The sequence below is a fragment of the Marinobacter sp. L-80 genome (assembly GCF_056859395.1).
In genome coordinates, this window is the sequence record NZ_JBSXOI010000049.1 from 1 (window position 1) to 115,343 (window position 115,343).

Here is a 115,343-nt window from a genome sequence, read left to right on the forward strand (position 1 = left end):
GGCGCCGGCCTGGCGGTTCTCTGGGATGAGGCTCTCGCCTTGCTGGTAATCGGTGTCACGCTGTTTATTTTCTCCCTTTGGGTCTTTCGACGCCGGGTACAATGAGATCGGTTGGGTGAGTGCCTGACGTTTGTCGCTACCGAAACGCCGATCAACTTGATTCATGGAGACCCTGATGCGCTGGAGGCCATGAAGGATCACTTGCGTCAGAACACCCGGTTTGAGGTGGAGGTGGCAAGCTACCAATCCATTTTGCGTCTTTGATGTGAGACCGGGCAAATACCCGGGGTAATCCGGATATTTACGGCGAGGATTTCTAATAGGCCACCATTAACGTCAGTAGAGTTATCAGGGAGAGATCATGAACGGCTATTCCATTGAGGATTCACATCGAATCCAGCAGCGTGCTGCCCAATACCGGCAGCGTTACCCCCAGTTTGCCAACTGGGCAAAAGGGCGCGGGGTGATCGAACATACCGATTTGACCCAGGTGCGCGTGTTCGACCTGTGCCAGGAACTCGTTTGTGCCGGGCGTTATGACTCGCTCGACGATGCCCTGATTATTTTCGAGGCTGCAGACACCCTCACCAACGCGGCCATGTGGCTGGTAGCCCACATGACTTATGCCAGCAGAGTGGACCTGTCCGGACAGCCGCTGGCGGCGGATGACTTCAAGGAAAATCCTCAGGGGCATACCGGTGGTTCGCTGAACATGGTGCCTGCCTATCTTGGCTACACGGCCGCCAACGCGTTGGCGGGGCTGACCCGTAGCTGGCTGATGGGGCAGGGGCACTGTGTGGCGGCTATCGAAAGCGTCAACATACTGCTCGGCAATCTGCATCCAGAACAGCAGGCTCGGTACACGCTCGACGAGGCGGGGCTGTCCCGGCTGGTGAGTGACTTTTACAGCTACGCCGTCACTCCGGATGGCACACCGGGGGTTCCCCTGGGCAGTCACGTCAACCCCCACACTGCCGGCGGGCTGATCGAGGGCGGATATCTGGGCTTCGCTGAACTGCAATACACCCACATGCCGCTGCCGGGGGAGCGTCTGGTCGCGTTTCTCAGTGATGGGGCATTTGAGGAGCAGCGGGGCAGCGACTGGGCAAGCCGCTGGTGGCGAGCTGAGGACTGTGGCCTGGTGACCCCGGTGATGATTGCCAACGGCCGCCGCATCGATCAACGGTCAACCATTTTTCTGCAAGGGGGGGCGGACTGGTTCCGGCAACACCTGGAACTCAATGGCTTTTACCCCATACTCATTGATGGCCGCGATCCTGCGGCCTTTATCTGGGGCATCTTCGAGGCCGAATCGAGGCTTCAGGCGTGCAGCGAACAGGTCAGCGCCGGCCACATGAGGTACCCTGTAAAGCTCCCCTATCTGATTGCCGAGACGGTCAAAGGCTATGGTTTCTATGGTGCTGGCTCAAACGCGGCGCATGGTACCCCGCTTCCGGCAATACCGAGATTTGATGAGGTCTCGCGCAGGCACTTTAACGAATCCATTGCCCGTTTGTTTGTGCCCGAGATCGAGATTCACGGCGCCCGCGACGTGCTGGCAACTCACCGGGCAGACGATCGGCCTGCGGAAAAGGATCATCCGCTGAGTTGTCGTGACGTCAAGCTGCAAACTGTACCCGAACCGGTCTGGTTGCAAACGGCGGTATCAGAGTCGCCCATGGTTGCGATTGATCGGCAGTTTGTTGCCCTTGTAAAGGCCAACCCGGCGCTTCGTATTCGCCTGGGGAACCCGGATGAATTGCGTAGTAATCAGATGAACCAGTCGCTTGACCTTCTGAAGCATCGCACCCTGACGCCCGAGCCCGGCCTTGCGGAATCCCTTCACGGCTCGGTAATCACAGCCCTGAATGAGGAGGCCGTTGTCAGCGCCGCTCTGGGTAATAAGGGAGGTATGAATCTGGTGGTGTCCTACGAAGCGTTTGCCATGAAAATGATTGGCGCTCTTCGGCAGGAAATTATTTTTGCGCGACACCAGAAAAGTCTCGGTCGGCCCGCCCGATGGTTATCCGTGCCGGTCATTGCGACGTCGCACCTCTGGGAAAACGGCAAGAACGAGCAGTCTCATCAGGACCCGGCCTTCGGCGAAGTCCTGATGGGAGAAATGAGTGACACTGCCCGCGTTGTCTATCCTCCCGACTGCAATAGTGCTGTGGCGTGCCTTAACGAGTGTTTTCGAACCCAGGGGCAGTTCTGGGCCATGACGGTTCCCAAGGCAAAACTGCCTGCCGTTTTTGACGGCCGTCAGGCTGTGCAATTGCTCCGGGATGGTGCCATCGCTCTTGGTGAAGCCGGTGATGTGCAGTTGATCGCTGTCGGCGCCTATCAACTCCGGGTTTGCCTTGAGGTTGCCGAAGCGCTGGCTCAGAGAGGGCTTTCGAGTGGTGTGGTCTGCCTTCTCGAGCCCGGTCGATTCCGGAGTCCCCGGGATCCAATCGAGTCAGGGCATCAGTCTGGTAGTTCTTACAGGGCCGAGCTGTTTCCTCACGATACAAAACTCAGAGTGTTCGTGTGCCATATGCGCCCAGAGGCCTTGCTGGGACTCTGCCGTCCTCTCGATCTCGGGCCCGACCGGACGCTGGCGTTTGGCTATGAAAACCATGGTGGCACCCTGGATACATCGGGGCTGCTGCAGGCCAACAAATGTGATGCCCATTCGATAGTGCAGGCGATCCTGTCAAAAAGTGGCTCCTCAGGTGCTGATAAGGCGACATTGTAGCGATGGAGCGCGAGGATCGATTTACAACAGTCTTTACGGGGAAAACTAAAGCGCTGGTCATCACCGTACTGATTCTCACACTAAAACAATCCGGGCGGCAACCGATGCAGCTAGTCGCCCCACATACAGGTCAATCATGCTATGAATGAATCGTTCAATCACGCTGGGGCCTGGGGCATCACACTGATCGTTATCGTTCTGGTGTCCTGGTTCTTTTACCGTTATTTCGCGCCGAAAAACTGGCGGGAATGGGCCGGCGCCGGGGTGGTGCAGGCCTTCATCATTGCGCTTTATGCAGAAATGTACGGCTTTCCGCTCACTATTTATCTGTTGGTGCGCTTTTTTGGCCTCGACAGTGAGTATGTCAGCGCCAGCCTGTGGTCGACCCTGGTAGGGCTGGGTGAAACCGGGATGTTGGTCTCAATGTTGCTCGGCTATGCGCTCGCGTTCACCGGGATCGGCCTCTTTATTCAGGGGTGGCGTCAGGTCCACAAGGCACGAGGTGAAAACCGTTTGGTGAAAGACGGCTTGTATGCGTATGTGCGGCATCCGCAATATACGGGGCTATTCATCGCTCTGTTTGGAGAAGGGGTGGTGCACTGGCCGACGCTGTTCTCGGTCGGCCTTTTTCCGGTGATCGTGCTTGTCTACACATGGCTGGCTCGACGTGAGGAGCGGCAGGTGCTCAAGGAGTTTGGTGAGGAGTACCGTGCCTACCAGCGGCAGGTGCCGATGTTCATCCCCCGCTGGGGGCGGTGGCGTCAGCTCGCCGCTGCGTCACGAAATAGTAGTGAAAACGATCCGGTGTGACGCAGGTATTGGTTTTGCCGGTCGACTGGTTCGCATCAGGCTCGATTCCGTTGAGACGGCGTACAGGAGCGATCATTCCCGGGTGTCTGACTATACTGCGTGGCGCCCCCACATACGGTGCTGGCTCAATCTCATGATATCCGGCCATTGTAAAAACTGACTTGCATCAAGATAAGGGCGGCACAACTGACAATTTCAGTTTCGTTTCAGGTCAAGGGTGTCTAATTGTTCATGTTTTGGATCGATGGCTTTATTCGAAAGCCTTTTCCGGAACAGCTATATACGTCTCTTCATCTAACCCAGAAGGGTGCACCTATGAAAAAACTCCATTTTATCAAGCTGTCGCTGGCAGCCTCCGTATTCGCAAGCGGGGCCGCGATCGCAAACGAAGACACCGAATCAAAAATTGCCAACCTTGAGTCGCAGATCGCGGCACTGCGGGAGGATGTAAAGAGCAACAACCTCGATACGCTGTCCAAGCTGCACATGGCCGGATACGCCAACGTTGATGCCATAGCGGGCTCTGATCGACAGGAAGACGGTTTTACGGCAGCGCGATTTGCGCCGATTTTCCATTTTCAGTTTTCCGACCGGGTGCTGTTTGAAGGCGAGTTTGAAGCCGAGACGGATGAAAATGGTGAAAGTGAAATCGCAGTAGAATATGCGACCATCGATCTCATGCTGAACGATTACATGGCGCTGGTGGCGGGCAAGTTCCTGAGCCCGATCGGCCAGTTCCGCCAGAATGTCCACCCAAGCTGGATCAACAAGCTGCCGACCGCGCCCGTGGGCTTTGGTCACGGGGGCGCAGCCCCGCTCTCCGACCTGGGCGTTCAGTTGCGTGGCGGCATTCCGCTGAGCGGGTCGATGCGCGCCAACTATGCGCTGTTCACCTCGAACGGTCCGACCCTTGTTGTTGATGCTGATCCCGGCGAAGAAGTGGAAATTGAACTGGAAACCGAGGCTGCCGCATCCAATGGCGATGGTAATTTCGTCTACGGTGGCCGAGTAGGGTTCCTGCCGGTGCCTGCGCTGGAGCTGGGCCTGTCCGGCGCCCTGGGCAAGATCGGAGTGGCCGAGGGGCACGATGTGTCTGACCTGGCGGCGGGAGAGCCGGACCGTGACTACACAGTCCTGGGTGCGGACGCCGTTTACAACCTTGACACCCTGCAGCTGCGCGGTGAATTCATCCAGCAGACCGTGGGAAGCGAAGCCAACAGCGCGGTTGCCGGTGGCGCGGTGACCGAAGAACTCGAATACACTGCCTGGTATGCGCAGGCGGCCTACCGGGTGCCGGATACCAAGTGGGAAGGCGTTGTCCGCATAGGTGACCTGGACACCCCGGGTGCCGATGCAAACCGCTCCCAGTGGTCTGCAGGGGTGAATTACCTGTTCGCAAACCACGTTATCATCAAGGCGGCCTACACCGTGGATGATTACGATGACAACGCTATCGACGATGACGAGCGCTTCAACATTCAGTTGGCTTACGGCTTTTAAGAGGGTATTAACATGAAACTAATGAACCGCAACCTCATCAGTAATGCTGCACTCATGGCTGCGCTTTTCTTCGGTGGCGCAGGTTCAGCCGCTGCCCAGGACGCCGACGATCCCATGGCGTTCGTCCGGGGCGCCCAGTCATGGGCCGACAACTGCGCACGGTGTCATAACATGCGCGACCCGGCCGAGTTCCGTGACGATTTCTGGGAGCCATCCGTGCTTCATATGCGTCTCAGAGCGGGCTTAACCGGGCAGGAAACAAGGGATATCCTGACCTTCCTCCAGAAAGCCAATGATCCGGCAGATAATAAGGGGGAGAATAAATGAAACGATCGTCTTTTCTGATCGCCAGCCTGGTCGCCGGGAGCTTTGCCTACTCAGGCGGAGCCGCGGCTCAGGCGGACAGCGTGGAAGCCGGCGAAAAGCTCTATAACTCCACCTGCGTTGCCTGCCATGGCGCAGACGGAAAGGGCAAGCTGCCCGGCGTTCCTGACTTCACAAAGAGCGATGGCCGGCTGACCAAGAGTGACGATGTATTGGTTACCAATATCATGGAGGGTTTCAAGAGCCCCGGCTCATCCATGGCGATGCCCGCCAAGGGCGGCATCAGCTCATTGACCAAGGAGCAGGCGGAGGCCATGGTTCTATACATGCGCCAGGCCTTTGCCAGCAATTAGTAGTTGAAGTAGGGCAACTCGAAACTCCTTGTTGCCCTACTTCTTAGCATGCGTCGTTATCGCAGAACAGCTCATACAGAACTTCTATGATCCGGCGCGCCTCCTCTCCCGCCAGGGAGTAGTGTATGGTCCGCGCTTCGCGGCGCGCAGATACCAGGCCGTCCTTGCGCAGCAGGGCGAGTTGCTGGGAGACGGCCGCCTGGCGCATCTCCAGTGCATCCGCAAGTTCGCTCACCGCCTGCTCGCCGTCGACCAGTTGGCAGAGGATCATCAGCCGGCTCCGCCCGGAGAGGGCCTTTAGCAGATTGGTGGCCTGATCCGCCGCTTCCGACATCTGATTTTTATTCATACATTCATAGCTCTGCAATCGTGAACATGTTAGGCTTGGTTCAGATGATCGGCTGCTCTTGGCCAGGTAGTCAAGTGTTGCCCGTCGTCGTCTGGCAGGCCCCGGCTCTCCATGGCCCGGCACGTGGCCATGCCAGGTATTGTGTACGGGTGCTTTCAGTGCAGCCAGCGCAGTGCGCAATCTGCTGAAAGTGCCGGAACGCGCTACTATAACAGGAGGGGCATATGTCTATCGACCGCCTTGTACTCGCCTTCGCAGGATCTTTCATTCTTGTAAGTCTGGCTCTCTCCCAGCTCCACTCGCCTCACTGGCTGTGGTTCACCGCGTTTGTGGGCGCCAACATGCTGCAGGCTGCCTTCAGCGGATTCTGCCCTCTGGCGAAGATCCTCAAGGCCCTGGGCAAGAAGCCCGGCGCCGCCTTCGATTGACGCACGGAGGCACTGTAAATGTCTGAAAACACCGAGGGTTCCTGGCTGGAGTTCGCCACGGACCGTCCTCGACTGACCGTTTGGGCCATGGTGGTTGCCACGCTGGCGCTGGTGGCGCTGGCGGCGCTGCCAAGCGTCTGGCCCGAGCGGTTTGGTCTGCTTAATCCGCTGACCATCGATACCGACCCCGAGAACATGCTCTCTTCCGACGAACCCGTGCGCGTTTTCCACGACGACATGAAGGAGCAATTCTCGCTTTATGACATGGTCGTGGTGGGTGTGGTCAACGAAAGCAACCCTGACGGGGTATTCAATGTCGGTTCGCTGCGGCGCATCTATGAGCTGACGGAGTATGCCAGTACGCTCAGGTGGCCCGATCCGGACAACCCGGGCCGGCAGGAGGGCGTGGTCGAGGAGGATATGCTCGCGCTCTCGCGGGTCGACAACATTGAGCAAGAGGGGGTCGGCTCGGTTCGTTTCAGCTGGCTCATGCCAGAGCCGCCGGATACCCGCAACCAGGCGCTCGCTATTCTTGAGCGGGCGCAACGCATTCCGCTGTTCGACAATACCCTGGTCAGCGCCGATGGTAAGGCAGTCGCCCTTTACCTGCCGCTGACCAGCAAGGACATGAGTTACCGGGTCCGCGAAGCCCTGCTTGACAAAGTCGCTGGCTGGAAGGATACCGGCGATCAGGTCTACATCACCGGGCTGCCCGTGGCGGAGGACACCTTTGGTGTGCAGATGTTCTATCAGATGGCGATCTCGGCGCCACTGGCAATGCTGGTCATCTTCCTGGTGATGTGGTGGTTCTTCCGCCACGTCCGGCTCATTACCTCGGCGATGATCGTGGCCATGGTGGCGGCCGCGAGCACCATGGCGCTGCTGGTGATCAGCGGCAGCACCGTCCACATCATGAGCTCGATGATCCCCGTATTCATCATGCCCATTGCGGTGCTGGACGCGGTGCATATCCTCTCGGAATTCTTCGACCGCTATCCCCTGCATCGTGACCGCCACCGGGCCATCCGGGAGGTTATGGGGATACTGTTCAAACCGATGCTGTTCACCACCCTGACGACGATGGCGGGGTTTGCCTCACTGGCACTCACCCCGATCCCGCCCGTTCAGGTGTTCGGCATCTTTATCGCGATTGGTGTGTTCCTGGCCTGGTTGTGCACGGTGACCTTCATTCCGGCTTACATCATGCTGATGCCGGAGCGGCGGCTCACCGGCTTCGGTCACGCCGCCGGGGACCCGGACCAGGATACGGTCATGGGGCGCTGGCTGCGTCGCCTCGGCGAGGGCGTGGTCAGCCACGCCAGGGCGGTGCTGGTGGTTACCATGGTCGTGGTGGTGGCCGCCGGTTATGGCATCAGCCTGATCCGCATCAACGATAACCCGGTCAAGTGGTTCGAGCCCGAGCACCCCATCCGGGTGGCAGACCGGGTGCTCAACGAACATTTCGGCGGCACCTACATGGCCTATCTGGCGCTGGTTCCGGAGGGGGATAACGCGGCCCAGGACAACCAGATCTTCAAACGCCCCGAAGTCCTGCGCTACATCGCCAGGTTGCAGCAGCGGCTGGGCGAGACCGGCGTGGTCGGCAAGTCCAACTCCGTCGCCGATCTGGTCAAAACCGTCCACCGCGAACTGCTGGGCGGCGATGACGGAGCCTTTCGCATTCCGGACAGTCCGGCGGCGGTTGCGCAGACCCTGCTCACCTACCAGAATGGCCACCGCCCCCAGGATCTCTGGCACTTCGTTACCCCCGACTACCGCCGTGCCAGCATCTGGGTTCAGCTTACCAGTGGCGACAACCGGGATATGAGCCGGGTGGTTCAGGCGCTCGACGACTTCATCGCGGCCAACCCTCCGCCTGCGTCGATCCAGGCACGCTGGTTTGGTCTTAACTACATCAATGTGGTCTGGCAGGAAAAAATGGTCAGCGGCATGGCCATGGCCCTGTTCGGCAGTTTCGTGGTCGTGCTCCTGCTGATGGCCTTATTGTTCCGCTCGCTGCTCTGGGGACTGCTGTGCATGATTCCCCTGACCGTGACCATCGGGGCCATCTATGGTCTGATCGGTATCATCGGCAAGAACTACGATATGCCGGTCGCCGTGCTGAGCGCCCTGAGTCTGGGGCTCGCCGTGGACTACGCCATCCACTTCCTGGCCCGCGCCCGCGCCACCCAGGCTGAGACAGGCTCCTGGCGTCGCTCGGTGGCGCCGATGTTCGGCGAGCCGGCACGGGCGATAACCCGCAACGCCATCGTACTTGGCGTTGGTTTCCTGCCGCTGCTGGCCGCACCGCTCGTGCCCTACCAGACGGTGGGGGTATTTATCGCGGCCATTCTGTTGACCGCCGGCCTGAGCACACTGCTGATCCTGCCGGCACTGGTAACCCTGCTGCAACGATGGCTGTTTCCCGGTGCCCGCAGGGCCGCCCCGAATCCGCAAAACCAAGAGGAAGGCGTGCAATGAGTAGATACTGGCCTGTTACCCTGTTCCAAAAGCTGACCCTGGTGGTGATCGCGCTGGGCATCACGCCCATTGCCCTGGCCCAGGATGCCGGTGGTGCGCCTTCGGTGGAGCGTATTGTCAACCGGGCCAATATGGTCTCCTACTTCCAGGGGCGTGATGGCCGCGCCAGGGTTGCCATGACCATCACTGACCGCCAGGGGCGTACCCGCAGTCGCGAGCTTACCATTTTGCGGCGGGACGGCCCGGAGACAGATGCCATTGAGGGGAGCGCCTATCGTGGCGAGCAGAAGTACTATGTCTATTTCCGGCGGCCGGCGGATGTGAGCCAGATGACGTTGCTGGTGTGGAAACACCAGGACCGGGACGACGACCGCTGGCTGTACCTGCCGGCGCTGGATCTGGTTAAGCGAATTGCCGCCTCCGACAAACGCACCAGCTTCGTCGGCTCGGATTTCTTTTACGAGGATATCTCCGGGCGCAGTATTGATGCCGACAGCCATGAGCTGATCGAGACCACAGACAACTACTACGTAGTGCGCAACACACCCAGGCGGCCCGGGGAGGTTGAGTTCGCCTACTACGATGTCTATATCCACAAGCAGTCGTTCTTGCCGGTTCGCACCGAGTATGTCGACGACAGTGGCAACCTCTACCGGCGTTACACCGCGCTGGCGGTGGAGAAGGTGCAGGGTTACCCCACGGTCGTCAAGGCGAGGATGGAGAACCTGCGCAGCGGCGGCACCACGGAGCTGACCTACACTGGCATTGACTATGACCTGGGCCTGCCGGAAGACGTCTTCTCGGAGCGCTACCTGCGCCGGGCACCAAAGGAGTACTTGCAGTGACCACCGGTGCACTGAGGGCAGGAGGGCGTGGATGAACACCAGAAGCCTGCTCTGGGGCATGTTGCTGGCGGGTATCGTTCTCGGTGCAGCGCCCGGGGCGCTATGGGCGGCCGCGCCCGAGCTGCCGGAGGGGCTGGGTGCGCCCGCCAGCGATACCGCGGAACCGGCCCTGCCAGCGGGCCTCGGGGGTGAGGCCGGGGCAGAACAGACCACCGACCGACCGGCTGCGGCGGCGCTGCCATTTCGTCTGCGCGGCTTCTGGGAGGCCCGCGGCGGAACCCGGCTGGGCGATGATCCCCGCCAGCGCGATCTCTCCATCGCCGAAACCCGGTTGCAGCTCGAGGCGGAGAAGTATTTCCGGGGAGCAACGTTGCGCCTTACCGGCGATTTTCTCTATGACGACCTGGACGATGATCGGTCGGTGGACCTGGAATCGGGTGAGGGCGCCTTCGACCTGCGCGAGGCCAGCCTGGTGTTTTCGCCGAGCGCGGACACCGATGTCAAGCTGGGGCGCCAGATACTCACCTGGGGAACCGGCGACCTGGTGTTCATCAACGATCTGTTTCCCAAGGACTGGGTCTCGTTTTTTATCGGCCGCGATGTGGAGTACCTCAAGGCGCCCTCGGACGCGCTGAAGGTCTCGGCTTTTTCCAGCTGGGCCAATCTTGACCTTGTCTACACCCCCCGGTTTGACGCTGATCGCTTCATCGACGGCCGCCGTCTCTCTTTCTTCAACACAGGGCAAGGGCGGCTGACCGGGCGCAATGCGGTTGTACTGGCGGACCGCCCGGCGGACGCGTTCGAAGACGACGAGTGGGCCGCCCGGCTGTACCGTAACCTTGGCGCCTACGAGGTCGCGCTCTACGGCTACGACGGCTTCTGGAAGAGCCCGGCCGGGGCTGATCCGGCCAGCGGTCGGGCCAGGTTTCCTCCGCTGTCGGTGCTCGGCGCCAGCCTGCGCGGGCCGGTGGGGGCCGGCATCGGCAACGTCGAGCTGGGCTATTACGATTCCCGCGCAGACCGCGATGGCGACGATCCCACAGTACGCAACAGCGAGCTGCGCCTGCTGCTCGGCTATGAGCAGGAAATTGCCCGTAACCTGACCCTGGGCCTGCAATACTACCTTGAGCGCATGGGCGAGTTTGAGGCCTACCGGCGGGCCTTGCCCCCTGGTGCCCCGGTGCGGGACGAGAATCGCCACGTCCTCACCCAGCGGCTTACCTGGCTGACACACAGCCAGAATCTGGCGTGGTCGTTGTTCCTGTTCTACTCGCCCTCGGACCGGGACGCGTACCTGCGCCCCCGGGTGGGCTATCAGGTTGATGATCATCTCTCTGTTGAAGCCGGCGGAAACCTGTTTTTCGGCGCCCGGGAGGAAACCTTCTTCGGTCAGTTTCAGGACAACAATAACCTGTATCTGGGGGTGCGCTATGGGTTCTGAAAAGGTTAGGTGTTGATGGCCCGAGGTTCCGGTTGTTTTTCTTGCTATTCTGACGCCCGTTTGAGAACTTTGAGGCAGACCGATAGCGGGAGTTGGTATGAAAAACGATAACGACAGGGAAGTGCCGGGCAATGCCGTGCATGCCGTCATGGAGGAAATCCACCGGGATTTTCTGCATTTCCTGACTCGCCGGCTGGGGGATAAGGACGAGGCCGCCGACGTCCTGCACGATTTCTACGTCAAGGTGCTCACACGCAGTGGTGACGTGCGCGAGACTGAAAAGCTTCGTGCCTGGATGCGCCGGGTTCTTGAGACCAGCCTGATTGATTATTACCGGGCGCAGAGCAAAAAACGCCAGTCTGAGCAGGCGCACCACGATCTCGAAGCAGCGCTGCTCGATGACGACTTTAAAAACGAACTGGATTTTATTGTCTGCACGTGCCTTTACAAACTCCTGCCGACCCTGAAGCCAGAATACGCTGAAATTCTGTGGCACGCGGAGCTGATCGGCGAATCCCGTGAAACCATCGCAGCGGTGCTCAATATTTCGGCGAGCAATCTGAGGGTGCGTTTGCATCGGGCACGGGAGGCTCTGCGAAAGCGGCTGGAAGAGACATGTGGGAGCTGCCCCATCCATGGCTATCTGGATTGTGGCTGCGATTCCGGCGCTGCTCAGTCCAGTTACGGTGGTGCTGCTGGCTGAGCTCGTGCGGGGATGGGGCCAGTTCCTCAGCGGCGAGAGCCACTGACATGCCCGTTGCCTGGCTTGTCAGTGGCTGTCACAGCTGATGATGGCGGTTACGGTGCGATCCGGCCGTTGTCGAGATGCTTCGGGTTAAAGGTAAAGACGATGTCGGGATCCGGGGTGGCGGCGTGTTCGTCTTTTTCCGGGCAGTCCACCAGTGACATCAAATGACGAATAACATTGAGCCGGGCCTGTTTTTTATTGTCGGCCCTGACGACATACCACGGCGTGATCTGGTTGTGCGTGCGCGCGAACATCTGGTTGCGCGCCGCGCTGTAGTCGTTCCAGTGTTTGATCGCGACCTTGTCGACAGGACTGATTTTCCACTGCTTGAGGGGGTCAACACGACGATCCTTCAGCCGGCGTGCCTGCTCCCCCTTTGAGATATCCAGGTAATATTTGAACAGCTGAATCCCGGAATCCACGAGCATGTGCTCGAATGGCAGTACCGAGCGCATGAACTCCTCATATTCCGTGTCCGTACAATAGCCCATAACGCGCTCGACCCCGGCGCGGTTGTACCAGCTCCGGTTCATCAGGGCCATTTCCCCGGTCGGGGGCAAGTGCGGGACGTAACGCTGGAAATACCACGAGCGACGATCACGGTCGGACGGCCTGCCCAGCGCCACGACTTGAGTTTCGCGTGGGCTCAGGTGCTCCGTTATCCGCTTGATGACGCCGTCCTTGCCGGCGGCATCGCGGCCCTCGAACAGGATGAGGATCCGCAGGTTGTTCCTGATCAGGTGCCTCTGCAGTTTGACCAACTCGATCTGAAGCGTCCGAAGGGTCTCCTTGTAGCCCTTGGCTCCGAAAGGTTTGCTCTTTGTTTTCTGGCTCATTTTCAGATTCCCTGAATGCTTGGTTATTGCAGCCTGGCGGTGCCGGGACGCTGGCTATCGTGGTTCGGAGTTTTTGCGCCTCTTCGCAGTGTCCGAGCCCGCGTTTTTCGAGCTTCGCGAGCTTCTCCTTGAATATGGGTATGTACATTGTGACCATGCGAGTCTGTTTTCGATCAGTCTGTTCTCCGGGCATGCCGTGCCCCTCCCTGTTCAGCTTGAGTTCAGCTCCGGGGCTGAGGGCAGGCCCGGAGTCGATCAGGACCACAGGTCCCGCCGACTTTAAGGACGGCTAGCGGAGAGTTGCGTTACAGTTTGATGACAGTTATTGGCCGGTCGGACACCTCCGGCCCTATGAAAGCCATCAGTTGGCGTTCCATGCCGGGTGATCGGAGATGTTCTCTCCGTCCCTGGTGGCCGGTTCGCCCAGTCTGTCCCGGCTGGCCAGGTAATCCCGCGTGAGCGGTACCGCGTCCTGTTTTTTGGCAAGCTGGATCTGAAAGACGACAAGACCGTCGTGCCGGAATGCCACTTCGCTGGCAACCAGGTAGAACCGCCACATGCGGCAGAACCGCTCGTCATAGATCGACCGTACCCGGTCCAGGCTGGCCTCGAACCGATTGCGCCATTCCTTCAGAGTCTCGGCGTAATGAAGCCGCCACACCTCGACATCGGTGACATAGAGACCGGATTGCTCGACGACGGCAAGGATTTCCGACAGGGCCGGGCTGTAGCCACCGGGAAATATGTATTTGGTGATCCAGGGGTTGGTTGATCCCGGTCCGTCGGCCCGGCCAATTGTGTGCAGCAGTGCCACACCATCGTCTTTGAGCCGGTCTCGCAGGGTGGCGAAGAACTCCTTGTAGTGTGGCACTCCGACATGCTCAAACATGCCCACCGACACGATCCGGTCAAAAGTGCCGTCGATGTCGCGGTAGTCTTGCAGCCGGAACCGGGCCTGGTCGCCAAGACCCTCGGCCCGGGCACGTTCTTCGGCGATCCTGTGTTGCTCTTGCGACAGGGTTACCCCGGTGACCCGGGCACCATAGTCACGGGCAAGGTGAAGCCCAAGCCCGCCCCATCCGCAGCCGATGTCGAGAACCCGTTGTTCCGGCGCCAGGAGGAGTTTGCTGGCGATCAGGGATTTCTTGTTTCTTTGGGCGGTTTCCAGGGTGTCGCCCGGTTCGCGAAAATAGGCGCAGGAGTATTGGCGGTCGGGGTCCAGAAACAGGTCATACAGCGTGCCGGACAGGTCGTAATGGTGTGCCACGTTGCGCTGAGCCCGCCCGGCCGGGTTGAACTGCGCCAGTCTGCGATGAAGCTGACGGAGGTTTGCCTGCCAGCGAAGGTGCCATGCATCGGACTGGCGCTTCAGGTTGATGACCAGCAACTCAATCAGACCATAGAGGTCATCCTGGTCGACCGTGAGTGTACCGTCCATATAGGCCTCGCCCAGTGTGAGCTCGGGATTGATCAGGAGTTTGCGTGGCAGGGAGTGCGCGTGAAAACGCATGGTGGCGGAGGGTGTCGACCCGTCACCGTATTGTATTGATCGTCCGTCAGGATAGACGACAACCAGGCTCCCCTGCCTGATCAGACGCTTCAGAAAAATCGAAAGCAGTTTTATCCACATCGTGTTTTCTCGTTGCTGCGACCTTTGTGTCGTTGAAATGATCACTTCTCCGGATCATTTGATTCCGGGTTGTACTAGCGAAGCCGGCGTACCGGCACTTCGCTGTTCGAGTAATCACATCAGTAAACTATATACTATGACGGCAAGTCGGCCTGTTCGTTACACGCCCGCGGCTTGCCCCGGATCACCCGGCCCCAAAACAGCTGTAACGGATATCTTTTTTTTGCGTCTGGTTTTCTGGTTTATGGTCTATGTTGTCTCATATCAAAATCAAAAGGATTGATTTATGACAGTCAAGGTTATCGAGGTAGGCGGTCTGACCTCCACACTGAGCGCGAGGGGCGTTGAAAAACAGCTCTCCCGGCTGCCGGGTGTGAGCAAGGTTGAAGTGAATTACGTCGCGGGCAGTGCCACCGTGGTCTATGACGAAACGCGTACCGACCTTGAGGCGATCAAGGCGAAAGTCGTCGAGTGCGGCTATCACTGCGGCGGCGAGCTGGTGCCGAAGCACGTCTGTGCGCCGGAGGCTTCGCAAGGTAAGTCTGGTGCCGCCGCAAAACCGGCCGGTCATCATCACCCGGGCGCGGACAATACCCGCGCCGAAGTCGAAGCAGCGCCGCCCGTGGATCACGCGGCCCATGAGATGGGCCATGGCGGCGGCATGAGCATGGAAGCCATGGCGCGCGATATGCGCAATCGCTTCTGGATTGCGTTCGTCTTCAGCATCCCCATCTTTGCCTATTCGCCCATGGGCGAGGTGTTCATACCCCCGGCGCCGCCATTTGGCCTCCGCCTGGATCTGTGGCTGTTTTTCCTGGCGAGCGCCGCCGTACTCTACCCGAGCTGGCCGTTTTTCGTCGCCGCCTGGCGAGCGCTTCGCAACGGAGTGCTCAACATGGCCGTGCTCGTGGTCCTGTCCGTGGGCACGGGGTATCTGTTCAGCGTCGGCGCGACCTTTTTCTTTCCCAGTGTTCAGTTCTATGAAGCGGTGGCAGTGCTTCTGGTCTTTATCCTGCTCGGTCACTGGCTGGAGATGCGTGCCCGCGCCGGGGCCTCAAATGCCATTCGCTCGCTGATGGATCTTGCTCCGCCCATGGCGAATGTACTGCGCGACGGGCGCGAAACTGAGGTCCCCACCTCGGATGTCCTCAAGGATGATGTCGTCGTTATCCGGCCCGGTAATAAGATCCCCGTTGACGGTGAAGTCCTGGAAGGCGAGTCGCAGGTTGATGAATCCATGCTGACCGGCGAATCCATGCCAGTGCCTAAGAAGCCCGGCGATTCGGTGATCGGGGCGACCATCAACAAAAGCGGAAGTTTCAAATACCGCGCAACCAAGGTTGGTGCCGACACGGCGCTCGCACAGATCGTCAAGCTTGTGCAGGAAGCCCAGAACTCCAAGGCCCCGGCGCAGCTGCTTGCCGACAAGGCGTCCCAATGGCTGGTGCTGATCGCGGTCGTCATTGGTCTTGCGACCTTCGCGGCCTGGTTCTGGTGGATAGGTCAGCCGCTGCTTTTCGCCCTGACGCTGACCATCACGGTCTTCGTTATTGCCTGTCCTGACGCGCTCGGGCTTGCCACGCCGATGGCGGTCATGGTGGGTACCGGCCTGGGCGCCATGAACGGGATTCTGTTCAAGAACGCCGGCGCGCTGGAGGAGGCGACCAAACTCGACATGGTGGTCTTTGACAAGACCGGGACACTGACGATGGGCGAGCCCGAGGTGGTCGAGGTGGTTGCCGCTTCCGATGTGACGGTTGATGAGGTTCTCGCGCTGGCGGCCACTGTGGAACAGGGCTCCGATCATCCGCTGGCGCAGGCGATTTCGAAGCGTGCGGCAGATCTGGAGGTGCAGACATTGTCCGGCTTCCAGAACATCGAAGGCAAAGGTGCGCAGGCCGAAATCGGGGGCCGGGAGGTTCTTCTGGGCAACCGTCGTCTGATGGACGAACGCCAGGTTGCGATGAATGGTCTGGATTCCGAGGCTCAGCGGCTCCAGGGGGCCGGGCAGACGGTCGTGCACATCGCGCACGGGGGCCAGTTGGTTGGCCTGATCGCCATTGCGGATGCCCCGCGACCGACGGCTGCGGCAATGGTAGCCAAGTTGCGTGAACGAGGCGTCGAGGTTGCCATGCTGACCGGGGACAATAAGGCGACCGCCGACCGGATCGCGGCGAGCCTTGGCATCACCACCGTTCTCGCCGATGTCCTGCCGGGGCAAAAAGCAGACAAGGTAAAAGAGCTGCAAGGCCAGGGCAAGCGAGTGGGCATGGTCGGCGACGGCGTCAATGACGCCCCGGCGCTGACACAGGCCGACGTAGGCTTCGCGATTGGCGCCGGCACGGACGTTGCCATCGAAAGTGCCGACGTGGTGCTGATGAAAAGCGACCCTTACGACGTTGTGGGGGCGATTGAGCTGTCACGGGCGACGCTGCGGAAGATGTACCAGAATCTGTTTTGGGCAGTTGCCTACAATGTGATTGCCTTTCCGGTGGCCGCTGGCCTGTTCTACCCCTTTGTCATCAGCCCGGAAGTGGCGGCGCTGGCCATGTCGGGGAGTTCGGTCCTGGTCGCGGTGAATGCCATGCTGCTCAAACGGACGCGACTGGAGGGTATCCATGCGGCGGCAAGCTGAGCCCCGATCTGCGTGGGCCCACGTCAAAGCCACTTGCGTAGCAACAGGCCAAGCGTGTCATACACGGCTTTTATGAAGCCGCGGTGTTTCCAGGCGATGCCAGTGATTTCACTGGCATCCTGCAAGTCAGTTACGAACTCGTTTCTTAACTGGCCATTCAAGGCTTCGTTTGTGGAAATCAGCGTCAGTTCATAGTTAATAAACAAACTTCTGTAGTCGAAGTTCGCGGTCCCTATGCTGCCCCAGGCATCGTCAACGAGCAGTACTTTGGAATGCAATAGCCGGGGTGTGTACTCGAATATGCGAACGCCGTGTTCCAGCAGTTCCCCGTAAATGGCGCGGGCAGCCCATTGTGCGGGGGTCGAGTCGGTCTTTTCGGTGGTCAGGATCCGCACATCGACTCCCCGGCGGGCCGCGAGAGCAAGTTGTTTGCGTAATCCCCGGTCCGGTACGAAATAGGGCGTCGCCAGCCAGATTTTGTCGGATGCTCCGGCCAGTTGGTCTTTGATGGAGCACCGCAGCTGGATGCGGCAGGCGCGTGTGGTATTGGGAGTGATCCGGCTGTCACCGATGGTATGACTCTGTGGGCTCCAGTCAGGGTGACCGCACCAGAAGGCGTCAAACAGAGCGTCAGCCTCCGCCGCCAGAGGCCCCTCGAAGCACACATGCACGTCGCGCCAACGCTTTGGGCCGTAATAGCGCCTCGAGCCTTCGCGATGAATGTTGAAGCCGCCGAGATACGCTGTTTTGCCGTCAATGACCAGCAGCTTGCGATGGTCGCGACGGTTGTAACGCATCGGTTGCCGCCAGCTCCAGCGGTGAAAGCGCTGTAGACGGACGCCGGCGGCCCTGAGCTGGCGCCGGTGCAGCCGCGTAAGGACGCCACTTGAGCCCAGCGCATCAACGTGAATTCGCACGTCGAGGCCGTGGCGGGACTGCTTCATCAGTTCATCGAGCAGCTCAGCCCCCACCTCGTCCGCCGCCAGGATATACGAAGCAAGAAAGATACGCTGGCTGGCGGTACGGACCGAGCGAATCATCTCCGCATAGAGTTCGTCTCCCTCACCGAACAGCCTGAACACACCCTTCACGGCCCCGCCCTCGGGTTCACAGGCGGCGTCGCCGGGGTTGCCGTCCATATCTATAACCCCAAAGAGCCGATACCCAGGCTGTCGTTGGTGTCTCTGATCGACGTTTCCGCATCGGGTTCGGCCCCGGTCAGTGCGCGTATGGCATCGATGGTTTCCGGAACAACAATCGCCTGGTTGTCGACCATATAGGCATAAAACAGCTCATTGCCCTGCACTTTGAGCATGTCTTCCCAAAGCGCGACTTCATACAGGCTGTCGTGAGGCCGGCCAAGGTCGGCCATCAACTCCTTGACGCTGTTGATCGCGCTGAGCCCGTCACTGATCCGGATAAGGGCGATGCGGGAGGAAGTGCGAAACGCGTCGAGCACTTCGTCCTTGCTCGCCTCACGTGTCAGTTGAACGGACCAGTAGTGCAGGTGGGCCAGTGTCTCCGGAACCTTGACCGCCATGGTTACCACATCCAGGTCCGGGTCGACACTTTGGGCATCCGGGCCCTGGTGACTGGGAATCTCCGGCTCTGGCACGAGGGTATTCATGATCCCGCCCTGATGGCTCTCCCAGGGATCGGTGGCCCGGCGCAGAAGGGTTCCCCGTGCCCGGTCCAGCAAGCCGTGGCGTTTGAGCGCTGACAGGGTACGAATGATCGACGTTGTGTTGCACGATACAACGCGCGTGCCGTCACGGCCGACAGCACTCGCGTAATTGGCCTCGGCAACGAATGAATGGCCCGTGCTTTCATGTGTCTCGCCGCCATGAACGATGTACTTGATGCCAAGCCGCCGGTAGATTTCGATATTCTTGCTGGCCAGGTGTTTTGGTGTACAGTCCACCACGATGTCCGCGGCCTCAAGCAGGTCGTCAAGCGTGCCGGAGACATCAAGCCCTGCGGCCCTCATGCTGGCGGCATGCTCCGAAGTGGCGCCGTAAAGCGAGTATCCCTTGTGCAGGGCGGCCCGTGGCCGCCAGTCCGTGGCAATGTCAGCCACGCCGGCCAGGGCCATGTCTTTCTGTACGGCAACGGCGTCAGCTACCCGTTTGCCAATAACGCCATAGCCATTGATGGCGACCCGAATAATTCCCTGAACGGCCATATTTGCCTCCGGTTTCCTGAAAAAGAGTGAACGATCCTGCCAAATCCCCAGTGTAACCACAGTATAGGCAAAGGCTGAATTTCAACTGAACATCCCTGTGAATATGTATCTTGGTGCACTGGCAGTTGCGAAAAGTTGATGCCAGTCAAAAAAGAAATGGCGCTAAAGTCCTTTTCAGGTTCAGTTCAGTCTGGTGTAGTGGGATGATAAACCATCATGCGGCAATTCCATTACCGGGAGCCAGGTCGAACACTGTGTGGCTGGCCTGGAACAAACGAAAGGATGAACGGACGATGTCTGCAAAACATAATAGCGCTCGTGACGAGAATGACGAGAATACTGTAGCCGGAGAAGCAGGGGGGAAGTATACCTGCCCGATGCATCCGGAGGTGGTATCCGACGAGCCGGGAGACTGCCCCAAATGCGGAATGCACCTTGTGCCTATGGAGCAGGCCGGAACGAGCTCCCATTCCGGTCATTCGCACCATCATTCCGGTCATTCGCACCAGTGTTCCGGAGAGCATGAAAAACCGTCAGGCGATGACCGGAAATATGATCGCGTGCCGCCTGGATATTCGGGTGTGGTCTACACCTGTCCCATGCACCCTCAGGTGCGCCAGACCAAGCCCGGCGCCTGTCCTATCTGTGGCATGGGGCTGGAAACGGAGTCTGCCGCCGTTGACGATGAGGGCCCCAACCCGGAGCTGGTGGACTTCTCCCGCCGTTTCTGGGTTGCCCTGGTCTTTACGGTCCCCCTGCTGATTCTGACCATGACCCCCTATGTTGGCATCATGGCCGTTCGCGAATTCTTTGGTGAGCGGGTCTCGCTCTGGATTGAGCTCGTGATCGCCACGCCCGTGATTCTCTGGTCCGGCTGGCCCTTCTTTGTCCGGGGCTACAATTCGTTTCGCACAATGAATCTGAACATGTTCAGCCTGATTGGCATGGGGGTCGGGGCGGCCTACATCTTCAGCATCGTGGCGGTGCTCCTGCCAGGGATCTTCCCGGAAGGCTTCCGGGACTCCGAGGGTAACGTTGGCGTTTATTTTGAGGCGGCAGCCGTTATTGTCACGCTGGTCCTGCTGGGCCAGGTGATGGAGCTGAGGGCCCGTGAGGGCACAGGTAAAGCCATTCGGGCGCTGCTGGATATGGCCGCGAAAACGGCGCGCGTGATCCGGCCCGATGGCACCGAGGAAGAGGTCGCTCTGGAGGATGTGAAGGTCGGTGATCATTTGCGGGTGCGCCCCGGTGACAAGGTGCCGGTGGATGGCGTGGTTGTTGAAGGCCGCTCATCCATCGATGAATCAATGATTTCCGGGGAGCCGGTTCCGGTGGAGAAGGTCGACGGTGACAAGGTAACCGGGGCCACCATCAACGGTACCGGGAGTCTGGTTATGGAGGCGACCCGGGTGGGGGCGGATACCATGCTCAGCCAGATCGTCGAAATGGTCGCCAATGCCCAGCGCAGTCGGGCGCCTATCCAGAAGTTTGCCGATATGGTGGCCGGCAAGTTCGTACCGGCCGTGATTGCCGTGGCGGCCCTGTCCTTCGTGGCGTGGGCCATCTGGGGGCCGGCGCCGGCTCTGTCTTACGCGCTCGTGTCCGCCGTGGCGGTTCTCATCATTGCCTGTCCCTGCGCACTGGGGCTGGCCACACCCATGTCGATCATGACAGCGACGGGGCGAGGCGCCCAGGTGGGTGTGCTGATCAAGAACGCCGAAGCCCTGGAGCGTTTTGCCAAGGTGGACACCCTGATTGTCGATAAAACCGGCACCCTGACAGAAGGCAAGCCAAAGCTGGTGGCCGTGCTGCCGGAATCGAATCATGACGAGACCGAAGTCCTGAGGCTGGCGGCCACGCTGGAGAAGGGGTCGGAGCACCCGCTTGCCGAAGCCATTGTTGCCGGTGCCGAGGCACGCAACGTGACACTCGGCAAGGCCGACGACTTTGAAGCGGTCACGGGCAAAGGGGTTAAAGGGGTTGTTGATGGCAAGCCGGTGGCACTGGGCAATGCCAGGCTGCTGGAAGAACTGGGGCTGGACGGCGGCCATCTGATGGAGGTTGCCAATGCCAGGCGCGACGAGGGTGAAACGGTTATGTTTGTGGTGCTTGAGGGCGCCGTTGCGGGCCTTGTAAGCGTTGCCGACCCCGTCAAGGAAACAACGCCTGCCGCGCTGAGGGCGCTACATGCCGCGGGATTCCGCGTCATCATGGCAACGGGTGACAATGAGCGCACAGCTAAGGCAGTGGCGGGCAAACTCGGTATTGATGAGATTCGCGCCGACGTGCTGCCAGAAGATAAGGCCAGTATCATTCGCGAGCTTCAGAGCCAGGGACGCAAGGTGGCGATGGCAGGGGATGGGGTCAATGACGCGCCTGCCCTGGCCCAGGCCGATGTCGGTATTGCGATGGGAACCGGCGCGGATGTCGCCATTGAGAGCGCAGGCTTTACCCTGGTTAAGGGCAACCTCGACGGTATTGTCCGCGCCAGGCGGCTGTCCCGGGCGACGATGCGGAATATCAAGCAGAATCTGTTTTTTGCCCTGGTCTATAACGGCGCGGGTGTGCCAATAGCTGCGGGCGTACTCTACCCATTTTTTGGCATTCTGATAGGACCGATCTTTGCCGCTTTTGCAATGAGTGCGTCCTCGTTGTCAGTGGTGATGAACTCCCTGCGTCTGCGTCGAGAGAAAGTCTAGGCGCGAAACGACCATATCGATGACCTCAGCACAGGTAGCCCCATCCTGTGGCTACCTGTGCTGAGGTCGGAGTAAAAATGAGTTTGGCCAGGGAAAGCTAATGAAAATTGTGTTCTTTGAGGCAGAGAAGTGGGAGTGCGATATTTTGCAGCAGGCCTGCTGCAATCATGAGGTTGTTTTCACGGACGAGGAACTCGGAACAGGCAACGTTGGGCTATACAGGGACGCCGATATCATCTCCCCCTTCGTTCATTCAGCCCTGAACCATTCGGTCCTGGAGTGCTTTGAACATCTGCAGTTTGTCGCTACCCGGTCGACGGGATACGACCATATTGATCTGGATTATTGTACCAGAAATTCGATTCCGGTCAGCAATGTGCCCGTCTACGGTGACCAGACGGTAGCAGAGCATGTTTTTGCGCTGCTCCTTGCCATTAGCCACAAGATTCCGGAGGCGATCAATCGCACTCGCAAGGGGGATTTCTCACAGAAAGGCCTGCAGGGGTTTGACCTGCAAGGCAAAACCCTGGGGGTGATTGGCACCGGATCTATCGGAAAGCGTGTTGTAGAAATAGCGCAGGGGTTTCGCCTGAACGTTCTTGCCTGCGATCCCAGGCCGGATGACGTATTCGCCGACCGGTATGGCGTGTCTTACGTCGATTTGGATCGTCTTCTTGAGCAGTCCGATGTGGTGACGCTGCACGTACCTGGCAGCAAATCGGCCAAGCATCTTCTGTCGGACAGGGAGTTCGCGCGGATGAAGCGCGGGGTTGTCCTGATTAATACCGCTCGCGGCTCCGTTGTTGATACCCAGGCTTTGCTGTACGCGCTGGCGGATGGGAAAGTGTCGGCTGCCGGTCTTGATGTACTGCCGGATGAGCCCTCCATCAGGGAGGAGGCGGAATTGATCCGCTCCTTTTTTGACAAGAAACATGATCTGGAAACGCTGTTCGCCAACCATGTTCTTCAGCACATGAGAAACGTCATCGTCACCCCGCACAGTGCGTTCAATACGAAAGAGGCTGTCGAAAGAATCCTCACGACCACCGGCGAAAACATTGTTGGCTTCATTGAGGGTGCACCCCGCAATCTTGTGAACAAACACTGAGCCAGGATGATTTTTTATGCCGATGCTCTATACCTATTTGATCTGGGGTGTGTTGTTGGTGCTGCTGTCGGGATTGGTTCTTGTTGTTACCTGCAATAAGAAGATGCTGAGGATGAGCCTTGGTACCGCTCCCCTGGGGTCGTGAATTCAGATAATAACTGCAGCATTTTTCGTAATTTATACGAGCATCGCTATTGGCAGACCAGGACATAATAAAAGGCTAATCATCATGTGGAACGAAAAAGGCAATAGCCATCTCCAACAACCCATCTTGCCGTCACTATTCAGCATTGGCGCCATTGGTTTGACCCTCGCTGGCGCGCTGATCTGGCAGTCTGAGTTTGCGTATGCGCTTGATTATGTTTCCTCGTACGTGGATGGTCTGCTGCGCTGGTGGTATGTGGCACTGGTTGCGTTTCTGACGGCATTTGTTATTTGGCTAGGGCTGGGGCGTTACAAGAACGTGCGCCTTGGTAAAGACTACGAACAACCGGAATACCGGCTTTTTCCCTGGTTGGCGATGCTGTTTGCGGCCGGCACGGGTGTGGGGCTGCTGTTCTGGAGCATCGCCGAGCCAATCATGCACTTTCAGGGTAACCCTTTTACTTCGGAGGGCTTTACTCCCTCCGCTGCGTCTACTGCAATTCAATTGTCGTTTTTCCACTGGGGGCTGAACGGATGGGCTATTTTTGCGTTGGTCGCGATTGCATTCGGATACTTCAGCTATCGCCATGATCTCCCGCTCGCGCCTCGATCAGCGCTGTACCCGTTTATTGGTGAAAGAATCTTTGGCTTTTGGGGGCACGTCGTTGACGCGCTCGCTGTTTTTGCGACTGTATTTGGTCTGGCGACGACGCTGGGGCTGGGAGCCCGTCAGACTGGCACGGGGCTCAAGTGGCTTTTCTCCGTGGAGGCGTCTCTTTGGGTGGAGCTGTCGGTGGTCGCCGTGGTTACTGTAATCGCGACGATTTCGGTGGTTTCTGGGGTCAGGCGGGGCGTGAAAATATTGAGTGAGGTAAATCTTTGGCTAACGCTGATTTTACTCGCCGCCTTTATGATTATTGGCCCCTTTGATTACATGGCAGGGTTGTTGGTGCAGGAAATTGGCGGTTACCTGGATAGTCTATTGATCATGACATTCTATGTTGGCGCCAATGAACCGGGAAATTGGCAATCGACCTGGACGGTGTTTTTCTGGGGCTGGTGGCTGGCCTGGTCACCTTTTGTCGGGTTGTTTATCGCCCGGATATCCCGCGGCCGCACCCTGAGAGAGTTTGTTTTCGGGGTTCTTCTCCTACCAACGCTGGTGACTTTTGTATGGATCTCGGTGATGGGGGGCGCTGCACTCCACAGCGAGCTATTCGGGGGTGGCGGAATTGTTGAGGCGGTCAATAAAGACATCGCCTATGCACTTTTCGCGACCATTGAGCACCTGCAGACGACTGACTCAATTAAATTTTTGATGGGTCTGGTGGCAACGCTCCTTATCAGCATCTACTTTATAACGTCTGCTGACTCCGGCGCATTGGTGGTCAATATCATTTTATCAGGAGGGCAGCTTGAGCCTCCCAAGGCGTCGAGAGCAGGCTGGGCCATTGGCAACGGAGTATTGACCGCGGTATTGCTAGTGGCGGGAGGTATTGCCGTCCTCCAGGATGCGGTCATCCTCGCGGCCCTGCCATTCTCGCTGGTTATCGTTGCTATGACAGCTGGCCTGTTGAAGGCGCTGCATCATGAGCCGCTGACGGCACCCCGGGAGGGTTGTAAGCAACACCGGGCCGCTGAGCCATGGACCGGATCGGATAAGGCATGACTGCACCCCTGAAAAGCTCACAACCAGGTTCAGCGACATGACCCCTGGCCCCGTGAGCGCAGGGCTGATGAGGTCTTCCAGATCGTAAGCCATGTTGGAAAGCGATAGCACCTTGGTTTACTCGTCTTCATCGGGGGGAGGGTGAGAGTATGCCGAATTGGACACTGCCCCCTCTGTCAAGGTTGTTGAAGCCATCTGGCTACAGTAGCATTCTCATGCCATCCCCCCAGGGGGGATAGGCCAAAAGCTGGTTTTGACCCTGGCCGGGATCGTTTATGGCTCAATGGCTTTGCTGGCTGATGGCCTGCACATGGGTTCGCACGCGGTGGCTCTGGGTATTGCCGCCTTCGCCTATGCGTATGCCAGGAAAAACGCGGGCAGCGCCAGGTTCTCTTTCGGGACGGGGAAGGTCAATGCGCTGGGCGGCTTTACCGGCGCGATTCTGCTGGCTGTCTTTGCGCTCTACATGGTCATCGAGAGCGTCGGGCGTTTTATTCAGCCCGTCCCCATTTCTTTCGATGGGGCTATTTTTGTGGCCATCATTGGCCTGGTGGTCAACGGGGTGTCAGCCTGGATACTGGGGGATGCAGGCCATGATCATGGTCACAGTCACGGCCATGATCACGGTCACCACCATCATCACCATGACCACAACCGCCGTGCGGCCTACCTTCATGTACTTGCGGATGCGCTGACGTCAGTCCTTGCTATTGTTGCCCTTCTGGCGGGTAAATATGCCGGGTGGAACTGGATGGACCCGATGATGGGGATTATCGGTGCGATTCTGGTAACCCGTTGGTCCTGGCATCTGCTGAAAGAGACCTCAAAGGTCCTCCTCGACGAGCAGCATCAGGACATGGAGGAAACCGTCAGACAGGCCGTCGAAGACGACGATGCCAAAGTCAGTGATCTGCATGTGTGGGCGATAGGCCCAAACATTCATGCGGCTATTGTCTCAGTCGTCTCGCATCAGCCCGAGTCGCCTACAGTCTATAAAAAGCGCATTCAGGCACACTGCCAGTCCCTGGTCAATCATGCCAATCACGCTTTCAAGATGGCCGTTTGCCCGCTTCAGACGTTTGATAATGTTCGGGTGAGATTGATGCGTGTGATCATTTACCATTTTTAATTCCTATCCCCCACGGGGGGATGGTATCCTCCGTTCTCGTTGAAATCCAACCACAGACTCGACGCAGTAGATTGATGATTTCGGCCATTCACCCGAGAAAACTGCTTCCAACGCTCGTCATACTCCTTGCATTGGCGGGCCTGTCACTGTCGGTGATTGGCGAGTCATTCTCTCATGGTGTGGCCAACTTGGCAGGCGACTGGGAATCGCAGTTTGACGGCCAAGCGAGCAGTCATGGTGCGCATGGACACACCCATGATTTTGACGAAGAGCCAGAGACATCATCAGTGCATCATGATGCTGGCAATCATACCCACGAGACAGTGGACCAGCTAAGGGTTCCCCTTATTTCCCAAAGCCTGACCGTTCTCCGGCAGCCCGTGCCCTTTGCCGATGATTTCCCCCGCAGCTTGCGCTATCGGCTCGAACGCCCTCCAAAAGCACTCCTTCCTGCTTGATTCTTGCCGCTTAGGCGGCCCGAGAAAACACATTCGATTGGAGTCTTTATGTTGTCAAACTTGACAGGCCGATGCCGTGGTGTGTCCTCAACGGGCACAGGCAATCGCCTACTCTGGATATTTCTGACTTTGGGCTTGCTGGGGCTGAGTACCGACGTACTCGCCCATGCCGTGGCTCAGGGCGACAAGGGGTACATCCAGGAAATTACCGGGATAAACCTTATTTCGTTCATCTACCTGGGGGCCAAACACATGGTCACCGGCTATGACCACCTGCTGTTCCTGCTGGGTGTCATCTTCTTCCTCTACCAGATGAAGCACATCGCGATCTACGTGAGCCTGTTTGCCCTCGGGCATTCCACCACCATGTTGTTGGGCGTCTATTTCAACGTGGGCATCAACAGCTACCTCATTGATGCGATTATCGGTCTGTCCATCGTCTACAAGGCACTGGACAACATCGGTGCCTATCAGCGTTGGTTTGGCTTTCAGCCCAACACCAAGGCCGCCACGCTGATTTTCGGGTTCTTCCATGGTTTCGGCCTGTCCACCAAGATCATCGAATACGACATCTCGCCGGACGGCCTGATTCCGAACCTCCTCGCCTTCAATGTGGGTGTGGAAATCGGACAGCTCATCGCCCTGGCCATGATCCTCATTGCTATCAGCTTCTGGCGTAAAACCGACGGCTTTTTCCGCCATGCCTACACCGCCAACGTGGCCATGATGAGTGCAGGTTTTCTGCTCTTTGGCTATCAGCTCACCGGTTACTTTGTCGCCTGATTCTGGAGATTTTTTATGTACAACACCGATATACCCAACCGTGAAGAACTGCCCAGCACTGCCAAACTGGTTCGATCCACCATCATTGCCGCTATTGTGGCGCTGGTTCTGCTGGTAACCGTGGTCATGCCCGCCGAGTACGCCCTGGACCCAACCGGCGCAGGTCGCCTTTTAGGCCTGACTGAAATGGGTGAGATCAAGGAGCAGCTCGCCGAAGAGGCTGCTGCTGACGAGGCTGTTCAGATGGTTGCTGTTCAATCCTCAACTGAGCGACAGGCGCCGGAAGTCAATGCACCTGTCGTGGATGAAGCCGTTGAGAAGCCAGCCCCCTCACCGGAAGCAGAGGTTGCGCCTTCTGAGCCAGAATCTGCGCCTGCACCAGAAATTGCGGAACCGCAGTGGCAGGATGAAGTGCGCGTGATTCTCACACCGGGAGAAGGCACCGAATTCAAACTTACTATGGAGGAAGGTGCTACAGCCCGGTTCTCCTGGGTGTCAGAAGGTGGCCCGATCAACTTCGATACCCATGGTGATGGAGGTGGCCAGTCAATTTCCTACGAAAAAGGCCGGGGCGTGCCTGAAGACGAAGGCGAGCTGGAGGCAGCCTTTACCGGCAATCATGGCTGGTTTTTCAGAAATCGGAACGACAACGACATCACTCTGGTACTGCGTACCGGAGGAGACTACGGGCAGTTTAAAAAGATGTTGTGACGTTCACCAACGAATAAGCGCCGAGGGGTCTCCGGGCCTATGCTTTCATAGGTCCGGACCGTGCTTAAGTAACTTAATGTTCTACAGTTCGCTAAACCAAAAATCTGGAATTCTTCATTAATGCGATCAAATATTGGCTCATTGAAAAGGTAATAATCACACCTGAAAAACCGGAGCGAATCCACCTCCGGGGGTACGAAAATTGGTTGTCTGGCCTTGGTATATCCTCGCCGCAACCAGCATACTTTTGCCGGCGTAGGTATACAGCCGAATGTCGACTTTTCGGGTGACCACTGCATCGTCAATTCTCAGGGTTCGTTCTCCAGCGGGGACAAGGTCCTGGGCGATGTAGCCACCATTCAGGATGTTCTCGAAAACGCGCCGGGTTAGTTTGTCGCCCCGGTAGACGCCTTTGCTGCCATGGCCGGCAACCGGCTTGAAGAACAGATGACGTCGCGCACTCCACAACTCAGCCGCGTCGTTCCTCGAAACCTGCCTGGTTTTCGGCACGGCTCTCTCCAGGTAGCCTGCATCGGCCTCATTGAGCCCCCAGTCTCGAAGGGAGTGGGGTGCGGATAGCAGGGCCAGGTTTCGCTTGTCAGCCAGCACAGCGTGCACATGGGGATTAGGCGTTACCACCACGGCGCCATCCAGATAGGCATGCCTTAATGCCGCATGGGGCGCGGCGTCCAATGCGAAGTCCACCAGACGGTTGTAGACCATATCAATGGGCTTACCGCGGGCTGTCAGCGTACCGCCGGCATACTGAAGCTCCTGTGGATCGAGTATCAATGTATCAATTCCTTTGGCTCGGAGAATCTGTTGGGCCAACTGGAATTCGGGGAACATAAATTGTGTCTTTGGGGCATCGTCTACTATGGCCAGGCAACTGGGCCCGAAATTGTCGTGCTGGCTTTGCCACTCCTGTTTGAACATTGAGAACACCGCGTCCTCGAATCCGTCGAGCGGCTGCTGGGGTGTTGTGGGTTGTTGAGATGGGTCGCAGCAATTGCGCTGGGCTCTCGACAAGACAAGGTTCAGGAAGGCGCCACCGGCGTTGGTGTTGATTTCGATCAGCCGGGGGCCGTCGGGACCCATGTGAAAATCATAGCCCATGAACGCCCCGATGGGCCCTGGATTGAACTGTGCGATTTCCGGTGCCCAGGAAAGTACTCGTTCTCGGTACGAGGGAAGCTCTGAGGCCGCTTCAATCGACTGAACGATCCTCTCCATCTCCGCTATGTCGGCTCGGGGTACGAAAACCGGTGTGTTTGAAAAAAGGTGATCGAACTCCGGGAGCGTTGACAGTTCGCTTCCAGCATCTGAAAGCTGGTTGTGGAGGCTCTTGTTGAGGGCTATTCGGTCAAGAGTGATGCAGTAGCATTGGCGGTTGAGTTCGTTGGCCCGGCTGTTTGCTATTCGTCTGTTCTCATAAATAGGTTCCGGCATCTGGAGTCCGTCATTCGAGGTTTGCAATGGTTGAAACGGCTTACTTAATGCTCGAAGAATCTATCTTGCATTTGTGATTTGCGTCAAATAGATCCACATCTTGTGTCTGTTTTCAGGTCTGTTTTCAGGTCTGTTTCAGTTCCGCGTGTTGAACTACTGCTAGGTAAATTGGTGCTTGCCATCTATCTTCGACTCTCACAATGGGCGGCGATCTCTCCCGTCGATGGCAGCCTTTTGATCACCAGTCGGGCCGAAGCCAAGCTCTGGGTGCTTGATCCGGGCTCTCTGGAGATTATCGATGACGTTTCTTTGGACGGGATAGGTCACCAAATATCGCTAGAGGCATACTAGCCAGTAAGCCCCACTGACAAGCTTTTCCCAAAGGGAATCTATATGGATAAGCGTTTCAAGATTACGTTGGCAATTTTTGCGGTCATCGCTTTGGTTTTGCTCTGGGGCGAACATAAGGTTCACCTTCTGGGTGCTTTGCCGTGGTTAATCCTTCTGGCATGCCCGTTTATTCATATGTTTATGCATGGAGGGCATGGGAATCACGGTGGCCATAATCACCACGATCAACCGGAAGGCAAGAGTGGAGGCCAACGCGATGACTGATGCTTCGTCCGATTACGGTCTTTGGGGACTGGTGGTTCTAAACTCGGTGATCTTTATTTTCTTCGCTTTCAGTTTTTTTAAGCCACAGACCCAACGAGACTGGCGATCCTTCGGTGCGTTCAGCGCGTTTCTCGTGGCATTATTCACAGAGATGTATGGGTTCCCGCTGACACTCTATTTCCTGTCCGGTTGGCTTCAGACCCAATACCCGGATGTGAATTGGCTTGCCCACGATAGCGGGCACTTGCTTGAAATGCTCTTTGGTTGGCAGGGTTCTCCCCATTTCGGCCCCTTCCACTTGTTGAGTACGGTGTTTATAGGTGGAGGTTTTTACTTGATTGCCGCCGGATGGCGAACCCTGTACGCGGCGCAAAAAGAGCGAAAGCTGGCTACGACGGGGCTCTATTCGTATGTTCGGCATCCTCAGTATGTCGGCTTTGTCTTGATTATGTTTGGCTTCCTTCTGCAGTGGCCAACACTTATAACTCTGGCGATGTTTCCGGTTTTGCTCTGGATGTATGCCCGCTTATCGATCAGTGAGGAACGAGAGGCAGAGAAAACGTTCGGGGAAGCCTGGCGGCACTATGCCAACAAAACTCCCAGGTTTTTGCCGCGGTTGCGCGGATTGGGGCGGCAAGCTTGAACAAAAGCTCTACTCATCTGCCGGGTAGACAAAGGAGCTGTTGGTGAGCCTGTCACTTTCGATACGTTCAGTCGCCGGAATGGTTCTTGTTGCCTTTCTTTGGGCGATCTGCTTTCCTTTTATTGTGGTGGGATTGCCGGACGCGCCACCCTTGCTTTTTGCCGCTTTACGCGCATTGTTGGCAGGGTTGTGTCTGATTCTGATCGCTTTTACAAAAGATGGTCGGCCCAGTTATTCGCTTCGCCAGCTCCTGATACTGGCCGCAATTGGCTTCAGTTACACGGGCATGGGGCTTGGAGGGATGTTTTTAGGAGCTGGCAAACTGGGGCCAGGACTTGCAACCGTTCTGGCTAATGCGCAACCGCTGTTTGCGGCGGTTCTTTCATTTTTTATCGTCCGAGAGGTTGTGACCGGGCGTGTGTTTGTAGGCCTTTTGATCGGTTTTATTGGTGTTGTGGTGCTAGCGATGCCAGAGATGGAATTTGGTAACGCCAGATTTTCAGGGGCCGTCTATGTTCTTGGTGGTGCCATTGGAACCGCCATTGGAAACGTGCTGCTTAAATACCAGGCCGGCAGCGATGATATCTATTGGTCAATGGGCATCCAGCTTGTCATAGGCTCAGTGTTTCTGGGAATAGCATCCGTGAGCCTGGGCGAGGGCTTCGAGATTGATTGGACCTGGTCATTTACGACGGCCATGTTCGTTCTGGCCATTCCGGCAACGGCAATGATGGTTGTGCTCTGGTATGCCTTGCTCGCCAGCGCGCCCTTGAACAGCCTCAATTCGTTTACCTTTTTAACGCCTGTTTTCGGTCTCGCTATCGGAATGCTTTTGTTCGGCGAAACTTTCACATCACTGGAGATGATCGGGATAGGAATCACAATTGTCGGCTTGGTGATCGTTGTCAAAGCGCCTGGGAAAACAGCAAGCGGTTCCGCTGTCGGGGAACAGGCAAAGGTGATCCGTAGCTCATAGTAGAAAAGGGAGTAGTCAATGAGAGTCTGGATCAGCGTTCTCCTTTTGTTTGCCGCATCAGGCCGTCTTGTTGCGGGCCCTCCCTCGGCAGTTTCCTTGATTGAAGGCATGGAACAGACTCTGTGGTCCGACAGCAATCACGGCCGTTTCACTATGTGGATCGAGTCTGAGTACTGGACTCGCACACTGGAACTGGAAGCCTGGATGAATCGTCCGGAGCATACGTTGATTCGCATTCACGCGCCCAAAAAAGAGGCCGGCATCGGCTCGCTGCGCATCGGCGATGCCATGTGGAATTACTTGCCCAAAGTTGATCGCACCATCAAGATCCCACCGTCGATGATGCTCCAGCCATGGATGGGCTCCAACTTCAGCAACGACGACCTGGTCAAGGAAAGCTCGTTCGTCGAGGACTACACCCACGAATTGGTCGAAACCGACGATTCCGGTGAGGTGCCTGTGTATCGGGTTGTCTCGACGCCCCGACCTGATGCCCCGGTAGTGTGGAGCCGTCTTGAATTCAATGTTCGGGAGGACTCGATCCCGGTTTCGCTTGCCTACTACGACGAGCGCGATCAGATCGTCAAGCGCATGACCTATGACCAGATCGAAACCATGGATGGGCGCCGGATACCCACCCGCTGGACGATGGTGGACGCCGATAACCCCGAGTCCCGCACGGTGATCACGATTGAGTCTATTGAATTCGACCTGTCGATCGATGAAGAGGTGTTTTCATTGCGCCGGCTGCGCAACCCACAGTGAGGGCCCGGCATGAGCATCGTCAATGTGGAGAAAGTCTCGCGAATTTACCGTCAGGATTCCATCGCCGTCAAGGCCCTGGATGAGGTGTCGGTCGCGATCGAGGCCGGGGAGTTCACAACCTTGGTGGGCCCGTCTGGATCGGGTAAAACCACGCTATTGAATCAGATTGGAGCCCTGGACGAGCCGGATAGCGGGCGCATTCAGGTGGCGGGTGAGGAAATCACCGGGCTTAGCCGAAAGAAGCGGACCCTTTTGCGGCTGTGGAAGGTTGGCTTTGTATTTCAGGAATACAACCTGATTGGCGTGCTGTCGGCTCAGGAGAACGTCGAGTATGTGCTGATGCTGCGCGGAGTGCCGTTTCGGGAGCGCCGTGCCGAGGCCCGGCGTATTCTGGTGGAGGTCGGCCTGCAAGGGCTGGAGCGGCGCCTGCCCCATGAACTGTCTGGCGGCCAGCAACAGCGTGTTGCGGTGGCCCGGGCGATTGTCAGCAAGCCCGCGATTGTCCTGGCCGACGAGCCCACGGCCAATCTCGATTCCACGACCGGCGCGGCGCTACTGGACTTGATGCGTAAGCTCAATGCCGAGCATGGCATTACCTTTGTCTTCTCCACCCATGACCCGATGGTGATGGAACGCGCGCGGCGGGTAATCCATCTCCGCGATGGCCGCGTCGAACGTGAGGAAATACGGTCGTGATGGCGTGGCTACGTCTGGCTTTTGGCAATCTTCGGGTCAATCGTCGGCGTACGGTCATCACACTGTTGTCGGTGGCCGTCGGTGTCGGTGGGCTAGTGTTTCTCTGGGCATTCATTGATGGCATCAACGCCCAGATGATCAACAACATGACTGGCTATGTGACCGGCGACCTGAAGGTACATCAGCGGGGCTTTCACGATGACCGGGAGATGAACATTGCCCTGGCCGAGCGCTGGAATCTCACAGAGGAGGTATCGGCCGTAGCCGGTGTGGCGGCAACCACCCCCCGGGTGACGGGCCATGCCCTGGCCAGCCGTGAGGACCAGTCACGGGCATTACAGGTGATGGGCGTCGACAGCGCGACGGAGCCACGGGTCACCCGGCTTGACCGGTCGATTGTCCGTGGTCGCTACCTGGAGCGCGGCAATGAAATTCTTGTTGGCGTCGATGCCGCCGGTGCCCTGGATGTCTCCCCGGGCGACGAGCTGGTACTGGTGGTGCAGGCGTCGGACGGCTCTATTGGCGCCGACCGGTTCGAAGTGGTGGGCGTATTCGAGACCGGTATCAAGCGTATTGATGGCTTCGTGGGCCAGATGCCCTTGGCCTCTGCCCAGGCGCTGTATGCCTTTCAGGGGCGGTTTACCGAGATTGCGTCCCGCGTAGAGGATTCCGACCGGCTTGAAGCGGTGGTTGCAGGCCTGCGGAATCAGATGCAGGCCTGGAACGTAGAAGTCCTGGGGTGGCCAGCGCTGATGCCGTCGCTGGTGCAAATGGTTGCGTTTCACGATGCTGTCGCCTACATCGTGATCTTCGTGGTGTTTGTGGTGGTGGCGGCCGGCATCGTCAACACCATTCTGATGTCGGTACTGGAGCGTGGCCGGGAATTCGGTGTAATGATGGCGTTGGGTACGCCCAGCAGTCGTATTGTCTGGCTGGTGCTTCTGGAAACAGCCATCCTGGCGGGCCTGGGATACCTGTTGGGTCTGGCATTGGGGCTGTCACTGACGGGCTATTTCGGTACCCATGGGCTGGACTTCAGCGCCTATATCAAGGCCATGGATACCATGCCGGGCCTGAGCGGTATCGTCTATCCCACCATTGAATTCCAGCGTCTGGTGGTGATTGGCATCGTGGTTATATCGGTGGCTCTGTTGGCAGCGGCCATCCCGGCCTGGAAGGCCAGCCGCAACAGTCCATTGGAGGCGATGGGCGCACGTCGCACTATGATCAACCGTATCCGCCGGATCCACTGGCAGGTGACGTCTGATCATCGACTGCTGATATTCGCGCAAATGGCACTGCGCTCCGTATTCCGCAATCCACGACGGTCAGTGATCACCGCCTCGGCCACTGCGTTCGGGCTGGCGGCCTATCTGTTCTTATACGCTTTCGCCGATGGTTTCTTTGAGCAGATGATTCACAATTCGACACAGCAGCTTAGCGGGCATGTGCAGGTAATGGCGCAGGGCCACGACGTCGATCTGTCGCCAGCTTTTCGCATTGCCGACAGTCAGGCACTGCAGCAGCAGTTGCAGGCGCGTCTTGAGGTTGAGGCTGCCGCACCCAGGGTATTGCTGCGTGCCATGGTGGCAAACCCCGGGAAGAGTCTGCCGGTGGAGCTGGTGGGTATTGCACCGGAGCAGGAGAGGGCGGTTACGGAACTTTTCAGATACATGGAGCAGGGCACTTATGTTCAATCCGGGGAGGCGGGAATTGTGATTGGCCAGAAACTGGCCGAGGAGTTGGGTGCCCGGCTGGGGGACAAGCTGGTCATTACGGTCCAGCAGGCTGGCGGAGATCTTGCTTCCAGTGCCCAGGCCATTCTCGGTATCTATCGCACTGGCAGTGACCTTTTCGACACAGAGTATGTCTTCACCAATATCAACGCAGCCCGCCGCCTGGGTGGCCTGCTGGAAGACGAAGTCTCGCGGATCGTGTTGAGGCTGTCAGACCGCGCAGAGAGTGCGGCCCTGGCAAGAACCCTGAACCAGTCGCTGCCTCTGACTAACGACGGACTGGAGGCCCAGGGCTGGGAAACCCTGCTCCCGGTGGTTGTGCAGATGGTGGAAATGAGCCAGGTGGATTTCTATCTCATTCTGTCGGTGGTCTTTGTCGTGGTGGCCATCGGGGTCATGAATACCATGGTGATGTCGGTGATGGAGCGGACCCGGGAACTGGGCGTCATGCTGGCACTGGGAACCCGAGGTGTCCAGTTGCTGCTGACGATTGTGTTCGAGGCGTTCTTTCTGGCGGTACTGGGCATGGTGGCCGGAACCCTGGCGGGCGGTGCGCTGGTCTACTGGCTGAACCAGGCCGGCATTGACCTGTCCTCGATCAGCGGGGCGCTGGAAACCATTCCGGGCATTACCGACCGGGTCTATCCGGTGCTGATGTTTGATCATGTCTGGCTGCCCAGCCTGCTGCTGTTTCTCTGTTCGGTGACGGTGGCGCTGTATCCGGCATGGCGGGCGGCGCGGCTGGACCCGGTCGAGGCCATTCATCATGGCTAGGCACTGGCAAGTGGCGTCAGGGCTGGTCTGCCTGATGCTGGCTTCAGGTGTTGAGGCCGGGTTCAGCCAGTCCGGATCGCTGAAGAATCTCAGCGTCGGCTCGCGCTCGTTGATCGACGGTGATCGCTACGTTTCGAACCTTACCCGCCTGCGTCTGAACCCCCGATATCGATATCAGGACTGGATTGTGGACGCGGCCTACGACCTGGAACTGGTTTCGGGCAGTTTTCTGGACAGCCCGGAGTTCGCCTTGCTCCGGGATGCCCCGGAACCTCGCTACTGGGATCTGCAGGGGGATATTCACGAGTCGGGGACATTGCTGGCGCGCCACCAGTTCTATCGTGGCACGGTGCAGTGGCGGTCGCCGGCCGGTGATTTCCGCTTCGGCCGCCAGCAGGTGAACTGGTCCACGGCCCTGATCTGGAACCCGATGGACATCCTCAATCCTGTCAGCCCTTTGCAACTGGAGCCGGATGAACGGGTGGGTGTGGACGCCATTCTCTGGGACAAACCCTGGGGAGCCTTAGGACGCATCAGCGCTGTCCATGCCCCGCAACACAATGACGGCGAGGCCAGTACGGCAGCCCGGGTCAAGCGCTATATTGGTGGTGTAGATGCCGGGCTGATGGCAGGTGAGTTTGCCGATGTCACCAGGATAGGCTTTGACGGCAGTGGCTCGGTGATCGGCACCGGTTGGCGCACGGAATTCGTCTGGAGCGACCCGGACGCCAGCGACAGCTACTGGCAGGGAGTGGCGGATCTGAATTGGTCGTTTCGCAATGGGTTCAACCTGGCACTGGAATATTTCTACAACGGCCGGCCCGTACCGCCGGGAAACTCTGGCCTTGGAAACCTGCTGTCCACAGATCCGCTCTATGCCGGGCGCCATTATACCGGGTTGCTCGCATGGCAGGATATCAACCCGTTTTGGCAGTATCGGGTAGTGGCCATTCGCAATGTTGATGATGCAAGCTGGGTACTCTATCCCCGGTCCACCTGGACGCCTCCCTTCAGCCAGGAAATCTATCTCACAGCCGGAGCCCAATGGTTTGGTGGTAACGACACCAGCGAGTACGGAATGCTTGAGCCTCTGGGATTGGTGGAGATGCAATGGTACTTCTGAATATTCTGTCTGGTCGTATTTTGGCGCCCACAATCAAAGAAGTATCACTCTACCCAGGCGTTCCTTTATATGTACATTTCAGCAAATGAATCGTGTGGCGGTTTAATGGGCAGTTATTTAGTGTATAGGCCACTCGACGGTCATCTTTTTTTAAGAGGTGTCAGAAATTCAGGTTTGTTTCAGGGTATTGTGTTTTACTTTGCAGTACATGGGGCAGTCATCGTACCTGACACGATTGTCCTTTGTGTTGTCTCAGGTTTGTCCTTGCCGCAGAAGCCTCTGCGGCTTTTTTATGCGCTGAAATGTGCTTGCTCGTCTTTATGTGCTATACCACTGAGACCCTCAGGTATATCACATTGTTGGGCTGGTGGTAAAGGCTTTATATTCAGAAAATAATTGCCGATCCTGTCTGATGAGTTTTTTAAAGCATCAGTTTTCGGAGTGATTCTGGATAGTTAATGAAAAACCAAAGATTCTCTCGGTTTTTATCACATGAAACACAAATTGAGCCAGATCAAAATATCCTGAAAACCCAGGTAAGTTCAGTTAGAGTTCAGGTTTGAGATTTAGCATGGCGTACCTGAACAGATTAACAGACTTCTGTGGAGACCTACCCTTGGCTATTCCTGCTCGCTATTTCAGATCCGCCATCTTCGGGGCGTTGGTTTTGACCAGCCTGCCCGGTTGGGCGGAGCCCAGACTTCAACTGGCGAATGTGATTGATGCCGCCATTGAATACGATCCATGGCTTCGCCAGAGTGCCCAGATACAGCAAGCATTACTGGAGGAGTCCATTGCCGAGGGGGCCCTGCCCGACCCTCGGCTGTCACTTGGCGCCGCGAATCTGCCCGTGGACACGTTCGACACCGGGCAGGAAGCGATGACCCAGGCCACGGTCGGAATCTCGCAGCGGATTCCGCGCGGCGACAGCCTGCAGTTGTCGCAGGACAGGAAAGAAGAGCTGGCGCAGGAGCAACCTTTTCAGAGGGAGAACCGGCGCGCCAGGGTGGTGGAAACGGTGACCCGCCTCTGGCTTGATGTGTGGGAGGCACAACAGAGCATCGGTCTGATTGAGGATAACAGGGATCTTTTCGAGCAGCTGTCCGACGTAGCCGAGGCGGGTTACATAACCGCCACCATGATCTCACGGCAGCAGGACGTTGTCCGGGGCACCCTGGAGCTTACGCGCCTGGATGACCGGCTGACCGACCTGAGGCTGAAGCTGCAATCAAGTCAGGAAGCTCTGGGTGAGTGGATCGGGTCGAAAAATGCCTCGCTGGAGGTAACCGAAACGGTGCCCCCCGAACTGCTGACAGCGCCTCGGGACGGCTGGTCGGAAACCAGTGCGGGCACCCTTATCCGTCACCCCCTGATCCGTTCCACGGACCAGCAGATCAAGGCCCGGGCCATTGATGTGGATCTTGCCCGCGAGGCTTACAAGCCCGAATGGACGGTTTCTGCGCAATATGGCTACCGGGATCGCGTGCCCGGCGGGCAGGACCGGGCGGATCTCTTCTCCGTGGGGATTGGTTTTGATCTCCCGCTGTTTACCGGCAATCTCCAGGACCGGAAGCTGAACGCCTCAGCGGCCCGGCTCGAAGCAGAAAAGACAGAGCGAGTTTTGCAGCTTCGCGTGATTCAGGCAAGGGCCCGTTCAGCCCTTGCCCGGATTAAACGGCTTGATGACCGCATCGGGATATACCAGCAGTTCTTGCTGCCGCAAATGGAAGAGCAGGCCGAGGCCGCACTGACCGCCTATAACAACGACGACGGCGATTTCGCCGAAGCCGTACGTGCGCGGATCGACGATCTCAACGCCAAGATTGAGCTGATCGGGATGACCGCGGAGCGGGCCCGGAACTTCGCCAGTTTCCGTTACCTGACCTCAGGCTCTTCCGAAGTACCTTCACTTTCACAGACTCGCTATCAGGACTGACCATCATGGCTAATTTTGTTCGCCCGCTGGGCTTTATACTGCTTGGTGGCATTGCCGGGGCCGGGGCGGCCTATTGGCTGGCCTCCGAAACCGCAACGGCACCAGCGTCCGCGGAAAAGAAACCCTTGTACTGGGTGTCACCCATGGACGCCAGCTTCAGAAGTGACAAACCGGGCAAGTCGCCCATGGGCATGGATCTGGTTCCGGTTTACGAGGACAGCGGGAGCGCTGACGACTCGCCAGGCACCGTCCGGGTTGCGCCGAACATTGTCAATAACCTGGGCGTTCGCACGGACGAGGCCATCAGGGGGCAGTTGCCCAGCAATATTATTACCGTGGGCTACGTGCAGTATAACGAAGACGAGTTGTACCACATGCACCCCCGTGTTGAAGGGTGGATCGAGAAACTTTATGTAAAGTCCGAGGGCGACCCGGTTGAGAAGGGCAAGCCTGTTTACACCCTCTACTCACCCACCCTGGTGAATGCCCAGGAGGAATTGCTCCTGGCACTGGACCGGAAAAACCCGCGCCTGATCAGGGCGGCCGAGGAGCGTTTGTCGTCGCTGAATGTCTCGGACCGTTTGATCCGGACACTCAGGCAGACCCGGGATGTGCAGCGGACCATAACTTTCTATGCCCCGGCTTCCGGGGTTATTGATGTCCTGAATGTCCGTGAGGGTGCATTCGTCAAGCCCGGAGATAAGGTTGTGTCCATCGGTTCGCTTGACGAGGTCTGGGTGATCGGGGAGGTGTTCGAGAGCCAGCTCTGGGCCATCAGTGCCGGCGATCCGGTAGAGATGACCCTGGACTACATGCCCGGGCGCAGCTGGATGGGGAGCGTGGACTACGTGTACCCGGAAATCAATCTCGAGACCCGGACCGCACAGGTCAGGATGCGCTTTGACAATGCCGATGGCATGTTGCAGCCGGGCATGTTCGCCAGCGTCGACATACAGGGCGATCCCAGTGAAAGGCGCACCCTGGTGCCCCGGGAATCCGTTATCCGCACCGGGCAGACCGACCGCGTTGTTCTGGCCCTGGAAGAAGGCGCCTTCAAATCGGTTAACGTTACCACCGGACGGGTCGGGAACAGGTATGCCGAGATTCTGGAAGGCGTCGTTCCCGGCGACCAGGTGGTGGTCTCGGCGCAGTTCCTGATTGACTCTGAATCCAGCAAGACATCGGATTTCCGGCGGATGTCCCCGCCGCCCACAGGGGCGATGGACCCGGATATGAACCATTCCGGGCACGCCATGGGCGCGGGCAAGGCTGATGCCAAGGGCAGCCCTGAAACCATGAATCATGAGGGGATGGATCAGAACCCAATGAACCAGGGCGAAATGGACCACGGCAAGATGGATCAGGGCGAAATGGACCATGGCAAGATGAACCAGGGCGAAATGGACCATGACGGAGGCGCCTCATGATTGCGTCGGTCATTAACTGGTCTGTCCAGAACCGTTTTCTGGTCATGCTTGCCGCCGTATTGCTGACCGGGTTCGGGCTCTACTCGGTGTCAAAGACGCCGGTGGATGCCCTGCCGGATCTCTCGGATGTCCAGGTTATCGTTAAAACCAGCTACCCCGGCCAGGCCCCGCAGGTGGTGGAAGATCAGGTGACCTATCCGCTGACCACGGCCATGCTCTCGGTGCCGGGTGCGGTGACGGTCCGGGGCTACTCGTTCTTCGGCGACTCCTACGTCTATATCATCTTTGATGAAGATACGGACATGTACTGGGCCCGCTCCCGGGTGCTGGAATACCTGTCGCAGGTAATACCCAGCCTGCCTGAATCGGCCCGGCCTCAACTGGGGCCGGATGCGACCGGGGTCGGCTGGGTTTACCTGTATGCCCTGGTTGACCGGACAGGGAACAACGACCTGAGCCAACTGACCACTCTGCAGAACTGGTTTCTGAAGTACGAGCTGCAGACAGTGCCCGGTGTCTCGGAAGTGTCCACGGTCGGCGGCATGGTCAAGCAGTACCAGGTCAAGGTGAATCCCGAAAAACTCCGGGCATTCGGTATCCCCCTGTCCCACATCCAGAACAGCATCAAGCGGGGCAACAAGGAAATCGGTGCATCGGTGATCGAGATGGCCGAGGCGGAATACATTGTCCGCTCGACTGGCTATATCCAGTCCCGTGAAGACCTCTTGTCGATTCCACTGGGTCTTGACGTAAATGGCACGCCGGTCCTGATGAAGGATGTGGCAAGCGTTGAGATCGGGCCGCAGGCGAGACGTGGCGTTGTGGAACTCAACGGCAACGGGGAGACCATTGGCGGCATTGTGGTAATGCGGTTTGGTGAAAATGCCCAGAAAACCATTAATGGTGTGAAGGCCAAGCTGGAAGAGTTGCAGTCGAGCCTGCCCGAAGGTGTTGAGGTGGTGACGGTTTACGATCGCTCTGGCCTGATCGAGCGCGCGGTCAATAACCTCGGGTTCAAGCTGCTCGAGGAATTTGTGGTGGTGGCCCTGGTGTGTATGGTTTTCCTGTTCCACGTCCGCTCGTCGCTGGTGGCAATTATCAGCCTGCCGGTGGGCATCCTGACCGCCTTTATCGTCATGTACTTTCAGGGTATCAATGCCAATATCATGTCGCTCGGGGGGATCGCCATTGCCATCGGCGCCATGATCGACGGCGCTATCGTGCTCATCGAGAACATGCATAAGCATATGGAGAGAACACCGCTGACGCCTGAGAACCGATGGGAAATAGTTGCCAGGTCGGCCTCGGAGGTCGGGCCGGCGCTGTTTTTCTCGCTGTTGATCATCACTGTCAGTTTTGTGCCGGTGTTTGCCCTGGAAGCCCAGGAAGGGCGGATGTTTGCGCCCCTGGCGTTCACTAAGACCTACGCCATGGCGGCCAGTGCCGCTCTCGCAGTGACGCTGGTCCCGGTGCTCATGGGTTACTTCATTCGTGGCAAGGTGCTGCCGGAGCACAAGAATCCGCTGAACCGGCTGCTGGTCGCCGCCTATATGCCGGCCCTGAAGCTGGTGCTCCGGTTTCCGCTGTCAACGGTTCTGGTATCGGTACTGGTTCTGGTTGTCGGCCTGTGGCCGGCAACCAAGATCGGGAGTGAATTCATTCCCAACCTGGATGAGGGCGACCTGATGTACATGCCCACCACCTACCCCGCCATCTCGATTGCCGAGGCCAGGAGGCTGGTGCAGCAGACGGACAAGCTTATCGCCACGGTGCCCGAAGTGAAAACCGTGTTTGGCAAGGTGGGGCGGGCGGATACCGCTACCGACCCGGCGCCGCTGACCATGGTTGAGACCTTTATCCAGCTTAAGCCCAAGGATCAGTGGCGGGATGGAATGACCACCGATAAGCTCAAGCAGGAGCTCAATTCGCTGATTCGCTTCCCGGGGGTCACCAATGCCTGGGTCATGCCGATCAAAACCCGCATCGATATGCTGGCAACAGGTATAAAAACTCCTGTGGGCATCAAGGTGGCCGGCCCGGATCTCTCGGTTATCCAGCGCATCGGTAAACGCCTTGAGGAGATACTGGAGAAGGTTCCCGGCACCAGTTCTGTCTACTCCGAGCGGGTCGCCGGCGGGCGCTATATCAAGGTGGATATTGACCGGGAGCGTGCCGCCCGCTACGGCCTGAATATCGACGATGTTCAGCAGGTTGTGGCCTCGGCCATTGGCGGAATCAACGTGGCGCAGACCATCGAAGGGCTTGAGCGCTTCCCGGTCAACCTCCGCTACCCGGAGGATTATCGGGACTCACCCGAAAAACTGAAGCAGCTCCCCGTGGTGACGGAATCCGGCCAGCGGATTTCCCTGGCCGACGTGGCCGATATCCGGGTGGAGGACGGGCCGCCCTCCATCAAGAGTGAAAACGCCCGCCTCAATGGCTGGAGCTATGTGGATATCGAGGGTGTGGATATCGGCACCTATGTGCAGCAGGCGCAGGCCGCCGTGAAGGAGGAGCTGGATCTGCCCGCCGGTTACTCCGTCAACTGGTCTGGCCAGTATGAGTACATGCTTCGCGCCAAGCAGAAACTGACCCTGGTGGTTCCGGTGACACTGGGTGTTATTGTCCTGCTGCTGTTCCTGAACTTCGGGCGCTTTGCGGAAGTGGGTATCATCATGGCTACCCTGCCTTTCGCGTTGGTTGGCGCCTTCTGGCTGATGTATCTGCTGGGTTACAACTTCTCGGTTGCCGTCGGCGTCGGTTTCATTGCCCTGGCCGGTGTTGCTGTGGAGATTGGTGTGATCATGCTGGTCTATCTCAATCAGTCCTACGAATCGATGCTGGAAACCTGTGAAAAGAACGGGCTGAAACCAAGGCGGGAAAACCTTCGCCATGCAGTGCTTCATGGCGCCGGAATGAGGGTGCGGCCGATAATGATGACCGCGGCCGCCATCATCGGCGGGCTGATACCGGTCATGATGGGTGGCGGAACCGGATCGGAAGTCATGGGGCGGATTGCCGCGCCCATGGTCGGAGGCATGATCAGTGCCGTGATTCTGGCACTGCTGGTGATACCGGTAGGTTACTATCTCTGGAAACGCAGGAGTTTTTCCGAAGCGTAAAGAAAGTTAGACCTCGCCATATTGCTTTCGAGAATCTGGCGAGGTCTGATGATGCAGCGGTGTCTGGGTAATGTTGTTATAAAGCAAGAGCCTGGGTATGGAGTCCCGGGCAGATACTCTGGCAACATATTTCCCGGGGGAGGTTTCCTGCCCTCTAAAAGGCCGAGAACAGCAGCGATGGGGTAGGCCCAAATTTGATGGGGTTCAATCATGTCTCGCATGGAGTCCTCGTGCCTTTGTGGTTCGCCATTCGTTTGGAATCTGCATGATGAGGTATGTCACATAGCGCGCCGGTTAACTATGTTTATAGGTATTTGCCCCCTCGTGCTTGTAGTCAGGGTGTTCAAATTCCAGTGTTGAATGAGTTACGCTGAACTCTTTCTCCAAAGCCTGTTTTATCCCGTCCTTGATTTTCTCAAGTTCATTCCACGCACTCATCTCGACAACCACACGGGCGTCGAGCGAGGCATCATGCTCACCCACCTGCCAAAAATGTACGGGGTGAAGTCGATAACTCCTTCTAAGTCTGATACTGCCCCAATGACGGAATCTGTGCCGATATCCTCGGGACTCCCCAGCATGAGTGTTCTGATGGTCCCGCCAATTTCTGTCAGGTCCAGGTAGAGAATATAGCTGGCCATGCCAATGGTGATTGCGGAATCAACCCAGCGCATGTCGTAGAGCAAGATAAGAGCTCCGCCTATAACACTGCTATTGACGCAAACGCATCAGACAAGTTGTGTAAAACAACGCATGAATATTAACGCTGCCCTTCTGCATTGAGTAGGTCAGCAGCGCGCTCAACGCGTCCATTATCAGTGCAACAATGTAAGTCAGACTACCCAACACCCCTTGAGTTCCAGCGGATCTGGGAACCGCATGACACCCTCGTATATCAGGTAGGGCCCTATCATGATCAAGGTGGTGTATTTAACAGCGCAACACCTACCTTTATTCGCCCGTAGCCGAAGGTCAGCTTTTATTCAGCCGGGCGACGCGCAATTTTACGGGCCGCGAACGCGATAATCAGCGATGCCATGTCCCAGAAGTTATGTATAGCATCGGCAATCAGCGCCAAGCTGCCGGCAAAGTCCTTTCCGCGATCTGGACGAGAGTCAGGATGCCGTTTGCCCAGATGGCTACTGCAACCCGTTTATGCTTGGTTTCAGGGGGAATGTGAAATAGCTGTATACTGAAAAAGTGTGCTTTCCCTCATATAGGTTTCGAAGTAATGCGGGAAGAAGCGTTAATTGGTTGCTTCCAATGTTCGCATTGCGACCAAAGGTTTCGACAACAAGGCGTTTTGGATTCATAGATAACGCGGAGTGGCTGTGCCTTGGAGATGGTGAGGTGGAAACCGTGCAATGGTCTTTTTACTGAGTGATATAGCAGCGGCCTAAAGTGACTGGGCTCCAGCAAGGCACAATTTGGGCACAGGCAAATAAAAAAGGCCTGCGTTTTCACGCAAGCCTTTGAAAATAATGGCGCGCCCGATAGGATTCGAACCTATGACCTTTGCCTCCGGAGGGCAACGCTCTATCCAGCTGAGCTACGGGCGCTTCGAGCTCGACGATGACTCGCCGATTTCGAGTGCGCAATCTTACGTGCGTAGCGGGTGTCTGTCCAGCCCCCGGCGGCAAGTCCTGACCTCAGTTCTGGGGTAGTCGCTGCTCGGGGGTAATCGATACCAGATTGTTGTCATTGCTGAAGGTGACCTCGCCATCCTGGATGGTCACCTGGAAGCTCATGGACCGGTCCGCGAGCGCTGCCAGGGCCTCAGTGCTGTCGCCGGGTAGGTGAACAATGGTGAGGTTGTCGAAACGTTCCAGCTTGCCGTGATGTTTGTCCCACCAGACTGGGAATGCGCGATCGCCATAGGTGTAGAGGATCACTTTCCCGGCGCGGTTGCAGGCCTTCCTTATTCGGTCTTCTTCTGGCAGGCCAAGCTCGATCCATAATTCAATTTCGCCGGTCAGGTCTTTCTGCCACAGCTCTGGCTCATCATCGGTGCTCAGGCCTTTGGTAAATTCGAGGGTGTCGCCGGCGTTCAGGGCAAAGGCAAGCAGCCGGATCATCACGCGCAGGTCCGTTTCCGACGGATGCTGGGCGATGGTCAATTGATGATCCGCGTAGTAGTGACGGTCCATGTCGGCGATGTTGAGCGTCGCCTTGAGGATGGTTGCTTTGAGCGCCATGGGCTTCCTGCATTGGTATCGGGATAGGGGTTTGGGCTAGTGTAATGCAATTCTTTCCCGGGTGAGTGTAAGCGCATGCCGATGTTGCGTGGTTTTCTGGTTCTGGTGCTGTTTTTTATTCTTGGCGAGTCTGTGCGCCTGCTTCTGGCGTTGCCGGTGAGTGGCGGCGTGCTGGGGATGGTGGTCATTACCTTCACGCTGATGCTTAAAGGCAACGTGAGTGATGATCTTGCTCGGGCCAGCCAGGGGCTGATATCGGTGCTGGTGCTCTTGATCATGCCGGGGGTGGTGGGTGTGTTTTTCACGGCGAACCAGTTCTCCGGGCAGTGGCTGGCGGTTGCGGCGGCATTGCTGGTGGGCACCTTTCTCAGTGTGCTGACGACGTTGTTGTTGATGAAAGCGGTGACGAAAAGAGGCGTTAGCGATGGTGAGTGAGCTACTCGCGCGCTTCCAGGCCCTGCCGGAGTCGCTTGCCGCCACCCCGATTCTTGCGATCGGTTTGACCCTCGGTGCCTTCTTTGCCGGCAACTGGCTGTTCTCCCGCATTGGCCGGCCTATCTGGCTGCCGCCGGTTGTTTTGTCTGCGTGTCTTTTATCTGGCTTCATCGCGTTGGCGGTGGATTACCAGGATTACCAGCAGGGCGCGCGCTGGCTGACGGTGTTGCTGGGGCCTGCCACCGTCGCCCTCGGGATTCCCTTGTACCAGCAGGTGCACCATATCCGTGCCATGTGGCGCCCGATTGTGGTCACGCTGCCGATTGCCGCCACCATGGCGGCGGTTTACGCCGTGGTGATTGGCTGGGCGTTGGGCGCGACGCCGGAGGTGCTGGCGTCACTGGCCCCCAAGTCGGTTACTGCGCCTATCGCCATCGGTATTACCGAGCAGTTGGGCGGTTCTGTGCCCCTGATGATGGGCGGGCTTCTGATCACCGGCGTGGTGGCAACCCTCTTCGTAGACCTGCTCGCGCGGCTTTTGCCTGTTGAGGACGAACGGATTCTGGGCTTTGCCCTGGGGCTGAATGGCCATGCCATCGGAACCGCCAGGGCGTTTGAAATCAGCCATAGCGCCGGCGCGTTTGCGTCTCTGGGAATGGGACTTACCGGTGTGTTTACTGCCCTGATCCTGCCTCTGGTTTTCCGGCTGTAAGTCTGCGCCAAATCAGGTCATTCACCTGGCGTATAGCCCCATGTCGCAATTTCGATTGCCCTAAGTGTTTTCCGAGACTAGCTTGTTGGCCAGGCATTCGGCGCCGTTCTGCGCCGATGTTCCGTGAAAATTCCTAAAACAGCGACGGAAAACGCGATGAAAAAACTGATTGCAGCATTTGTCGGTTCCATGGCCCTGGCGGCGGCGCCGGTAGCCCTGTCTGCCGAGGCGACCAAGGAACTGAAGATGGCGTACGACGCCGACCCCGTGACCCTCGACATTCATGAGCAGCTGTCTGGTGGCATTCTCCAGCTGTCTCATATGACCTTTGATCCGCTGTTGCGCTGGACCAAGGATCTTGGTTTCGAGCCGCGCCTGGCAGAGAGCTGGACCCGGGTTGATGAAAACACCATGCGCTTCAAACTCCGTTAGGGCGTGAAGTTCCATTCCGGCAACGAGCTGACGACCGCGGATGTGAAGTTCACTTTCGACCGCCTGAAGCAGAGCCAGGATTTCAAGGCCATCTTCAAGCCCTTCAGCGGCATCAACATCATCGATGATTACACCTTCGAGCTGGTCACCAGTGAGCCCTATCCGCTGCTGCTGAACACCGCCACCTATATCTTCCCGTTCGACAGCGAGTTCTACAGCGGCCAGACCGAAGACGGCAAAGACGGCAAAGACAAGAGCGCCATCCTCAAACATGGCAACTCGTTCGCATCCGAGAATCTGTCGGGCACCGGCCCTTACACCGTGACCGAACGCAAGCAGGGTGTCCGCGTCGAGTTCGAGCGCTTCGACGACTACTGGGATACCGAGTCCCCGGGTAACGTCGGCAAGATCGTGCTGACTCCGATCAAAGAGAACAACACCCGGGTTTCTGCGCTGCTGTCCGGTGGTGTCGACTTTATCGCCCCGGTTCCGCCCAATGATCTGGAGCGGATCCGCAACGACAAGAACGCCAACCTGGTCACCATGAGTGGCACCCGCATCATCCTGTTCCACATGAACCAGGAGCGAGTGGAAGCCTTCAAGAACCCGAAGGTTCGCCAGGCGATTGCCTATGCCATCAACCAGGAAGGCATTGCCGCCAAGATCATGAAAGGCTTCGCCACCCCTGCTGCCCAGATGTCGCCTGAAGGCTACCAGGGCTATAACGAGTCCCTGACACCGCGCTTCGATGTGGCCAAGGCCCAGGAGCTGATGAAGGAAGCCGGTTACGAGGACGGTTTCACAATCACCATGATGGCGCCGAACAACCGCTACGTGAACGACGACAAGATCGCTCAGGCAGTGGCTGCCATGCTGGCGCGCATCAACATCAAGGTGGATCTGAAAACCCTGCCAAAGGCCCAGTACTGGCCGGAGTATGACAACCGCGCCGCTGACATGATGATGATCGGCTGGCACGCGGATACCGAGGACTCCGCCAACTTCTACGAGTTCCTGACCTTCTGCCCGGATGCCGACACTGGCGCTGGCCAGTACAACGCCGGTAACTACTGCAACCCGGAAATCGACGCCCTGGTACAGAAGGCCAACGTCGAGACCGACCTGGACAAGCGTGCCGCCATGCTGCAGGAAGTGGAACAGCGTCTGTACGATGATGCCGCCTTTGTTCCGCTGCACTGGCAGGACCTGGCCTGGGCCTCCAAGAAGAACGTGAATATTGAGCCGGTGCTCAATGTCATGAACTTCCCGTACCTGGGTGATCTGGTTGTTGAGTAACTGCCTTTGATGGCCGGCCGGCGCTGGAGTGATCCGGCGCCGGCCTTTTGTTTGCAAGCCTTATCCGGAAGCTTTCCATGTTAGCGTTTTTGGTTCAGCGGATTTCCCAGGCGTTTCTGGTCATGTTTGTGATCAGCGTGATTGCCTTTGCCATTCAGGATGGCCTCGGGGACCCGCTTCAGGAAATGGTGGGGATGTCCGTCTCCGAAGAGGAGAGGGAAGCCATTCGAGAGGAGCTTGGCCTGAACGACCCGATGGTGGTGCAGTACCTGCGGTTTGCAGGCAATGCGCTCCAGGGCGACCTGGGCAACTCCTATTTCTACAGCAAGCCGACCCTGGAAGTGATCGCCGAGCACCTGCCGGCGACGCTGGAGCTGGTCATCGGTGCCAGTCTGATTATTGTGTTTCTTTCCGTGCCGATTGGTGTCTATGCCGCTATCCGGCCCCAGGCATGGTTATCCAAATTCTTTATGGGCGTCAGTACCGTGGGTATTTCCATCCCGGTGTTCCTGACGGCCATTGTGCTGATTCAGCTGTTCTCCATTGGTGTGACGGTGAACTGGTTTCCGTCCGATACCGGGTGGGGGCAGTGGCTGAACGACTTCTTTTCCACTGAGGGCGGCCTGCCCTCTTACGGGCGTGGTGATGAGCTGACTCACCTGTTCGCCACCTGGGAATCGGGCTTCTTCACCGGTACCGGTCTGATGCACCTGATCCTACCGTCGGTGTCGCTGGCCTCGATCATGCTGCCGCTGTTTATCCGGCTGATCCGGGCCGAGATGATGGAAGTGCTGCAGAGCGACTATGTGCGTTACGCCCGGGCCAAGGGCCTGAGCGCCGGCCGCATCAACTTCCTGCACGCACTCAAGAACACCATGCTTCCGGTGATCACCGTGGGTGGCGTGCAGATCGGCATTATGGTGGCGTACACCATCCTTACGGAAACCGTGTTCCAGTGGCCGGGCGTGGGCCTGATGTTCCTGGAGGCCATTACCCGCAGTGACATTCCGCTGATCGTGGCTTACCTGATGGTGGTGGGCCTGATTTTCGTGGTTACCAATACCCTGGTGGATCTGATCTACGGTCTGGTGAATCCCACCGTCAAACTGACAGGAAAGAAAGCATGACAACGGCAACGGTTTCCCGCTGGTACCGCTTCCGCGAGTCCTTCTTCTGGTACAGCTTCAAGCGCGACAAGGTGGCGATTGTCAGCTTTGCCGTGCTGCTGCTGATGGTGCTGGCGGCGGTGTTCGCGCCCCTGCTGGCGCCCGCCGATCCCTACGATCTGGCGCAGATCAACATTATGAATTCTGAGCTGCCCCCGGTGGGCATGAGCGGAGCCGATCCGGCATTTCCTCTGGGCACCGACGCCCAGGGCCGGGATCTGCTGTCCACGATTCTTTACGGTACCCGGGTGTCCCTGATGATCGGTTTCGGGGCGGTGGTCCTGCAGGCGTTTCTGGGCATTCTGTTCGGTCTCCTCGCCGGCTACCTGGGTGGCAAGGTCGATGCGGTGCTGATGCGCATTGCCGATGTGCAGCTGTCCTTCTCCACTCTGATGGTTGCCATCATCGTGGGCGCAGTGTTCAAGGCCAGCTTCGGTAACCTGATGTTCGGTGAGATCGCCATTTACATGCTGATCTTCATCATCGGTGTTGCCGAGTGGCCCCAGATTGCCCGGACCGTTCGTGCTTCGGTGCTGGCGGAAAAGAAGAAGGAGTACGTGGATGCGGCCAAGGTGATGGGTTTCGGGACCCGTCGGATCATGTTCCGGCACATCCTGCCCAATACGCTGTCGCCCATCTTCGTTATCGCCACGGTCCAGATCGCCAACGCCATTATCTCCGAGGCGGCGCTGTCGTTCCTGGGGCTTGGCATGCCGGAGACCCAGCCGTCGCTGGGCTCGCTGATCAAATCCGGCTTTGACTACATCCAGGGCGGTTCCTGGTGGATCACCCTGATCCCGGGCCTGGTGCTGGTGGTGCTCGTGCTGGTCATCAACCTGTTGGGTGACTGGTTGCGGGATGTGATGAACCCACGGCTGTACAAGGGGTAACACCATGGCACTGTTGGAAGTAAAAGATCTTGATGTACGTTTTGCCGTGCGTGGTGGCGACCTGACAGCGCTGCGCGGCATCAGCTTCAGCCTGGACAAGGGCGAGCGCCTGGGCCTGGTGGGGGAGTCCGGTGCCGGCAAGTCGGTGGCTGCCTTTTCCATCCTGAACCTGATTGCCAAGCCGGGCTACATCGCCGGCGGACAGATCCTGTTCGAGGGCAGGGACCTCGCCGCCATGAGCGAGCGGGAGCTGCGCCGAATCCGTGGTAACCGTATCGCCATGATCTTCCAGGATCCGATGATGACCCTGAACCCGGTCCTCACCATCGGAACCCAGATGGTGGAGGCTCTCCTTGCCCATCGGAAAATCAGTAAAAAAGAAGCCCGTGCCATTGCTCTGGACCGGCTGCAGAAGGTGCAGATTCCTTCTCCGGAGAAGCGTCTCGATCAATACCCCCATGAGCTGTCCGGGGGCATGCGCCAGCGGGTGATCATTGCCATCGCCCTGCTGCTGGATCCGGAAATCATCATCGCGGATGAGCCCACGACGGCTCTGGATGTCACCATTCAGGCGGAAATCATGGATCTGCTACTGAACCTGTGCGAACAGGAGAACGTGGCGTTGATGCTGATTACCCACGATCTGGGCGTGGTTTCCCAGGTGACCCAGCGAATGCTGGTCATGTACTCCGGCCGGATTATCGAGCAGGGGCCGACCCGGGAAATTATCAACGATGCCCAGCACCCCTACACCCAGGGGCTGATCAACGCGCTGCCCCAGATGGGCGAGCCCGGCGAGCGGCTGTTCCAGATTCCCGGCTCCATGCCATCGTTGAAGAACGTGCCCTCCGGCTGTCCGTTCCATCCCCGCTGCAACTTCGCCACCGAGCAGTGCAAGCAGGCCATGCCGGAGTATGTGCGCTCGGGCAATGTGAATGTGGCCTGTTACGAAGTTGCCAACCTGATTGAACAGGAGAAACGCATGCAGGAGGCCGAATCATGACCTCCCCTCTGGTAAGTATCAGCGGTCTCGAGAAACGCTTTGACCTGTCCGGCAGCCTGCTGGAGCAGATCACCTTTGAGGGTGGACGCTTCCGCCGCAAACAGGAGGCTGTCCACGCCATCAACGGCGTGGACCTGGAAGTGCAGAAGGGCGAGGCCCTGTGCGTGGTGGGCGAATCCGGCTGTGGCAAGTCGACCGTGGCCCGAACCGTGATGGGGTTGCTCTCGCCCAGCGCCGGCGAGATTCACTACGACGGCCAGCGCATCGACAATCTGGAGCGCAAGGATTCACTGCCGTACCGGCGCAAGATGCAGATGATCTTCCAGAATCCCTATGCGTCCCTGAACCCGCGCATGACCATCCAGCAGACCCTGGAGGAGCCGATCCGGTTCCATCATCCGGACTGGTCCCCGGTGCAGGTGCGGGACAAGATCCATGAGGTGATGCATTCGGTGGGCATTGATCAGGACTGGGGCAACCGCTTCGGCCACGAATTCTCCGGTGGCCAGCGCCAGCGGATCGCCATTGCCCGGGCCCTGGCAGTTGATCCGGAGTTCATCGTGGCCGACGAGCCGATCTCGGCCCTGGACGTCTCGATCCAGGCCCAGGTGCTGAACCTTCTGATGGACGCCCAGGAAAGCAGGGGCTTGACCTACCTGTTTATTACCCACGATCTGGCGGTGGTGGAGCATTTCGGCACCCGGGTTGCCGTCATGTACCTTGGGCGGGTTTGTGAGCTGGCGGATACAAAAACGCTGTTTTCCGCGCCCCGACATCCCTACACCCAGGCGCTGTTGTCGGCTATTCCGAAACTGGAGGATGATCGCCCCAACCACATCCGCCTGAAAGGAGAGGTGCCCACGCCGGTGAACCTGCCGTCGGGCTGTGTCTTCCACGGTCGGTGTCCCTACGCCAACGAGCGCTGCCGGCAGGAAATTCCGCAGCTGATCACCACGGATGGCGGTACCCAGGTGGCCTGCCACGCGGTGGAAGAGGGCCGGTTGTAACGGCGCCGCTGCGATAGGCTATGATGCCAGCAGCAGAACTCGCATCGATACAACGACATACCCTCAGGGGACTCCATGGAAGTAAGCTGGTTGGAAGATTTTCTGGCGCTGGCCCGAACGCGCCATTTTTCACGTGCTGCCGAGTTGCAGCACGTGAGCCAGCCTACGTTCAGCCGCCGGATCAAATTATTGGAAGAAGCCATGGGCAGCACGCTGGTCAACCGCCAGACGCTGCCGCTCTTGCTGACGCCTGCTGGCGAGATATTCCGGGAGCTGTGCGAGCGAATCACCCGGGATGTCCGGGATACCCGTGATCGAATCAGCGCCCTTGAAGCCGAGGTGTCTGCCAGGATCAGTGTGGGTTCCACGCAGGGTCTGTTTTCGCACTTTTACCAGGGCTGGGCGAAAGACGCGGGCATTGCCGAGCGTTTGCAGCTAAATCTGAATGCCACCAGTTGGGTGGGGGAGCAGTTTCTGGAGGCGCTGGACAGTGGCGAGTGTGATCTGGTGCTGTGCTATTGGCATCCCGATCTGCCCTGGGGCGGGAGGCTGACTGCCGATAGTTACGACTGGCTGGTGCTGGCTCGCGAATCCCTGGTTCCGGTCAGTGTTGCTGGCGATCAGGGGCATCCGCGGTTTGCCTTGCCGGGCAGCCCGGAACAGCCGGTACCGCTGATCGCTTATCACAGTCGTGGTTTCCTGCAATCGGCGATTGAGGGCCATCTTGCCCGCAACAGGTTGACGGCCAATCTGTTACCCCTGAACGAGAACACCCAGTCCGCCAGCATCAAGGCGCTGGTGAAGCAGGGGTTCGGTATGGGGTGGTTGCCCCGGCGCATGACAGAAAAAAGCGAACAGTTCGGCAGTCTGGTGCGAGCCGGTGACGAAGGCTGGGATGTCCCCCTGGAAATTCGCCTGATCCGTCTCCGTGACACCCGGTCGGACGATCTTTTAACGCTCTGGAAAACACTGGAAGATGGCCATGCCTGATGATGCGCTGTTGTCGCTGCAGACCGATCACCTGAAAGAACTGCAGGCCCGATACGAATCGGCCCTGGCAGAGCATGGCTACGACAGCCTGCTTATTGCTTCCGGCGCCGCGCCTTACCGTTATGGAGATGACCAGGCCTGGCATTTCCAGGGTTATGGTCCGTTTCTGCACTGGACCGGGCTGGCCGGTCGCGAACACTGCTGGCTCTGGATCCGGGCCGGGCACAAGCCCGTGCTCTGGCTGTTCGAACCGGTCGACTTCTGGCACGCCAATTCGCCACTGGCGGAAGAGCCCTGGCAGCAATTCATCGAGGTTCGCAGCAGTGCCTCACCCGAGGCCCCGTTGCTGGATGATCCGGAAAGTCTTGCGGTGATCGGGGATCCTGCCCTGATATGGAATATTCCGGGTGAGAAAAACCCGGAGGCTCTGTTGAGGGATCTGGACGAGACCCGCGTGTGCAAAACGCCCTACGAAATCGAGTGTCTCGCACAGGCGAACCGACTGGCTCTGGCAGGCCACGCGGCGGCCCGGGACGCGTTCCTGGCCGGCGAGAGCGAGTTTGGCATCAACCTGGCCTACCAGCAGGCAACCGGTCAGCGGGAAGCCGAAGCGCCTTATCACAGCATTATCGGGCTGAACGAGCACGCCGGGACGTTGCACTACCAGTATTACGATACGCAGCCGCCGGGGCAGACCCGTAGCCTGCTGATCGATGCCGGGGTCCGTTTTCGGGGCTACTGCTCCGATATCACCCGTACCACGGCAGGTCCGGAAGAGTCGCACTTCGCAGCGCTGATCCACGGTCTCGACCGGCTCCAGGTCAGGCTCTGCGACATGGTCGCGCCCGGGGTGGACTACATCGACATCCATCGCAAGGCCCATCAGGGGCTTGCCGCCCTGCTGTCGGCCACCGGTCTGGTTACCGGCCTGGATGACGAGGGTATCGTCGAAAAGGGCATCACCCGTGTATTCTTCCCCCATGGCATCGGTCACTTCCTGGGCGTCCAGGTGCACGACGTGGCTGGAAAACCAACGCCGCCTCCGGACGACGCGCCGTTTCTCCGTCTCACCCGCCGGCTTGAACCCGGTATGGTGGTAACCATCGAGCCGGGTCTCTATTTCATTCCGTCGCTGCTGGATCCACTGCTGGAAGGCGAGCTGGGGCAATATTTAAACCGGGAGCTGATTGGGCGGCTGAGAGGCTGCGGCGGAATCCGTATCGAGGACAACGTGGTGGTTACCGACGCAGGTTCGCGGAATCTGACCCGGGGTTTGTGAGTCTCGCAACACAAAAGTTGCACAAATTTAAGCCAGAAGGCTTGCATTTCTAGATGCCAATGACAATAATTATCACTAACTTTTATTGTCATTGGTGAGTCACTGCTATGTACGTTTGCCTTTGCCACGGCGTAACCGACCGGGAAATTCGCGAAGCTGCCGATAACGGCGTGTCATCCATGCGCCAGCTTGGCAAAGAGCTGGGTGTGGGCACCCAGTGTGGACGCTGTGCCTGCACCGCCCGCGAAATCCTGCGCGAGAGCCGCACGCCCGATTACCTGGCCATGGCCAACATGCTCGCCCAGCCTGCCTGACCGGCACGATTGGCCGGTTCTGTTTTTCTCCTGCGCCATAAGGGGCTATCCTAAGACACTGATTCATTCGGCCATCAGGGAGCCCGACCATGAAAGGCGATAAAAAGGTCATCCAGCACTTGAACAAGGTCCTCGGCAACGAGCTGACCGCGATCAACCAGTACTTTCTCCATTCCCGCATGTACAAGGATTGGGGTATTACCAAGCTGGCCGCCAAGGAATACGAAGAATCCATCGACGAGATGAAGCATGCAGACCAGCTTATCGAGCGGATCCTGTTCCTCGAAGGGCTGCCCAATCTCCAGGATCTGAACAAATTGCTGATCGGCGAAAACGTCGAGGAAATGATCTCCTGCGATCTCAAACTGGAAGAAATTGCCCACACCGACCTGAAAGAAGCGATCCTCTACTGCGAGGAAGTGCAGGATTTCACCAGCCGTGAACTGTTCCGCAGCATTCTCGATAGTGAAGAAGAGCACATCGACTGGCTGGAAACCCAGCTGGAAATGATTTCCCAGATGGGCATCCAGAACTACATCCAGCTTCAGTCATCCGCCGCGGAGTAATTTCAGACAATGGACTTGTCCTGTTTTAAAGCCTACGACCTGCGAGGCCGGGTGCCGGATCAACTGAATCCGGTCCTTGCTGAAAAAATCGGACGCGCTTACGTGGAAATCACTGGCGCGAAAAAAGTCATCGTGGGCTACGACATCCGGCTGTCCAGTCCCGACATTGCCGAGGCACTCAGCTCCGGCCTCATGGCCGCCGGCGCGGATGTGTTTGATATCGGCCTGTGCGGCACCGAGCAGGTGTATTTTGCCACCAGCCATTACAAGATGGACGGCGGCATTATGGTGACTGCCAGCCACAATCCCAAAGATCACAACGGCATGAAAATGGTCGGCCCTGAATCCCGGCCTATCAGCTCCGATAACGGTCTGAACGAGATCCGCGACCGGGTGCTGGAGCCATTCGGTGATGCACCTCAGCAGGGTCGCTACGAACCACTTGAGGTGATGAGCGCCTACGTGGACCATCTCCTGGGGTATATCGATGCCGGTTCGCTCAGCCCGCTGACCATTGTCTGCAACGCCGGTAACGGCGGCGCCGGCCTGGTGATCGATGAACTCGAACAGCACCTGCCCTTTGAATTCGTGAAAGTGCACCACCAGCCAGACGGCCATTTTCCCAACGGCGTACCGAACCCGATCCTCCCGGAAAACCGGGCGGCGACGGCCGACGCCGTTATCGCGGAAGGCGCTGCCATGGGCATCGCCTGGGATGGCGACTACGACCGCTGCTTCTTCTTCGACGAAAACGGCCGTTTCATAGAGGGGTACTACATTGTTGGTTTGCTCGCCGACCAGTTCCTGCGCAAAACCGGCGGCGGCAAGGTCATCCATGACCCCCGTCTGACCTGGAACACCCTTGATCTGGTGAAAGCCGCCGGTGGCGAAGCCATCGAGAGCAAGACCGGCCACGCCTTCATCAAACAGAGAATGCGTGACGAAGATGCCGTGTATGGTGGCGAAATGAGCGCCCACCACTACTTCCGCGACTTCGCCTATTGCGACAGCGGCATGATCCCCTGGCTGCTGGTTGCCGAACGCCTCTGCCAGTCCGGCCAGACCCTGTCGTCGCTCATCGATGCCCGAATCGAAGCCTACCCCGCCAGCGGCGAAATCAACCGCACCATCGATGATCCCCCCAAGGTCATCGCTGCGATTGAAGCCAAATACAGCGTTGGCGCCAAAAGCGTCAGCCACGTGGACGGCGTAAGCATCGAATTCGACGACTGGCGCTTCAACCTACGAATGTCCAACACCGAGCCGGTTGTACGGTTGAACGTAGAATCGCGGGCGGATATTCCGTTGATGGAAGAGAAGACGGAAGAATTGCTGGCAGAAATGCAGAGATTGAACGAGGAGAGGTAACTCCTTTTTTTGGGGCCGAGTGGGACGCTTGTCCTCATGAAACTGTGCGGAGCCAGGGATGGCGGAGCCCAAGCGTCACAGGGATGTGCCGTTAGGAGCGTGTTTCAGGAGGACAAGCGTCCCAGTCGGTCTTGCACCTGAAGTCAGAGCCAGTCGTTCAGCATAATCCCGATACCGAACCGCTGAATCCGGTGGTTATAGTCGATCAGACTCTCCCCATACCCGTTGTAGTACTGGAAGAACCCCTTAACCGTATCCCCCATTGGGAAACTGTACCCGAACTCCACCGACGTCTTGTTATCATCCGACCGCAGGTTATTCATCAGCCGCAACGAAAACGTCCGATCCTCGGTCAGCTTGTATACCGCATGGTAATTGGCATACCCCAGGTAGCGCTGGATGTCCGCATTATCATCGTCATTGTTCTCCGGAATCCGATACCAGGGCTGGACCATAAAGAGCCAGCGATCATAACTGTACGCGGCTGAGCCCATGATGCGATTCCAGCTCCGGGACTTCGGTTCAGACTGCCCGTTGGACTGGTGATTGAATCCGAGGGTCACGCCATTCAGTCGGCCCGGTCCGATATCCCAGTCGGTCTGGTATCGGGCGAATATCTCCGGCTCGTAGTTGGTTTCCCGGAAAGGCGCGGAGTCGTCCTGGTTGTACACCTGCCAGAACGAGGTCTGGGTATAGCCAAACCAGAGTGTTGTGCGGTCATCCAGAATTCCCGTCAGCAGTGGGACCTTGAAACTGATCTGGTACTTGGCTTCTTCCCGTTCCAGGTCGTAGTCATAACCGATGGACCCTAGCCGGGGACTGGATGGCGATTCGTTCGGGTCTTTCACCCAGCTCACCGGCAGGATGTAGGTGGGCCGGTGCCCCACAAAGCTGCCGGAAAAGGAAAACACGGCTTTCTCGGCGGCCACATAGCGGTCCACCAAGGCAGACATAACGCCTGCGTCGGAATCGCCTTCCAAGGCACTGCCGGCAACGGCATCGAGATCTTTACCATTGGGCGCCAGTTGCTCCGCGCTCTTCTCGGCCTGTTCCTTGGCGCTTTCCGATGCCTGGGCCTGGCTCTCAGTGGGTTTGTAGAGGCTGTCAAAACAGGCCAGTCGCTTGATGCCATCGTCAATCAGGGCGCACTGTTCGGGTGAATCAATGGAGGGCGCTTCCTCAGTCTGTGCCGACACGTTTACAGGCACCGACAGCATCAACGAGAAGGTAATGATGGCCGTGGGCGGCGCCAACAGGTGTGGGGATGTCATCAGGTGCTCTCCTAGCTGGCGGTCAGACTGAACCAGGTGTTGGCAATGCCATAGATCCAGACGCCGATCAGGGTGACGGCCAGAAGTGAGAAAATAACCTTGTGCTTGAACCGGTTGCCACTTTCCGCCGAGGCTACCCAGCGCAGGTACATGAGGCCGATAAAGCTGATGAAGACCCCGAGGCTGGCGAAGGCTGGAATCAGCAGCCAGCCGGCGCTGATGGTCTGACCGTCGCTGGTCTGGCTGGAAAACCACCCCATGGAAGCCAGCAAAACGGCAAGCGCCGTAAATTCGGCAATCAGCAGCGGTTTGCGCAACGGGTGGGGTGAAGTCGGTTCCGAATTGGTCATGGAAACAGGTCCTGAATGATGAAACGTCGGCGAACACCATGGTAACCGGATTGTTCGCGAAACACCCTCTGACTTACGAAATCGCAATTAAAATGGTTGAAATCAATTTATGATTTTGCTGTTTGGTTTTTTTGCCGGGTTTCAGTCGCTATAATGCGGCGACCGAAGATTATAACGCTCAAATGCGAGGTGCATTGTGAAGATGAAGAGAGTCCTGGCTGCTGTGTTGGTCGTTGCAGGCCTGACAGCTAGCGCCGTAATGGCAAGCGTCGAAGATGAAATCCGTGCACGTATCCAGCCGGTTGGCGAAGTGTGTCTGCAGGGTGACGAATGTGGCAGTGCTGCTGCTCCGACCGAGACCGCCAGCTCTGGTCCTCGTTCAGGTAGCGAAGTGTATGACGCGGTTTGCATGGCGTGTCACACCACCGGTGCTGCTGGTGCACCTGTGATTGGTGATGCCGATGCCTGGGCTCCTCGCATCGATAAAGGGCTGGACACTCTGGTCAGTCACGCGATCAATGGCTTCAATGCCATGCCTGCAAAGGGCGGTTGTGCAAGCTGTCCGGATGAAGAAATTCAGGCGGCTGTCGAGCACCTGGTGGCAGAAAGTCAGTAAGGCTATTTTGAGTAAAAGAAAAGCCCCCGATATTCGGGGGCTTTTTCTTATGGCCTTTCGGCCTTCCGGTTTAGGCGGTCAGGGGAGCGGTTTACGCCTCAGCTCGCCGACTATAATCGCTGTTTCGCCGGAGGCGGTTTGCAGGCTGATCGACCAGCTCTGATGTTCTGGTTCCTGGTGATGCATGCTCTCCATCGCTGCCAGGCGTGGGTCTAGCCAGCCAAAACTGGCACTTTGCGACAGCACTGCCCATCTGTCACTCTCCTCAACGGGCGTTCCCGAGAGAGTGGGGGCGTTTGGCAGAGACCGCCAGCTCGGGCTTTCGGTATTGACCATGACGGTCTTGCCAGTAAACCTGAGAAATGCCTCGTCTTGGGTTCCCAATACTGTCAGAGGGGTGTCGCCCCGGTAGCTCAACAGGATGCCCGGGCGTGGGGCATCCAGAATCATCGCGTTCAATCCCTGAATGTTCGGCTGCTCGGTAATGCGGGCCTGCACGATCTCAGAGGGAGCGCCCTCTGCGTCGGGTGCCCCATGCGCCCCCGCTGGCGAGGAAGCCAGCAGGGGCATCAGGCCGAACAAAACCAGTGGCAAGCCGCCAGTACTGATCCGTCCGTTTTTCATAATGTACTCCCGTTGCCTGGTTACAGAATCTCAAGTGTTGATTCGATAATTCCGTCGGCGGTCGTGGTGTCGCCCGCCATCTGGGTTGGCGCCATGCATTCGAGGTTCTCGTTGACCACGGTGATGGGAGCCGATATTGATGGCACCCTTCCTTCAGTCGTCTGTTTGCTCACGAACAGCATGTACTCGCCGGCGGGGACCACGTTGTGGTTGTCTGGCATTTTCAGGGTCAGCTTGTTGCCGTTGCCTCTTTCCATGACCAGTTCAATGGCGCGCTGGTCGCCATCAATCACATGGGTCATGACCGTCCGGCGAATCAGCAGCGCCTTGTCGATCTGGTCGGCCTGGTCAACCTTTATATTGAAGCGATCACCAATGCTCAGGTTGCGCGGCGCGCTCTGGATTTCCGGGCGGTCGTCACGCATGGCATAGGGTGGTGTGTAGATTTCAAAGCTGGGATCCCGTCCGTCATACGGCGCCAAACCGAAGTCCTGAAGATCGACGAAGGTCAGGTAGGCGGTATTGATCGGCGAATGCCCGGCAATCATCACACGACCGTCTTCCATAAGTACCGCTGTATTGTGGTAAGTCCGTGCCCTGTGGCCCGTTGCCATTTCAGTCCACGTGCCCGTTTCCGGATCAAAGCGCTCGGCCGTGCGAATTGGGCCCTCAAGGCCGGGTGCTACGACACCATCGCGGTTGCCGCCACTGAATACCATGACGCTGCCGTCAGGCATGAGAACATTGGTGCCATACCAGCGTGGCTGGTTGAGCGAGCCAGTGAGTCTTGATTCGTAGCCGATGTCATCGCCATTCGTGGTTATGCGGTCGATCCGGCTCTGATCCGTGGGCAGGTAGCCGCCGGGATTGGTCAGTAGAGCGTAACTGGGAACACCACCGGCAGTCAGAAGCTCGACGTCCGTGTACTCACCGTTGGCGTTTGGCTTGAGAGGTAACATGGTTGAGGACGTGGAGCCGCGCATGCCACCGGCAATGGCCATTCGAAGGTCGTCCTCTGAAACGCCCAGCTCTGCGCCGCTCTCCAGCAGATCAGACGGAGCTTCCAGCACATCGCCCAGCAATGAGCCGATCTGGTCCAGGGAAAGATTGGTGATATTCAGTGTGCTGCTGAGCTGGTCCAGCCCGACTTCATCCAGTCTCAGGGGCAGTCCGGCATAGCCGATGTCGTTCCAGCGCTGGGTTGCGGGATTGTAGCTGGCGACAATGTTCCACAAGGCCTGGTCATACCCCTGGCCAAATGGATTGAACGCCTGGCCGCCCGCGTTATAGAGCACGTGACCGTTGGGCAGGAGATGCATTCGCGGGTAAAGCGGCAGTGACCTGTCTGCGGTCGAAGGATTCTCCGTCCACACGCCTGCGCAAGGGTTGTAGGTTTCCGTTTGGACGACGTTGCGTCCGCTATTCAGAGGCTCGTCCGGATAGACGGGCTTCAAAAGCTTGGTGACGCCGCTCGCCACAAAGACGTCGCCATTGCCCAGAGTGACCAGCGACGGGTACCAGCGGCCGTAGGTCATATCACCGCTCTGGCGCCAGGTGTTGGTCGCCTCATCGAATATCCGCGAATTCTTGATGCCTTCCAGCTCTGCAACGCCGAGTGGCAGGCCGTCTATGCCGGGCTCCGAGTAGTAGTCGGTGCCACCGACAGCCATCACATCGCCGTTTGCGAGGCCAATAACATCCGAGCAGAACAGCGCACCGTCGTTTTTACTGGTGTTATCTGCAGTATCAATCAAGCCGTCGAGTTCGGTGCCGTTGAGGAGGGTCTCGCTGTCATTGCCGTCCGGATTGGCACCGGCATCCAATGGGGACGGTTTGAGCCAGGACGGGTTGTCGCTTTCATCAAGCGACAATACACGGGTCTGATCGTTGACCGAGACTTCGCCGAATTCGGCGACGATTGACAGCTCGACGTTTTCGGTACCCTCGAGCGCATTCAGGTAGAGTAGGCGACCGTCTTTCAGCAGGGCCATGGTACCTGCGGCCGGTTTGCACTCATCCATGCCATCGGCCCGGGTGATGCATTTCTCATCGGTTTCAACAGCTTCACCGTCGACGATGATGGTTGGTTCCGCAAAAGGTTCGCTGAAGTAGCCTTTTGCCGGGTCTCTGTCCTGGTTCGTCTGCACTATTGAATCATCGGTAGATGATCCGAGTAGCCCGCCAAGGAGCCCCGCGCTGGCTGGGGTGGCTCCTGCCGTGATGAGAAAGAGCGAACCGGTAAGCTGACACAAGCGATTGGAATTTCTGGACATGAAGTCCTCCTGATCTTGTTGTTGTCGGAGCGGGATGAGGTATCCCACTTGCAGAAACGGATCAGGTCTTCAAAAGTTGCAGTGATTGTAAAAAAATTTGAAATTTACAGGCCGAGATCGCCCAAAAGGGCACTGAGAGTCGCTTTTCCCTTTTTCTGATTGGCTTCCACATCCAGGTCGCCAGTCCCCTCCCATTTGAGGTCTTCCTCGGGCAGCTCATCAAGGAAGCGGCTCGGGATGGTTTCGAGTTTCTCGCCGTACTGTTTCCGGGTCGCCGCGTAAGTCAGGGTCAGCGTTTCCCGGGCGCGGGTAATGCCCACGTACATCAGTCGCCGTTCTTCCTCGATATTACCTTCTTCAATACTGCTTCGGTGGGGCAGGATTTCTTCCTCAAGCCCCATGATGAACACGTGGGGAAACTCCAGGCCCTTCGACGCGTGCAGGGTGAGCAGCTGAACCTTGTCGCTGTCATCGTCCTCTTCCCGCTGTTCCATCATGTCCCGAAGGATCAGTTTGGTGATGGCATCCTCGATGCCGAGCTCATCGGCCGTGCCCTTGCCATCGTCGAGCATGCGCTGGATGGACTCCACCAGGTACCAGATGTTCTCCATCCGCCGCTCGGCCTGTTTGGGGGTGCCGGAGTGCTGGTGCAGCCACTCCTCGTATTCGATGTCCGTGAACAGCTGTTTGATCACGGGTATCGGGTTCTCGCTGTGCAACCGCTCGCAGGTGGCATCCACCCAGTGGGCAAAACGCCGCAGGCGATCCAGCCCCTTCTCGGTCACGTGGGTCTCTGCGCCCATGTCACCCAGGGCCTTGAACAGGCTGACGTTGCGGGACCGGGCGTAGTGACTGAGCTGCTCCAGCGTGCGCGGACCGATCTCCCGGCGTGGCACATTGACCACCCGCAGAAACGCGGCGTCGTCGTCCGGATTGATCAACAGCCGCAGGTAGGACATGGCGTCCTTGATCTCGTTCTTCGAGAAAAACGACTGGCCGCCGGAGATGCGGTAGGGGATCTGGTAGGCCTGCAGTTTCATTTCCAGCAGTCGTGCCTGGTGGTTACCCCGATACAGCACGGCAAAGTCCCGGAAATCGAGCCCTTTTTTTAGTTTCTGGTCGAGGATCTCGGTGGCAACGCGGTCGGTTTCCGCGTCTTCGTTGCGGCATCGGACAATCCGGATTTCCTCGCCGATGGTGTGATCACTCCACAACGCCTTCTCGAACACGTGGGGATTATTGGCAATTACTGTGTTGGCACTGCGCAGGATCCGGGCAGTGGACCGGTAATTCTGTTCAAGCTTGACGATTTTCAGGCTAGGGAAGTCTTCCTTTAGCTGGGCCAGGTTTTCGGGCCGGGCACCGCGCCAGGCATAGATGGACTGGTCGTCGTCTCCAACCACGGTAAACGCGGCCCGCTCGGCCACCAGCTGCTTGACTAGTTCATACTGGCACACGTTGGTGTCCTGGTATTCATCCACCAGCATGTAGCGAATCTTCCGCCGCCATTTCGCGAGCACGTCCGGATTCGAGCGGAACAGCATCACGGGCAGCAGGATCAGATCATCAAAATCGACCGCGTTGTAGGCTTTCAGGTACTCGTTGTATTTCTTGTAGATAATGGCAATACGCTGTTCACGCTCATCGGCAGCCTTGCTCAGGGCCTCGGCGGGCCCCCGCATGGCGTTTTTCCAGGAGGAGATGGTCATCTGGATGTCGTTGAGTTCGTCCCCGGCCTCGGCGCTGGCTTCCCGGAGCATCAGATCCTGTAACAGGGCCTTGGCATCCTCGGCATCAAAGATCGAGAAGCCGGGGTGGTAGCCAAGATGCGTGTGCTCCTCACGGATCATGTTGAGGCCAAGATTGTGAAAAGTAGATACAATCAGGCCCCGGGTCAGCTTCCGGTCAACGATCCTGCCAACCCGCTCTTTCATTTCACGGGCAGCCTTGTTGGTGAAGGTGACTGCGGCAATATGACGCCCCGGTATTCCAAGTTGCTCGATCAGGTAGGCAATCTTGCGGGTAATCACGCTGGTCTTGCCACTGCCTGCCCCGGCAAGCACCAGCATCGGGCCATCGGCATAGCGGACTGCTTCGCTTTGTCTCGGGTTGAGCTTGTTCACAAATAAATGGCCAGAATGGAACGAAATGGGGATAACGGACGTGGGCTTATTCTACACCAGACAGAGTTACTGTACCTTGGGGATCTATAGACTATGATTAACAGAACGGACTCGGTTGTTCACGCATAAATGGATCCTGCTTGATGACACTGCCACTGGAAACCATGAGGCCCGGACAGTTGCGCCTTTTGGTTCTTACACCAGACTACGCTGATTTTCTCTGGCTGAATGCTCTTCTGGCGGGTGACGTCGACATCAGTGCGGACGCGACCTGGTGCCCGGATCTGGTGGATTGTGATGATCTGATCCGTAACGCCAGTTTTGATGTCATCGTCTGGGACTGCGTGTTCCATGGTGGCTCAGAGGCGTCTTTCCTGCAATATCTGGCGGTCGCCAGCAATGAAAAACCGGTTCTGGCCCTCAGTGCCGAGCCGCCGATGGAGCGCGCGCCAGAGTTGCTGGCTGCCGGAGCTGCCGATTACCTTTGTCGTCAAACCCTGGACCACTGGACGTTCCGTCGGGCCGTGAAATGCCTCTGGTATCGGGACCAGTTGTCCGAGTCCGCCCATGGTCAGCTGGGCCGCGAAGTCGCCACCGGTTTTATCAACCGGGACCTTTTCTTCGATCGTCTCCAGCAGGCCTTGCTGCGGGCTGAGCGTGCAGGCCATCGGCTGGCCTTGTTGCACCTCAATATCGATGACTTCCGCAGCATTAATGAATCTTTCGGTTACCAGAAAAGCGACCAGTTGATGATGAAGCTGGCAGAGCGTCTTCGTCATTCTCTTCGTCGCGTCGATTCGCTGATGCGTATCGGGGGTGACGAACTGGCCATTATTGTTGAAAAGGTCGAGGACTCCCTCGATATCACCCAGATTATCCGCAAGGTGGTCAACGCCCTTGATGAGCCGGTTACGATTGATGGCCAGACGGTCGTGGTCAGTGCCAGCCTTGGTGTCGCAACCTACCCGGAAGCCGGAGACAGCGCCGAGAATCTGTTGCGCCGGGCCAACCGCGCCATGTTCGAAGCAAAACGGGATCCGGGCACCAGCTACCGTTTTTACGACCGCCAGCTGCACATTTCCGCCGGTTACCAGCTTCGTCTGGAGGCAGACCTCCGCAACGCCCTTCGAGGCAAGGAACTGGAGCTTTACTATCAGCCCCGGATTGATCTGGCCACGGAAGAAGTACGGGGTGTCGAATGCCTGTTGCGCTGGAATCACCCGGAGCGCGGGCTGGTGGGGCCGGACGAATTCATTCCGGTTGCCGAGCGCAGCGGGTTGATCGTGCCCATTGGTTACTGGGTCATCGAGCAGGCCTGCAAACGCCTGCAGGAGTCCGCCGAGCTCGGTTTCCCCGGGCTGGTGTTCGCGGTCAACCTGTCGTTCAGGCAGTTTCACGATCGCAAGATGACCGAAACCATTTTCCGCATCATCTTTAACGCCAACGTGGATACCAGTCTGCTGGAGCTGGAGCTGACCGAGAGTGCCATGATGCACGACCCGGAGTACGCCCAGCGCTGCCTGCGGGAATTGAACCAGCTGGGTATCAGTTTTGCCCTGGACGATTTCGGCACCGGCTTTTCATCGTTGAGCAATCTCCAGCATCTGCCCATCTCGCTGGTGAAGATCGACAAGTCGTTTGTGCAGGAGTTGGGTAATTCCGCAGACGCCGAACACATTATCCGGGCCATTATCAGCCTGGCCCACAGCCTGCAGATCAGCGTCGTCGCCGAAGGCGTGGAAACCGAAGGGCAACTGGAGTTTCTGCGCCAGCAGCATTGCGATGAAATCCAGGGCTATTACTACGCCCGGCCCATGCCCTGGGCGGATCTTGTGCAATTCCTGAACAAGCGGGGACAGGCCGCTTGCCTGCAGCAGTAAGCCGCTGTACCTTTGCTGGTTTATTGGCAAAGCATCAGACAGAGGTTGCATGAACAGTATCTCCAGGCGTATCGCCGAGGAACTCGGTGTCCGCGAGCAACAGGTTAATGCCACCGTCGAACTGCTCGACGAAGGCGCGACCGTTCCGTTTATCGCCCGCTACCGGAAAGAGATCACAGGCTCACTGGATGACAGCCAGCTGAGGAACCTGGAAGAACGTCTGCGCTATTTGCGGGAACTGGAAGACCGTCGTGCCACTATCCTCAAGAGCATTGAGGAGCAGGGCAAGCTGACCGACGAGCTCAAGGCCACCATCCAGGACGCCGACACCAAGAACCGTCTGGAAGATCTTTACCTGCCCTACAAGCCCAAGCGCCGGACCAAGGCCCAGATTGCCCGCGAGGCGGGTCTGGAGCCGCTGGCTGACGCCCTCTATGATGATCCGACTCTCGATCCTGAAACCACTGCCCAGGGCTACCTGAACAAAGAAGCCGGCGTGGAAGATACCAAGGCTGCCCTGGATGGCGCCCGCTACATTCTGATGGAGCGGTTTGCCGAGGATGCCGAGCTGCTGGGCAGCCTGCGGGACTTTATCTGGCAGGAAGGCCAGCTGAACGTCACCGTGGTGGAAGGCAAGGAAAACGAGGGGGCCAAGTTCCGTGATTATTTCGACCACGTTGAGCCGCTTAAGAAAGTTCCGTCCCACCGTGCCCTGGCCATCCTTCGGGGCAGGAACGAGGGCGTTCTTGGTTACACGATTGTTGTTGGTGATGCCGAGGATGACCGCCGTGCGCCCCACCCGGCCGAGCAGCGCATCGCCGCTCGCTGGAATATCCGGGACAATGGTCGTGCTGCCGACAAATGGCTCTCGGAGGTGGTTCGCTGGACCTGGCGGGTGAAACTCTCCACCCAGATTGAAACCGATCTCATGGCACAGGTCCGCGAAGCGGCAGAAACCGAAGCCATCAACGTGTTCGCCGCCAACCTCAAGGATCTTCTGCTGCTTGCGCCGGCCGGTCCACGTCCGACCCTGGGCCTGGATCCAGGGCTACGCACCGGGGTGAAAGTGGCTGTTATCGATGGCACTGGCCAGGTGGCCGGCCACGGTGCCATCTTCCCCCATGCGCCGCAGAACCAATGGGACCGTTCCATCGAGCAGCTGGCGGCCTGGTGTCGGGAGTACAAGATTGAACTGGTGGCCATTGGCAATGGCACCGCTTCCCGGGAAACGGAGAAGCTGGTCGGCGACCTCAGCAAGCGTTACCCCGAATTGAAGCTGGCCCGGATCGTGGTCAGTGAGTCCGGTGCTTCGGTCTATTCAGCCTCCGAGTTCGCCTCAAAAGAACTGCCCGATCTGGATGTCACCATTCGCGGCGCGGTGTCCATTGCCCGCCGGTTGCAGGATCCGCTGGCCGAACTGGTGAAAATCGAGCCGAAATCCATCGGGGTGGGGCAGTACCAGCACGACGTTTCCCAGGTGCAGCTGTCACGAAGCCTCGATGCCGTAGTGGAAGACTGCGTAAACGGCGTGGGTGTGGATCTGAATACCGCGTCAGCGCCACTGCTGGCAAGGGTCTCGGGCCTGAACCAGACCATCGCCCAGAACATCATTGAGTTCCGCAACCAGAACGGCATGTTCCGCAACCGGAAACAGCTGCTCAAGGTCACCCGTCTCGGGGACCGCACGTTCGAGCAGGCGGCGGGTTTTCTGCGTATTGCCGGCGGCGAGAACCCCCTGGACCGGTCCTCCGTGCACCCGGAAGCCTATGGCGTGGTCGAGGCCATCGCCCGGAAAAATAATCGCGAAGTGGGCGATATCATCGGCGATTCCTCGTTCCTGCGTGGTCTGAATCCCCAGGATTACGTAACAGAACAGTTCGGTTTGCCGACTATCAAGGACATCATCTCGGAACTGGAGAAACCGGGGCGGGATCCGCGACCGGAATTCAGGTTCGCAAGTTTTGAGGAAGGGGTCGAAACCCTGAGCGATCTCAAACCCGGCATGGTGCTGGAAGGGTCGGTGACCAACGTGACCAACTTTGGCGCGTTTGTGGATATTGGTGTGCATCAGGATGGCCTGGTGCACATTTCCGCGCTGTCCCACACCTTCGTCAAGGATCCCCGAGAAGTGGTCAAGGCCGGGGATATCGTCAAGGTTAAGGTGATGGACGTGGATATCCCGCGCAAGCGAATTGCCCTGACCATGCGTATGGACGATCAGCCTGGCGAGAAAAACGAAGGCAAGCCAATGGCTGCCAACCGCTCCGGAGCCAGCCGCAAGGGCGGAAACCGGAATGCCGGTAATGGCGGTTCCGGTCAGAAATCCCCACAGGGCGCCATGGCTGGTGCGCTGGCCCAGGCACTTGCCTCGGCGCGCAAGGACAGCTGACGGGTTTACAATCTTTTCACCGGCCGGTTATGCACAAGAGCAAGCCGGCCGCAGCAGGAGTCGACCATGGCTGAATCCCGCCATTCCGTATTTCGTCAGTTCGCTGCCAGCGACTGGGATGGTTTCCTCAAGGGTGTCGAAAAAGAAGGGCTGCGGGTGGATCGCAACGGCTTCATCGCCCAGACTCCGCACCCCGAAGCCCTGGGGTCGGCGCTTACCCATCCGAGGATTACCACCGACTATTCAGAGGCCTTGCTGGAGCTGATCACGCCGGTGTTCGACAGCACGGCAGGCATGCTGAAATCGCTGCGGGATATCCACACGTTTGTGCAGCAGAACCTGGGTGACGAAGTGTTCTGGGCGACAAGCATGCCCTGTGAGCTGGATGGTGACCCGAGTATCCCCATCGCCGAGTATGGCAGCTCCAATATTGGCCAACTCAAGCATGTTTACCGGCAGGGACTGGCCGTGCGCTACGGCCGTATGATGCAGAGCATCGCGGGCGCCCACTACAATCTGTCCCTGCCCGACAGTTTCTGGCACAAGTGGCAGGAATTGCTGGGCAACGAGCAAAGCCTGAAAGACTTCAAGTCGGACCAGTATTTCTGGCTGATTCGCAATTTCCGCCGCCGCAGCTGGCTGCTGATGTTGTTGTTCGGTGCTTCGCCCGCCCTGGATGCCAGCTTTGTAGCCGGCGTGAACCATGATCTCTCGCGATTTGATGAACGCACCTGGTTCGGTGAGTACGCAACCTCGTTACGGATGGGCGATCTTGGGTACCACAACAACGCACAGGCATCCCTGAATATCTGTTTCAACGAGCTGAGCACCTACACCCAGACTCTGGATCGGGCCATTCACACCACCTGGCCGGCGTATGAGTCGATCGGCACCCGCCGGGGCGACAAGTTCATCCAGATCAACACCAGCGTACTGCAGATCGAGAACGAGTATTACAGCGCGGTGCGCCCCAAACGCACGACGCAGCGTGAGGAAAAGCCCATCCAGGCCCTCGAAGCCCGGGGTGTGGAGTACATTGAGGTGCGATGTTTGGACCTTGATCCCTTCTCGCCGGTTGGTGTGAACGAGGCCCAGATCGATTTTCTGGATCTGTTCCTGCTGGACTGCCTGCTAGCAGACTCTCCCCGAATTGGCGATGCCGAATGTGAACGCCTGGATGACAACTACAAGGATGTGGTCGCCAATGGGCGTTATCGAGAGTTGGCGCTTTGCCGTGGTGGGCATCGTACCCCGGTATCCGACGCTGCGAACGACATTCTGTCGCAGCTGGAGCCCCTTGCGGAACTGCTCGATAGTTGGCGGGGTGATGACACCTACCGCAACGCCCTTGCCGCCCAGCGCGAAGTGTTGACCGGTGAATGGACCGTGCCGTCTGCCCGGGTTCTCGATGCCATGCGTTCCTCTGGCCTGGGTCACCGGGAGTGGGGTATGGAAATGGCGCGGCAGCATCAGCAGAGCCTTAGGCAGGAAGGTCTTGGTGATGATGTGCGCCGCGCGTTTGAGGCTATGACGTCAGAATCCCTGACCGAGCAGGCCGACATGGAAAGCGCCGATACCCTGTCGTTCAGCGAGTTTCTGGAACAGTACCTGCGCTCTTGAACGTTGGGTTCGGGAGGCGTCGCAGGAGTCTGCGGACCTGACGCACAGAAACTGAACAAAGATTTGTCTCCCTCCGGTCCGGCTGTTAATTTTTGTAACATCAGGATCGGGAGGGGATTGCGATGGCAAGGGATATCAAACTCGGCTGGGACGTGGAAGCCCTGAACAAGGCTTACCGTCAGGGCTATATGGCGGCCAACATGGGCATGGACAAATCCCGCTGCCCCTATCGTGGTGACGTCGTTATTGCGGCCTGGGAAGCCGGTTGGGATGATTCCGATCAGGTGGCCCGTGATGACCGCGACCAGTCAGATGATCTGTTCTCGCGGATCGCCTGAACCACTGGCCGGTTCCAGCTTCACTTCTGCACGACAAACTCCGTAAACAGCACGCCGGCTATGCTTTCGCCGGTCTGCTGCTCTTCCAGTACCGCATTGATTCGCTGTTTGGCTTCTTCGCGCAGCGCCTCCTGGCCCTCCATTGAGGTGAGGCGATCGGTATCCGTTTGCTCACCAAACAGCATGACCAGTTCGTGTCGCAATCGGGGCATGTGAGCATCCACGGCAGGCCGTGCGCTCGCGCTGTTTGCCCGCAGACTGACCGCGGCTTTCAGATAGGTTGGCTTGTTGCCGGGCGTACCCACGTGGGTCACGAACGGTGGATCCATGCTGATGTAGTCGGTAAAGCTGTTTTCTTCTTCAGCCACGTCCTCGTCGGCATTTTCCTCTTCCTGGGAAACGGCCGGCAAAGAGATCGTTGCAAACAACAGAAAAAGAAGCGTCAGAACAGATTTTGGCTGGCGTGTCATAGGCTTGAAGTTGATCGTGGTTTAGGGTTAAGTGACGAGAATAGCAGGCCCTGTGGCCGCTTGCAGTTTCAATTCACGATTCGAGGTGTTCTTTTGACCAGCAGATGGGTTTTCGGGCTTATTTTCCTTGTATGTGCCGCACTCCTTGGTGTGGCTTTTTATATGGAGCATGTGATGGGGCTCGAGCCCTGCCCGCTTTGCTGGTTACAGCGCTTCGGTTTCATGGGTGCCGGTCTGGTCAGTTTCCTGGCCTTTCTCCATGGCCCCACCGGATTCGGCGTGCGGATCTATGGGTTCCTGCTGGTGCTGACCGCCGGAGCAGGGCTGGGTGTCGCCGGGCGGCAGTTGTGGCTGCAGAGCCTGCCGGCGGACCAGGTGCCGGCATGCGGGCCTTCGGTGGACTACATGCTGGACGTTCTGCCGTGGTTCGAAGTTCTGTCTACCGCGCTCCAGGGCACCGGGGACTGCGCTGAAGTGGTCTGGCGGTTCCTGGGTTTGAGCATTCCCGGCTGGACTGCTGTCTTTTTCTCGCTGCTTGTCATCACCGGTCTGGTTTTGATGTTTCGCCGGCAAAAACCCCGGGAATGGATTCGAGGCTGAAACGGTTGCGGGGAACCGCAGCCATGGGGTAACTTGATCCAAACCTAATAAAAATCAAAACCGAAACAGAAGTAGTCAAGACAAGCGGAGAACAGGCGTCATGTTGGAAAATTGCCGAAATGCCAGGGAGCGCTGGGGCGGCGTCAGCGAGCTGATTGATCGCTGGCTCAAGGAGCGTCAGGAGCTTCTGGTGCATTACTGCGACCTGTCCGGAGAAAGCGACTTCTCGCAGACCGAAGCATTGAGAGAAAAATTCGTGCGCCTGTGTGAAGTTCTGGTGGACTACGTGTCTACCGGTCATTTCGAGATCTACGAGCAGTTGGTGCGAGAGGCCCGGGAATTTAACGATGGCGGGTTGGAGCTGGCTGCCAAGGTTTATCCCCGTATTGAGCAAACCACCGAGGTTGCCCTTAACTTCAATGACCGGCTGGATGGCCGGGATTTGTCCGAAGAGGATGTCAAAGAACTGTTCGGTGAATTGTCGAAGCTGGGTGAAACTCTGGAGACCCGGTTCGAGATGGAGGATTTCCTGATCGAGCATCTGCACAATGCCCATGCCGGCAAAGTAGCCTCTGCCTGAGAAATCCCTGAATCAAAAAAAGCCCCAGTCCGGTATCGCCGGCTGGGGCTTTTTCGTGTGGCAGCCTCAGAACTGACAGCTGCCTGTTCTGGCGCTTAGTCTCCGGAGCCAGGGTTGATCTCGAGTAGCTCGACATCAAACACGAGGGTCTCGTTGGGGCCGATCGCCCTGTTGCCGCCGGGGCCGTAGGCCAGATCGGACGGAATGTAGAGCTTGTAACGGGCACCCTCGCTCATCAGCTGCAGGCCCTCGGTCCAGCCGGGAATCACCTGGTTCAGGGCGAAGGTAACCGGCTCACCGCGCTCGCGGGAGCTGTCAAATACTTCACCGGACAGCAGTTCACCGGTGTAATGCACCTGAACGGTGTCTGTTGCTGCCGGCTTTTCGCCGTCACCCTGCTCAAGTACTTCGTATTGCAGGCCGGATTCAGTGGTTTCCACACCTTCACGCTCTGCGTTCTCGGCAAGGAAGGCTTCGCCGGCATCCAGGTTCTTCTGGGCCAATTCTTCCATCTGCTTGCCCTGCTCTTCCTGCAGCTGCTGCTGGTAGGTCATCAGAGCCTGCTGGATTTCCTCGCGGCTCATGCGCTTGGCTTCTTCATCGCCGGCGTGGCCGTGCTGGATGCCCTGGAGGAACTGGTCCATCTGCAGATTCGGCAGGTCGTTACCCATGCGCTCACCGAGAACCAGGCCCATGCCATAGCTCACCTTCTGATCGGTGGAATCCAGTTTCGGTTGTTCCGGGGCTTCGGGGGGTGTGGAACAGCCGGCCACGAGGCCGGTCACTGCCAGTGCAAGGAGCGTTTTCTTCATTGCATTATCCTTTAACGTCGGTGCTTGGGGCAGGGCCCCGCGTTGTGTTTGTCAGAACGCAGAAGGTAACGGGTTCCGGCATCAGATGCCACTGAACATGTGTTAAGAAACCGGACGTGTCAGCTCAGCTGCCGTTGGTACCGGCAGCTGAGGGACCCAGGGAGAAAGGTGCGCTGTAGGGAGATTGCCAGTCTGTTTCCGGCTCCTGCGGCTGAATCCGGGGGAAGACCTTGTCACGTCGCTCGATAGCGAGGGTGTTCCAGCGGCCCTGTTCGGGCGGCTGGTCAGCGTAGTGCCAGTTGCCGTCGGTATCCTGCCATTTGAACACGATTTCGGGGCCCTCGGTGGGAATCGGGGACGGGACCAGTCCTTCAAACGCGGGAATCTCGGGCTGCTCGTGCTCTGCCACAGGTTCGGAGACCTGCTCCGGGTCGTTCAGACCGAAGAAAATCAGCAATAGCAATAACCCGAGAGCCGGGAACGAGAGCCGTATGAGCCATTTCATCATCATGGCTGATGGTCTCCCTTGGGAAAGTGGGCCAGAGTATCGGCCAGTGTATTCAGCAAGGGCCTTGCATCGTCCTCAACGGGTAAGGTCGGTGCTGCCGCAAACAGATTGTTGATGATCAGTGCGTCGCGTCCCTGCATGTCTGCGTGTTCCGGGTTAATGGTCATTAGCGTTCGCCAGCTCAGGGCCAGTTCAATCTGTTCGGCTTCAAGCTCCAGGCCGGCGATGCCGGTGCGAAGCTTCTGACAGTTGTCGGCGCTGCCGGGCAGCGATTTCCGCGCGCTCCGGAGGGCAACGGTTACACGGTCGCGCCACTCTGTTACCGTAGCGTCCTCGACCCCGGCGAAGACCCTGCCAGAGAGTGCAAGCCAGGCCGCACCGAGAATCCGCGTTACGCTCCAGCCCTGATTCTGAAGCGCCAGGCAGCTGTTCTGGACATCCGGACGTTTCCAGAACGCCAGGGCAAAACGCCAGAGCGGGTTGTCCGGTTCCAGATCTGCCGGAAGTTCCAGCGGCGGTGTCGAAAAATCCGGGGTGGTCGCCGAGCGGACCGACATAGGCGCTGTGCCTTCCCTGAACACTTTACGTTGATAAAATGAAAGCATGTTAACGATAACCGATCTCAGTTTACAACGGGGCGGCGTCTGGTTGCTAGAATCCGTCAGCCTGACGGTGCAACCCGGCCAGCGTGTCGCGATCGTCGGTGCCAATGGTGCCGGCAAGTCCAGTCTTTTCCAGCTCTTGCTGGGCCAGTTGGCGCCAGAGCAGGGCGCGGTCTCTCTGCCGGGTGGTTGCCGGATTGCCCACATGGCGCAGGAGGTAGAAGCCACCGAGCGCAGCGCGAGGGATTTTGTTCTAGATGGCGACCTGGATTTGCGCCGCCTGGAAGGTGAACTTGCCAGGGCCGAGGCCGCAGGTGACGATCATGCCATTGCCCGCATACACGGTGAGCTGGATGTGCACGAGGCCTGGTCCGCCGGCCGCCGGGCCGAGGCCTTGCTGCGCGGGCTGGGATTCTCGGACGAGGACGCGAACCGGCCGGTATCGGCGTTTTCCGGTGGTTGGCGAATCCGCCTGAACCTGGCCCAGGCCCTGATGCGACCGTCCGATCTGCTGCTTCTGGACGAGCCCACTAACCACCTGGATCTGGATGCCTGTCTGTGGCTCGAGAATTGGCTGCGGCGCTATCCCGGTACCCTGCTGTTTATCTCCCACGACCGCGATTTCATGGATAGGGTCGCTACCCATGTCGTGCATTTCGATCGCCGTAACCTGGAACTGTATACGGGTAATTACTCAGCCTTTGAGGGCCAGCGCAGTGAGCGTCTGGCCCAGCAGCAGGCCGGTTTTGAACGCCAGCAGGCCAGGATCGCCGAAATCCAGCGGTTCATCGATCGGTTCAAGGCCAAGGCCACGAAGGCCCGTCAGGCCCAGAGCCGCGTCAAGGCTCTGGAGCGGATGGAGCGCATTGCCCCGGCCCATATCGATTCGCCGTTCAGCTTCGAGTTTCCGGTGGCCGAGAAGGTTTCCAATCCGCTGTTGTCGATACGCAATGGCAAGGCCGGGCACGGCAGTACTGCAATCCTCAACAGCATTAACCTGACCCTGTTGCCGGGCAGCAGGGTCGGGCTGCTGGGTCCCAATGGTGCGGGCAAGTCTACCCTGATGGATGCACTCCGGGGTGAGGGCACGTTGATGTCTGGTGATCGTACCTGTGGCGAGCATCTGGCCATCGGCTACTTTGCCCAGCATCAGCTGGAGTCCCTGGATCTGGATGCCAGCCCTTTCCTGCATCTTCAGCGGCTTTCCCCGAAGGCGTCAGAGCAGAGTATACGGAATTTCCTTGGTGGCTTTGATTTTCATGGCGATGAAGCCCTGAGTGCCATCCGGTCGTTTTCCGGTGGCGAAAAGGCCCGCGTGGCGCTGGCCGTGATCGCATGGCAGAGACCCAACCTGCTCCTGCTGGACGAGCCCACGAACCACCTGGATCTGGAAATGCGCCAGGCTCTGACCATGGCGCTGCAGAACTTTGAAGGCGCTATTGTGGTGGTTTCTCACGATCGGCACTTGCTAAGGAACACCGTGGACGAGTTCTGGCTGGTCAATGATGGTCGGGTAACGGAGTACCAGGGCGATCTGGAAGACTATGAGCGTTGGCTGGCGGACCGCCGGAAAGACGAAACCGAGGCACCTAGGAGAGTGCCGGTCGGCCAGGAGGGGGTGCCCGAGGCCGCTGAGGCGGTGGGCGAGAGTGCCGAAGATCGGAAGGCGCGCAAGCGGGCAGAGGCGGCTCTTCGCCAGAAACTCAGCCCCTACCGTAAAAAACAGAGTGCGCTGGAAAAGGAAATGGACCAGCTTCAGCAGAAGCTGTCAGCTCTGGAAGAGCAGCTATCCGAACCCGACCTTTACGACGACAGCGGCAAGACCCGTCTGAAAGAGTTGTTGGGGGAGCAGGCCACCGCAACCGCCCGCCTGGAAGAGGTGGAGGCGCAGTGGCTTGAAGTCAGCGAAGAGGTGGAGTCCCTGGAGGCCGAGTTGGCTGGCTGAGCGCGCTCAGCCGCCGTTCAGTTCCAGAACAAAGTCCTGTTTGGCGAGATAGTCCCGTTCGTTTTCCAGGTCGGCCAGGGTCAGTGGCCTGTCATCCAGCCAACCTGACGGAAACTCCAGCACCAACTTGTCCTTGTGTGCCGTCAGGGTGAAGGCCGGAGGCGGCTCCATGTTGCGTGGGTGTTGAATCAGAACCGCCAGGCGCACCAGCACGCAGAGGTAACGCAGCCTGGCAATGTCTTCCGGGTCCAGGCCCTCGAAGATTGCCGAGGCGAATTTTCTCCGGTGGCCGCGCACGAGAGTTGCCAGGTCGCGCTGGAACTGCTGGGTGAAGCCGGGCAGATCCGAGTAGCGCAACAGGTAGGCGCCGTGTTTATGGTACTGGCTATGGGAAATGGTCAGGCCGATCTCATGCAGTCGGCAGGCCCAGCGCAGTACTTCTTCATCTGCCGGGGTGTTCAGGGCCCAGGCGTCGGCAACCTGCCGCCATGCTGCCACGGCAGTTTCCTCAACGGCAGCGCCATGTTCCTGGTCAACGTGGTAACGCTCCTGAAGCGCGGAAATGGTTCGCTCACGGACATCCTCGTGCTGGATTCGCCCGACAATGTCGTAAAGCAGACCTTCCCGCAGAGCACCATCGGCGAACGCCATGTCCTTGATACCAAGGGATTGGAATGCCCCCATCAGGATGGCAAATCCGGCCGGGAATATGCTCTGGCGGTCCGAGCGTACGCCCAGATCTCCCAGTTTTTCTGTTTTACCCATGTCCACCAGCCGCTTGCGAAGTTCCTGCATGGCGGCGAGGGTAATGGTGCCGTCGGTGATCTTCAGGGTCGCCAATACGCTGGCAATGGCTTTGATCGAGCCGGATGAGCCCACCGCACTTTGCCACCCCACGGAGCGGTAATGCTGGCGGATGTTGAGCAGTTCCTGTTCTGCGTGGGTCACTGCCTTGTCCATCTGCCGCCTGGTTATCTTGCCGTCCGGGAAATACCGGTTACGGAACGACACGCAACCCATGTGCAGGCTTTCAAGCTCCTGGGGTTCAAACCGCTGGCCGATGATGAATTCGGTGCTGCCACCGCCAATATCGATAACCAGTCGACGCCCGATGTCGTCGGAGAGGGTATGTGAAACCCCCAGATAGATCAGGCGTGCTTCCTCGCGGCCGGCAATGATCTCTACCGGATAGCCCAGCGCTTCTTCGGCCCGGGCCATGAACTGATGGGCATTGCGCGCCACGCGAAGCGCGTTGGTGCCGACAATCTGCACCGCCTCTGGCGGCATGCCCTTGAGCCGTTGAGCGAAGCGTCCCAGGCAGGCGAGGGCCCGCTCCTGGGCGTCTTCAGTGAGCCGGTTGTATTGGTCCAGCCCAGCTCCGAGCTGAACCTTTTCTCCCATCTTCTCGAGGGTCCGGATTTCCCCATGCACTAGTCTGGCAACCACCATGTGGAAGCTGTTCGAGCCCATGTCGATGGCTGCGAGTACCTCGGATGAGGCGGCAGCGTTTTCGGCGGTGGATGCGGCCGTCACGTGGTCGGAATCCTTTTGAGATGAACGTGCGGGGTACTATAAGCGAAATCCCTCAGGCCTGTCAGTAACCGGAAAACCGCGCATTTGACGAGGGTCAGGCCTGGATCGGTTCTTACCGCTTCACATCCGGCTGATCAATCGCGTAAAGTATGTCTTACCGTGATTTGGGTGAAAGGTTGTTCGTATAACCCGGACAGCCTTCAGCGACAGTCAACAGCACCTGTGCCCGGCAGGTTATTCCCTGAAAGGGACATGCCGATGTGCAGCAGTAGTGCATGAATCAGGAAAAGGTAATGAGCGGAAATATCGTAAATGTAACCGACGCTTCTTTTGAGCAGGATGTACTGCAGTCCGACGTCCCCGTTCTGGTGGACTACTGGGCAGAGTGGTGCGGCCCCTGCAAGATGATTGCCCCGGTGCTTGAAGAGATTGCCGACGAATACGACGGCAAACTGAAAGTCTGCAAGCTCAACATTGACGAGAACGAGCAGACCCCGCCGAAGTTCAACATCCGCGGTATCCCCACCCTGATGCTGTTCAAGAACGGCAACGTGGACGCCACGAAAGTCGGCGCACTCTCCAAATCCCAGCTGGCGGCTTTCCTGGACAGCAATCTCTGATTGCAGGCAGGTCACCAGAAACCGCCCCTGAGCCCAGGCTCACGGGCGGTTTTTTTATGGCCAGTTACTTCCAGTCCTCGGAGCGCGCCCGATCGGATTCTTTCTGTTCCACCCAGTGCTCTCCATCTGAGGTGATTTCCTTTTTCCAGAACGGAGCGGATGTCTTCAGGGCATCCATGATGAACTCGCAGGCGGCGAACGCGTCTCCACGGTGCGCGCTGCAAACCCCGACAAAGACAATCTGGTCGCATAGCGCCAGCCGACCGACCCGGTGAATTACCCGGGCCTCGCGCACATCCCAGCGTTTTGAGGCATCATCAATAAGCCCCTGGATCACCTGTTCCGTCATCCCGGGGTAGTGCTCCAGGTAAAGTCCCGTGACGCCCTGCAGGTCGCCACTGTCCCTCACCAGGCCAGTAAACGTCGCAATGGCACCGGTGCCGGCCCCGCTGTCACGGAGTGCGGCATATTCCTCGGCAACATCAAAATCCTCAGACTGGACCGAAATCATTTCAACCTCCGGTTACCGGCGGGAAGAAGGCCAGCTCATCGCCGGCTTTTACCTCGAAGCCCGGTTTGGCCATGGCCTGGTTGATCGCGATCATCACGGGTTGGTCGCCCTGCAGCTGGCTCCAGGGGCCGCCCTGATCTGCCAGCTCCGCGAGTACATCGCCGGCGGTCAGCCCGGGTCTGGCATCGATAGTCAACTGATCGGTTTTCAGTTCCTCGCGCAGGCGGGCAAAGAAACGCACCGTAATCGTGTTATCACTCATGGTCAGCTCAACAGTTCCGCAAACGAATAGTAGGTTAGCAGGTCGCCGGGGCTTACGGTGGTGTTTTCGGGCACCACGGCCAGGCCGTCCGCCCAACAGGCAGAACTCAACATGCCGGAGCTCTGGTTGGGGAAGGCGGCAACCACAGGGTCCGAGCCCCGGGTTTCCTTCCGGGCCCTGACAAACTCCCGGCGCACCGATGCCGAGGAAATGGTAAAGTCGGCCGGTATCCGCTCGCCCGAGAGAGCTTTGGGATTGCGACCCTGGCGTTTCCGGATATAGGGCATGCCCACCACAAGGAAGGTGACCAGCACAGACCCGGGATTGCCGGGCAGTCCCAGTACCGGCGTGCCGCCGATGGCGCCAAAAGCTACGGGCTTGCCGGGTTTGATCGCCATTTTCCAGAGCGAAAGACCGCCGGATTCCTCCAGCACCGCGCGCACATGATCCTCCTCACCCACGGAAACGCCACCGCTGGTGATAATCAGATCGGCAGACTCCGCGGCACGCAACAGCGTTTCCCGAGTCGCCTCGCGCTTGTCTCTCAGAGTCTCGCACAGCACCACCTCGCAGCCGGCTTCGGCAAGCAGTCCCATCAGGGTGAAGCGGTTGCTGTTGTAGATCTGTCCCGGTCCGAGGGGCATGCCAGGTTCTACCAGTTCATCTCCCGTGGACAGAATGGCCACTTTTAACCTCGTCAGAACGGCAACCCGGGCAGCGCCCATGGACGCCAGCAGTCCCATCTCGTTGGGGCGCACCGTTGTCCCCTTTGCCAGTGCAAGGTCGCCCCGGGTCAGGTCCTGGCCACGGCGCCGGATATTCTGACCTTCGTCGACCGTAGCCTGGACCAGAATTCCCCCATCCGTCACCTCAATCCGCTCCTGCATGACCACCGAGTCGGCGCCCTCGGGAATCTCTGAGCCGGTAAAGATGCGCGCAGCGGTGCCGGGTTCCAGGGGCTTCGGCGCTTCACCGGCCGGAATCCGGGCCGAGACCGGTATTGGCCGGTCTCCATGCAGATCCTGTTTGCGCAGGGCGTATCCGTCCACCGCACTGTTGTCAGCCGGCGGCACGTCGGCCGGCACATAGTGGTTTTCGGCAAGTACCCGGCCCAGGGAGTCGGCCAGTGCGACGGTTTCAATCTGCGCAACCACCGGTGCTTCCGACAACAAGTGGTCCAGGGCATCTTCCAGGGGCGTGAGGTTTGGCTTGGCCATCAAGTCTTAACTCCGATCGGGATGTCTTCTGCCTCAGCGCTTGGCGCGCTGTCCAATGACTTCGTTGAGTCGCTGCATGGGCTTCTCGGGTTTGCGCAAGACCAGCCCCGAGAAATTGCATGGTGTGTGACGGCTGTCCAGCTGACTGAGGAGAATGCCTTCCCAGCCGGTGCGGCAGGCGCCGGTCGATCCGGGCAGGCAGAAGATCACCGTGTGGTTTGCCATTCCCGCCATCGCCCGTGACTGCACGGTTGATGATCCGATTTCGGCGGCTGACAGGCGGCGGAATTCCTCACCAAAGCCTTCGATGGTTTTGTCGAGCAAAGGCCTTACCGCCTCCGGTGTGCTATCTCGTTCAAGCAGGCCGGTGCCACCGGTAATGATCACTGCGTGCACCTGTGAATCGGCAATCCAGCCGGACAACAAGGCCCGCACCAGATAGACGTCGTCCGGCAGGATCCGGCGGGCGACCAGGTTGTGGCCGGCTTCGACCACGCTGTCCTCCAGAAATTGCCCGGACGTGTCCTGTTCAGGCCCACGGGTATCGGAGACGGTCAGCAGGGCAACGTTCAGGGGTTTCATTTCGGTACTGGGTACACTGCTCATGGATGGGCTCCATAATCGTTGAAAAGTTGTTATACGCCAGTATCGCCATCACGGGCTTTTAATGGAAGGGAGTAACCCATCAGGGGGAGGCGCCAGCGGCCGGTTGTGGCCGGTTTGGCGTGAAATTGCTGTTAATTTGTGCAGTGCACTTGACATTTGCCAGTCAGGTGGCCGATGATCGCTCTTGCCCGGCGAACGGTTGTTCCCACTCTCTGGCTTCAGTACCTTAATTCCGGACTCCATCTACACCGGTTGCTCCAACTGGCCAGCACCAAGTTCAGCGTTTTTTTACGATCAATACGTTCAGGGGCACCCCTGTCATTCCAATACTCGTTTACTTCCATTCCTGAAAATCCAACAAACTATGAATCTTACTGAACTCAAGCAGAAATCCGTGCCCGAATTGCTCGATATTGCGCAAGAGATGGGCCTCGATAACCTGGCTCGTTCGCGCAAACAGGATGTGATCTTCACAATCCTGAAGAAGCACGCAAAAAGCGGCGAAGACATCTACGGCGACGGCGTACTGGAAATTCTGCAGGACGGCTTCGGCTTCCTCCGTTCCGCTGACGCCTCCTACCTGGCAGGGCCTGACGACATCTATGTCTCTCCGAGTCAGATCCGCCGGTTTAACCTGCGCACGGGCGACACGGTCGCAGGCAAGATTCGCCCGCCCAAAGATGGTGAGCGCTACTTTGCCTTGTTGAAGGTCAGCGAGATCAATTTCGACAAGCCGGATAACGCCCGAAACAAGATTCTCTTCGAGAACCTCACGCCGCTGTTCCCGGACGAGCGCCTGATGCTCGAGGCCGGTAACGGCAGTACCGAGGATCTCTCCTCCCGGGTCCTGGACCTGGTTGCGCCCATCGGTAAAGGCCAGCGCGGGCTTATCGTTTCCCCGCCCAAGGCCGGTAAGACACTGCTGATGCAGAGCATCGCCCAGTCCATCACCCGCAACAATCCAGAGTGCCATGTCATGGTACTGCTGATTGACGAGCGGCCAGAGGAAGTGACCGAGATGCAGCGCACCGTGCGCGGCGAGGTCATCGCCTCCACGTTTGACGAGCCGCCGGCCCGCCACGTGCAGGTTGCTGAAATGGTGATTGAAAAGGCCAAGCGTCTGGTAGAGCACAAGAAGGACGTGGTCATCCTGCTGGATTCCATCACCCGTCTGGCTCGTGCCTACAACACGGTGATCCCGTCCTCCGGCAAGGTCCTGACCGGTGGTGTTGACGCCCATGCCCTGGAAAAACCCAAGCGCTTCTTCGGTGCCGCCCGTAACGTGGAAGAAGGTGGAAGCCTGACCATCCTTGCCACGGCGCTGGTCAACACTGGTTCCAAGATGGACGAGGTTATCTACGAGGAGTTCAAGGGCACCGGCAACATGGAGATCCATCTGGATCGCAAGATTGCCGAGAAGCGAACCTATCCGGCGATCAATATCCGCAGCTCCGGCACCCGTCGTGAGGATCTGCTGATGAGTGAAGCCGACATCCAGCGGGTCTGGATCCTGCGCAAGCTCCTGCATTCTATGGACGACGATACCGCCGCCATCGAGTTCCTGCTGGACAAGCTCAAGGACACCAAGACCAACGACGAGTTTTTCCAGTCCATGAAGCGTCGTTGATCTCTCCCTAAGCTAGGACTAGCGCCTCTGGTTTTGGGGGCGGGCAGAGCCGGGGAGAACCTCCCCGGACACGCCGTGAACCCATCCCTGGGGGCTCGGCATTGCCATCCCTGGCAATGCACGGTCCGGGGAGGTTCTCCCCGGCTCCGCCGTTCATGCCACGTGCGCGCAGTTTGTTCCAACTGCTTTAAAGCAGTCCAGCGACCACCGATCTCCGTAGTACTGGCATATCTGAACGGAGTAACCGATGAAATACAACGACCTGCGAGACTTCATTGACCAGCTGGAGAAGCTGGGTGAGCTGAAACGCATCAGCGTTGAAGTCGACCCCCATCTGGAAATGACCGAAATCTGCGACCGTACATTGCGGGCAGGTGGTCCTGCGTTGTTGTTTGAAAACCCCAAGGGCTATGACATGCCGGTGCTGGCCAACCTGTTCGGGACACCGAAGCGGGTAGCGTTGGGCATGGGGCAGGATAACGTCACGGCGCTTCGGGACATCGGTAAGCTCCTCGCGTTTCTCAAGGAACCGGATCCCCCCAAGGGTTTCCGCGATGCCATCGAAAAACTGCCGCTGTTCCGGCAGGTGATGCGCATGAGCCCCAAGGTACTGCGTTCCGCGCCCTGCCAGGATGTCGTGATCGAAAAGGATCAGGTGGACCTGTATCAGATTCCGGTGCAGCATTGCTGGCCTGGCGATGCCGGGCCGCTGGTGACCTGGCCACTGGTGATTACCCGTGGGCCCCATAAAGAACGCCAGAACCTGGGCATCTACCGGCAGCAGGTCATCGGTCGCAACCGTCTGATCATGCGCTGGCTGAGTCATCGCGGTGGTGCCCTGGATTTCCAGGAGTTCCAGAAGAGCAATCCCGGCCAACCCTATCCGGTGGCTGTGGCCCTCGGTGCCGATCCGGCGACCATTCTGGGGGCGGTGACGCCGGTGCCGGATACGCTGTCGGAATACGCCTTTGCCGGGCTGCTTCGCGGCAGCCGGACCGAGCTGGTCAAGGCGGGGCTGAGCGATCTGCAGGTGCCGGCAAGCGCCGAAATCGTGCTGGAAGGTTTCATCTACCCGGATGACATGGCGCCGGAAGGACCGTTCGGTGATCACACCGGTTACTACAACGAAGTGGACCACTTCCCGGTATTCACCGTAGAACGGGTCACTCATCGCCGGGATCCGATCTATCACAGTACCTATACCGGTCGCCCGCCTGATGAGCCGGCGATTCTCGGGGTGGCCCTGAACGAGGTCTTTATTCCGATTCTGCAGAAGCAGTTCCCGGAGATCGTGGATTTTTACCTGCCACCGGAAGGCTGTTCCTATCGCCTTGCAGTGGTGACCATGAAGAAACAGTACCCCGGCCATGCCAAACGGGTGATGATGGGGGTATGGTCGTTTCTTCGGCAGTTCATGTACACCAAATTTGTGATTGTCACGGATGACGACGTGAATGCCCGTAACTGGGAAGACGTGATCTGGGCGATCACTACCCGGATGGATCCAACCCGGGATACCACGCTGGTGGAGAATACGCCCATCGATTACCTGGACTTTGCCTCGCCGGTATCCGGCCTGGGTTCCAAAATGGGGATGGATGCCACCAACAAGTGGCCGGGTGAGACCACCCGGGAGTGGGGTGAGCCGATCGCCATGACCGAAGATGTGAAAAAACGCGTCGACGAGCTGTGGGATACCCTGGGTATTGAAAGTCCGGCATCGCGCCCCGACTGATATGGGCAGTGAACATCGGGCGGTGCGGCTTTGGCCCTCTGGTATCGCCTTCATTGCGGCGTCGGAGGCAGACTTGCTCGGCGCTGCCGCGCGGGCTGGCGTAGCTGTGCCGGCAGCCTGTCGCAACGGGGTATGTGAAATCTGCGAGGCCCGGTTACTGAAGGGCGCCGCGCTTAATACCCGAAACCAACAGACTATAAAGATCGGTGAGCGCTTGATGATGTGCCGTAGCATCGCGCTCACGGATCTGGAACTGGAGATATCCGCCGTTATGGCAGCTGGAAACAATCAGCCTGGCAAGTTTCAGGCAAAAGTCGTGGACGTAAGGTCGATCAGTCACGATGTCTATCGCGTTGAGCTACAGCTTCCGCGGCGTCGGGAGCTGTCGTTTCATGCCGGGCAATATCTGTCGGTCAATCTGCCTGATGCTGACCCCTGTTACTTTTCCATCGCCAGCAGTCCATCGGACCAGAATATCGAGCTGCATATCCAGGCGACCCCCGAGTGGGTGTCCGCGCAGAAGGTGATTGATGCCCTGACGTCCGGTGGCGAGGTAACCGTGGAGCTGCCCCATGGCAAAGCCTGCCTGGCGTCAGTGCCGACCAGGCCGCTGTTGCTGGTGGCTGCCGGCACCGGCTTTGCCCAGATGAAGAGCCTGGTGGATTACCTCCGGGAAACGTCCTACGACCAACCGGTCAAGCTGTACTGGGGAGTTCGTCGACACGAGGACATGTATCTTCGCGCCCTGGCACAGCAGTGGCAGGACGAGTGGCCCCGCTTCACGTTCCTGCCGGTGGTGGGAGATGACGAGGATAATGACTGGGCTGGCCATCACGACCAGCTGGTTCGCGCGGTGCTTGCATCCGGTATGGACTGGAAGAATGTGGAGGTCCATGCCAGCGGTTCGCCCACCATGGTGTACACACTGATGGATGCTCTGGTAGATGCGGGCCTGCCCGAAGAGGCGTTCTTTTCTGACGTGCTGGAGTACGCCCCCCGTTCGTGAAGCAGCCTGTGTAGTAGAATAAAAAAAGGGCCAGATGAGACGTTCATCTGGCCCTTTTTCATTACACCTTGGCGCTAAGCCCTCGGCATTGGCAGTTCCGGCAGCCCGTTATCCTTGGCCAGCCCCTGCATCAGCAATTTGACGCTGGCTTCTTCCTCGCCCATGTGGGCATTCAGGCGGCTTAGCTCTGCCAGTGCCTCCCGGCTCCGCTTCAGCCGCAGGCTGGTCTCGAAATATTCACGGGCCTTGCCCCAGAGTTCGTTGCGAAGGCTCAGCCGGCCCAGGGCCAGCAGAAGCTCGGGGTTGTTGGGCCGGTCTTTCAGCCATTGTTCGGCCAGTAACAACTGTTCATCCGGTTTCTGGCCCTTCACCCGCCCGTACAGATTGATCAGCTCATCGCTCCAGTGGTTGCGCAGCACCTTGCGCAACAGGGTTTCGGTCTGTACCTCGTCGCCAAGGCTGGCAAGCAGGCGGGCGTAGTCCCTTATGGTGTATTCGTCGCGACGCAGGAAGCCCGGCAATTCGTCCCAGAGCCTGGTCAGCGGTTCCAGGGATGCATCGGGATCCTGTTTCTGCTGGCGCCGGCAATCTTCCGCGGCACGCTCCAGCAGGTTATGCCAGACCTGGCGTTCCAGATCATTGAGTTCCGCTTCCGAGAGCACGCTGCGTTTGCGAAGTTCAGGCAATAACCTGGACAGTTCGCGCCAGTCTTCCAGGCGCAGATAGGTGTTTTTGAGCAGTTTCAGCACAAAGGGGTGATGGGGCGACTGTTTGCGAAGGCGAACCAGCGTGGCCAGGGCCTGTTCAAGGCGGTTGCCTGCCAGTTGCAGCTGGGCCTGGGTAATACCGACGGCCATGTCAGAACCGGGGGTGCTGTCGAAGGCCTTGCGCAGCAGATCATCCACGGCCTCGTGATCACCGGTTTCGAACGATGCCTGGGCGGCGGCAAGATAATTGATCAGGGGCGTGTCGGCATGGCTGGCGGAGGATGTCAGCAGTTTGCGGGCCCTGGGCCAGTTGCCTTCGGCCAGCGCCAGCAAACCCTGGGTGGTCCGGCGTCGGGCCCGGCGTTCATTGCCGCGGGCAATCCAGCCCGCCACCAGGCCGGTGCTGGTTCTGAGTCGGCGGATAAGGTTGATGGTCAGGACAGTCAGCACGATCAGGGCCACGATCAGGCCCAGCCCCACCCAGAAGTTGGTTTCGATCAGGTAATGGCCAAGGCTGATCCGGATGTAGCCCAGATCATATTGCAATCCGAGGGAAAGGCCGGTGCCAATCAGCAGCGCCAGCAGAACGATCAGTAACAGGCGAATCATGAATCATCGCCTCCATTACCGCCGTCGGCGTTGTCCTCGCCATTATCATTGTTGGCATTTAGGCGTCCGGCCAGCCGCTCCTTGAGCAGGTCCAGGGACTGACTGATATCCGGCAGCTCCGGGTCCACGTTCTTGCCGGCCAGCTCAGCCAGGGTGTCACTCAGGGCGGTGACCCGGGGATTGCTTGCGTTGTACCAGTCGTCAATGGTGGTTCGGGCCTTGGTAAGGGCGCGCTCATACAGCGGCTGGTTGCCCCGCAATACCGCCATCTCTGCCTCTTCCAGCATCAGTTGGAGGTTCAGTCGGGCATAGGCGCTCTGGTCGGGAGAGAGCAGCGGCTTGACCGGTTCGTCCATGCGGCGCACAACCACCACCTGCATCAGTGTTGCTTTCACCTTGTTCCAGGCCTGTACCACAGCGCCGGGTTCTTCGCCGGTTCCAGCGCTTTCTCCCTGTGCAGCGCTGACCACAAAGCCGGGCGCGTTCTCACTGATCAGGGCCTGGTCGGTAAGCTGGTGAATGCTGTTGATGGCCGCTTCCAGTGTCAGGTAGAGTCCGGTGCGGTCAACGCCGGTCAGGCCCTTGAGTGCGAGGATTTCGCGAGCCAGTTGCTGGCGAACCGGGTAGACACCGATGTCGTCGGATTCAGTCAGCACTTCGTCTGCCGCTTCCAGGGCCGACATGGCTCCGCGGATGTCTTTTTCGATCATCAACCGCTGATTGGCAATGCGCAGAAGGTATTCCGCCTCGGCCAGCAGCCAGTCCGTGCGTGTGCGGTTTCCGGCTTCCAGCAGTTCACGGGCATTGTGGTCGATCTGGCGCTGCTGGGTGGCAATAAGTTCCCGCTGGCTCGCCAGTTTCTCTTCGAGGGACTGCAGGCGCTGGCTTTGCTGGCTGCCGCGGTCGCCATAGAGATCTTCAAGCTGGGCGGTGTCCTGCTTCAGACTCTGGAGTGTCTGCATGACAGCCTGGTGATTGTTCCACTGTTGCCAGCTCCAGAGCGCCAGGGCGATTGCGATGATGAGGGCGAGAATGGCAACCAGCCATACCGGCCAGAGTTTCTGGCGAGCAGGCGGTTCCTTGGAAACGGTTGCGGGCAGTTGATTCGTTGTCTCTGTCACGGGCGTCCTTACTTGGCTTTTCCGGAGCCACCGTCCCGGCCGGCAAGTTGCGCTGCAACCGTGGCCACGATGTCGTTATCGGCAAGGCTTCCTGGTATACACGGATTTCGGAATCCCGCTGCCCGGGCCTGTTCGGCAACCCGATCTGCGGGAACAATCAATAACCTATCGTATAGATTATGGCCGCTATTCGCACATAGTGCGATGAGATTGTTCAAGGTTTCGCCCGACAGGGCGACGATGGCCTCCGGAGCAAAGGTATCGAGGGTGGCCCGGATCCGCTCCGGCGTGTGGTCAGGGCGAAAGCGGCGGTACAGGGGCAGCAGGGTTACGCGGGCGCCCCTGGCTTCAAGGGTTTCGCGGATCAGTTCGCGTCCGGTTTCCCCGCGAGCGAGCAGAACCCGCTCATGCTGGAGGTTTTGCAGTGACGGCAATGCCAGCAGTGCCTCGCTGGTCCAGCCCTCGGGCGGCCGCCGCGGGCTGAGACCGTGTTCCGCAAGCACGGATGCGGTGCCGGCACCAACGCCATACCAGCGGATGCCCATGGGAACCTGGGGCCACCAGGTGTCCACCTCTTCCAGCAGCAGTCGGGCGGCAAACGGGCTGACCGCGATCACATGGGAAAATTCATCAAGGCTCAGAATGAGTGTGCGGCGCTCGGGCGTTTCCGGCAGAGGTTCCCGGTCAATCAGTGGCAGGATATGTACATCGGCACCGGCTGCACGAAACCGGCTGGCCAGGCGCGATGCCTCGGGTTCGGGCCGGCAGATCAGAATCCGCCGGCCGTTCAGGTCGGGATCAGGTTGGTGTGTGGCCATAGATTTCAGCCAGCACCTTGTCGGCTCCGAGAGCCAGCAGATCCTCGGCCAGTTCCCGGCCCAGACGTTCGCCTTCGGCCCGTGGCGCGCGGCCTTCGACCCGGAAAATCTGGGTGCCATCAACTGCGCCCACCAGGCCCCGCAGCCAGATTGTATCGTCGTCTTCAAGAAGCGCGTACGCCGCGATTGGCACCTGACAACCACCCTCCAGTCGACGGTTCAGAGCCCGTTCGGCAGTGACGCGATCCCAGGTGTCTTTGTGCTTCAGGGGTTCAAGCATGGCTAGCAGATCCTGGTCATCGACCCGGCATTCAATGCCCAGGGCGCCCTGGCCGACCGCCGGCAGCGACAACGTGTCGGGCAGGCAGTAGCGGATGCGCTCGTGAAAGCCCAGGCGCTTGAGCCCGGAGCTGGCCAGTACAATCGCTTCGTATTCGCCGGCATCCAGCTTGGCCAGCCGGGTGTTGACGTTGCCCCGCAGCACGCGAATTTCCAGGTCCGGGCGGTAGGCCCGCAGCTGGGCCTCCCGGCGCAGGCTCGCAGTGCCAACCACGGCGCCGTGGGGCAGGGCGTCAACGTTGTCATAGTGGTTGCTTACGAAGGCATCGGTCGGGTCTTCCCGCTCGCAGATCGCCACCAGCCCCAGTCCTTCCGGGAATTCCATGGGCACGTCTTTCATGGAGTGGACGGCCAGGTCTGCGCGGCCGTCCAGCATGGCTTCTTCCAGTTCCTTGACGAACAGGCCCTTGCCGCCGATTTTGGCCAGAGGCACGTCCAGGATCTTGTCACCCTGGGTCTTTATCTTGACCAGTTCCACGGTGATGTTGTCGTGCAGCCTTTCCAGCTCGGCCTTAATGAATTCCGCCTGCCACAGCGCAAGGGCGCTGCTGCGGGTTGCAATGCGAAGGGTACGTTTGGACATGACACTCACTGTCGGTTCGGAAAAATGTCCGCCAAGGTTACCTTGTAGCGGCAGAAAAGTCCCGCAGCTCCCGCCTCAGGCGCGCTGCTGATTCAGCCCGGCTGATGTTCCTGAAGCCACTGGCGGACATTGCTGGCATGGCGGCGACTGACCGGCAGTTCGCCCCGGCCTTCCCTCAGGGCGACCAGATTGTGGCCATCCGGCGTCCGTCTCAGTGCCTGGATAAAGCGAACCCCCACCAGGGTGTTCCGGTGGATCCTGAGCAGGGTGCTCGGGTAGCTGTTTTCCAGTTCCTTCAGCGTGTAGTCACACACGGTTTCGCCCCGGGCGTGATGGATGGTGACGTATTTTTGATCTGCCTCGCAGTAGAGGATTTCCGACAGATCGATCAGCTCGGTGCCGCGGTGCGTGCGCACCGCCAACTGTTCCTGGCTGTGGGCAGCCTGGCCGTTGAGTGCCTGCAACTGTACCCGGTTGACCCTGCCGGCCCGGGCCAGGGCCTCCGCCAAGGCCTCTTTGCGAACCGGTTTGAGCAGGTAGGCGATGGCCTGCACGTCGAATGCCTGGATAGCGTAGTGGTCGTAGGCCGTGCAGAAGATCAGCGCCGGTGGATTGGCCAGTTGGCTAAGTCTGCTGGCGGCCTCCATGCCGTCCATGCCCGGCATCCGGATATCCAGCAACAGTATGTCTGGCTCCAGTTCCGCCACCTGTTTCAAGCAACTGTCGCCGTCTGCAGCTTCGCCACAGACCCGATACCCCGGAACCGCCTCCACCAACCGGCGGATGCGTTCCCGGGCCAGGGGTTCGTCATCGGCGATCAGGACGCTGCGGGTATCAGTCATGTCTTGTCTCGGTTCCGTTGGTCAGGGGTTTATTGTTTTCGGGCTCTCTGCTCGCCGGCCTTCCGTCGCGGCAGTCGCAGGGTAACCGTGTACACATCGTGCTGGTGGCTGTGTTTGAGCACCGCCGGCTCACCGAAAAGCGCCCGTAGCCGTGACTGAATGTTGGCCAGCGCCATTCGGTTGCCGTCATGTTGCTGCTTATTCTGGTCCGGCTTTGGATTCTGTACCAGCAGGTAGACAAATTCGCCTTTGGCCTGGGCTTCAATCCTGACGGTGCCACCGTCCGGGCGCGGCTGGATACCATGGTAGATGGCGTTTTCCACCAATGGCTGCAGTGTGAGCGGGGGAATGGCCTGGTGCTCCAGGCCTTCTTCAATCTGCCATTCCAGTTTCAGGCGGTCGCCCAGGCGCAGTGCTTCGATGGCCAGGTAACGCTGGCACAAAGCCAGTTCCCTCGATAGCGGAATCAGCTGGTCGCCGGTGCGAAGGCTGGCGCGAAACAGTTCCGAAAGATCCAGAACGGCTTCTTCGGCCCGTTCCGGATTGATGGCAATCAGGCTGGCAATGGTGTTCATGCTGTTGAACAGGAAGTGTGGCTGAATGCGGGCCTGCAGTGATGCCAGATGCGCCTGCATTTCCGCTTCACGCTGCTGTTGCCACTGGTGCTGCAGGTAAAAATAGCGCAGCACCATGAGCACGATCAGCAACGCCAGCAGCATCTTCTTGGCCACGCCCTGCCAGACAGCCACGCCGTCCTGGGGGTGCAGTACGCTGTCGGCGAACAGGCTGAAGGCGAGCACATCCAGCAGCACAATGGCGACGATGGTGGTCGTTGCCCCGGAGACGGACATTCGAGCAAGCCGCGTGCGCAATAGGCAGATCAGGGCGGCACTGGTGAGGGTGGTCCACTGCACGAACAGTGACAGCAGTCCGAAGTAATTCCAGTCGATCCAGCCCCGATCCGCCTGCACGATGGCGAGCACCAGAACCAGCAGTTCACTGGTCACCAGCAACAGGAACACGGCCCTCACCCGGCACAGGTCCGGAACGAAGAACTCGCTCGCTGTCACATCTTTGTCCCCGTTACGGGGTGTCTCCTTTACCCGGGTCAGAATGGTATACTCCCGCCACGTTCAATGTACCCAGTTCCCGCCAGATGATGCCGGGCTGTCAGCAGGAAAGATAGACCATGACGGATCAGAAAAAGTCTGACCAGACCACAAGCTCTGAAAAACCCTGGGGCGGGCGCTTCAGTGAACCCACCGATGCCTTTGTTGAAAAATTTACTGCATCTGTGGGATTTGACCAGCGCCTGTACCATCACGACATCACCGGTTCCATTGCCCATGCCACCATGCTGGCCGAGGTTGGCGTGCTTACCGCCGACGAGCGGGACCAGATCATTGAGGGCCTGAAAGGCGTCAAGGCAGACATCGAGGCCGGCAACTTCCAGTGGTCGGTCAGCCTTGAAGACGTGCACATGAACATTGAAGCACGCCTCACCGACCGTATCGGTATTACGGGCAAGAAGCTGCACACCGGCCGAAGCCGCAACGATCAGGTAGCCACCGATATCCGTCTGTACCTGCGGGACGAGATCGACGTGATTGCCGAGGAACTGAATCGCCTGAAATCTGGCCTGCTGGATCTCGCCGAGCGCGAGGCGGACACCATCATGCCCGGCTTCACCCATCTGCAGACTGCCCAGCCGGTGACCTTCGGGCACCACTTGCTGGCCTGGTACGAGATGCTGGTTCGGGATGCCGAGCGTCTGCAGGATTGCCGCAAGCGGGTGAACGTAATGCCCCTGGGCGCAGCGGCCCTGGCAGGCACTACCTATCCCATTGATCGGGCAATGACCGCCCGACTGCTGGGCTTCGACCGGCCCACCGAGAACAGCCTGGACTCTGTCAGCGACCGGGATTTTGCCATCGAGTTCTGCAGCTTTGCGGCACTGCTGATGACGCATCTTTCCAGATTCAGCGAGGAGCTTGTGCTATGGACCTCCGCCCAGTTCGACTTCATTGATCTGCCGGACCGGTTCTGCACCGGCTCGTCCATCATGCCCCAGAAAAAGAACCCCGACGTGCCGGAACTGGTCCGGGGCAAGACCGGTCGTGTCAATGGCCACCTGATCAGCCTGCTGACCCTGATGAAAAGCCAGCCGCTGGCCTACAACAAGGACAACCAGGAAGACAAGGAACCACTGTTCGACACGGTCGATACCATCAAGGGCTGCCTGAAAGCCTACGCCGACATGATTCCGGCCATTCGCTCCAAGGCCGATAACATGAGAGTGGCAGCCAAGCGCGGTTTCTCGACCGCTACCGATCTGGCGGATTACCTGGTCAAGAAAGGCGTGCCTTTCCGGGACGCCCACGAGATCGTGGGCAAGTCCGTGGCGTTCGGTGTGGCTGAAGGTCGTGACCTGTCTGATATGACCCTCGAAGAGCTGCAGCAGTTCTCCGATCATATCGGCCCCGATGTTTTCGATGTGCTGACCCTGGAAGGTTCGGTCCAGGCCCGTGATCATCTCGGTGGCACAGCGCCGGATCAGGTGCGTGCGGCGGTCGGTCGGGCCCGCAACCAGCTGGGTTGAGCCGGCGCACTCAGCGGGGCGAAACGGTTAACCGCCGATTCGCCCTGTAGCGAGGTCTACCGCCGCCGGCGTGAGTTCGTCCAGTGGCTCAGGTCGGCATAGCCGGTAGCCCTGTCCGTAGTGAATGCCCAGAGTCCGTACCTTGCGAAGGGCATCGTCGCTTTCGATAAACGTGGCCACCGTCACTTTGCCGGCGGCCTCGGCAATCCGGTGCAGTGCTTCCAGCATCACCTGCTGCACCGGGTCCTCCTCCAGCTGCTGAACCATTCTCCGGTCCAGTTTGATGATATCCACGGGTAATCTCGCCGCCAGGCTGTAGCTTTCCACCGATGCGCCGGCACCGTCCAGGGCGACGCGGAAGCCTGCCCGATGCAGGGCGTCGCAAAGCACGGCCACGTCGTCGGGATACTGGGTGGCGTGGGCCTCACGGATTTCCAGGCAGAAACAGTCCGGGGCAAACGGGGATTGGTTCAGGGCATCGGCCATGAAGTCGGCGAAGGTGTCATCCAACACAGTTGCCAGTGACAGGTTAAATCCACAGTACTTCAATCGGGGTTCCAGCAAGGGCTGGTTACCGAGCCATTCCAGGGTTTGCCGGATCACCTGGCGATCCAGGCGCTTTGCCAGGTCAAACCGTTCCGCAATGGGCAGGAAATCGTCGGGCAGGAGTGTCGTCTCATCATCCGACGTTGTTGGAATCCGACAGAGGATTTCGATGTGATCGCCCCAGGTGGGGCTGGCCACCGGCCTCATGGCCTGGTATTCCAGAATCAGCGACTGTTTGTCCAGCGCGTCGCGGATCTGCTCGACCCGTTTGCTGGCCACTGAATCGTCCGTCTGGTTGGCAATAGCGCTGGCCGCGTGAACCCGGTTGCGTCCGGAGGTTTTGGCGGTGTGGCACAGGTCCGCAGCCTGGACCAGAAGCTGCTCCGGATCCGCAGGGACGTCGTTGTCCAGAATCAACAGGCCGCCCGATGCGGTGGTCTGGAGGCTGTGACCCTGCCAGTCGAAGACAAAGTCGCCGATCAAATCAAGGGTTTCCTGGGCAATCTTGCGGGCCCGCGCTTCCGGGCAGTTCTCGATCAGAAGGGCGAAGGTGTCGCCAGCGAGGCGGGCGAGGGCGTCACGCTGCCGGACGCGCACGCCGAGGTTGCCGGCCAGCTCCCTGAGGTAGCGATCACAGGTGCCGCTGCCAGCAAGATCGTTAAAGCGTTCGAATTCATCCAGATCCAGGTAGAGCAGGCTGTCGCAGGATTCCCGATGGGTTTTCTGCTCCAGGGTTCTTAATACCCGAGCGATGAATGCCTTTCTGTTCATCAGGCCGGTAACCGGATCGTGACGTATCCGGTATTCCTCACTGGAGGCGTGATTCAGCCTGGGCTCAATGCGACGGGCCACGTGCACCGCGCCGGTGATTTCTCCCTGGTCGTTGGTCAGGCGCTGGTAATGGAATTCATGCACTGGTAGCTGGCGCGACTGCTGGGCCATGGGCATCTCGACCACGAAGTTGTCACGTTCGAAGGCCCGGTGCCAGAGCCGTTCCATCAGCCTGCGTTCGTTCGGGAACTCCTGAAGCAAGTCGCTCAGGTTGTCGCCTGCCTCCGGGCGCCCGCCAAAGGTTTCGGCAAACTGTCTGGCCCAGGCGTCATTGAAGTGGAGCAGGTTGAACGAGAGATCGACCGCCACAACCAGATCGGAGGTGGCGCTGGTGACCGCTGCGAGCATGGTGTTTGCGTGCTGGCGAGCCCTGTCGAGTTTCATATCGGCGGTCCGGTCTACCAGGGTGCCGCCGAGCCCGGTAATCCGGCCGCCCTGTTTCAGAGCCCGACAACTGAGCGTCACCCGCCGATGGTTCTGTTGCGAGGTAACGATATCGAGGTTGAGGGAGAATGCGTCTCCGGTTCGGAGGCAACGGCGGAACATGGCCCGGACCCTGGCCTGGCCGGTCTGGCAGTAGAAAAGCGCCTGTTCGGGCGTGATTTCGGCGCCCGGTCTCAGCTCGAGAAGCTGGAACATTCCCTCGGTCCAGGTCATTTCATTCGTGCGGGTGTCCAGTTCCCAGATCCCGAAACCGGCACTGCTCTCCGCTGCTCGCAACAGGCGGGAATCCCTGCTTGAGCTGTCGCACAAGGCAATCGTGGCACTCGCCGCCTTGTCGGAATCCCGAACGTCGAGTCGCAGGCTCAGGCAGGCGGTGTAGAAGAAACCTTCCTTGTGCCGGAAGGTCACCAGGACGTTCTGGCCACGCTCGATCCGGTGGCGGTTTGCCGGTGCAAAGGGATCATCCTGGCGAGATGCCAGGATCCGGTGCACCGGTTGGCCTTCCAGTTCGCTGCTCTCATAACCGAGCACCGCCTCGGCCTGGTGGTCAGCGAACAGAACTTTTCCTTCATCGTCGATGCGTAAAACGGTCTGGCGCCCGGAGGTCGCGGACTGGTCCGAACGGTAGCGGCGAATGATGAATTCTTTCACAGCGGGTAAGCCTCGCGTGTCCTGCAGCTTTTATTTTTTTAAAGGTTTTGCCACGATGCCGACATCATACTCATACTGATGCTGAAAAGAACCTCTCTGCGGAGCCGCCTTGACCGCCCACGTTGCCCCGATTTCCCTCGACTTTGAGGAGGGAATAGATCGCAAGACCCTCCGTCGCCTGAGGGACCGGTTTCTGCTGGTCAATCAGCAGCGCTGGGACCGTGCCCATTCTGCGTTGTCCTATCGCCAGCAGATGGTGCTGGAAATTCTGCCGCTGGTGTTTCATCTCAACCATCCGGCCCTGCCCGGTTACCTGGACAGCGATTGCCCCTATGGCCTGAGCAACTATCAGCCGTCACCGGCCACCATCAATGCGGCTCGTCGACTGGCCCGGACTTTTTCGCTGAAGGATGAAGGCAAGCGCAAACCGGATCTGGACGCCATGTTCCTGATGGGCAGCCCGGGAACCCTTGGCCATTCCGTGGCCAGTGACCTCGACGTCTGGCTCTGTCACCGCAGTGACCTGCCCGAGCGGGGCATCCGCTGTCTTGAGCGCAAAGCCGAGAAGCTGGCCCGCTGGGCGGAATCTTTCGGTGTCGAACTGCACGTATTCGTCTTCTGTGCTTCGGATTGGCGTGCCGGTCGGCAACGGGTAGAGGTGACCGGCGAGAACTGTGGCAGCGCCCAGCATTTCCTGCTGCTGGACGAGTTCTATCGGACCAGCATCCATCTGGCCGGTGCCTGGCCCATGTGGTGGCTGATTCCTGCGGAGCGGGAGGAAACCTACGATGACTGCATGCGCAAGCTGGTAGATTACCGGTTTGTGCGCGCCGAGGACTATATCGATTTTGGCCCGGTGCCGGCGATTCCGGAGGAAGAATTTCTTGGTGCGGGCGTCTGGCAGTTGTACAAGGGGATTGATGCGCCCTGGAAGTCGATTCTGAAACTCCTTCTGATCGAATGTTATGCGCGGACCACCGTTGAGGCTCTGTTGTCCAGCCAGTTCAAGCGGGCCGTTTTCCGCGGCGAAACCGATGCCGACCGTCTGGACCCTTACGTCATGCTCTACAATCGGCTGGAGGGCTGGCTGACCGGGCCGGAAGTGGCGTCGAGGCTGGACCTGATTCGCCGGAGCCTGTATCTGAAAGCCGGTTTGCCACTGACACGGTCCGAGGTCTCCGGTGAGCAGTGGCGTGCCCGCCTGCTGCGCCAGCTGGTGACAGGTTGGGGCTGGAGTGAAAACACGCTGGCGGAGCTGGATGATCGTCAACGCTGGCGGGCAGAGGATGTCACCACCCTGCGTCGCACCATCGTCAACGAATTGACCCACGGTTACCGCCTGCTGTCGAAAATGGCCAGGGAGCATGGCCAACGCGCCGCCATCAGCGCCAACGATATCAATCTCCTCGGCCGCAAGCTTTATGCCGCGTTTCAGCGCAAGGCGGGCAAGATCGAGCAGATCAATCCCGGGCTGGCCCCGTCGCTGGCGGAGGAAAACCTGGCATTTCATCATCAGTCGGAGCAGGGCGGCGACGCCGACGGCTGGCTGCTTTACCGGGACCTCGAAGACCCGGCAGACGCTTTCTGGCAGCCGGTTATCCGTCGCTCTGGCAATCTGGCGGAACTGATGGTCTGGTGCTATTGCAACGGTCTGCTGACCCGCTCGACTCGGCTGAATGTGCGGTCGGGCAACAGTATTGCGTCCGTCAGCGAGTTGCGTGAAATGCTTGATGCCCTGTCTGCGTTCCTGCCATTTCCGATTGCCCCGGCGGAACGGGAAGCGTTGTCCCGGGGCGTCCGGCCATTGAGGAATCTGCTGTTGGTGAACGTCGGCATTGACCCTCAGGCCCACCTCACGGAAAAGGGCCTTCACAAGCTCAGTTCCCGGCACGATTCCCTGGGCTTTAGCGGCGGGCGGGAGAATCTGGTCATCAGCATCGACCAGATTACCTTCAACAGCTGGCATGAAGTCAGTCTCCAGCATTACGCAGCGGGCGATACACTGATCCAGTGCCTGAAGAATGTTCTCGCCTCGGTGGCAGCCAATCCCGACGAATTGCCGGCCGTTCAGGTGCACTGCCACAACCGTGGTCATGGCTCTGCCATTGCCCGCCGGGTTCAGGAGCTGTTTGCCGATGTCCTCCGGCCCTTTTTTGCCGGAGGTACCGGCCCGCATCCGCTGCGCTATGTGATTGAAATGGATCGTCGCTACTTCCTGCTCCAGTTCAACGGCCTGGAACCGGGGTTTGTGGCACTCGACAGCTTTGAGGCGCTGATGGAGCATCTGGCGCTGCCCCAGGAGCGGTACCTGCCGGTGGTGTTCGATCGTTACGCGTTGCAGGACGAGCCGGCCTTGCGGGCGGTTTGCCTGGCCAGCGAACCGGACAACATCCAGGTGTTTTATCGTATTCTCGGCGATCAGGCCCGGCTCTGGGTCGTTGACGAACTGGGTTCTGTGTTCAGCTGGGAACAGGCGGTGACCAGTCGACGGCATTTGCTGGTGCCGGTACTGCGTTTCCTGGATAACCTGATCGAGCGGCGATTGCTGCGCCATACCGATTCCGCCGGCGTTGTGGCCGGCGTCCAGTGCTACGAAATTGTCCGGCGGGACGGGGCCTGGCGGGCCGAGTACCGGCCGGAGTCGGATTCGGGAGTGCCTCTGCCCGGATTTGAGGTGCAGGCCGTGGGCATCCACGAGGGCGACAGTCGCCTGCGCTTCGACATTTTCTGTGGTGACCAGGAATTCAGCGTCCAGGAGTACGGCGACCAGTTGATTCCGGCAGTGGCCCACTACATCCGCTCCCTCCGACATAGCGATGAGGTCTACCCGGTGTACCTGACCGATATCCACCTGCCCCACGACCTCGACCCCCGGGTGTATCAGCAGGATATCCAGACCAGCCAATACCTGTATTACCGGTCTGTGCTGGAAGATTCCCTGAACCGCCACCTCGCGAGGACTCGCTGACCTCGCGGCCCGGGGCGGGTGTCAGGTATACTGCGCCCATAGTGAACTCAGGGGTAGGTAGCCGATATGCGAGCGTGGACTCTGTCGATCATGACGTTGATGCTGGCTCTGGTTGTGAGCGGTTGCGGTCAGAAAGGTCCGTTGTACCGTGACAGTCAGGCCGCTTCGATAACGTCCGGGCCGGATTCGGCCCAGGAGCAGCCCGATCGCGAAGAAACCCGCGACTAGCGCCATGGCCTCCCGGCCCCGTTAAACGAATCAGGAAACTCATGGATCATTTCAACTACCGCGACGGCGAGCTGTACGCCGAGGATATCCCTGTCTCTGCCATTGCCGATCGTTTTGGCACACCGGCCTACGTGTATTCGCGCGCCACGCTTGAGCGACATTACCGGGCCTATGATGACGCCCTTCGGGATCACCCGCATCTGGTGTGCTACGCCGTTAAAGCCAATAGCAATCTGGCGGTGCTGAACGTTCTCGCGCGGCTCGGTGCCGGCTTTGATATCGTGTCGGCCGGCGAGCTGGAGCGGGTACTGCGGGCCGGTGGTGATCCGTCGCGGGTGGTCTTCTCCGGCGTTGGCAAGCAGGAGTGGGAAATGAAGCGGGCCCTTGAAGTGGGCGTGCGCTGCTTCAACGTCGAATCCGATACCGAACTGGACAGGCTCAATGCGGTGGCGGGAGAACTCGGCGTAAAGGCGCCGATCTCTCTGCGGGTGAACCCGGATGTTGATGCCGGTACCCATCCCTATATTTCCACGGGTCTGAAAGAGAACAAGTTCGGGATTGATATTGCCGAAGCGTCGCAGGTCTATGCCCGTGCGGCAGGTATGCCGAATCTCGACGTGAAGGGTGTGGATTGTCACATCGGCTCACAGCTGACGAGCGTGTCACCGTTCCTCGACGCACTGGACCGAGTGCTGGCCCTGATTGATTCCCTGGCGGACCAGGGCATCCACATTCATCACCTGGATATGGGCGGTGGCCTGGGCGTCACCTACAACCATGAGCAGCCACCACAGCCGTCGGATTACGTGAAAGCGCTGGCCGAGCGCCTGGGTGACCGCAAACTGGAGCTGATTCTGGAGCCCGGCCGATCCATTGCCGCCAACGCTGGCATCCTGGTTACCAGAGTCGAATTCCTGAAGTGCACCGAGCACCGGAATTTTGCCATCATTGATGCCGCCATGAATGATCTGATCCGGCCGGCCCTGTACAGCGCCTGGCAGGCGATTATCCCGGTCAAGCCACACCAGGATGGTGAGGAAAAGGCCTGGGATCTGGTTGGTCCGGTCTGTGAAACCGGCGATTTCCTGGGCAAGGACCGTCACCTGCGCCTGCAGGCCGGGGATCTGCTGGCGGTTCGCTCTGCGGGAGCCTATGGCTTTGTCATGAGCTCAAACTACAACACGCGGAACCGGCCGCCGGAACTCATGGTCGATGGCGACCAGGTGCATGTGGTCCGCCGCCGTGAAACTCTCGAAGACCAGCTCGCACCCGAGAGCTGCCTTCCGGAATGAGCGGGAGCGAGGAGATGACACAGCAACGCCGGACCCAGGGCCCCATGCTTCGATTCACCAAGATGCATGGGCTGGGTAATGATTTTATGGTGGTGGATGCCATCAGCCAGCCTTTTCGTCTGCGCCCCGAGATGATCCGCGAACTGGCCAACAGGAATTTCGGAATTGGCTTCGATCAGTTGCTGGTGGTGGAGCCGCCCGGGCTGCCGGATGTCGATTTCCGCTACCGCATTTTCAATGCGGACGGGTCCGAGGTGGAGCAGTGCGGCAACGGTGCCCGCTGCTTCGCCCGGTTTGTCCGGGACCAGCGACTGACCAACAAAAAGGTCATCCGCGTCCAGACCGCCAAGGGCGTGATCGAGCTCCGTGTCGGCCGGGAAGGCATGGTGATGGTCAATATGGGCGTGCCCGAGTTCAATCCGCCGGCCATTCCGTTCGCCGCCGACCGTCGAAAGGATGTCTACACCGTGGATGTGGACGGCCAGACAGTGGAACTGAGCGCCTTGTCCATGGGTAACCCCCATGGTGTGCTGCTGGTTGAGGATGTAGACCAGGCGCCGGTGGAAACGCTGGGGCCCAAGCTCGAGCGGCATCCCCGCTTCCCGGCACGGGCCAACATCGGGTTTCTCCAGATTCTGGATCGTACCCATGTCCGCCTGCGGGTGTTTGAGCGTGGCTCGGGCGAGACCCTCGCCTGCGGTAGTGGTGCCTGTGCCGCCGTGGTGGCCGGCTGCCTGCGAGGCCTGCTGGATGCCCGCGTGGAAGTGGAATTGCGGGGTGGCCCTCTGGTCATTGAATGGCAGGGTGAAGGGACCCCTGTTATGATGGAAGGGCCTGCAACCAGCGTATTTGAGGGGCAGTTGAGGCTGCCGGGTGATTCTGGTGGTCGTCGACGCAGGAGCGCTCGCCCCCATAAACAACGATCCTGACAGCCAGGAGTACTCCATGACAGAACAAACGGCCCGCCAGAAGGCCGGTGAGCTCACCCGGGAAGAGGTGGCGGATTACCTGCGCGCCAACCCCGATTTCTTCATCGACCAGGACGAGCTGCTGCGCAGCCTGACCCTGCCCCACGACAGTGGCCGGGCCATTTCGCTGGTCGAACGCCAGGTGCATCTGTTCCGGGAGCAGCGGGACACCCTGCGCAGGGAGTTGGTAGAGCTTGTATCCATCGCCCGCCATAACGACCGGTTGTTCGAGAAGAGCAAGCGTTTGCTGATGCAGGTGATTGAAGCGCGGACGCTCAACGATATGGCTGCTGCCATTGATGACAGTATCCGTGGTGATTTCGGTCTCGACGCCGCTTCTGTTTTGTTGTTTACCGATGTTGAGCTGCCTGAGGCCTCTCAAGGCGCCCTGCATGTGGTCAGTCCTTCTGCGGCCCGTGAGCGCCTGGGCAGCCTGCTGGAAGGTGAGCGGGCTGTGTGCGGTCAGTTCCGTGAAAGCGAACGGGAGTTCCTGTTTCCGGACCGTGAAGAACCCATTGCCTCGGTCGCCCTGGTGCCGCTGAGGCATGACGAGCTGGTGGGCGTGTTTGCGGTCGGTAGCTGCCAGCCGGGGTACTTTGACCAGAGCATGGGTTCCCTGTTCCTGAGCTACATCAGCGACACACTAAGCCGCCTGCTGCCGCCCATGGTGCAGCGCCACACAGCGGCTGCTCCGGTCACCGACATGGCGACGGAGTCCCGCTAACGTGTCAGAAGCCCCGGAGAGTCCGACAGTGCCCAATGAGCTGACCGGGCCGCTGGCGGAATTTATCCGGCACCTGGCTTCTGAAAAACGCCATTCTCCGAGAACCTGCGACAGCTACCAGCGCGACCTTTTGCGTCTGGCGGACTGGTTGGGCCGCAGTGGATTCGTTGCCTGGCAACGGGTGACCAACCACGACCTGCGCCGCTACGTCGCGACGCTCAGCCGGGAGGGGTTGTCAGGCCGGAGCATTGCCAGACATCTCTCGGCGACCCGCCGTTTCTACCAGTTCCTGCTCAGGGAGAAGCTGGCATCGGATAATCCGGCGCTGGATATCCGGGCCCCCAAGAGTGGCCGCCGTCTGCCTCGCGTTGCAGATGTGGATCAACTGAATTATCTACTGGACGGACAGCCGGACGATCCCCTGGAAGTGCGGGATCTATGTATGTTCGAGCTGATGTATTCTTCCGGGTTGCGGCTGGCGGAGCTGGCAAGCCTGGATCTGGATACCGTCGATCTGCGCAGTGGTGAGGTTCGCGTGATGGGTAAGGGTGACAAGGAACGGCTGCTGCCCGTCGGACGAAAAGCCATTTCAGCCATACAGGCCTGGCTACCGTACAGAGCGGCGCTGGCCAATGACGGTGAGGCTGCTCTGTTCGTCAGCCAGCGGGGCGAAAGACTCAGCCACCGAAGTATCCAGGCCCGCCTTAGCCGTTGGGGAATCAGCCGTGGTGCCGACCAGAAGCTCCATCCGCACCTGCTGCGACACTCGTTTGCCAGCCACATGCTTGAATCCAGTGGTGACCTTCGTGCCGTACAGGAACTTCTGGGCCATGCCGACATTGCCACGACCCAGGTCTATACTCATCTTGATTTTCAACATTTGGCGCGGGTTTATGACCAGAGTCACCCCAGAGCACGACGCGATCGGTATCATGGTAAGACCAGTGACGAGAGTTCCTGAGGCCAGCAAGGGTCATCCAGGGGTTTTTCACACATCAACAGTACAGCAAGGATAGGCGGGAGCGCTCCATGGCATCGGATCAGTCCTGGAAGGAAAAATACCTTCAGGAACTCGAGTCTGCAGACAATCGGGAAAAGCAGTGGAAGGCGGAGCGGAATACCCTTGAACGCATGCTGGTGCGCACCAGTCTCGCCTCCGAAGGCCAGACCCCGGAGCTGGATCGGTTACTGGCTCGCATCCGGAAGGACCTGCGGAAAAACCGGGTAGATGTGGACGCCTGGAAGGACTTGCAGGATCAGATTGATCGCCAGGTCGCCCTGCTCGATGAGCGCCAGTCGGCCAACGACAGGAAGCCTTCCTTTTTCTCCCGTCTGGCGCGAGAACCAGAGCAAGAGCCCCAGCAACAGCAGCAACAGGTCAGCGCGGAACCTTTACCGGAAAGCAGCGAGCAGCCGGAGTCCCTCCCGGGCAATGACCAGGATGTCGAGGACAACGTTCAGCGGTTGCGCATTGCCCGCCGTGTGGGCCAGCTGTTGGGTCAGATGCTTACCCAGGTCTCCCTTGAGCCTGCCGCCGAGGCCCGGGCCCGGGCGTTGCAGCAATCTCTCCTGGCCAGTAACGACTGGGATGAATTGCGCGAAGGCCTGAACCATGTGGCTGAGCTGGTCATCGCTGCGGTTACCCGGAGCAAGCGCGAGTTCGAAGCCTTTCTCAAGCGTCTCGATGAACGTCTGGAGCTGTTGAGGGAACACTTCTCGGCCCAGTCTTCGGCCCAGTCCGGCCGATTGGATGCCTCAGAGCACCTTGATCGGGAGATCCGCGAGGAAATTGAGCGGGTTGGGCAACGTTTGCAGGAGAGCGATGACCTTCAGGACCTAAAACAGTCGGTCAGTCGTCATCTTGAGTCCATTGGTCAGGCGGTAGGCCGTTTCCGTACCCAGGAATCCGAGCGCGAGCGTGCGCTCTCCGAGCAGCTTGAGGCCATGCAGGAGAAAGTGGCGGCCATGGAGGCCCACTCCGAGCAGATGCAGGAACAGGTCCGTAAGGAGCGGCTCCGGGCCATGACTGACCTGCTTACCGAGTTGCCCAATCGTGAAGCCTGGCAGGAGCGACTGTCATTCGAGTACAACCGCTGGCAACGCTACAGCCATCCGTTGACCATCGGTGTGCTGGATATCGATCTTTTCAAACGGATCAACGACTCCTATGGTCACAAGGCCGGCGACAGGGTGCTGCAGCTGGTTGCGAGGGAATTCAGGGATCGCTTGCGCACCACGGATTTTGTGGCTCGTTTTGGCGGCGAGGAATTCGTGGTGTTGTTCCCGGAAACCGAACCTTCAGACGCGCGAGCAGTGGTGGACAAGTTGCGGGAACATGTCGGCAAGCTGCCGTTCCACTTCCGCGGCGAGCCGGTGACTGTGACCTTCTCAGCCGGCCTCGCGGGATTCATTGCCGGCGACACCGAGGAGTCGGTGTTTGACCGGGCCGACCGGGCCCTCTATCAGGCCAAGGACGCCGGCCGGGACCAGGTGATGATCAGCGATAGTGCCGACGTTCAGTGACGCATCATTGCGTCCAGCTCGTCGATCACCTCCGCCCAGTCGCTGTCTTCCTCCAGGCCTTCTTCCAGGAAGTGAGACTGGCTTTCGGACCAGATGGGAGCATCCTGGATGGCAACTTCGCTCGGCAGGGGCGAGTACCTGGCGACAAAATCCTCAATGCTTTTGGCGTCGGACGCCAGGCCTAGTTGCTCGAACAGAGTACTGAGGGTGTGTTTGCTGGTGTCCATGGACATTCGTCTCCCGTTGGCCGTTTGCCTGAATGAAATCAATGGCGTTTGCAGGTATTGTTCCCTGAAATGTAGCGGAACCCTTAAGGATATCCAGTGAAGGTTACCCTTGCCTTTCTACTATGCTGCCTGTTGGCGCTGTTTCAATCCCCCCTGCGGGCGGAACCGCCGCAAGCATCGCCGGCCCCCGTGCTAGGCAAAGAGGAACTGACCTGGCTGGAAGGGCAGGACCGGTTTCGTATCGGTCTTCGCAGCGATCAGGTGCCGCTGGTTTTCGATACCGGCAATGGCGTGCTTGCGGGCACCTACATTGACTACCTTGCCCGGCTCTCCGACAAACTACTGGGCGTCGCCATGGAACCCATCGTCCTGGAGATCGGGCAGGATAGCGGCCCGGTCAGGAGTGAGCTGGCAACCGACGCGGTTCTGACCACCAGAATGCCGGGGATGCCGGTGGTGCCCGGCAAGCGTTTCACCGATCCCCTGATGTCTCTTACCTATGGCGTGTTCGTCAGCGCCGGCGATGCGGCCATCCGGACCCTTGCCGATCTTGAGGGCAGCCGGATTGCAGTTATTGCCGGTGACCCCAACCAGTATCCCATGCTGGACCCCGTCGAGGAGTTTACGCCGGTGCCGGTCAGCAACGTCAGCGAAGCCGTCGGCCAGATTCTTTCGGGGCAGGCCGATGCGTTTCTGGCGCCGGTGCCCGTGGTGTCCGATTACCTTCAGTCGGCGATGGTGAATGGTATCGGTCTGTCGGTACTGCTCGATAACAGCCCGGTAGATGTGGTGTTGCGGGTGGATACCGATCGGGACCTGCTTTACCAGGTGCTGAACAAGGCCATTGCCGCAATCGGCCATAACGAGCACCGCACCATACGCCAGTCATGGCTGCAGGCCGATCAGCCGTCCCTCGAACGAAGTGGCCTGGAATTGTCCGGGTCGGATATGGAGTGGCTCAAACAGCATCCGGATCTGAAAGTCGCGTTTCGCGCGGACTGGCCGCCGTTTGAATACACCCAGGACGGCCGGCCCACCGGCCTGGTTCCGGATTTGCTGACCCGGCTGGAAACCGAGCTGAACGTGCGGTTTACGCGCTCTGTCGCTGGAAGCCGCATGGATGCTGAAGAGAAGCTGCGTTCGGGCGAGGTGGATATTCTTCCCGGGTTGTCCCGGACGCCGCGCACCGAAGAGGCCTTTCTGTTTACCCGGGCCTATCTGACCGTGCCCATCGCCCTTGCCATCCGGGACGACGGTCGCTTTATCGGCGATCTCCGGGAACTCCGCACGGAACGGGTGGGTGTGGTGAACCGGCATGCGGCCCACGATTACCTGTTGATCAATCATCCGAACCTGGATCTTTACCCGATGGATACGGTGGAGGAGGGGCTTCTGGCGCTATCCAACGGCGACCTGGATGTCATGGTTACCCATATTCCGGCGGTCAGTTACACAGTCGCCCGGCTGGGACTGTCGAACCTAAGGATTACCAGCATCACTCCCTACCAGTACGACCTGCGACTGGCCGTACGCAAGGACAACCCTGAGCTGCACCGGGTGCTGAACAAGGCGCTGGGCAGCCTCGAAGCCAGCGAGACAGAATCCATCTACAACAGGTGGATTCATCTGGATATCGAGCAGGAGACCGATTACACCGTGGTGCGGCGGGTGGTGCTGATCGCCATCCTGGTCGTGCTGATCTTCCTGTACTGGAACCGCAAGTTGTCGCGGGAGGTGGATGAGCGTATCCGTTCGGAGAATGCCCTGCGCCGGAGCGAAGACGAGTTGCGGGCTGCCAAGCTCGAAGCCGAGAGGTTGGCCCGGGAGGCGGAGGCCGCCAGCCTGGCCAAGAGTGAGTTCCTGGCCAATATGTCCCACGAAATACGAACGCCGATGAACGCGGTGATCGGCTATAGCGATCTGCTCAGCAACAGTGTTACCGACCCGCAGCAGCGCAATTACCTGGACGCCATCCGGGCGGGAAGTCGAAGTCTGCTGATGCTGATCAACGACATTCTGGACCTGTCCCGAATCGAGGCGGGGAAAATGCGGTTGGACTATTCCGCCGTATCGGTCCGTCGTCTCCTGGATGATGTTCGCCACATTTTCGATCTGCGGGCCCGGGAGCAGGGCATAACCCTGGAAGTGAGTGTCGACTCGCGAATGCCCGGCGCCATGATGCTGGATGAAACCCGTCTTCGGCAGGTTCTGTTCAACCTGGTCGGCAACGCCATCAAGTTCACCCACGACGGTGGTGTCACAGTTCGGGCAACCGCGAAGCCGCTCAAGAAGCGGTCGGCAGAAGCGGAACAGAACCCGGAAGCGCCGGAACGCCAGTATTACAAGTTGATCGTCACGGTCAGCGATAGCGGTATCGGTATCCCGCCGGATCAGGTGGAGCGTATTTTCGATGCCTTTGAGCAGCAGGAGGGGCAGAATACGCGGCGCTATGGTGGAACCGGTCTCGGGTTGGCCATCAGCCGGAAGCTGGCCCGTATGATGGGCGGTGAGCTGGAAGTTGAGAGTGAGCAAGGTTCCGGTTCGGTCTTTACGGTGACCTTGCCCCGGGTTGAGGCGACGGTGGAACAGGCGGAAGACGAGGGCGTTCCCAAGGAATCCGACCGGCTGCTGGCCCAGACTCTCAGCATGCAGGAGCGGGGCTGGCTCAGGGAACAGCTCGCGGCGGATTTCGGTGACGAGTGGGAAGCTGTGAGAGAGAGTGGCGATCCGGAGCAGATGAAAGACTTTGCACGCCGGGTGCTGGCCTGGGGCCAGCGATTCCGGTCACGTTCCGTTACCCGTTACGGGGAGAAGCTGCTTGCGGATGTCGAGGCATTCAACCTGGACGCGGTCAACAGTGCTCTTGAGGCTTTCCCGAAGTTGCTCGGCCGCGAAGAGTAAGAGCCGGGTGGGTTACAGACAATCGAACTGCGAGCGACGGTCGAAAGCGACCGAGACCATGTCGTAACCGGAATCCGAGAGTTGGCGGATCAGGTCGCGGTCTTTCAGCAGAGTCATGCAGACTTTGTGCACGCTGGCCTGAAGCTGTTCAGATGCCATGTCGTTAGAAGCCAGGCGGAAATCCACAATCAGGTATTTGCGCTCGACCGCCGCGCTGGCGGGGATATCCTGTCGTTCAACGCTCTCGTACCCGATATAGGTCGCCTGGGCTTCCGGAAACACCTGGCTCATGAGTACATCAAGATTTTCGGCATGAACAAGCGGTGCCGACAGCAAAAGGGCTGTGGCAGCGAGGCGAAGTGAGCGTGTGATCGTCATTGGAGGCCACTCCCTGGTGACATTCCGGTTAATCTGTAACCAAGTGTAAAGTTTGGTTACCGTTGATTATTGCAGAGTCTGTCGCATTTTGCGTGATATGTGACATTAATTTTTCAATTGTTTGCAGTCTCGATACAGTGACGACCGGGCTTTCGGGCTCCCGGTCCGGTGCACGATCAACTATGATGTGGGTAAGACGGACTTAGAGAGGAAAACGCATGTTTCAGCTTGTCTTTAAAGGGGAATGCGTTCCCGGAACGGATCTGGAAACGGCGCGCAACAATGCCAGAACCCTGTTCAAGGCGTCTCTTGATCAGGTTGATCGCATGTTCAGTGGTCAGCCGGTGGTTATTCGCAACAAGCTGGAAGAGGTTCAGGCTGAAAAATACCGGGCAGTGTTGAAAAAGCACGGCATGGTAGCTTATGTCCAGCCGATGGCTGACGCCCGGCCTGCTGCCAGTGCGGCACCACAGCCAGCCCCGTCGGCCCCCGCAAGTCAGCCCCGTCCGCAGCCGGCGCCCTCTGCCCCGCCGGCGGAAGGGCAGCGCCGTGGGGTTCCTGAAACCGAGCCTGGCGATCGTTTGCCGGTGGCGGGCGAGAAGGTGGATACGATACTTTCCGGCTCCGGTCTGAGTCTGGATCCGGTCGGGGTCAACCTGACAGAGAAGACCGAAGTGGAGCCACCGATGTTTCAGCATCTGGACGAGTGGAGCCTTGCTCCGGCTGGCAGTGATCTGGGTGTCGAGCGTGACCTGCCGCCGCCGATGATACCTGACGTATCCCACCTGTCACTGGCGGACGACTCCTCCGAGCGGAAATAACCCAATTGTGAGCCAGTGCAACCCCTGGGGCCGGAATGCCCCTCGACTGATCGCCGTCATCATGATTCTCTTGGCACCACTGGCTTCGGCTGAGGAGCGTCCCAAGGTAGGGCTGGTTCTGAGTGGCGGCGGCGCCAAGGGTATGGCCCATGTTGGCATGCTGCGGGTTCTGGAGGAAATGCGGGTTCCTGTTGATCTGGTGGTGGGCACCAGCGCGGGTTCCGCAGTCGGTGCCCTGTATGCCAGTGGTATGCCGGTCAGTGACATCGAGCAGCGCTTTATCGAGATGGACTGGCTTTCCAGCTTTCGCGACGATCCCGGCCGGGTCTACAAGCCGGTTCGGCGCAAGCAGGATGACTGGCGGTTTCCGGTGGTCCCGGGCATCGGTGTTCGCGCCGATGGCCTGCGTGTCGGCGGCGGGCTGATTGCCGGGCAGAATCTAGGTTTTATCCTCAACGAGCTGACCCACAACGCCGCCCTGGTTGAAGACTTCGACCGGCTCCCCATTCCCTTCCGGGCGGTTGCCACCGATCTCGAGACCGGTGAGCAGGTGGTCATCGGTGACGGTAACCTCTCCGAGGCCATCCGTGCCAGCATGAGTATTCCCGGGGTATACGCGCCGGTGGAACGTGATGGCCAGTTGCTGGTGGATGGGGGCGTCGCCAACAACCTGCCCATCAGCGTTGCCAGGGATTTGGGCGCCGACATCATCATCGCAGTGGATATTACCGACAGTCTGATGGAAACCGACGAGCTGCGGGGCGCGTTTTCCGTTGTCGGTCAACTCACAACCATCATGACCCGTCGGAACACCGACCAGCAGCTGGATCTGCTCGCCGAAGACGATGTTCTGATCCGCCCCGACCTCGAAGGCTACACCTCCGCTGACTTTTACGATGCGCCGGTTCTGTTTGAGCTGGGCGCCAGCTCGGCCCGGGAACACGGCGTCGAACTGCGTCCGTTGGCATTATCCCGCAAGGCCTGGGCCGATTGGCGGGACAGCGTGTCAGCGCAGGACGCGGGTGCGCGTATCGTGTCACGCATCGAGATCGAAGACAGTCGTCGGTTGGCCCGGGACTTCCTCAAGGAACGAATCCGGCAGAGAATCGGAGAGCCACTGGACACCGCCCGCCTGGAAGCCGACCTCAAACGGATCTACGGGCTTGGCTATTACGAGATTGTGTCTTATTCGACCTCGTCTTTGCCCGAGGGAACCGTTCTGACCATCCGCGTCCAGGAGAAGAGCTGGGGGCCGAACTACCTGTCTTTCGGTTTGAGTTATGAGGATAACTTTGACGGGGAAACCCGGTTCAATCTTGCCTCTTCCCTTCGAATGACCGAGCTCAATGCCCTGGGCGGGGAGTGGCAGACCGGTGTTCAGCTGGGCACCGAGCCCTGGGTTCGCAGCCAGTGGTATCAGCCGCTGGATTACGGCTATGAGCGGTTTCTGGTGCTCGGTGGCGAGTACTCCCGGGATACCTTCAGCCTGTTTGATGCCGTCGGAACCCGCGTTACGGAGGTGGATGTGACCTTCCGGAAAGCGGATCTGGCACTGGGCATGGAAATCGGCGGCAATGCCGAAGTTCGCCTGATCTATGCGCGGGGCTATGCCACGGTTGACGAGCAGATCGGGCAACCGGTAGCGCCGGAGGGGTCGGTGCACCAGGGTGGGCTGGCCGTGCAACTGGTACACGACTCTCTGGACGATACTTTCTATCCTCGCGACGGTGGCTTTGCCGGCCTCCGTGGACGTTTTGAACGGGAGGGCCTGGGATCCGACCGGGAGTTCGATTCGGTAACCGGCCTGGCGCTGGGAACCGGAAGTTGGAAAGGCCTGACCCTGACCGGACTGGTCTTCGGCCATGCGGTAACCCGGGGCACTCCCGGAATTGAAAATGCCGTCCGCCTGGGTGGATTCCGCCGGCTATCGGCATACGCGCCGGGTGAGATTACCGGAGACAACGCGTTAATGGTTTCAGCCTATGCCAGCCAGACCTTTGGCGGCCCGCTGCTGCCCTGGTTCGTTGGCGCCGGGTTCGAGGCGGGTAATGCCTGGCCCTCTCTGGATGAGGCGAGCTGGGACAGTTCGGTGAAATCGTCCAGCGTATTCGCCGGCGTGGATACCTTCCTCGGCCCGGTTCAGGTGGCCGCAGCCTACAACAACGAAGACAACTGGACGGCCTACCTGAACATTGGTTTCTCGTTCACCCAGCTCTTTTACTGAGTGCCGTCAGGCCGTTCTGCTGCCGGTCTTTTCAATGGCAGTGAGAACCTGCTGGCATTGTTGCAGGGCATAGCGGTGCAGGATGTCTGCCAGGCGGTCCTCATCCCGATCCTTGATGGCACTGATTGACTGTTCCATGTGGGACAGGTTGTCCTCAATGACACGATTGCCTCCTTCCTGGAAGGCGACGAAGGCACAGCGCTTTGCCGAAGGCCAGAGGTCATCAATGGCAGAGACAATGAAGTAGTTGTCGGCATAGGCCAGCGATGCCTTGGTGTACTCAATGCCCAGCTCCAGAAACGCCATCAGATCGTTCTTCCTGTAGCAGGCCTGCATCTGCTCATACAGACTCTCCAGCCGGGCCATATCCTCGGGCTGCCAGTGACGCACCAGCTTGCGACCGGTGTGGGTGAGGTAGAGCTCCAGGGTCTCGTACAGGCTGCGCACGAAGTATTCATCCAGCGGGGTCACGAACGCGCCTTTGCGGGGTACGTTGCGGACCAGATGCCGCTTCTCCAGCAGCAGCAAGCCTTCCCGTATGGATCCATGACTGACGTCCATCTGTTTCGCCATGGCGCCCTCGTAGATCCGTTCACCGGAGCGCAGCTGGCCAAAGGCAATCAGGTTTTCGATGTGGCGTGCGACCTGTTCGGTCAGTGTTTCTCTGGGCTTGAAGGCATTCATGGTGATCTGTCGCTACTGCATACTGGCTGAATCGTCCTGGCATAGTCGCACATCGGCTATTCCGGAGCCAGTGGACGGATGGCCTATAGCAGTGGCGCCAGCAGGCGGACGGCCCGGCAACACAGGCGGAACAGGATCGACCGATCCTTGTAGTCGCTCTCGATCATCAGGCGGGAATTGTCCAGATCGTGTTCCAGCATGGATTCCACACTCCGGATGAAATGCCTTGCGGTGGTTATGGCGGTGATCTCGAAATTCAGTCGCATCGAGCGGTTGTCCATGTTGGCGGTTCCCACCGCCGCGTATCGATCATCCACCAGGATCACTTTCTGATGCATGAAGCCAGGCTGGTAGCGATAGATGCCGATGCCGGTCTTGCAGGCCTGGACGAGGTAAGAGTAAGCCGCCAGGCCAATCAGGCGGCTGTCCGATTTCTCCGGAATCAGGATTCGTACGTCCACGCCCCGGAGCGCCGCCAGTTGAAGGGCGTTCATGATCTGGAAATCCGGAACAAAATAGGGCGAGGCGATCCAGAGCCGGGTGCGGGCATTATTGATGCAATTGAGGAAAAACAGTGTGCAGGTTTCCCCGCTGTCCGCAGGTCCTGTTGGCAGCATCAGCACCTCGTCGTCGCCGGGCTGGTTGTCGACCGGCGCCCAGTCGAGGCTGGGAAAATCGTTGCTGGCCCAGTTCCAGTCTTCCAGCCATGCCAGCTGCAGGCCGGTGACGGCCGGACCCTCAATCCGGCAGTGGGTATCGCGCCAGGGTTCCTGGTCCATGGCAGTGCCCAGGTATTCGTCTCCCAGGTTGATGCCACCCACAAAGCCGATCTTGCCGTCGCAGACCAGCAGTTTCCGGTGGTTCCGGAAATTGATCTGGAACCGCCTCCGGCGGATGTTGCCGTTACCGAACGAGGCCACGCGGGCGCCGGCGGCGGCGAGCTGGTTCAGGTACTTGCGCGGCAGCCAGACGCTGCCAATGTCGTCATACAGAAACCAGACTTCCACACCCTGGGCCAGTTTGCGCTCGAGAATTGACTTGATCCGGCGGCCAACCCGGTCTGACCGCACGATGTAGAATTCCAGCAGGATATAGTGCTCGGCGTCTTCCATGGCTTCGAACAGGGCCTCGAACGTGGCCTCACCGTCCCTGAGCAGGGTACATCGGTTGCCATCGGTGAACGGCTGCCGGCCCAGTCGGCAGAGCACCTGAAGTTCGTCGGTGAACCGTTCGCTGGCGGGGATGGGTATGGAGGTTGTTTGCTGCTCGAACCGGTTCAGCAGATTGGTCAGGGATTCGTCGCCAAGCCGTCGGGCTTTCACGTAGCCGCCAAACCGATGCCGCCCGAACAGCACGAACATGGGCACAGCCAGGTAGGGCAGGCCGATCAGGGCAATGACCCAGGCAATGGCACCCTGTGATGTCCGATAGGTCAGAAGAATACGGTAAATACAGGCAAATGCGCCCAGGTAAACGGCCCCGACCACCAGTGCAACGAGAGACAGCTCGTCCATCATTGCGCTCCCTCATCTGCCTGGTGGCCGTAGGGCCCCGATGTGGCCAGATGCCTTGCCCGGTACTCTGCCGGTGAGGTGCCGGTCCAGCGCTTGAACGCCCGGCTGAAGGCGCTGAGCTCTGAAAAACCCAGCAGAAAAGCAATTTCACCCAGAGCGTACTGGTCGGCCGCAACATACCTGAGCGCCTTGTCCTGGCGAACCTGCTCAACCAGGCCATGGAAGCTCAGGCCTTCCTTCTTGAGCTTGCGGTAGAGCGTCTGGCGGCTCATATGGCATTGCCGGGCAAGGCTGTCGGCATCGATTCTTTCGGTCGCCATCTGCTTCGAGATCAGTCGGCGAATCCTGCGGCCGAACGAGCGGCGGCTCTGAAGCCTCGCCAGCAGCGTATTGACCTGCTTCAGTACTGCCGAATACACGTAGGGATTGCGGCGTGGTATCGGGTGCCCCAGATGCCGGCTGTTGAACGCCAGCCGGGTAATACCGCAATCAAACCGCACCGGGCCACCGAGAAGCTTTTCGTACTCGTCGGCGTACACCGGCGCCGGATGGGCGATCTCTACCCATTCCGCCCGGATGCCCGGATGAATGAAGTGGCGGGTGCGGGTGATGGCCGCAGCCAGGGTCCGGTCCATATCCTGCCGGCAGTAATGTTCGGCCATGTCCGGTTGCCAGCAGAGAATGGCCTGGTCGGCGGTCTGTTCGAAGCTTAGGAATACCGACTCGTTGATCAGCCGATGCAGGCGCACGTACTGGGTAACGGCTTCACCCAGGGTGTCACAGTTGAAAAACACATGCCCGACCAGTCCCATCCGCTCGGGATCCACCACTTTTCCGGCGTGCAGCCCGACAGCCGGATCGCCCGTTACCAGCTCGGCGTGTTCCCACAGCCGGTAATGGGCATCGGCGGGCACGCGCCGGTCCGGGTCGGTGAGCTCCGACATGGCCAGCCCGGTCAGCTGTTCCACCCTTGGCGCATTGAGAACACCCTGGCGTTCCAGATAGTGAACCAGCGCCAGCGTGCTGGAGGCAGCGACCAGGGGTGCGCTGGTGGAGTCTGATTGGGCAGATGTCACGTTGATAGTTAACGACCTGTCATGATGACTGATACAAAATGTCAAGTGGGTGCAACGGCCTGTCAAGGGTTACCCGTGGCTTTAACGATAGCATCAACGTATCAGGTTGAAGCAATGGAAAAGCAATCAGGAGGTGTTTTATGGAACAGGAAATTTTCGTACCTCATACCGAGCTTGAGCGTAAAAACGTGATTGAGCTTGCCGAGTATCTGAACAGCATCTTCTATTGCTGATCCTTCAGACGTCACGTCTATGACCTTCAAGCCGGGCTTTGCCCGGCTTTTTTTCGTCCACGGAAAATGACCGCTAATACCGGCACTTGCTCGCAAGACTGGCAGTGGTAATGTATCCGGTCTGAGAACGCAGACCAATCCGGAGACTGACTGCCCATGACTGTTGCGCTGAACCACCGCATTACCGGCGAAGGCCCGCCCCTGATACTGCTGCACGGGCTGTTCGGCTCCCTGGACAACCTGGGGGGTATCGCCCGCCGTCTGGAAGACCAGTGGCAGATTCACGCACTGGACGAGCGCAACCACGGGAGTTCGCCCCACACGGATACCATGGACTATCCGGCCATGGCCGCCGACGTCATCGCCTACATGGACGCCCAGGCGCTGGACAAGGTGAGCCTGCTGGGTCATTCCATGGGTGGCAAGGTGGCGATGCAGGTTGCCCTCCAGGCTCCGGAGCGCGTGGAAAAACTGATCGTGGCCGACATTGCCCCGGTAAACTACAAACCCCGGCACGATGCTATTCTGGACGGGTTGACCAGCATGGATCTGACCGGTGTGCGTTCCCGTCAGGACGCAGACAGGCTGATGGCAGATTTTGTCGAAGAGCCGGGTGTTCGCCAGTTCCTGCTGAAAAACCTGGAACGGATTCCCCGCGAAGACCAGCAGGAGGGCGGGCCAATGTTCCGGTGGCGGCTCAATCTGCCGGTTATCGATGCCTGCTATGAACATCTGGCCAGGGCGCCGGAGGGTGATGGCCCGTTTGATGGTCCTGTGCTGTTTCTGAAGGGCGCGGATTCGGCCTACATCCAGGAAAAACACCGGGATGATATCCAGCGACTGTTCCCGCAGGCACAGCTGCGTATTATCCAGGGGACCGGCCACTGGCTGCACGCTGAGAAAGCCGACTCCTTTGCTGCCCTGTGCCGCCGTTTCCTCAGCGCCGATGAATGATGGTGTCCTGCGTAGGGCATTTTCCTGCTCACCGGCCCGTCTGCTAAGGTGGGCCAATCGCTGACACACGGAATGGACACAACAACAGGCGGGCAGAGTGTATGAAATGGCTGATGGTGGGTTTGCTGGTTGTCTTCCTGCTGCTTGGCAGTTTCCTGCTGACTCCCTCGCCCGTCGACAGCAAAGCCTGGAACCCCCCATCGCCGCCTCCGCTGACCGGTGAGGTTGCGCCAAATGAGCGCCTGAGGCTTGCGGACCTGATCGCCAGGGGCCAGGTATACGGCCCCGAGGATACAGCCGTGAGCGAGGATGGTGTGCTTTATACCGGCACCCAGGATGGCTTCATCGTGCGGGTGTTCCCGGATGGCCGGGTTGAAAACTGGTTGTCCACCGATGGTCGGCCCCTGGGCGTGGTGTTTGACAGCCAGGGCAATCTCATCGTTGCAGATTCCTGGCGGGGGCTGCTGTCTATCAGTCCTGAGGGCGAGATCACCGTACTGGCCCG

The 115,343-nt window shown here is 58.9% G+C and carries 101 protein-coding genes, 1 tRNA gene and 2 pseudogenes (1 of these 104 running past the window's edge); 67 read left to right on the forward strand and 37 right to left on the reverse strand.

The genetic code is table 11. The features are described 5' to 3' along the window. Nucleotides 1-111: 111 nt before the first annotated feature. From AC13E3_RS05015 to AC13E3_RS05040, 6 genes are all read left to right on the forward strand, one after another. Nucleotides 112-264, forward strand: coding sequence for an MBL fold metallo-hydrolase RNA specificity domain-containing protein (locus AC13E3_RS05015; protein WP_416225983.1), 153 nt, complete (start codon nt 112-114; stop codon nt 262-264). Nucleotides 265-361: 97 nt separating this feature from the next. Next, nucleotides 362-2,737 carry a phosphoketolase family protein gene (locus AC13E3_RS05020; RefSeq protein ID WP_482901781.1) on the forward strand — a complete coding sequence of 792 codons (2,376 nt, stop codon included), beginning with the start codon at nt 362-364 and terminating at the stop codon, nt 2,735-2,737. A 141-nt stretch (nt 2,738-2,878) separates the two neighbouring features. Further along, nucleotides 2,879-3,547, forward strand: coding sequence for a methyltransferase family protein (locus AC13E3_RS05025; protein ID WP_482901782.1), 669 nt, complete (start codon nt 2,879-2,881; stop codon nt 3,545-3,547). A gap of 315 nt (nt 3,548-3,862) precedes the next feature. Beyond that, nucleotides 3,863-5,047 (forward strand): porin, encoded by a 1,185-nt coding sequence (locus tag AC13E3_RS05030; protein ID WP_482901783.1) that lies wholly within the window; start codon nt 3,863-3,865, stop codon nt 5,045-5,047. 12 nt (nt 5,048-5,059) lie between these two features. Then, entirely contained in the window at nt 5,060-5,374 is a 315-nt protein-coding gene (locus AC13E3_RS05035) for a hypothetical protein (RefSeq protein ID WP_008170017.1), read from the forward strand. Next, a complete protein-coding gene (locus AC13E3_RS05040; RefSeq protein WP_008170016.1) occupies nt 5,371-5,724 on the forward strand; it encodes a c-type cytochrome in 354 nt (117 codons plus the stop codon). The genes AC13E3_RS05035 and AC13E3_RS05040 overlap by 4 nt, the downstream gene beginning before the upstream one ends. Nucleotides 5,725-5,767: 43 nt before the next feature. On the opposite strand, the gene AC13E3_RS05045 is transcribed toward AC13E3_RS05040, so the two are convergent. Continuing rightward, a complete protein-coding gene (locus AC13E3_RS05045) occupies nt 5,768-6,073 on the reverse strand; it encodes an ArsR/SmtB family transcription factor (protein WP_008170014.1) in 306 nt (101 codons plus the stop codon). A 224-nt stretch (nt 6,074-6,297) separates the two neighbouring features. Between AC13E3_RS05045 and AC13E3_RS05050 the strand changes: the two genes are divergently transcribed. The 5 genes from AC13E3_RS05050 (at nt 6,298) to AC13E3_RS05070 (ending at nt 11,971) form a co-directional block, all read left to right on the forward strand. Beyond that, nucleotides 6,298-6,501, forward strand: a complete 204-nt coding sequence (locus AC13E3_RS05050) for a YgaP family membrane protein (RefSeq protein WP_008170013.1) — start codon at nt 6,298-6,300, stop codon at nt 6,499-6,501. Between the two features lie 18 nt (nt 6,502-6,519). After that, nucleotides 6,520-8,982, forward strand: a complete 2,463-nt coding sequence (locus tag AC13E3_RS05055) for an efflux RND transporter permease subunit (RefSeq protein ID WP_482901784.1) — start codon at nt 6,520-6,522, stop codon at nt 8,980-8,982. Beyond that, nucleotides 8,979-9,827 carry an outer membrane lipoprotein-sorting protein gene (locus AC13E3_RS05060; RefSeq protein ID WP_405418220.1) on the forward strand — a complete coding sequence of 283 codons (849 nt, stop codon included), beginning with the start codon at nt 8,979-8,981 and terminating at the stop codon, nt 9,825-9,827. Before AC13E3_RS05055 ends, AC13E3_RS05060 begins: the two co-directional genes overlap by 4 nt. Before the next feature lie 31 nt (nt 9,828-9,858). Then, on the forward strand, nt 9,859-11,268 hold the full coding sequence (locus tag AC13E3_RS05065) for a hypothetical protein (RefSeq protein ID WP_482901785.1): 1,410 nt from the start codon (nt 9,859-9,861) through the stop codon (nt 11,266-11,268). Between the two features lie 97 nt (nt 11,269-11,365). Further along, nucleotides 11,366-11,971, forward strand: a complete 606-nt coding sequence (locus tag AC13E3_RS05070; protein WP_008170009.1) for an RNA polymerase sigma factor — start codon at nt 11,366-11,368, stop codon at nt 11,969-11,971. A gap of 95 nt (nt 11,972-12,066) precedes the next feature. Here AC13E3_RS05070 and ppk2 read toward each other — a convergent pair whose 3' ends face one another. Together ppk2 and AC13E3_RS05080 are read right to left on the reverse strand one after the other, a co-directional pair. After that, a complete protein-coding gene (gene ppk2, locus AC13E3_RS05075) occupies nt 12,067-12,852 on the reverse strand; it encodes a polyphosphate kinase 2 (RefSeq protein ID WP_008170008.1) in 786 nt (261 codons plus the stop codon). Between the two features lie 361 nt (nt 12,853-13,213). Then, nucleotides 13,214-14,482 carry an SAM-dependent methyltransferase gene (locus tag AC13E3_RS05080; RefSeq protein WP_008170007.1) on the reverse strand — a complete coding sequence of 423 codons (1,269 nt, stop codon included), beginning with the start codon at nt 14,480-14,482 and terminating at the stop codon, nt 13,214-13,216. Between the two features lie 286 nt (nt 14,483-14,768). Between AC13E3_RS05080 and AC13E3_RS05085 the strand changes: the two genes are divergently transcribed. Further along, the gene (locus AC13E3_RS05085; RefSeq protein ID WP_482901786.1) at nt 14,769-17,117 is read left to right on the forward strand and encodes a heavy metal translocating P-type ATPase; all 2,349 of its coding nucleotides are present in this window, start codon (nt 14,769-14,771) and stop codon (nt 17,115-17,117) included. A 23-nt stretch (nt 17,118-17,140) separates the two neighbouring features. Here the strand turns inward: AC13E3_RS05085 and AC13E3_RS05090 are convergent, their stop codons facing one another. Further along, nucleotides 17,141-18,256, reverse strand: coding sequence for a phospholipase D-like domain-containing protein (locus AC13E3_RS05090; RefSeq protein ID WP_482901787.1), 1,116 nt, complete (start codon nt 18,254-18,256; stop codon nt 17,141-17,143). Between the two features lie 2 nt (nt 18,257-18,258). After that, the gene (locus tag AC13E3_RS05095; protein ID WP_008170002.1) at nt 18,259-19,299 is read right to left on the reverse strand and encodes a type II glyceraldehyde-3-phosphate dehydrogenase; all 1,041 of its coding nucleotides are present in this window, start codon (nt 19,297-19,299) and stop codon (nt 18,259-18,261) included. 293 nt (nt 19,300-19,592) lie between these two features. Here AC13E3_RS05095 and AC13E3_RS05100 point away from each other — a divergent pair, with 293 nt between their 5' ends. The 4 genes and pseudogenes from AC13E3_RS05100 to dmeF form a co-directional block, all read left to right on the forward strand. Then, a complete protein-coding gene (locus AC13E3_RS05100) occupies nt 19,593-21,998 on the forward strand; it encodes a copper-transporting P-type ATPase (protein ID WP_482901788.1) in 2,406 nt (801 codons plus the stop codon). Between the two features lie 100 nt (nt 21,999-22,098). Continuing rightward, entirely contained in the window at nt 22,099-23,106 is a 1,008-nt protein-coding gene (locus tag AC13E3_RS05105; protein WP_008169999.1) for a hydroxyacid dehydrogenase, read from the forward strand. Between the two features lie 229 nt (nt 23,107-23,335). Then, nucleotides 23,336-24,919, forward strand: a complete 1,584-nt coding sequence (locus AC13E3_RS05110) for a BCCT family transporter (protein ID WP_008169995.1) — start codon at nt 23,336-23,338, stop codon at nt 24,917-24,919. Between the two features lie 253 nt (nt 24,920-25,172). After that, nucleotides 25,173-25,922, forward strand: a pseudogene (dmeF, locus tag AC13E3_RS05115) (CDF family Co(II)/Ni(II) efflux transporter DmeF); the annotation flags it as partial. 18 nt (nt 25,923-25,940) lie between these two features. On the opposite strand, the pseudogene AC13E3_RS05120 reads toward dmeF, so the two are convergent. After that, nucleotides 25,941-26,042 (reverse strand): annotated as a pseudogene (locus AC13E3_RS05120) (metal-sensing transcriptional repressor); the annotation flags it as partial. A gap of 80 nt (nt 26,043-26,122) precedes the next feature. Here AC13E3_RS05120 and AC13E3_RS05125 point away from each other — a divergent pair. The 3 genes from AC13E3_RS05125 to AC13E3_RS05135 are packed head-to-tail and all read left to right on the forward strand — an operon-like array spanning nt 26,123 to nt 28,000. Next, the gene (locus AC13E3_RS05125) at nt 26,123-26,506 is read left to right on the forward strand and encodes a hypothetical protein (protein ID WP_273085705.1); all 384 of its coding nucleotides are present in this window, start codon (nt 26,123-26,125) and stop codon (nt 26,504-26,506) included. Between the two features lie 48 nt (nt 26,507-26,554). Next, a complete protein-coding gene (locus AC13E3_RS05130; protein ID WP_175497415.1) occupies nt 26,555-27,289 on the forward strand; it encodes a HupE/UreJ family protein in 735 nt (244 codons plus the stop codon). A 15-nt stretch (nt 27,290-27,304) separates the two neighbouring features. After that, the gene (locus AC13E3_RS05135; protein ID WP_008169988.1) at nt 27,305-28,000 is read left to right on the forward strand and encodes a hypothetical protein; all 696 of its coding nucleotides are present in this window, start codon (nt 27,305-27,307) and stop codon (nt 27,998-28,000) included. 156 nt (nt 28,001-28,156) lie between these two features. Here the strand turns inward: AC13E3_RS05135 and AC13E3_RS05140 are convergent, their stop codons facing one another. Next, nucleotides 28,157-29,449, reverse strand: a complete 1,293-nt coding sequence (locus tag AC13E3_RS05140) for an ATP-grasp domain-containing protein (protein ID WP_199453472.1) — start codon at nt 29,447-29,449, stop codon at nt 28,157-28,159. Between the two features lie 393 nt (nt 29,450-29,842). Here AC13E3_RS05140 and AC13E3_RS05145 point away from each other — a divergent pair, with 393 nt between their 5' ends. The 10 genes from AC13E3_RS05145 to AC13E3_RS05190 all read left to right on the forward strand — a co-directional run bounded on the left by AC13E3_RS05145 (nt 29,843) and on the right by AC13E3_RS05190 (nt 43,262). Beyond that, nucleotides 29,843-30,064: a DUF2933 domain-containing protein gene (locus AC13E3_RS05145; protein ID WP_081467492.1), complete on the forward strand. Its 222-nt coding sequence runs from the start codon at nt 29,843-29,845 to the stop codon at nt 30,062-30,064. Further along, the gene (locus tag AC13E3_RS05150) at nt 30,057-30,707 is read left to right on the forward strand and encodes a methyltransferase family protein (protein ID WP_039881797.1); all 651 of its coding nucleotides are present in this window, start codon (nt 30,057-30,059) and stop codon (nt 30,705-30,707) included. Before AC13E3_RS05145 ends, AC13E3_RS05150 begins: the two co-directional genes overlap by 8 nt. A gap of 43 nt (nt 30,708-30,750) precedes the next feature. Next, nucleotides 30,751-31,683 (forward strand): DMT family transporter, encoded by a 933-nt coding sequence (locus tag AC13E3_RS05155; RefSeq protein WP_482901789.1) that lies wholly within the window; start codon nt 30,751-30,753, stop codon nt 31,681-31,683. 18 nt (nt 31,684-31,701) lie between these two features. After that, on the forward strand, nt 31,702-32,448 hold the full coding sequence (locus AC13E3_RS05160; RefSeq protein WP_482901790.1) for an outer membrane lipoprotein-sorting protein: 747 nt from the start codon (nt 31,702-31,704) through the stop codon (nt 32,446-32,448). A gap of 9 nt (nt 32,449-32,457) precedes the next feature. Further along, on the forward strand, nt 32,458-33,144 hold the full coding sequence (locus AC13E3_RS05165; RefSeq protein WP_092033491.1) for an ABC transporter ATP-binding protein: 687 nt from the start codon (nt 32,458-32,460) through the stop codon (nt 33,142-33,144). Then, entirely contained in the window at nt 33,144-35,654 is a 2,511-nt protein-coding gene (locus AC13E3_RS05170) for an FtsX-like permease family protein (RefSeq protein ID WP_482901791.1), read from the forward strand. Before AC13E3_RS05165 ends, AC13E3_RS05170 begins: the two co-directional genes overlap by 1 nt. Further along, nucleotides 35,647-36,777 (forward strand): hypothetical protein, encoded by a 1,131-nt coding sequence (locus AC13E3_RS05175; RefSeq protein WP_008169948.1) that lies wholly within the window; start codon nt 35,647-35,649, stop codon nt 36,775-36,777. The genes AC13E3_RS05170 and AC13E3_RS05175 overlap by 8 nt, the downstream gene beginning before the upstream one ends. Before the next feature lie 616 nt (nt 36,778-37,393). Then, the gene (locus AC13E3_RS05180; RefSeq protein WP_288944945.1) at nt 37,394-38,713 is read left to right on the forward strand and encodes a TolC family protein; all 1,320 of its coding nucleotides are present in this window, start codon (nt 37,394-37,396) and stop codon (nt 38,711-38,713) included. Nucleotides 38,714-38,718: 5 nt separating this feature from the next. Next, nucleotides 38,719-40,140 (forward strand): efflux RND transporter periplasmic adaptor subunit, encoded by a 1,422-nt coding sequence (locus AC13E3_RS05185; RefSeq protein WP_405418244.1) that lies wholly within the window; start codon nt 38,719-38,721, stop codon nt 40,138-40,140. Next, nucleotides 40,137-43,262, forward strand: a complete 3,126-nt coding sequence (locus AC13E3_RS05190) for an efflux RND transporter permease subunit (protein ID WP_482901792.1) — start codon at nt 40,137-40,139, stop codon at nt 43,260-43,262. Before AC13E3_RS05185 ends, AC13E3_RS05190 begins: the two co-directional genes overlap by 4 nt. A gap of 434 nt (nt 43,263-43,696) precedes the next feature. Here AC13E3_RS05190 and AC13E3_RS05195 read toward each other — a convergent pair whose 3' ends face one another. The 4 genes from AC13E3_RS05195 to AC13E3_RS05210 all read right to left on the reverse strand — a co-directional run bounded on the left by AC13E3_RS05195 (nt 43,697) and on the right by AC13E3_RS05210 (nt 45,457). Then, nucleotides 43,697-43,948: a cation diffusion facilitator family transporter gene (locus tag AC13E3_RS05195; protein ID WP_228152694.1), complete on the reverse strand. Its 252-nt coding sequence runs from the start codon at nt 43,946-43,948 to the stop codon at nt 43,697-43,699. A 293-nt stretch (nt 43,949-44,241) separates the two neighbouring features. Beyond that, nucleotides 44,242-44,301, reverse strand: coding sequence for a hypothetical protein (locus tag AC13E3_RS05200; protein WP_248185651.1), 60 nt, complete (start codon nt 44,299-44,301; stop codon nt 44,242-44,244). Between the two features lie 443 nt (nt 44,302-44,744). Beyond that, nucleotides 44,745-44,821 (reverse strand) — tRNA-Arg (locus AC13E3_RS05205). A gap of 90 nt (nt 44,822-44,911) precedes the next feature. Further along, on the reverse strand, nt 44,912-45,457 hold the full coding sequence (locus tag AC13E3_RS05210) for a YaeQ family protein (protein WP_008169944.1): 546 nt from the start codon (nt 45,455-45,457) through the stop codon (nt 44,912-44,914). Between the two features lie 75 nt (nt 45,458-45,532). On the opposite strand from AC13E3_RS05210, the gene AC13E3_RS05215 reads away from it, so the two are divergent. The 13 genes from AC13E3_RS05215 to AC13E3_RS05275 all read left to right on the forward strand — a co-directional run bounded on the left by AC13E3_RS05215 (nt 45,533) and on the right by AC13E3_RS05275 (nt 56,915). Next, nucleotides 45,533-45,892, forward strand: coding sequence for a CidA/LrgA family protein (locus AC13E3_RS05215; RefSeq protein WP_008169943.1), 360 nt, complete (start codon nt 45,533-45,535; stop codon nt 45,890-45,892). Beyond that, nucleotides 45,882-46,604 (forward strand): LrgB family protein, encoded by a 723-nt coding sequence (locus AC13E3_RS05220; RefSeq protein ID WP_405418250.1) that lies wholly within the window; start codon nt 45,882-45,884, stop codon nt 46,602-46,604. The genes AC13E3_RS05215 and AC13E3_RS05220 overlap by 11 nt, the downstream gene beginning before the upstream one ends. A 156-nt stretch (nt 46,605-46,760) precedes the next feature. Further along, complete coding sequence (locus AC13E3_RS05225; protein ID WP_227507707.1) at nt 46,761-47,036, forward strand: hypothetical protein; 276 nt, start codon at nt 46,761-46,763, stop codon at nt 47,034-47,036. A 3-nt stretch (nt 47,037-47,039) separates the two neighbouring features. Then, on the forward strand, nt 47,040-48,332 hold the full coding sequence (locus AC13E3_RS05230) for an ABC transporter substrate-binding protein (protein ID WP_405418253.1): 1,293 nt from the start codon (nt 47,040-47,042) through the stop codon (nt 48,330-48,332). Between the two features lie 77 nt (nt 48,333-48,409). Then, nucleotides 48,410-49,459 carry an ABC transporter permease gene (locus tag AC13E3_RS05235; RefSeq protein WP_104271568.1) on the forward strand — a complete coding sequence of 350 codons (1,050 nt, stop codon included), beginning with the start codon at nt 48,410-48,412 and terminating at the stop codon, nt 49,457-49,459. Next, nucleotides 49,456-50,388 carry an ABC transporter permease gene (locus tag AC13E3_RS05240; protein ID WP_104271566.1) on the forward strand — a complete coding sequence of 311 codons (933 nt, stop codon included), beginning with the start codon at nt 49,456-49,458 and terminating at the stop codon, nt 50,386-50,388. Before AC13E3_RS05235 ends, AC13E3_RS05240 begins: the two co-directional genes overlap by 4 nt. 4 nt (nt 50,389-50,392) lie before the next feature. Further along, nucleotides 50,393-51,391: an ABC transporter ATP-binding protein gene (locus AC13E3_RS05245; RefSeq protein ID WP_104271564.1), complete on the forward strand. Its 999-nt coding sequence runs from the start codon at nt 50,393-50,395 to the stop codon at nt 51,389-51,391. Continuing rightward, complete coding sequence (locus AC13E3_RS05250; RefSeq protein ID WP_104271562.1) at nt 51,388-52,398, forward strand: ABC transporter ATP-binding protein; 1,011 nt, start codon at nt 51,388-51,390, stop codon at nt 52,396-52,398. Before AC13E3_RS05245 ends, AC13E3_RS05250 begins: the two co-directional genes overlap by 4 nt. 75 nt (nt 52,399-52,473) lie before the next feature. Continuing rightward, a complete protein-coding gene (locus AC13E3_RS05255) occupies nt 52,474-53,388 on the forward strand; it encodes a LysR family transcriptional regulator (protein WP_104271560.1) in 915 nt (304 codons plus the stop codon). Beyond that, the gene (gene pepQ / locus AC13E3_RS05260) at nt 53,381-54,667 is read left to right on the forward strand and encodes a Xaa-Pro dipeptidase (protein ID WP_482901793.1); all 1,287 of its coding nucleotides are present in this window, start codon (nt 53,381-53,383) and stop codon (nt 54,665-54,667) included. The genes AC13E3_RS05255 and pepQ overlap by 8 nt, the downstream gene beginning before the upstream one ends. Nucleotides 54,668-54,774: 107 nt before the next feature. Continuing rightward, the gene (locus AC13E3_RS05265) at nt 54,775-54,981 is read left to right on the forward strand and encodes a bacterioferritin-associated ferredoxin (protein ID WP_012139146.1); all 207 of its coding nucleotides are present in this window, start codon (nt 54,775-54,777) and stop codon (nt 54,979-54,981) included. A gap of 89 nt (nt 54,982-55,070) precedes the next feature. Next, the gene (bfr, locus tag AC13E3_RS05270) at nt 55,071-55,547 is read left to right on the forward strand and encodes a bacterioferritin (protein WP_014575823.1); all 477 of its coding nucleotides are present in this window, start codon (nt 55,071-55,073) and stop codon (nt 55,545-55,547) included. A gap of 9 nt (nt 55,548-55,556) precedes the next feature. After that, nucleotides 55,557-56,915 (forward strand): phosphohexomutase domain-containing protein, encoded by a 1,359-nt coding sequence (locus tag AC13E3_RS05275; RefSeq protein ID WP_092033518.1) that lies wholly within the window; start codon nt 55,557-55,559, stop codon nt 56,913-56,915. Between the two features lie 143 nt (nt 56,916-57,058). Here AC13E3_RS05275 and AC13E3_RS05280 read toward each other — a convergent pair whose 3' ends face one another. After that, nucleotides 57,059-58,186, reverse strand: a complete 1,128-nt coding sequence (locus tag AC13E3_RS05280; protein ID WP_104271558.1) for a phospholipase A — start codon at nt 58,184-58,186, stop codon at nt 57,059-57,061. An 11-nt stretch (nt 58,187-58,197) separates the two neighbouring features. Next, nucleotides 58,198-58,536, reverse strand: a complete 339-nt coding sequence (locus AC13E3_RS05285) for a hypothetical protein (RefSeq protein WP_014575826.1) — start codon at nt 58,534-58,536, stop codon at nt 58,198-58,200. 202 nt (nt 58,537-58,738) lie between these two features. Here AC13E3_RS05285 and AC13E3_RS05290 point away from each other — a divergent pair, with 202 nt between their 5' ends. Further along, nucleotides 58,739-59,152, forward strand: a complete 414-nt coding sequence (locus tag AC13E3_RS05290) for a c-type cytochrome (protein WP_053114121.1) — start codon at nt 58,739-58,741, stop codon at nt 59,150-59,152. 78 nt (nt 59,153-59,230) lie between these two features. On the opposite strand, the gene AC13E3_RS05295 is transcribed toward AC13E3_RS05290, so the two are convergent. The 3 genes from AC13E3_RS05295 to rep form a co-directional block, all read right to left on the reverse strand. Then, a complete protein-coding gene (locus AC13E3_RS05295; protein WP_104271556.1) occupies nt 59,231-59,776 on the reverse strand; it encodes a hypothetical protein in 546 nt (181 codons plus the stop codon). A gap of 20 nt (nt 59,777-59,796) precedes the next feature. Next, the gene (locus AC13E3_RS05300) at nt 59,797-62,049 is read right to left on the reverse strand and encodes a galactose oxidase early set domain-containing protein (protein WP_104271554.1); all 2,253 of its coding nucleotides are present in this window, start codon (nt 62,047-62,049) and stop codon (nt 59,797-59,799) included. Between the two features lie 104 nt (nt 62,050-62,153). After that, entirely contained in the window at nt 62,154-64,172 is a 2,019-nt protein-coding gene (rep, locus tag AC13E3_RS05305) for a DNA helicase Rep (protein ID WP_014575829.1), read from the reverse strand. 143 nt (nt 64,173-64,315) lie between these two features. Here rep and AC13E3_RS05310 point away from each other — a divergent pair, with 143 nt between their 5' ends. The 4 genes from AC13E3_RS05310 (at nt 64,316) to rmf (ending at nt 70,399) form a co-directional block, all read left to right on the forward strand. Continuing rightward, complete coding sequence (locus tag AC13E3_RS05310) at nt 64,316-66,052, forward strand: putative bifunctional diguanylate cyclase/phosphodiesterase (protein WP_014575830.1); 1,737 nt, start codon at nt 64,316-64,318, stop codon at nt 66,050-66,052. Nucleotides 66,053-66,101: 49 nt separating this feature from the next. Continuing rightward, entirely contained in the window at nt 66,102-68,441 is a 2,340-nt protein-coding gene (locus AC13E3_RS05315) for a Tex family protein (protein WP_053114130.1), read from the forward strand. A gap of 66 nt (nt 68,442-68,507) precedes the next feature. Beyond that, on the forward strand, nt 68,508-70,061 hold the full coding sequence (gshA, locus tag AC13E3_RS05320) for a glutamate--cysteine ligase (RefSeq protein ID WP_008169925.1): 1,554 nt from the start codon (nt 68,508-68,510) through the stop codon (nt 70,059-70,061). 122 nt (nt 70,062-70,183) lie between these two features. Further along, complete coding sequence (gene rmf, locus AC13E3_RS05325) at nt 70,184-70,399, forward strand: ribosome modulation factor (RefSeq protein ID WP_482901794.1); 216 nt, start codon at nt 70,184-70,186, stop codon at nt 70,397-70,399. Nucleotides 70,400-70,419: 20 nt separating this feature from the next. On the opposite strand, the gene AC13E3_RS05330 is transcribed toward rmf, so the two are convergent. Then, a complete protein-coding gene (locus AC13E3_RS05330) occupies nt 70,420-70,869 on the reverse strand; it encodes a flagellar basal body-associated FliL family protein (protein ID WP_053114134.1) in 450 nt (149 codons plus the stop codon). A gap of 93 nt (nt 70,870-70,962) precedes the next feature. On the opposite strand from AC13E3_RS05330, the gene AC13E3_RS05335 reads away from it, so the two are divergent. Then, complete coding sequence (locus AC13E3_RS05335) at nt 70,963-71,469, forward strand: disulfide bond formation protein B (protein ID WP_175497417.1); 507 nt, start codon at nt 70,963-70,965, stop codon at nt 71,467-71,469. A gap of 100 nt (nt 71,470-71,569) precedes the next feature. Next, nucleotides 71,570-72,049, forward strand: coding sequence for an Rsd/AlgQ family anti-sigma factor (locus tag AC13E3_RS05340; protein ID WP_008169916.1), 480 nt, complete (start codon nt 71,570-71,572; stop codon nt 72,047-72,049). A 95-nt stretch (nt 72,050-72,144) separates the two neighbouring features. Here AC13E3_RS05340 and bamJ read toward each other — a convergent pair whose 3' ends face one another. From bamJ to AC13E3_RS05355, 3 genes are all read right to left on the reverse strand, one after another. Next, nucleotides 72,145-72,861: a BamJ family beta-barrel-assembly machinery protein gene (gene bamJ / locus AC13E3_RS05345; RefSeq protein ID WP_008169914.1), complete on the reverse strand. Its 717-nt coding sequence runs from the start codon at nt 72,859-72,861 to the stop codon at nt 72,145-72,147. 124 nt (nt 72,862-72,985) lie between these two features. Continuing rightward, entirely contained in the window at nt 72,986-73,372 is a 387-nt protein-coding gene (locus tag AC13E3_RS05350; RefSeq protein WP_008169912.1) for a DUF4124 domain-containing protein, read from the reverse strand. After that, complete coding sequence (locus AC13E3_RS05355) at nt 73,369-73,926, reverse strand: TIGR02444 family protein (RefSeq protein WP_008169909.1); 558 nt, start codon at nt 73,924-73,926, stop codon at nt 73,369-73,371. The genes AC13E3_RS05350 and AC13E3_RS05355 overlap by 4 nt, the downstream gene beginning before the upstream one ends. A gap of 46 nt (nt 73,927-73,972) precedes the next feature. Between AC13E3_RS05355 and AC13E3_RS05360 the strand changes: the two genes are divergently transcribed. Next, a complete protein-coding gene (locus AC13E3_RS05360; protein ID WP_273070149.1) occupies nt 73,973-75,916 on the forward strand; it encodes an ATP-binding cassette domain-containing protein in 1,944 nt (647 codons plus the stop codon). 6 nt (nt 75,917-75,922) lie between these two features. Here AC13E3_RS05360 and ppx read toward each other — a convergent pair whose 3' ends face one another. Next, a complete protein-coding gene (gene ppx / locus AC13E3_RS05365) occupies nt 75,923-77,449 on the reverse strand; it encodes an exopolyphosphatase (RefSeq protein WP_008169902.1) in 1,527 nt (508 codons plus the stop codon). A gap of 293 nt (nt 77,450-77,742) precedes the next feature. Here ppx and trxA point away from each other — a divergent pair, with 293 nt between their 5' ends. Then, nucleotides 77,743-78,069: a thioredoxin TrxA gene (gene trxA / locus AC13E3_RS05370; protein ID WP_008169901.1), complete on the forward strand. Its 327-nt coding sequence runs from the start codon at nt 77,743-77,745 to the stop codon at nt 78,067-78,069. 64 nt (nt 78,070-78,133) lie between these two features. Here the strand turns inward: trxA and AC13E3_RS05375 are convergent, their stop codons facing one another. From AC13E3_RS05375 to moaB, 4 genes are read right to left on the reverse strand one after another with little or no spacing between them, the layout of a single operon-like run. Further along, complete coding sequence (locus tag AC13E3_RS05375) at nt 78,134-78,580, reverse strand: molybdenum cofactor biosynthesis protein MoaE (protein WP_482901795.1); 447 nt, start codon at nt 78,578-78,580, stop codon at nt 78,134-78,136. A gap of 1 nt (nt 78,581) precedes the next feature. Then, complete coding sequence (locus tag AC13E3_RS05380) at nt 78,582-78,842, reverse strand: MoaD/ThiS family protein (protein ID WP_008169896.1); 261 nt, start codon at nt 78,840-78,842, stop codon at nt 78,582-78,584. A gap of 2 nt (nt 78,843-78,844) precedes the next feature. After that, on the reverse strand, nt 78,845-80,059 hold the full coding sequence (locus tag AC13E3_RS05385; RefSeq protein ID WP_008169894.1) for a molybdopterin molybdotransferase MoeA: 1,215 nt from the start codon (nt 80,057-80,059) through the stop codon (nt 78,845-78,847). 33 nt (nt 80,060-80,092) lie between these two features. Further along, entirely contained in the window at nt 80,093-80,665 is a 573-nt protein-coding gene (moaB, locus tag AC13E3_RS05390) for a molybdenum cofactor biosynthesis protein B (RefSeq protein ID WP_008169892.1), read from the reverse strand. 364 nt (nt 80,666-81,029) lie between these two features. Here moaB and rho point away from each other — a divergent pair, with 364 nt between their 5' ends. The 3 genes from rho (at nt 81,030) to AC13E3_RS05405 (ending at nt 85,033) form a co-directional block, all read left to right on the forward strand. Next, entirely contained in the window at nt 81,030-82,292 is a 1,263-nt protein-coding gene (rho, locus tag AC13E3_RS05395) for a transcription termination factor Rho (protein ID WP_008169890.1), read from the forward strand. Nucleotides 82,293-82,539: 247 nt separating this feature from the next. After that, nucleotides 82,540-84,027: a 4-hydroxy-3-polyprenylbenzoate decarboxylase gene (gene ubiD / locus AC13E3_RS05400; protein WP_062782888.1), complete on the forward strand. Its 1,488-nt coding sequence runs from the start codon at nt 82,540-82,542 to the stop codon at nt 84,025-84,027. Nucleotide 84,028: 1 nt separating this feature from the next. Further along, entirely contained in the window at nt 84,029-85,033 is a 1,005-nt protein-coding gene (locus AC13E3_RS05405) for an FAD-binding oxidoreductase (RefSeq protein ID WP_053114153.1), read from the forward strand. 74 nt (nt 85,034-85,107) lie between these two features. Here the strand turns inward: AC13E3_RS05405 and AC13E3_RS05410 are convergent, their stop codons facing one another. From AC13E3_RS05410 to AC13E3_RS05435, 6 genes are all read right to left on the reverse strand, one after another. Continuing rightward, nucleotides 85,108-86,349, reverse strand: coding sequence for a heme biosynthesis HemY N-terminal domain-containing protein (locus tag AC13E3_RS05410; protein ID WP_053114155.1), 1,242 nt, complete (start codon nt 86,347-86,349; stop codon nt 85,108-85,110). Continuing rightward, nucleotides 86,346-87,470: a uroporphyrinogen-III C-methyltransferase gene (locus AC13E3_RS05415; RefSeq protein ID WP_482901796.1), complete on the reverse strand. Its 1,125-nt coding sequence runs from the start codon at nt 87,468-87,470 to the stop codon at nt 86,346-86,348. Before AC13E3_RS05415 ends, AC13E3_RS05410 begins: the two co-directional genes overlap by 4 nt. Before the next feature lie 8 nt (nt 87,471-87,478). Continuing rightward, nucleotides 87,479-88,288, reverse strand: a complete 810-nt coding sequence (locus tag AC13E3_RS05420) for a uroporphyrinogen-III synthase (RefSeq protein WP_053114160.1) — start codon at nt 88,286-88,288, stop codon at nt 87,479-87,481. Then, nucleotides 88,269-89,210 (reverse strand): hydroxymethylbilane synthase, encoded by a 942-nt coding sequence (gene hemC / locus AC13E3_RS05425; protein ID WP_014575851.1) that lies wholly within the window; start codon nt 89,208-89,210, stop codon nt 88,269-88,271. Before hemC ends, AC13E3_RS05420 begins: the two co-directional genes overlap by 20 nt. 92 nt (nt 89,211-89,302) lie before the next feature. Next, the gene (locus AC13E3_RS05430; protein WP_014575852.1) at nt 89,303-90,052 is read right to left on the reverse strand and encodes a LytR/AlgR family response regulator transcription factor; all 750 of its coding nucleotides are present in this window, start codon (nt 90,050-90,052) and stop codon (nt 89,303-89,305) included. Between the two features lie 29 nt (nt 90,053-90,081). Then, nucleotides 90,082-91,122 carry a sensor histidine kinase gene (locus tag AC13E3_RS05435; protein WP_288367048.1) on the reverse strand — a complete coding sequence of 347 codons (1,041 nt, stop codon included), beginning with the start codon at nt 91,120-91,122 and terminating at the stop codon, nt 90,082-90,084. Between the two features lie 119 nt (nt 91,123-91,241). On the opposite strand from AC13E3_RS05435, the gene argH reads away from it, so the two are divergent. Beyond that, nucleotides 91,242-92,651: an argininosuccinate lyase gene (gene argH / locus AC13E3_RS05440; RefSeq protein WP_008173200.1), complete on the forward strand. Its 1,410-nt coding sequence runs from the start codon at nt 91,242-91,244 to the stop codon at nt 92,649-92,651. A gap of 27 nt (nt 92,652-92,678) precedes the next feature. On the opposite strand, the gene AC13E3_RS05445 is transcribed toward argH, so the two are convergent. Next, nucleotides 92,679-95,123: an EAL domain-containing protein gene (locus AC13E3_RS05445; RefSeq protein WP_008173202.1), complete on the reverse strand. Its 2,445-nt coding sequence runs from the start codon at nt 95,121-95,123 to the stop codon at nt 92,679-92,681. Between the two features lie 109 nt (nt 95,124-95,232). Between AC13E3_RS05445 and AC13E3_RS05450 the strand changes: the two genes are divergently transcribed. The 7 genes from AC13E3_RS05450 (at nt 95,233) to AC13E3_RS05480 (ending at nt 103,826) form a co-directional block, all read left to right on the forward strand. Then, on the forward strand, nt 95,233-98,091 hold the full coding sequence (locus AC13E3_RS05450) for a class I adenylate cyclase (RefSeq protein WP_482901797.1): 2,859 nt from the start codon (nt 95,233-95,235) through the stop codon (nt 98,089-98,091). A 66-nt stretch (nt 98,092-98,157) separates the two neighbouring features. Next, nucleotides 98,158-98,319 carry an LPS translocon maturation chaperone LptM gene (gene lptM, locus AC13E3_RS05455; protein ID WP_227497818.1) on the forward strand — a complete coding sequence of 54 codons (162 nt, stop codon included), beginning with the start codon at nt 98,158-98,160 and terminating at the stop codon, nt 98,317-98,319. A 41-nt stretch (nt 98,320-98,360) separates the two neighbouring features. Then, nucleotides 98,361-99,611: a diaminopimelate decarboxylase gene (gene lysA, locus AC13E3_RS05460; protein WP_008173209.1), complete on the forward strand. Its 1,251-nt coding sequence runs from the start codon at nt 98,361-98,363 to the stop codon at nt 99,609-99,611. A 14-nt stretch (nt 99,612-99,625) separates the two neighbouring features. Next, nucleotides 99,626-100,540 (forward strand): diaminopimelate epimerase, encoded by a 915-nt coding sequence (gene dapF, locus AC13E3_RS05465; RefSeq protein WP_008173211.1) that lies wholly within the window; start codon nt 99,626-99,628, stop codon nt 100,538-100,540. A gap of 16 nt (nt 100,541-100,556) precedes the next feature. Further along, the gene (locus AC13E3_RS05470) at nt 100,557-101,303 is read left to right on the forward strand and encodes a DUF484 family protein (RefSeq protein ID WP_008173212.1); all 747 of its coding nucleotides are present in this window, start codon (nt 100,557-100,559) and stop codon (nt 101,301-101,303) included. Nucleotides 101,304-101,331: 28 nt separating this feature from the next. After that, complete coding sequence (gene xerC, locus AC13E3_RS05475) at nt 101,332-102,264, forward strand: tyrosine recombinase XerC (RefSeq protein ID WP_288367072.1); 933 nt, start codon at nt 101,332-101,334, stop codon at nt 102,262-102,264. 68 nt (nt 102,265-102,332) lie between these two features. Then, a complete protein-coding gene (locus AC13E3_RS05480; protein ID WP_053114168.1) occupies nt 102,333-103,826 on the forward strand; it encodes a GGDEF domain-containing protein in 1,494 nt (497 codons plus the stop codon). Here AC13E3_RS05480 and AC13E3_RS05485 read toward each other — a convergent pair. Continuing rightward, nucleotides 103,820-104,053, reverse strand: a complete 234-nt coding sequence (locus AC13E3_RS05485) for a DUF2789 domain-containing protein (RefSeq protein ID WP_008173223.1) — start codon at nt 104,051-104,053, stop codon at nt 103,820-103,822. The genes AC13E3_RS05480 and AC13E3_RS05485 overlap by 7 nt on opposite strands. 96 nt (nt 104,054-104,149) lie before the next feature. On the opposite strand from AC13E3_RS05485, the gene AC13E3_RS05490 reads away from it, so the two are divergent. After that, nucleotides 104,150-106,954 (forward strand): ATP-binding protein, encoded by a 2,805-nt coding sequence (locus AC13E3_RS05490; RefSeq protein ID WP_482901798.1) that lies wholly within the window; start codon nt 104,150-104,152, stop codon nt 106,952-106,954. A 12-nt stretch (nt 106,955-106,966) separates the two neighbouring features. Here AC13E3_RS05490 and AC13E3_RS05495 read toward each other — a convergent pair whose 3' ends face one another. Further along, nucleotides 106,967-107,332 carry a hypothetical protein gene (locus AC13E3_RS05495; RefSeq protein WP_008173227.1) on the reverse strand — a complete coding sequence of 122 codons (366 nt, stop codon included), beginning with the start codon at nt 107,330-107,332 and terminating at the stop codon, nt 106,967-106,969. Between the two features lie 218 nt (nt 107,333-107,550). Here AC13E3_RS05495 and AC13E3_RS05500 point away from each other — a divergent pair, with 218 nt between their 5' ends. Together AC13E3_RS05500 and AC13E3_RS05505 are read left to right on the forward strand one after the other, a co-directional pair. Next, a complete protein-coding gene (locus tag AC13E3_RS05500) occupies nt 107,551-108,153 on the forward strand; it encodes a hypothetical protein (RefSeq protein WP_008173230.1) in 603 nt (200 codons plus the stop codon). Nucleotides 108,154-108,160: 7 nt separating this feature from the next. Next, the gene (locus AC13E3_RS05505) at nt 108,161-110,377 is read left to right on the forward strand and encodes a patatin-like phospholipase family protein (protein WP_482901799.1); all 2,217 of its coding nucleotides are present in this window, start codon (nt 108,161-108,163) and stop codon (nt 110,375-110,377) included. Between the two features lie 6 nt (nt 110,378-110,383). Here AC13E3_RS05505 and AC13E3_RS05510 read toward each other — a convergent pair whose 3' ends face one another. The 3 genes from AC13E3_RS05510 to AC13E3_RS05520 all read right to left on the reverse strand — a co-directional run bounded on the left by AC13E3_RS05510 (nt 110,384) and on the right by AC13E3_RS05520 (nt 113,651). Then, entirely contained in the window at nt 110,384-111,061 is a 678-nt protein-coding gene (locus AC13E3_RS05510; protein ID WP_008173234.1) for a GntR family transcriptional regulator, read from the reverse strand. An 83-nt stretch (nt 111,062-111,144) separates the two neighbouring features. After that, nucleotides 111,145-112,575 carry a cardiolipin synthase gene (cls, locus tag AC13E3_RS05515; RefSeq protein WP_008173235.1) on the reverse strand — a complete coding sequence of 477 codons (1,431 nt, stop codon included), beginning with the start codon at nt 112,573-112,575 and terminating at the stop codon, nt 111,145-111,147. After that, nucleotides 112,575-113,651: an AraC family transcriptional regulator gene (locus AC13E3_RS05520; RefSeq protein ID WP_008173236.1), complete on the reverse strand. Its 1,077-nt coding sequence runs from the start codon at nt 113,649-113,651 to the stop codon at nt 112,575-112,577. Before AC13E3_RS05520 ends, cls begins: the two co-directional genes overlap by 1 nt. A gap of 389 nt (nt 113,652-114,040) precedes the next feature. On the opposite strand from AC13E3_RS05520, the gene AC13E3_RS05525 reads away from it, so the two are divergent. Together AC13E3_RS05525 and AC13E3_RS05530 are read left to right on the forward strand one after the other, a co-directional pair. Then, nucleotides 114,041-114,838 (forward strand): alpha/beta fold hydrolase, encoded by a 798-nt coding sequence (locus tag AC13E3_RS05525; RefSeq protein ID WP_008173240.1) that lies wholly within the window; start codon nt 114,041-114,043, stop codon nt 114,836-114,838. 101 nt (nt 114,839-114,939) lie between these two features. Next, nucleotides 114,940-115,343, forward strand: the 5' portion of a protein-coding gene (locus tag AC13E3_RS05530; protein ID WP_008173243.1) for an SMP-30/gluconolactonase/LRE family protein. 682 nt of this gene lie beyond the right edge of the window; 404 of the gene's 1,086 nt are visible here — the first part of the coding sequence; it begins with the start codon at nt 114,940-114,942; the stop codon falls past the right edge of the window.

Bases quoted from the DNA above. Each gene is read 5' to 3' on its own strand.
- AC13E3_RS05385 (WP_008169894.1), bottom strand. From the start codon at position 80,059: ATGGCCAAGCCAAACCTCACGCCCCTGGAAGATGCCCTGGACCACTTG.
- AC13E3_RS05160 (WP_482901790.1), top strand. From the start codon at position 31,702: ATGAGAGTCTGGATCAGCGTTCTCCTTTTGTTTGCCGCATCAGGCCGT.
- AC13E3_RS05020 (WP_482901781.1), top strand. From the start codon at position 362: ATGAACGGCTATTCCATTGAGGATTCACATCGAATCCAGCAGCGTGCT.
- AC13E3_RS05350 (WP_008169912.1), bottom strand. From the start codon at position 73,372: ATGATGATGAAATGGCTCATACGGCTCTCGTTCCCGGCTCTCGGGTTA.
- AC13E3_RS05070 (WP_008170009.1), top strand. From the start codon at position 11,366: ATGAAAAACGATAACGACAGGGAAGTGCCGGGCAATGCCGTGCATGCC.
- AC13E3_RS05315 (WP_053114130.1), top strand. From the start codon at position 66,102: ATGAACAGTATCTCCAGGCGTATCGCCGAGGAACTCGGTGTCCGCGAG.
- AC13E3_RS05240 (WP_104271566.1), top strand. From the start codon at position 49,456: ATGACAACGGCAACGGTTTCCCGCTGGTACCGCTTCCGCGAGTCCTTC.
- AC13E3_RS05290 (WP_053114121.1), top strand. From the start codon at position 58,739: ATGAAGAGAGTCCTGGCTGCTGTGTTGGTCGTTGCAGGCCTGACAGCT.
- AC13E3_RS05035 (WP_008170017.1), top strand. From the start codon at position 5,060: ATGAAACTAATGAACCGCAACCTCATCAGTAATGCTGCACTCATGGCT.
- AC13E3_RS05245 (WP_104271564.1), top strand. From the start codon at position 50,393: ATGGCACTGTTGGAAGTAAAAGATCTTGATGTACGTTTTGCCGTGCGT.
- AC13E3_RS05090 (WP_482901787.1), bottom strand. From the start codon at position 18,256: ATGGACGGCAACCCCGGCGACGCCGCCTGTGAACCCGAGGGCGGGGCC.
- AC13E3_RS05485 (WP_008173223.1), bottom strand. From the start codon at position 104,053: ATGGACACCAGCAAACACACCCTCAGTACTCTGTTCGAGCAACTAGGC.
- AC13E3_RS05050 (WP_008170013.1), top strand. From the start codon at position 6,298: ATGTCTATCGACCGCCTTGTACTCGCCTTCGCAGGATCTTTCATTCTT.
- gshA (WP_008169925.1), top strand. From the start codon at position 68,508: ATGGCTGAATCCCGCCATTCCGTATTTCGTCAGTTCGCTGCCAGCGAC.
- AC13E3_RS05470 (WP_008173212.1), top strand. From the start codon at position 100,557: ATGACAGAACAAACGGCCCGCCAGAAGGCCGGTGAGCTCACCCGGGAA.
- AC13E3_RS05280 (WP_104271558.1), bottom strand. From the start codon at position 58,186: ATGACATCCCCACACCTGTTGGCGCCGCCCACGGCCATCATTACCTTC.
- AC13E3_RS05150 (WP_039881797.1), top strand. From the start codon at position 30,057: ATGACTGATGCTTCGTCCGATTACGGTCTTTGGGGACTGGTGGTTCTA.
- AC13E3_RS05340 (WP_008169916.1), top strand. From the start codon at position 71,570: ATGTTGGAAAATTGCCGAAATGCCAGGGAGCGCTGGGGCGGCGTCAGC.
- AC13E3_RS05250 (WP_104271562.1), top strand. From the start codon at position 51,388: ATGACCTCCCCTCTGGTAAGTATCAGCGGTCTCGAGAAACGCTTTGAC.
- AC13E3_RS05060 (WP_405418220.1), top strand. From the start codon at position 8,979: ATGAGTAGATACTGGCCTGTTACCCTGTTCCAAAAGCTGACCCTGGTG.
- moaB (WP_008169892.1), bottom strand. From the start codon at position 80,665: ATGAGCAGTGTACCCAGTACCGAAATGAAACCCCTGAACGTTGCCCTG.
- AC13E3_RS05480 (WP_053114168.1), top strand. From the start codon at position 102,333: ATGGCATCGGATCAGTCCTGGAAGGAAAAATACCTTCAGGAACTCGAG.
- AC13E3_RS05215 (WP_008169943.1), top strand. From the start codon at position 45,533: ATGCCGATGTTGCGTGGTTTTCTGGTTCTGGTGCTGTTTTTTATTCTT.
- AC13E3_RS05185 (WP_405418244.1), top strand. From the start codon at position 38,719: ATGGCTAATTTTGTTCGCCCGCTGGGCTTTATACTGCTTGGTGGCATT.
- AC13E3_RS05190 (WP_482901792.1), top strand. From the start codon at position 40,137: ATGATTGCGTCGGTCATTAACTGGTCTGTCCAGAACCGTTTTCTGGTC.
- AC13E3_RS05405 (WP_053114153.1), top strand. From the start codon at position 84,029: ATGGGCAGTGAACATCGGGCGGTGCGGCTTTGGCCCTCTGGTATCGCC.
- AC13E3_RS05095 (WP_008170002.1), bottom strand. From the start codon at position 19,299: ATGGCCGTTCAGGGAATTATTCGGGTCGCCATCAATGGCTATGGCGTT.
- AC13E3_RS05225 (WP_227507707.1), top strand. From the start codon at position 46,761: ATGAAAAAACTGATTGCAGCATTTGTCGGTTCCATGGCCCTGGCGGCG.
- dapF (WP_008173211.1), top strand. From the start codon at position 99,626: ATGACACAGCAACGCCGGACCCAGGGCCCCATGCTTCGATTCACCAAG.
- AC13E3_RS05255 (WP_104271560.1), top strand. From the start codon at position 52,474: ATGGAAGTAAGCTGGTTGGAAGATTTTCTGGCGCTGGCCCGAACGCGC.
- trxA (WP_008169901.1), top strand. From the start codon at position 77,743: ATGAGCGGAAATATCGTAAATGTAACCGACGCTTCTTTTGAGCAGGAT.
- AC13E3_RS05170 (WP_482901791.1), top strand. From the start codon at position 33,144: ATGGCGTGGCTACGTCTGGCTTTTGGCAATCTTCGGGTCAATCGTCGG.
- ppk2 (WP_008170008.1), bottom strand. From the start codon at position 12,852: ATGAGCCAGAAAACAAAGAGCAAACCTTTCGGAGCCAAGGGCTACAAG.
- AC13E3_RS05430 (WP_014575852.1), bottom strand. From the start codon at position 90,052: ATGACTGATACCCGCAGCGTCCTGATCGCCGATGACGAACCCCTGGCC.
- lysA (WP_008173209.1), top strand. From the start codon at position 98,361: ATGGATCATTTCAACTACCGCGACGGCGAGCTGTACGCCGAGGATATC.
- AC13E3_RS05145 (WP_081467492.1), top strand. From the start codon at position 29,843: ATGGATAAGCGTTTCAAGATTACGTTGGCAATTTTTGCGGTCATCGCT.
- AC13E3_RS05300 (WP_104271554.1), bottom strand. From the start codon at position 62,049: ATGTCCAGAAATTCCAATCGCTTGTGTCAGCTTACCGGTTCGCTCTTT.
- ubiD (WP_062782888.1), top strand. From the start codon at position 82,540: ATGAAATACAACGACCTGCGAGACTTCATTGACCAGCTGGAGAAGCTG.
- cls (WP_008173235.1), bottom strand. From the start codon at position 112,575: ATGGACGAGCTGTCTCTCGTTGCACTGGTGGTCGGGGCCGTTTACCTG.
- AC13E3_RS05375 (WP_482901795.1), bottom strand. From the start codon at position 78,580: ATGATTTCGGTCCAGTCTGAGGATTTTGATGTTGCCGAGGAATATGCC.
- AC13E3_RS05065 (WP_482901785.1), top strand. From the start codon at position 9,859: ATGAACACCAGAAGCCTGCTCTGGGGCATGTTGCTGGCGGGTATCGTT.
- bfr (WP_014575823.1), top strand. From the start codon at position 55,071: ATGAAAGGCGATAAAAAGGTCATCCAGCACTTGAACAAGGTCCTCGGC.
- AC13E3_RS05330 (WP_053114134.1), bottom strand. From the start codon at position 70,869: ATGACACGCCAGCCAAAATCTGTTCTGACGCTTCTTTTTCTGTTGTTT.
- AC13E3_RS05275 (WP_092033518.1), top strand. From the start codon at position 55,557: ATGGACTTGTCCTGTTTTAAAGCCTACGACCTGCGAGGCCGGGTGCCG.
- AC13E3_RS05040 (WP_008170016.1), top strand. From the start codon at position 5,371: ATGAAACGATCGTCTTTTCTGATCGCCAGCCTGGTCGCCGGGAGCTTT.
- AC13E3_RS05235 (WP_104271568.1), top strand. From the start codon at position 48,410: ATGTTAGCGTTTTTGGTTCAGCGGATTTCCCAGGCGTTTCTGGTCATG.
- AC13E3_RS05525 (WP_008173240.1), top strand. From the start codon at position 114,041: ATGACTGTTGCGCTGAACCACCGCATTACCGGCGAAGGCCCGCCCCTG.
- argH (WP_008173200.1), top strand. From the start codon at position 91,242: ATGACGGATCAGAAAAAGTCTGACCAGACCACAAGCTCTGAAAAACCC.
- AC13E3_RS05055 (WP_482901784.1), top strand. From the start codon at position 6,520: ATGTCTGAAAACACCGAGGGTTCCTGGCTGGAGTTCGCCACGGACCGT.
- pepQ (WP_482901793.1), top strand. From the start codon at position 53,381: ATGCCTGATGATGCGCTGTTGTCGCTGCAGACCGATCACCTGAAAGAA.
- AC13E3_RS05175 (WP_008169948.1), top strand. From the start codon at position 35,647: ATGGCTAGGCACTGGCAAGTGGCGTCAGGGCTGGTCTGCCTGATGCTG.
- AC13E3_RS05080 (WP_008170007.1), bottom strand. From the start codon at position 14,482: ATGTGGATAAAACTGCTTTCGATTTTTCTGAAGCGTCTGATCAGGCAG.
- AC13E3_RS05100 (WP_482901788.1), top strand. From the start codon at position 19,593: ATGTCTGCAAAACATAATAGCGCTCGTGACGAGAATGACGAGAATACT.
- AC13E3_RS05265 (WP_012139146.1), top strand. From the start codon at position 54,775: ATGTACGTTTGCCTTTGCCACGGCGTAACCGACCGGGAAATTCGCGAA.
- bamJ (WP_008169914.1), bottom strand. From the start codon at position 72,861: ATGAAGAAAACGCTCCTTGCACTGGCAGTGACCGGCCTCGTGGCCGGC.
- AC13E3_RS05510 (WP_008173234.1), bottom strand. From the start codon at position 111,061: ATGAATGCCTTCAAGCCCAGAGAAACACTGACCGAACAGGTCGCACGC.
- AC13E3_RS05420 (WP_053114160.1), bottom strand. From the start codon at position 88,288: ATGGCCACACACCAACCTGATCCCGACCTGAACGGCCGGCGGATTCTG.
- AC13E3_RS05140 (WP_199453472.1), bottom strand. From the start codon at position 29,449: ATGCCGGAACCTATTTATGAGAACAGACGAATAGCAAACAGCCGGGCC.
- rmf (WP_482901794.1), top strand. From the start codon at position 70,184: ATGGCAAGGGATATCAAACTCGGCTGGGACGTGGAAGCCCTGAACAAG.
- rho (WP_008169890.1), top strand. From the start codon at position 81,030: ATGAATCTTACTGAACTCAAGCAGAAATCCGTGCCCGAATTGCTCGAT.
- AC13E3_RS05310 (WP_014575830.1), top strand. From the start codon at position 64,316: ATGACACTGCCACTGGAAACCATGAGGCCCGGACAGTTGCGCCTTTTG.
- AC13E3_RS05125 (WP_273085705.1), top strand. From the start codon at position 26,123: ATGATTTCGGCCATTCACCCGAGAAAACTGCTTCCAACGCTCGTCATA.
- AC13E3_RS05110 (WP_008169995.1), top strand. From the start codon at position 23,336: ATGTGGAACGAAAAAGGCAATAGCCATCTCCAACAACCCATCTTGCCG.
- AC13E3_RS05165 (WP_092033491.1), top strand. From the start codon at position 32,458: ATGAGCATCGTCAATGTGGAGAAAGTCTCGCGAATTTACCGTCAGGAT.
- AC13E3_RS05220 (WP_405418250.1), top strand. From the start codon at position 45,882: ATGGTGAGTGAGCTACTCGCGCGCTTCCAGGCCCTGCCGGAGTCGCTT.
- AC13E3_RS05295 (WP_104271556.1), bottom strand. From the start codon at position 59,776: ATGAAAAACGGACGGATCAGTACTGGCGGCTTGCCACTGGTTTTGTTC.
- AC13E3_RS05135 (WP_008169988.1), top strand. From the start codon at position 27,305: ATGTACAACACCGATATACCCAACCGTGAAGAACTGCCCAGCACTGCC.
- AC13E3_RS05380 (WP_008169896.1), bottom strand. From the start codon at position 78,842: ATGAGTGATAACACGATTACGGTGCGTTTCTTTGCCCGCCTGCGCGAG.
- AC13E3_RS05360 (WP_273070149.1), top strand. From the start codon at position 73,973: ATGTTAACGATAACCGATCTCAGTTTACAACGGGGCGGCGTCTGGTTG.
- AC13E3_RS05500 (WP_008173230.1), top strand. From the start codon at position 107,551: ATGTTTCAGCTTGTCTTTAAAGGGGAATGCGTTCCCGGAACGGATCTG.
- AC13E3_RS05410 (WP_053114155.1), bottom strand. From the start codon at position 86,349: ATGATTCGCCTGTTACTGATCGTTCTGCTGGCGCTGCTGATTGGCACC.
- AC13E3_RS05210 (WP_008169944.1), bottom strand. From the start codon at position 45,457: ATGGCGCTCAAAGCAACCATCCTCAAGGCGACGCTCAACATCGCCGAC.
- AC13E3_RS05285 (WP_014575826.1), bottom strand. From the start codon at position 58,536: ATGACCAATTCGGAACCGACTTCACCCCACCCGTTGCGCAAACCGCTG.
- AC13E3_RS05130 (WP_175497415.1), top strand. From the start codon at position 26,555: ATGTTGTCAAACTTGACAGGCCGATGCCGTGGTGTGTCCTCAACGGGC.
- lptM (WP_227497818.1), top strand. From the start codon at position 98,158: ATGCGAGCGTGGACTCTGTCGATCATGACGTTGATGCTGGCTCTGGTT.
- AC13E3_RS05495 (WP_008173227.1), bottom strand. From the start codon at position 107,332: ATGACGATCACACGCTCACTTCGCCTCGCTGCCACAGCCCTTTTGCTG.
- AC13E3_RS05355 (WP_008169909.1), bottom strand. From the start codon at position 73,926: ATGTCGGTCCGCTCGGCGACCACCCCGGATTTTTCGACACCGCCGCTG.
- AC13E3_RS05025 (WP_482901782.1), top strand. From the start codon at position 2,879: ATGAATGAATCGTTCAATCACGCTGGGGCCTGGGGCATCACACTGATC.
- AC13E3_RS05045 (WP_008170014.1), bottom strand. From the start codon at position 6,073: ATGAATAAAAATCAGATGTCGGAAGCGGCGGATCAGGCCACCAATCTG.
- AC13E3_RS05030 (WP_482901783.1), top strand. From the start codon at position 3,863: ATGAAAAAACTCCATTTTATCAAGCTGTCGCTGGCAGCCTCCGTATTC.
- AC13E3_RS05105 (WP_008169999.1), top strand. From the start codon at position 22,099: ATGAAAATTGTGTTCTTTGAGGCAGAGAAGTGGGAGTGCGATATTTTG.
- hemC (WP_014575851.1), bottom strand. From the start codon at position 89,210: ATGTCCAAACGTACCCTTCGCATTGCAACCCGCAGCAGCGCCCTTGCG.
- AC13E3_RS05085 (WP_482901786.1), top strand. From the start codon at position 14,769: ATGACAGTCAAGGTTATCGAGGTAGGCGGTCTGACCTCCACACTGAGC.